This is a genomic window from Zoogloea ramigera (genome assembly GCF_006539865.1).
Classification (GTDB): domain Bacteria; phylum Pseudomonadota; class Gammaproteobacteria; order Burkholderiales; family Rhodocyclaceae; genus Zoogloea; species Zoogloea ramigera.
In genome coordinates, this window is record NZ_BJNV01000007.1 from 56,683 (window position 1) to 169,612 (window position 112,930).

At 63.8% G+C, this 112,930-nt stretch carries 109 protein-coding genes and 2 tRNA genes (1 of these 111 cut by a window edge); 73 read left to right on the plus strand and 38 right to left on the minus strand.

Annotation, left to right across the window (positions count from 1 at the left end):
• The 23 genes from ilvB to ZRA01_RS03045 form a co-directional block, all read left to right on the plus strand.
• Positions 1-108, plus strand: the 3' portion of a protein-coding gene (ilvB, locus tag ZRA01_RS02935) for an acetolactate synthase large subunit (RefSeq protein ID WP_141349264.1). It extends 1,557 nt beyond the left edge of the window; only the last 108 of its 1,665 coding nucleotides appear in the window; its start codon lies off the left edge, out of view; its stop codon occupies positions 106-108.
• An 18-nt stretch (positions 109-126) separates the two neighbouring features.
• Positions 127-465: an acetolactate synthase small subunit gene (ilvN, locus tag ZRA01_RS02940; protein WP_141349265.1), complete on the plus strand. Its 339-nt coding sequence runs from the start codon at positions 127-129 to the stop codon at positions 463-465.
• Between the two features lie 111 nt (positions 466-576).
• Positions 577-1,716 (plus strand): chorismate synthase, encoded by a 1,140-nt coding sequence (gene aroC / locus ZRA01_RS02945; RefSeq protein WP_141349266.1) that lies wholly within the window; start codon positions 577-579, stop codon positions 1,714-1,716.
• Positions 1,717-1,802: 86 nt separating this feature from the next.
• A complete protein-coding gene (locus ZRA01_RS02950) occupies positions 1,803-2,036 on the plus strand; it encodes an HP1242/YdcH family protein (RefSeq protein WP_141349267.1) in 234 nt (77 codons plus the stop codon).
• Between the two features lie 95 nt (positions 2,037-2,131).
• Positions 2,132-3,283, plus strand: a complete 1,152-nt coding sequence (locus ZRA01_RS02955) for an MFS transporter (RefSeq protein WP_141349268.1) — start codon at positions 2,132-2,134, stop codon at positions 3,281-3,283.
• A gap of 37 nt (positions 3,284-3,320) precedes the next feature.
• A complete protein-coding gene (locus ZRA01_RS02960; RefSeq protein ID WP_141349370.1) occupies positions 3,321-4,166 on the plus strand; it encodes a M48 family metallopeptidase in 846 nt (281 codons plus the stop codon).
• Positions 4,167-4,203: 37 nt separating this feature from the next.
• Positions 4,204-5,613: a 3-isopropylmalate dehydratase large subunit gene (gene leuC / locus ZRA01_RS02965; protein WP_141349269.1), complete on the plus strand. Its 1,410-nt coding sequence runs from the start codon at positions 4,204-4,206 to the stop codon at positions 5,611-5,613.
• Between the two features lie 11 nt (positions 5,614-5,624).
• Positions 5,625-5,753: an entericidin A/B family lipoprotein gene (locus ZRA01_RS02970; RefSeq protein WP_141349270.1), complete on the plus strand. Its 129-nt coding sequence runs from the start codon at positions 5,625-5,627 to the stop codon at positions 5,751-5,753.
• Positions 5,754-6,392: a 3-isopropylmalate dehydratase small subunit gene (gene leuD / locus ZRA01_RS02975; protein ID WP_141349271.1), complete on the plus strand. Its 639-nt coding sequence runs from the start codon at positions 5,754-5,756 to the stop codon at positions 6,390-6,392.
• A gap of 54 nt (positions 6,393-6,446) precedes the next feature.
• Positions 6,447-7,508, plus strand: coding sequence for a 3-isopropylmalate dehydrogenase (gene leuB, locus ZRA01_RS02980; protein ID WP_141349272.1), 1,062 nt, complete (start codon positions 6,447-6,449; stop codon positions 7,506-7,508).
• 38 nt (positions 7,509-7,546) lie between these two features.
• Positions 7,547-8,671, plus strand: coding sequence for an aspartate-semialdehyde dehydrogenase (gene asd, locus ZRA01_RS02985; protein WP_141349273.1), 1,125 nt, complete (start codon positions 7,547-7,549; stop codon positions 8,669-8,671).
• A 160-nt stretch (positions 8,672-8,831) separates the two neighbouring features.
• On the plus strand, positions 8,832-11,816 hold the full coding sequence (locus ZRA01_RS02990) for a motility hub landmark protein FimV (protein ID WP_246093263.1): 2,985 nt from the start codon (positions 8,832-8,834) through the stop codon (positions 11,814-11,816).
• Between the two features lie 31 nt (positions 11,817-11,847).
• The gene (locus ZRA01_RS02995) at positions 11,848-12,456 is read left to right on the plus strand and encodes a CbiQ family ECF transporter T component (protein WP_141349274.1); all 609 of its coding nucleotides are present in this window, start codon (positions 11,848-11,850) and stop codon (positions 12,454-12,456) included.
• Complete coding sequence (truA, locus tag ZRA01_RS03000) at positions 12,453-13,247, plus strand: tRNA pseudouridine(38-40) synthase TruA (protein ID WP_141349275.1); 795 nt, start codon at positions 12,453-12,455, stop codon at positions 13,245-13,247. Before ZRA01_RS02995 ends, truA begins: the two co-directional genes overlap by 4 nt.
• 5 nt (positions 13,248-13,252) lie before the next feature.
• The gene (locus ZRA01_RS03005; RefSeq protein WP_141349276.1) at positions 13,253-13,879 is read left to right on the plus strand and encodes a phosphoribosylanthranilate isomerase; all 627 of its coding nucleotides are present in this window, start codon (positions 13,253-13,255) and stop codon (positions 13,877-13,879) included.
• Positions 13,866-15,077, plus strand: coding sequence for a tryptophan synthase subunit beta (trpB, locus tag ZRA01_RS03010; RefSeq protein ID WP_141349277.1), 1,212 nt, complete (start codon positions 13,866-13,868; stop codon positions 15,075-15,077). Before ZRA01_RS03005 ends, trpB begins: the two co-directional genes overlap by 14 nt.
• Before the next feature lie 51 nt (positions 15,078-15,128).
• Positions 15,129-15,953, plus strand: coding sequence for a tryptophan synthase subunit alpha (gene trpA / locus ZRA01_RS03015; protein ID WP_141349278.1), 825 nt, complete (start codon positions 15,129-15,131; stop codon positions 15,951-15,953).
• Positions 15,950-16,825, plus strand: a complete 876-nt coding sequence (accD, locus tag ZRA01_RS03020) for an acetyl-CoA carboxylase, carboxyltransferase subunit beta (RefSeq protein ID WP_141349279.1) — start codon at positions 15,950-15,952, stop codon at positions 16,823-16,825. The genes trpA and accD overlap by 4 nt, the downstream gene beginning before the upstream one ends.
• A gap of 1 nt (position 16,826) precedes the next feature.
• On the plus strand, positions 16,827-18,101 hold the full coding sequence (folC, locus tag ZRA01_RS03025) for a bifunctional tetrahydrofolate synthase/dihydrofolate synthase (protein ID WP_141349280.1): 1,275 nt from the start codon (positions 16,827-16,829) through the stop codon (positions 18,099-18,101).
• A gap of 15 nt (positions 18,102-18,116) precedes the next feature.
• Positions 18,117-18,923, plus strand: coding sequence for an SPOR domain-containing protein (locus ZRA01_RS03030; protein WP_141349281.1), 807 nt, complete (start codon positions 18,117-18,119; stop codon positions 18,921-18,923).
• A 13-nt stretch (positions 18,924-18,936) separates the two neighbouring features.
• Positions 18,937-19,428 carry a CvpA family protein gene (locus ZRA01_RS03035; RefSeq protein WP_141349282.1) on the plus strand — a complete coding sequence of 164 codons (492 nt, stop codon included), beginning with the start codon at positions 18,937-18,939 and terminating at the stop codon, positions 19,426-19,428.
• Between the two features lie 10 nt (positions 19,429-19,438).
• Positions 19,439-20,968, plus strand: coding sequence for an amidophosphoribosyltransferase (purF, locus tag ZRA01_RS03040; protein ID WP_141349283.1), 1,530 nt, complete (start codon positions 19,439-19,441; stop codon positions 20,966-20,968).
• Positions 20,969-20,979: 11 nt separating this feature from the next.
• Positions 20,980-22,152: an O-succinylhomoserine sulfhydrylase gene (locus ZRA01_RS03045; RefSeq protein ID WP_141349372.1), complete on the plus strand. Its 1,173-nt coding sequence runs from the start codon at positions 20,980-20,982 to the stop codon at positions 22,150-22,152.
• A 27-nt stretch (positions 22,153-22,179) separates the two neighbouring features.
• Here ZRA01_RS03045 and ZRA01_RS03050 read toward each other — a convergent pair whose 3' ends face one another.
• Genes ZRA01_RS03050 through ZRA01_RS03070 form a run of 5 tightly spaced genes read right to left on the minus strand, consistent with a single transcriptional unit; the run spans position 22,180 to position 26,448 of the window.
• Positions 22,180-22,917, minus strand: a complete 738-nt coding sequence (locus ZRA01_RS03050) for a UDP-2,3-diacylglucosamine diphosphatase (protein ID WP_141349284.1) — start codon at positions 22,915-22,917, stop codon at positions 22,180-22,182.
• 21 nt (positions 22,918-22,938) lie between these two features.
• Positions 22,939-23,433 carry a peptidylprolyl isomerase gene (locus tag ZRA01_RS03055; RefSeq protein WP_141349285.1) on the minus strand — a complete coding sequence of 165 codons (495 nt, stop codon included), beginning with the start codon at positions 23,431-23,433 and terminating at the stop codon, positions 22,939-22,941.
• A gap of 30 nt (positions 23,434-23,463) precedes the next feature.
• Positions 23,464-24,033, minus strand: coding sequence for a peptidylprolyl isomerase (locus ZRA01_RS03060; protein ID WP_141349286.1), 570 nt, complete (start codon positions 24,031-24,033; stop codon positions 23,464-23,466).
• Between the two features lie 49 nt (positions 24,034-24,082).
• Positions 24,083-25,264: a L,D-transpeptidase family protein gene (locus ZRA01_RS03065; protein ID WP_246093264.1), complete on the minus strand. Its 1,182-nt coding sequence runs from the start codon at positions 25,262-25,264 to the stop codon at positions 24,083-24,085.
• 17 nt (positions 25,265-25,281) lie between these two features.
• Positions 25,282-26,448, minus strand: coding sequence for a nuclear transport factor 2 family protein (locus tag ZRA01_RS03070; RefSeq protein ID WP_141349288.1), 1,167 nt, complete (start codon positions 26,446-26,448; stop codon positions 25,282-25,284).
• Between the two features lie 211 nt (positions 26,449-26,659).
• Between ZRA01_RS03070 and cysS the strand changes: the two genes are divergently transcribed.
• Entirely contained in the window at positions 26,660-28,042 is a 1,383-nt protein-coding gene (gene cysS, locus ZRA01_RS03075; protein WP_141349289.1) for a cysteine--tRNA ligase, read from the plus strand.
• Positions 28,043-28,113: 71 nt separating this feature from the next.
• Here the strand turns inward: cysS and ZRA01_RS03080 are convergent, their stop codons facing one another.
• From ZRA01_RS03080 to grpE, 4 genes are all read right to left on the minus strand, one after another.
• Positions 28,114-29,268 (minus strand): ABC transporter substrate-binding protein, encoded by a 1,155-nt coding sequence (locus ZRA01_RS03080; RefSeq protein ID WP_141349290.1) that lies wholly within the window; start codon positions 29,266-29,268, stop codon positions 28,114-28,116.
• A gap of 143 nt (positions 29,269-29,411) precedes the next feature.
• Positions 29,412-30,542: a molecular chaperone DnaJ gene (gene dnaJ, locus ZRA01_RS03085; protein ID WP_141349291.1), complete on the minus strand. Its 1,131-nt coding sequence runs from the start codon at positions 30,540-30,542 to the stop codon at positions 29,412-29,414.
• Between the two features lie 111 nt (positions 30,543-30,653).
• Positions 30,654-32,591, minus strand: a complete 1,938-nt coding sequence (gene dnaK, locus ZRA01_RS03090; RefSeq protein WP_141349292.1) for a molecular chaperone DnaK — start codon at positions 32,589-32,591, stop codon at positions 30,654-30,656.
• Positions 32,592-32,684: 93 nt separating this feature from the next.
• The gene (gene grpE / locus ZRA01_RS03095; RefSeq protein WP_141349293.1) at positions 32,685-33,272 is read right to left on the minus strand and encodes a nucleotide exchange factor GrpE; all 588 of its coding nucleotides are present in this window, start codon (positions 33,270-33,272) and stop codon (positions 32,685-32,687) included.
• A 162-nt stretch (positions 33,273-33,434) separates the two neighbouring features.
• Here grpE and ZRA01_RS03100 point away from each other — a divergent pair, with 162 nt between their 5' ends.
• Positions 33,435-34,796 (plus strand): serine/threonine protein kinase, encoded by a 1,362-nt coding sequence (locus tag ZRA01_RS03100; RefSeq protein ID WP_141349294.1) that lies wholly within the window; start codon positions 33,435-33,437, stop codon positions 34,794-34,796.
• Between the two features lie 33 nt (positions 34,797-34,829).
• Here the strand turns inward: ZRA01_RS03100 and trxC are convergent, their stop codons facing one another.
• Entirely contained in the window at positions 34,830-35,273 is a 444-nt protein-coding gene (gene trxC / locus ZRA01_RS03105) for a thioredoxin TrxC (RefSeq protein ID WP_141349295.1), read from the minus strand.
• A 271-nt stretch (positions 35,274-35,544) separates the two neighbouring features.
• Here trxC and ZRA01_RS03110 point away from each other — a divergent pair, with 271 nt between their 5' ends.
• Positions 35,545-36,000 carry an AP2 domain-containing protein gene (locus tag ZRA01_RS03110; protein WP_246093265.1) on the plus strand — a complete coding sequence of 152 codons (456 nt, stop codon included), beginning with the start codon at positions 35,545-35,547 and terminating at the stop codon, positions 35,998-36,000.
• Positions 36,001-36,016: 16 nt separating this feature from the next.
• Here ZRA01_RS03110 and ZRA01_RS03115 read toward each other — a convergent pair whose 3' ends face one another.
• From ZRA01_RS03115 to hrcA, 3 genes are read right to left on the minus strand one after another with little or no spacing between them, the layout of a single operon-like run.
• Positions 36,017-36,364 (minus strand): phage holin family protein, encoded by a 348-nt coding sequence (locus ZRA01_RS03115; RefSeq protein ID WP_141349297.1) that lies wholly within the window; start codon positions 36,362-36,364, stop codon positions 36,017-36,019.
• Positions 36,365-36,414: 50 nt separating this feature from the next.
• Entirely contained in the window at positions 36,415-37,512 is a 1,098-nt protein-coding gene (hemH, locus tag ZRA01_RS03120; protein WP_141349298.1) for a ferrochelatase, read from the minus strand.
• A gap of 11 nt (positions 37,513-37,523) precedes the next feature.
• Complete coding sequence (gene hrcA / locus ZRA01_RS03125) at positions 37,524-38,552, minus strand: heat-inducible transcriptional repressor HrcA (protein WP_141349299.1); 1,029 nt, start codon at positions 38,550-38,552, stop codon at positions 37,524-37,526.
• A 132-nt stretch (positions 38,553-38,684) separates the two neighbouring features.
• Here hrcA and ZRA01_RS03130 point away from each other — a divergent pair, with 132 nt between their 5' ends.
• Together ZRA01_RS03130 and recN are read left to right on the plus strand one after the other, a co-directional pair.
• Positions 38,685-39,569, plus strand: a complete 885-nt coding sequence (locus tag ZRA01_RS03130; RefSeq protein WP_141349300.1) for an NAD kinase — start codon at positions 38,685-38,687, stop codon at positions 39,567-39,569.
• A 21-nt stretch (positions 39,570-39,590) separates the two neighbouring features.
• The gene (recN, locus tag ZRA01_RS03135; protein WP_141349301.1) at positions 39,591-41,258 is read left to right on the plus strand and encodes a DNA repair protein RecN; all 1,668 of its coding nucleotides are present in this window, start codon (positions 39,591-39,593) and stop codon (positions 41,256-41,258) included.
• 21 nt (positions 41,259-41,279) lie between these two features.
• On the opposite strand, the gene ZRA01_RS03140 is transcribed toward recN, so the two are convergent.
• Both ZRA01_RS03140 and fur read right to left on the minus strand, forming a co-directional pair.
• Positions 41,280-41,852: a TMEM165/GDT1 family protein gene (locus ZRA01_RS03140; protein ID WP_141349302.1), complete on the minus strand. Its 573-nt coding sequence runs from the start codon at positions 41,850-41,852 to the stop codon at positions 41,280-41,282.
• 27 nt (positions 41,853-41,879) lie between these two features.
• A complete protein-coding gene (fur, locus tag ZRA01_RS03145) occupies positions 41,880-42,329 on the minus strand; it encodes a ferric iron uptake transcriptional regulator (protein ID WP_141349303.1) in 450 nt (149 codons plus the stop codon).
• 123 nt (positions 42,330-42,452) lie between these two features.
• Between fur and ZRA01_RS03150 the strand changes: the two genes are divergently transcribed.
• From ZRA01_RS03150 to ZRA01_RS03180, 7 genes are all read left to right on the plus strand, one after another.
• Positions 42,453-42,806: an outer membrane protein assembly factor BamE gene (locus ZRA01_RS03150; RefSeq protein ID WP_141349304.1), complete on the plus strand. Its 354-nt coding sequence runs from the start codon at positions 42,453-42,455 to the stop codon at positions 42,804-42,806.
• Between the two features lie 63 nt (positions 42,807-42,869).
• The gene (gene dapB / locus ZRA01_RS03155; RefSeq protein WP_141349305.1) at positions 42,870-43,676 is read left to right on the plus strand and encodes a 4-hydroxy-tetrahydrodipicolinate reductase; all 807 of its coding nucleotides are present in this window, start codon (positions 42,870-42,872) and stop codon (positions 43,674-43,676) included.
• Positions 43,677-43,790: 114 nt separating this feature from the next.
• Positions 43,791-46,397 carry a response regulator gene (locus ZRA01_RS03160; protein ID WP_141349306.1) on the plus strand — a complete coding sequence of 869 codons (2,607 nt, stop codon included), beginning with the start codon at positions 43,791-43,793 and terminating at the stop codon, positions 46,395-46,397.
• Between the two features lie 175 nt (positions 46,398-46,572).
• A complete protein-coding gene (gene carA, locus ZRA01_RS03165) occupies positions 46,573-47,715 on the plus strand; it encodes a glutamine-hydrolyzing carbamoyl-phosphate synthase small subunit (RefSeq protein WP_141349307.1) in 1,143 nt (380 codons plus the stop codon).
• A 71-nt stretch (positions 47,716-47,786) separates the two neighbouring features.
• Positions 47,787-51,011 (plus strand): carbamoyl-phosphate synthase large subunit, encoded by a 3,225-nt coding sequence (gene carB, locus ZRA01_RS03170; protein ID WP_141349308.1) that lies wholly within the window; start codon positions 47,787-47,789, stop codon positions 51,009-51,011.
• Entirely contained in the window at positions 51,008-51,484 is a 477-nt protein-coding gene (gene greA, locus ZRA01_RS03175; RefSeq protein WP_141349309.1) for a transcription elongation factor GreA, read from the plus strand. The genes carB and greA overlap by 4 nt, the downstream gene beginning before the upstream one ends.
• A 10-nt stretch (positions 51,485-51,494) precedes the next feature.
• Complete coding sequence (locus ZRA01_RS03180; protein ID WP_141349310.1) at positions 51,495-51,956, plus strand: DUF4149 domain-containing protein; 462 nt, start codon at positions 51,495-51,497, stop codon at positions 51,954-51,956.
• 21 nt (positions 51,957-51,977) lie between these two features.
• Here ZRA01_RS03180 and yhbY read toward each other — a convergent pair whose 3' ends face one another.
• Positions 51,978-52,424: a ribosome assembly RNA-binding protein YhbY gene (gene yhbY / locus ZRA01_RS03185; protein ID WP_141349311.1), complete on the minus strand. Its 447-nt coding sequence runs from the start codon at positions 52,422-52,424 to the stop codon at positions 51,978-51,980.
• Between the two features lie 38 nt (positions 52,425-52,462).
• Between yhbY and ZRA01_RS03190 the strand changes: the two genes are divergently transcribed.
• The 26 genes from ZRA01_RS03190 to ZRA01_RS03315 all read left to right on the plus strand — a co-directional run bounded on the left by ZRA01_RS03190 (position 52,463) and on the right by ZRA01_RS03315 (position 78,357).
• The gene (locus ZRA01_RS03190) at positions 52,463-53,083 is read left to right on the plus strand and encodes an RlmE family RNA methyltransferase (RefSeq protein ID WP_141349312.1); all 621 of its coding nucleotides are present in this window, start codon (positions 52,463-52,465) and stop codon (positions 53,081-53,083) included.
• A 115-nt stretch (positions 53,084-53,198) separates the two neighbouring features.
• Positions 53,199-55,091 carry an ATP-dependent zinc metalloprotease FtsH gene (ftsH, locus tag ZRA01_RS03195; RefSeq protein WP_141349313.1) on the plus strand — a complete coding sequence of 631 codons (1,893 nt, stop codon included), beginning with the start codon at positions 53,199-53,201 and terminating at the stop codon, positions 55,089-55,091.
• A gap of 63 nt (positions 55,092-55,154) precedes the next feature.
• Positions 55,155-56,006, plus strand: coding sequence for a dihydropteroate synthase (gene folP / locus ZRA01_RS03200; RefSeq protein ID WP_141349314.1), 852 nt, complete (start codon positions 55,155-55,157; stop codon positions 56,004-56,006).
• Positions 56,007-56,041: 35 nt separating this feature from the next.
• On the plus strand, positions 56,042-57,394 hold the full coding sequence (glmM, locus tag ZRA01_RS03205) for a phosphoglucosamine mutase (RefSeq protein ID WP_141349315.1): 1,353 nt from the start codon (positions 56,042-56,044) through the stop codon (positions 57,392-57,394).
• Positions 57,395-57,466: 72 nt separating this feature from the next.
• Complete coding sequence (gene pstS, locus ZRA01_RS03210; RefSeq protein ID WP_246093266.1) at positions 57,467-58,582, plus strand: phosphate ABC transporter substrate-binding protein PstS; 1,116 nt, start codon at positions 57,467-57,469, stop codon at positions 58,580-58,582.
• Positions 58,583-58,665: 83 nt separating this feature from the next.
• Complete coding sequence (gene pstC / locus ZRA01_RS03215; RefSeq protein ID WP_246093267.1) at positions 58,666-59,709, plus strand: phosphate ABC transporter permease subunit PstC; 1,044 nt, start codon at positions 58,666-58,668, stop codon at positions 59,707-59,709.
• Positions 59,709-60,557 (plus strand): phosphate ABC transporter permease PstA, encoded by an 849-nt coding sequence (pstA, locus tag ZRA01_RS03220; RefSeq protein WP_141349316.1) that lies wholly within the window; start codon positions 59,709-59,711, stop codon positions 60,555-60,557. Before pstC ends, pstA begins: the two co-directional genes overlap by 1 nt.
• Positions 60,558-60,598: 41 nt before the next feature.
• Positions 60,599-61,405, plus strand: a complete 807-nt coding sequence (pstB, locus tag ZRA01_RS03225) for a phosphate ABC transporter ATP-binding protein PstB (RefSeq protein ID WP_141349317.1) — start codon at positions 60,599-60,601, stop codon at positions 61,403-61,405.
• A gap of 107 nt (positions 61,406-61,512) precedes the next feature.
• Complete coding sequence (gene tpiA, locus ZRA01_RS03230; RefSeq protein ID WP_141349318.1) at positions 61,513-62,262, plus strand: triose-phosphate isomerase; 750 nt, start codon at positions 61,513-61,515, stop codon at positions 62,260-62,262.
• A gap of 21 nt (positions 62,263-62,283) precedes the next feature.
• Complete coding sequence (gene secG / locus ZRA01_RS03235) at positions 62,284-62,649, plus strand: preprotein translocase subunit SecG (protein WP_141349319.1); 366 nt, start codon at positions 62,284-62,286, stop codon at positions 62,647-62,649.
• Between the two features lie 62 nt (positions 62,650-62,711).
• Positions 62,712-62,796: transfer RNA gene (locus ZRA01_RS03240), tRNA-Leu, on the plus strand.
• An 83-nt stretch (positions 62,797-62,879) separates the two neighbouring features.
• The gene (gene ndhC, locus ZRA01_RS03245; protein ID WP_141349320.1) at positions 62,880-63,254 is read left to right on the plus strand and encodes an NADH-quinone oxidoreductase subunit A; all 375 of its coding nucleotides are present in this window, start codon (positions 62,880-62,882) and stop codon (positions 63,252-63,254) included.
• 47 nt (positions 63,255-63,301) lie between these two features.
• Positions 63,302-63,778, plus strand: coding sequence for a NuoB/complex I 20 kDa subunit family protein (locus tag ZRA01_RS03250; RefSeq protein WP_141349321.1), 477 nt, complete (start codon positions 63,302-63,304; stop codon positions 63,776-63,778).
• A gap of 12 nt (positions 63,779-63,790) precedes the next feature.
• Positions 63,791-64,393, plus strand: coding sequence for an NADH-quinone oxidoreductase subunit C (locus ZRA01_RS03255; RefSeq protein ID WP_141349322.1), 603 nt, complete (start codon positions 63,791-63,793; stop codon positions 64,391-64,393).
• Positions 64,386-65,639, plus strand: coding sequence for an NADH-quinone oxidoreductase subunit D (locus ZRA01_RS03260; protein WP_141349323.1), 1,254 nt, complete (start codon positions 64,386-64,388; stop codon positions 65,637-65,639). Before ZRA01_RS03255 ends, ZRA01_RS03260 begins: the two co-directional genes overlap by 8 nt.
• A gap of 58 nt (positions 65,640-65,697) precedes the next feature.
• Complete coding sequence (gene nuoE, locus ZRA01_RS03265; RefSeq protein ID WP_141349324.1) at positions 65,698-66,174, plus strand: NADH-quinone oxidoreductase subunit NuoE; 477 nt, start codon at positions 65,698-65,700, stop codon at positions 66,172-66,174.
• Positions 66,171-67,481, plus strand: a complete 1,311-nt coding sequence (nuoF, locus tag ZRA01_RS03270) for an NADH-quinone oxidoreductase subunit NuoF (RefSeq protein WP_174851583.1) — start codon at positions 66,171-66,173, stop codon at positions 67,479-67,481. Before nuoE ends, nuoF begins: the two co-directional genes overlap by 4 nt.
• Positions 67,482-67,488: 7 nt before the next feature.
• Positions 67,489-69,843 (plus strand): NADH-quinone oxidoreductase subunit NuoG, encoded by a 2,355-nt coding sequence (nuoG, locus tag ZRA01_RS03275; RefSeq protein ID WP_141349325.1) that lies wholly within the window; start codon positions 67,489-67,491, stop codon positions 69,841-69,843.
• Positions 69,843-70,892 (plus strand): NADH-quinone oxidoreductase subunit NuoH, encoded by a 1,050-nt coding sequence (gene nuoH, locus ZRA01_RS03280; protein ID WP_141349326.1) that lies wholly within the window; start codon positions 69,843-69,845, stop codon positions 70,890-70,892. The genes nuoG and nuoH overlap by 1 nt, the downstream gene beginning before the upstream one ends.
• A 10-nt stretch (positions 70,893-70,902) precedes the next feature.
• A complete protein-coding gene (gene nuoI / locus ZRA01_RS03285; RefSeq protein ID WP_141349327.1) occupies positions 70,903-71,391 on the plus strand; it encodes an NADH-quinone oxidoreductase subunit NuoI in 489 nt (162 codons plus the stop codon).
• Between the two features lie 41 nt (positions 71,392-71,432).
• On the plus strand, positions 71,433-72,035 hold the full coding sequence (locus tag ZRA01_RS03290; RefSeq protein WP_141349328.1) for an NADH-quinone oxidoreductase subunit J: 603 nt from the start codon (positions 71,433-71,435) through the stop codon (positions 72,033-72,035).
• A 31-nt stretch (positions 72,036-72,066) separates the two neighbouring features.
• Positions 72,067-72,372: an NADH-quinone oxidoreductase subunit NuoK gene (gene nuoK, locus ZRA01_RS03295; protein ID WP_141349329.1), complete on the plus strand. Its 306-nt coding sequence runs from the start codon at positions 72,067-72,069 to the stop codon at positions 72,370-72,372.
• A gap of 12 nt (positions 72,373-72,384) precedes the next feature.
• Positions 72,385-74,418, plus strand: coding sequence for an NADH-quinone oxidoreductase subunit L (nuoL, locus tag ZRA01_RS03300; RefSeq protein ID WP_141349330.1), 2,034 nt, complete (start codon positions 72,385-72,387; stop codon positions 74,416-74,418).
• Between the two features lie 79 nt (positions 74,419-74,497).
• Complete coding sequence (locus tag ZRA01_RS03305; RefSeq protein ID WP_141349331.1) at positions 74,498-75,979, plus strand: NADH-quinone oxidoreductase subunit M; 1,482 nt, start codon at positions 74,498-74,500, stop codon at positions 75,977-75,979.
• Positions 75,980-76,021: 42 nt separating this feature from the next.
• Complete coding sequence (gene nuoN, locus ZRA01_RS03310; protein ID WP_141349332.1) at positions 76,022-77,488, plus strand: NADH-quinone oxidoreductase subunit NuoN; 1,467 nt, start codon at positions 76,022-76,024, stop codon at positions 77,486-77,488.
• 467 nt (positions 77,489-77,955) lie between these two features.
• Positions 77,956-78,357, plus strand: a complete 402-nt coding sequence (locus tag ZRA01_RS03315) for a c-type cytochrome (RefSeq protein WP_141349333.1) — start codon at positions 77,956-77,958, stop codon at positions 78,355-78,357.
• 241 nt (positions 78,358-78,598) lie between these two features.
• On the opposite strand, the gene ZRA01_RS03320 is transcribed toward ZRA01_RS03315, so the two are convergent.
• The 9 genes from ZRA01_RS03320 to ZRA01_RS03360 form a co-directional block, all read right to left on the minus strand.
• A complete protein-coding gene (locus ZRA01_RS03320; protein ID WP_141349334.1) occupies positions 78,599-79,114 on the minus strand; it encodes a nitrous oxide reductase accessory protein NosL in 516 nt (171 codons plus the stop codon).
• 2 nt (positions 79,115-79,116) lie between these two features.
• Entirely contained in the window at positions 79,117-79,485 is a 369-nt protein-coding gene (locus ZRA01_RS03325) for a toxin-antitoxin system TumE family protein (protein WP_141349335.1), read from the minus strand.
• Positions 79,482-79,754 carry a hypothetical protein gene (locus tag ZRA01_RS03330; protein ID WP_141349336.1) on the minus strand — a complete coding sequence of 91 codons (273 nt, stop codon included), beginning with the start codon at positions 79,752-79,754 and terminating at the stop codon, positions 79,482-79,484. The genes ZRA01_RS03325 and ZRA01_RS03330 overlap by 4 nt, the downstream gene beginning before the upstream one ends.
• A gap of 2 nt (positions 79,755-79,756) precedes the next feature.
• Positions 79,757-80,293 carry a nitrous oxide reductase accessory protein NosL gene (locus ZRA01_RS03335; protein WP_141349337.1) on the minus strand — a complete coding sequence of 179 codons (537 nt, stop codon included), beginning with the start codon at positions 80,291-80,293 and terminating at the stop codon, positions 79,757-79,759.
• Positions 80,290-81,105 carry an ABC transporter permease gene (locus ZRA01_RS03340; protein WP_141349376.1) on the minus strand — a complete coding sequence of 272 codons (816 nt, stop codon included), beginning with the start codon at positions 81,103-81,105 and terminating at the stop codon, positions 80,290-80,292. The genes ZRA01_RS03335 and ZRA01_RS03340 overlap by 4 nt, the downstream gene beginning before the upstream one ends.
• Before the next feature lie 90 nt (positions 81,106-81,195).
• Positions 81,196-82,110 carry an ABC transporter ATP-binding protein gene (locus tag ZRA01_RS03345; RefSeq protein ID WP_246093269.1) on the minus strand — a complete coding sequence of 305 codons (915 nt, stop codon included), beginning with the start codon at positions 82,108-82,110 and terminating at the stop codon, positions 81,196-81,198.
• On the minus strand, positions 82,091-83,365 hold the full coding sequence (locus ZRA01_RS03350) for a nitrous oxide reductase family maturation protein NosD (protein WP_141349338.1): 1,275 nt from the start codon (positions 83,363-83,365) through the stop codon (positions 82,091-82,093). Before ZRA01_RS03350 ends, ZRA01_RS03345 begins: the two co-directional genes overlap by 20 nt.
• Before the next feature lie 103 nt (positions 83,366-83,468).
• Complete coding sequence (locus ZRA01_RS03355; protein WP_141349339.1) at positions 83,469-85,124, minus strand: ABC-F family ATP-binding cassette domain-containing protein; 1,656 nt, start codon at positions 85,122-85,124, stop codon at positions 83,469-83,471.
• A 91-nt stretch (positions 85,125-85,215) separates the two neighbouring features.
• On the minus strand, positions 85,216-85,518 hold the full coding sequence (locus ZRA01_RS03360; protein WP_141349340.1) for a monooxygenase: 303 nt from the start codon (positions 85,516-85,518) through the stop codon (positions 85,216-85,218).
• A 161-nt stretch (positions 85,519-85,679) separates the two neighbouring features.
• Between ZRA01_RS03360 and ZRA01_RS03365 the strand changes: the two genes are divergently transcribed.
• Positions 85,680-85,958 (plus strand): type II toxin-antitoxin system HicA family toxin, encoded by a 279-nt coding sequence (locus ZRA01_RS03365; protein ID WP_141349341.1) that lies wholly within the window; start codon positions 85,680-85,682, stop codon positions 85,956-85,958.
• 36 nt (positions 85,959-85,994) lie between these two features.
• Here the strand turns inward: ZRA01_RS03365 and arfB are convergent, their stop codons facing one another.
• Complete coding sequence (arfB, locus tag ZRA01_RS03370; RefSeq protein WP_141349342.1) at positions 85,995-86,396, minus strand: alternative ribosome rescue aminoacyl-tRNA hydrolase ArfB; 402 nt, start codon at positions 86,394-86,396, stop codon at positions 85,995-85,997.
• A gap of 86 nt (positions 86,397-86,482) precedes the next feature.
• Here arfB and ZRA01_RS03375 point away from each other — a divergent pair, with 86 nt between their 5' ends.
• Positions 86,483-86,986 (plus strand): LapA family protein, encoded by a 504-nt coding sequence (locus ZRA01_RS03375; RefSeq protein WP_141349343.1) that lies wholly within the window; start codon positions 86,483-86,485, stop codon positions 86,984-86,986.
• A gap of 5 nt (positions 86,987-86,991) precedes the next feature.
• On the opposite strand, the gene ZRA01_RS03380 is transcribed toward ZRA01_RS03375, so the two are convergent.
• The 6 genes from ZRA01_RS03380 to trxB all read right to left on the minus strand — a co-directional run bounded on the left by ZRA01_RS03380 (position 86,992) and on the right by trxB (position 94,826).
• Positions 86,992-87,414, minus strand: a complete 423-nt coding sequence (locus tag ZRA01_RS03380; RefSeq protein ID WP_141349344.1) for a transcription regulator — start codon at positions 87,412-87,414, stop codon at positions 86,992-86,994.
• The gene (locus ZRA01_RS03385) at positions 87,411-89,612 is read right to left on the minus strand and encodes a NosR/NirI family protein (protein ID WP_141349345.1); all 2,202 of its coding nucleotides are present in this window, start codon (positions 89,610-89,612) and stop codon (positions 87,411-87,413) included. Before ZRA01_RS03385 ends, ZRA01_RS03380 begins: the two co-directional genes overlap by 4 nt.
• 118 nt (positions 89,613-89,730) lie before the next feature.
• On the minus strand, positions 89,731-90,525 hold the full coding sequence (locus tag ZRA01_RS03390) for a type IV pili methyl-accepting chemotaxis transducer N-terminal domain-containing protein (RefSeq protein ID WP_141349346.1): 795 nt from the start codon (positions 90,523-90,525) through the stop codon (positions 89,731-89,733).
• Positions 90,526-90,640: 115 nt separating this feature from the next.
• Positions 90,641-92,599 carry a TAT-dependent nitrous-oxide reductase gene (gene nosZ / locus ZRA01_RS03395; protein ID WP_141349347.1) on the minus strand — a complete coding sequence of 653 codons (1,959 nt, stop codon included), beginning with the start codon at positions 92,597-92,599 and terminating at the stop codon, positions 90,641-90,643.
• Between the two features lie 219 nt (positions 92,600-92,818).
• Positions 92,819-93,796 (minus strand): Smr/MutS family protein, encoded by a 978-nt coding sequence (locus tag ZRA01_RS03400; protein ID WP_141349348.1) that lies wholly within the window; start codon positions 93,794-93,796, stop codon positions 92,819-92,821.
• Positions 93,797-93,866: 70 nt separating this feature from the next.
• A complete protein-coding gene (gene trxB, locus ZRA01_RS03405) occupies positions 93,867-94,826 on the minus strand; it encodes a thioredoxin-disulfide reductase (RefSeq protein ID WP_141349349.1) in 960 nt (319 codons plus the stop codon).
• 218 nt (positions 94,827-95,044) lie between these two features.
• Between trxB and ZRA01_RS03410 the strand changes: the two genes are divergently transcribed.
• The 4 genes from ZRA01_RS03410 to ZRA01_RS03425 all read left to right on the plus strand — a co-directional run bounded on the left by ZRA01_RS03410 (position 95,045) and on the right by ZRA01_RS03425 (position 100,307).
• Complete coding sequence (locus ZRA01_RS03410) at positions 95,045-95,716, plus strand: Crp/Fnr family transcriptional regulator (protein WP_141349350.1); 672 nt, start codon at positions 95,045-95,047, stop codon at positions 95,714-95,716.
• A 152-nt stretch (positions 95,717-95,868) separates the two neighbouring features.
• Complete coding sequence (locus ZRA01_RS03415) at positions 95,869-98,316, plus strand: DNA translocase FtsK (protein WP_141349351.1); 2,448 nt, start codon at positions 95,869-95,871, stop codon at positions 98,314-98,316.
• Positions 98,313-98,945, plus strand: coding sequence for an outer membrane lipoprotein chaperone LolA (gene lolA, locus ZRA01_RS03420; protein WP_307724335.1), 633 nt, complete (start codon positions 98,313-98,315; stop codon positions 98,943-98,945). The genes ZRA01_RS03415 and lolA overlap by 4 nt, the downstream gene beginning before the upstream one ends.
• A gap of 9 nt (positions 98,946-98,954) precedes the next feature.
• On the plus strand, positions 98,955-100,307 hold the full coding sequence (locus ZRA01_RS03425; protein ID WP_141349352.1) for a replication-associated recombination protein A: 1,353 nt from the start codon (positions 98,955-98,957) through the stop codon (positions 100,305-100,307).
• Here ZRA01_RS03425 and ZRA01_RS03430 read toward each other — a convergent pair.
• Positions 100,279-100,542: a hypothetical protein gene (locus ZRA01_RS03430; RefSeq protein WP_141349353.1), complete on the minus strand. Its 264-nt coding sequence runs from the start codon at positions 100,540-100,542 to the stop codon at positions 100,279-100,281. The two genes, ZRA01_RS03425 and ZRA01_RS03430, sit on opposite strands and share 29 nt — an antisense overlap.
• Positions 100,543-100,800: 258 nt before the next feature.
• Between ZRA01_RS03430 and serS the strand changes: the two genes are divergently transcribed.
• The 3 genes from serS to ZRA01_RS03445 all read left to right on the plus strand — a co-directional run bounded on the left by serS (position 100,801) and on the right by ZRA01_RS03445 (position 102,677).
• Entirely contained in the window at positions 100,801-102,087 is a 1,287-nt protein-coding gene (gene serS, locus ZRA01_RS03435) for a serine--tRNA ligase (protein WP_141349354.1), read from the plus strand.
• 91 nt (positions 102,088-102,178) lie between these two features.
• Positions 102,179-102,541, plus strand: a complete 363-nt coding sequence (locus ZRA01_RS03440; RefSeq protein WP_141349355.1) for a carboxymuconolactone decarboxylase family protein — start codon at positions 102,179-102,181, stop codon at positions 102,539-102,541.
• Positions 102,542-102,587: 46 nt separating this feature from the next.
• Positions 102,588-102,677 (plus strand) — tRNA-Ser (locus ZRA01_RS03445).
• Positions 102,678-103,056: 379 nt separating this feature from the next.
• Here ZRA01_RS03445 and ZRA01_RS03450 read toward each other — a convergent pair.
• The 3 genes from ZRA01_RS03450 to ZRA01_RS03460 all read right to left on the minus strand — a co-directional run bounded on the left by ZRA01_RS03450 (position 103,057) and on the right by ZRA01_RS03460 (position 107,922).
• Positions 103,057-105,186 carry a carboxy terminal-processing peptidase gene (locus ZRA01_RS03450; RefSeq protein ID WP_170182895.1) on the minus strand — a complete coding sequence of 710 codons (2,130 nt, stop codon included), beginning with the start codon at positions 105,184-105,186 and terminating at the stop codon, positions 103,057-103,059.
• A gap of 163 nt (positions 105,187-105,349) precedes the next feature.
• The gene (gene narL / locus ZRA01_RS03455; RefSeq protein WP_141349356.1) at positions 105,350-106,024 is read right to left on the minus strand and encodes a two-component system response regulator NarL; all 675 of its coding nucleotides are present in this window, start codon (positions 106,022-106,024) and stop codon (positions 105,350-105,352) included.
• The gene (locus ZRA01_RS03460) at positions 106,021-107,922 is read right to left on the minus strand and encodes a histidine kinase (RefSeq protein WP_141349357.1); all 1,902 of its coding nucleotides are present in this window, start codon (positions 107,920-107,922) and stop codon (positions 106,021-106,023) included. Before ZRA01_RS03460 ends, narL begins: the two co-directional genes overlap by 4 nt.
• Positions 107,923-108,279: 357 nt before the next feature.
• Between ZRA01_RS03460 and ZRA01_RS03465 the strand changes: the two genes are divergently transcribed.
• Positions 108,280-109,062, plus strand: coding sequence for a Crp/Fnr family transcriptional regulator (locus ZRA01_RS03465; protein ID WP_141349358.1), 783 nt, complete (start codon positions 108,280-108,282; stop codon positions 109,060-109,062).
• 209 nt (positions 109,063-109,271) lie between these two features.
• Complete coding sequence (locus tag ZRA01_RS03470; protein ID WP_141349359.1) at positions 109,272-110,174, plus strand: dienelactone hydrolase family protein; 903 nt, start codon at positions 109,272-109,274, stop codon at positions 110,172-110,174.
• 62 nt (positions 110,175-110,236) lie between these two features.
• Here the strand turns inward: ZRA01_RS03470 and ZRA01_RS03475 are convergent, their stop codons facing one another.
• Complete coding sequence (locus ZRA01_RS03475) at positions 110,237-110,899, minus strand: histidinol-phosphatase (RefSeq protein ID WP_141349360.1); 663 nt, start codon at positions 110,897-110,899, stop codon at positions 110,237-110,239.
• 11 nt (positions 110,900-110,910) lie between these two features.
• Complete coding sequence (hda, locus tag ZRA01_RS03480; protein WP_141349361.1) at positions 110,911-111,591, minus strand: DnaA regulatory inactivator Hda; 681 nt, start codon at positions 111,589-111,591, stop codon at positions 110,911-110,913.
• Between the two features lie 199 nt (positions 111,592-111,790).
• Between hda and purM the strand changes: the two genes are divergently transcribed.
• Positions 111,791-112,825, plus strand: coding sequence for a phosphoribosylformylglycinamidine cyclo-ligase (gene purM, locus ZRA01_RS03485; RefSeq protein WP_141349362.1), 1,035 nt, complete (start codon positions 111,791-111,793; stop codon positions 112,823-112,825).
• Positions 112,826-112,930: the final 105 nt, after the last annotated feature.

The following is a 112,930-nucleotide window of genomic DNA, read 5'->3' on the forward strand; positions in this document are numbered from 1 at the left end:
GCCCTGCACACGCCCGGCCCCTGCCTGATCCACGCGACGATCGACCCGAATGAGTTCGTCTACCCGATGGTGCCGCCGGGCGCCGCCAACTCCGAGATGATCGGCTGAGCCAGAGGAGAGAAAACGATGTCCGAACAAAACGCCAAGCCGCTGTCCGAGTTCATCCCCGATGTGCCGGAAACCACTGGTTTCAACAAGGTCGTGCTGGAGCTCGGCGTGGCCAACCACCCGGGGGTGATGAGCCACATCTGCAACCTGTTTGCCCGGCGTGCCTTCAACGTCGAAGGCATCCTGTGCATGCCGGTGGGCTCCGGCGAGACCAGCCGCATCTGGCTGCTGGTGTTCGAGGATCAGCGCCTCGAGAAGATGATCCGTCAGGTCGAGAAGCTCGAGGACGTGCGCTATGTCGAGCGTCACGCCGGTGACCACCCGGTCTTCGGCCGTCTCGACGAGTTCTTCCAGTAAGCCTGCCCGTCACGCCGTCGGCCCGGGGCCGGCGGCGGTGCTAGACTGTGCTATGTGTTTGTCGGCCGGCGTTGCCGGCCTTTTTCCATTTTCACCCTTCGCGAGTCCTCCATGTCCGGTAACACGATCGGCAAGCTGTTCTGCGTCACCTCCTTCGGCGAATCCCACGGCCCGGCCATCGGCTGTGTGGTGGACGGCTGCCCGCCGGGGCTGGCGATTACCGAGGCGGACATCCAGGCCGAGCTCGACCGGCGCAAGCCCGGCACCTCGCGCCACGTCACCCAGCGCCGGGAGCCGGACAGCGTCGAGATCCTGTCGGGGGTGTTCGAGGGCGTCACCACCGGTACCCCGATCGCGCTGCTGATCCGCAACCAGGACCAGCGCTCCAAGGACTACGGCAACATCGCCGAAAGCTTCCGCCCGGGCCACGCCGACTACGGCTACTGGCAGAAATACGGCATCCGCGACTACCGCGGCGGCGGCCGCTCGTCGGCGCGGGAGACCGCGGTGCGGGTGGCGGCGGGGGCGATCGCCCGCAAGTGGCTCCTCGAGCGCTACGGCATCGTGATCCGCGGCTACATGGCCCAGCTCGGCCCCGTCGAGATCCCGTTTGCGTCGTGGGCCGACGTGCGCGGCAACGCCTTCTTTGCGCCCAACCAGGCCGTCGTGCCCCAGCTCGAGGCCTACATGGACGATCTGCGCAAGTCGGGTGATTCGGTCGGCGCGCGGATCAACGTGGTCGCCAGCGGTGTGCCCGTCGGCTGGGGCGAGCCGGTGTTCGACCGCCTCGACGCCGACATCGCCTACGCCATGATGAGCATCAACGCCGTCAAGGGCGTCGAGATCGGCGCCGGCTTTGCCAGCGTCGCCCAGCTCGGCACCCAGCACTCCGACGAGATGTCGCCCAGCGGTTTCTTGTCGAACCAGGCCGGTGGCGTGCTCGGCGGCATCTCCACCGGCCAGGACGTGGTGGTGAGCATGGCCATCAAGCCCACCTCCAGCACGCGTCTCGACCGTCAGTCGGTCAACAAGGCCGGCGAGCCGGTGGTGGTCAACACCCACGGGCGCCACGACCCCTGCGTCGGCATCCGCGCCACGCCGATCGCCGAAGCCATGCTGGCAATCGTCCTGATGGACCACGCCCTGCGCCACCGTGCCCAGAATGGCGACGTGACCACCTCGACCCCGAAGATCGCCGGCCTCGCCCCGGGGCTTGTCCAGGCCGTTCCGTCACCGCGTGCCGAGGATTGACCCCGGTCAACTTTTTGCCTGCCCCGGCGGCGTAAAGTGAATCGCATGAAAGGTTTGCAATTCATTTACGAAGTGGGAGAAGCGGCATGCAGCAACATGATCTGGTCCACGAATTGCCCGAGTTCAAGGCTAAGGTGGAGGCACTGAAGGCATCCGACGGGCAGTTTTCACGTCTCGTCGATGAATACGAGGAAGTCAATCGGCATGTGGTGAGCGTCGAGTCGAACGTCGAACCGGCGACTGATTTCGCCCTCGAGGACATGAAAAAGCGCCGCCTCAAGCTGAAGGATCAACTCTACGACATCCTGAAGTCCGCCTGATTCGCCTCTGATCCCGGTGTGATCCGGGGCCGAAAAAAGAGCGCCTGAGAGCGCTCTTTTTTTATCCGGCGGCAGTCTTCCCACGAAGCTTTCCGATGATTCCCTACTGGCGCCTGTCCGGCTACTACTTCTTCTACTTTGCCTTCGTCGGCGCCTTCTCGCCGTACTTCAGCCTCTACCTCCAGTCCGTCGGCAGCACCGCGGCGCAGATCGCGGTGCTGATGTCGCTGATGTCGGTGATGCGGATGCTCGCGCCCGCCCTATGGGGCGCGCTGGCCGACCGCCTGGGGGTGCGGGTGCCTATCGTGCGCCTGTCGGCGCTGCTGTCGATGCTGGGCTTCGCCGGCTTTCTGGTCAGCGATGCCTACGCCGCGCTGTTCGCGAGCATGGCTTTTCTGGCCTTTTTCTGGAGTGCCGCGCTGCCCCTCGTCGAGGCGCTCACCTTCGCCCACCTGGAGGGGCAGTCTGGCCGCTATGGCAACATCCGGGTGTGGGGTTCGGTGGGTTTCATCCTGGCGGTGCTGGGCCTCGGCTATCTCCTCGACGATCTGCCGATCCGCACCGTGTTGTGGGTGACCCTGGCCACCCTGGGCGGAATCCTGGCCTGCGCGCTGGTGATTCCCGAGGCGGGGCGGCCTGCGCACATGCCGCCGCATCGGCCCCTGGGCACGATCCTGCGGCGGCCGGAGGTGCGTTCGCTGCTGCTCGCCTGCTTCTTCATGTCGGCCGCCCACGGCGCGCTCTACGTTTTCTATTCGCTGCATCTTGTCGAGCATGGCTACAGCAAGACCCTGGTCGGCTGGATGTGGACCCTCGGCGTGATCGCCGAGATTGCCGTTTTCATGGGCATGCCCCAGCTGCTGCGGGCCTTCTCGCTGCGCGGCATCCTGGTGTTCAGCTTTGCTGCGGCGATCCTGCGCTTCCTGCTGATCGGCTGGGCCGCGGATTCCCTGGCCCTGCTGCTGTTCGCCCAGGTGCTGCACGGGGCCACCTTCGGCGCCTACCATGCGGCGGCCGTGGTGGCGGTGAATGAATGGTTCGGCAGCCAGCACCAGGCCCGCGGTCAGGCCTTGTACGGCAGCATCTCCTTCGGGGCAGGAGGAATGATGGGTGGTGTGCTGAGCGGCTACACTTGGGACTGGATCGGATCGGCCTGGACGTATTCCCTGGGCGCCGTGTTTGCGTTGATCGGCTTGCTGGTGCTCATCGGCGGCTGGCGGGAGCCTTCCGCGGGCGAGCGGGTCTGAAGAGAGCGTTGTAGTTGTGGAGATCGGGATGATGAAGATGCTTGTGGCGCTGGGTCGCCGGGTGGTGGGGCTGCTGCCCCTGGCGGTGCTTGCCGCTCTGGTCACGGGGTGTCAGACGGTGCAGACGACCCAGGGCGGGGTGGTGGGGGTCGAGCGGGAGCAGCGGATGATGGTGTCGGCCAACGAGATGGTTTCGGCGTCGGCGCAGAGCTATCAGAAGATCCTGCAGGAGGCCCGCCAGAAAAACGCCCTCAACCGCGACCCGGCCCAGGTGGAGCGGGTGCGTAACGTGGCCCGGCGGCTGATCCCGGCCACTGGCGCCTTCCGCCCCGATGCGCCGGCCTGGAAGTGGGAGGTTAACGTGCTGAGCTCCAACGAGCTCAACGCCTGGTGCATGGCCGGCGGCAAGATCGCCTTCTACACGGGAATCATCGACCGCCTGCAGCTGACCGACGACGAGATCGCCGCCATCATGGGCCACGAGATCGCCCACGCCCTGCGCGAACACGCCCGCGAGCGCGCCTCCCAGACCATGATGACCAACATCGGGGTCAGCGTGCTGGGGGCCGTGCTGGGCGCCGGCCAGATGGGCACCGACCTCATCGGTACGGTGGCCAAGGTGAGCTTCCAGCTGCCCAACAGCCGTGAACACGAGACCGAGGCCGACCGCATGGGGGTCGAGCTGGCGGCCCGCGGGGGCTACGATCCGCGGGCCGCCATCAGCCTGTGGAAGAAGATGGCGAAGGCCTCCAACGGTGGGCCGCCCCAGTGGCTGTCGACCCACCCGTCCAACGAAACCCGTCAGGGCGATCTCGCCCAGTATGCCTCCCGGGTGATGCCCCTCTACGAGCAAGCTACTCAGCGGCCGAGGGCTGTGAAATAATTGAAGTTTAATTGCTCCTGACGCCCTTCATTCGCCCATGCAAGCGCAAACGCTCTACGAAAAACTGTGGTCCAGCCACGTGGTGCACGTCGAAGACGACGGCACTGCGCTGATCTACATCGACCGCCACCTGGTGCACGAAGTCACCAGCCCGCAGGCCTTCGAGGGCCTCAAGCTGGCTGGGCGCAAGCCTTGGCGCGTGGACTCCATCGTCGCGACGGCCGACCACAACACGCCCACCGACCACTGGGAGAAGGGCATCCTCGACCCGGTCTCGCGTCAGCAGGTCGAGACCCTCGACAGCAACATCCGCGAGGTCGGAGCGCTGGCTTACTTTCCGTTCAAGAACGAGCGCCAGGGCATCGTGCACGTGATCGGCCCCGAGAACGGCGCCACGCTGCCGGGCATGACCGTCGTCTGCGGTGATTCCCACACCTCCACCCACGGCGCCTTCGCCTGCCTGGCTCACGGTATCGGCACCTCCGAAGTCGAGCACGTGATGGCCACCCAGTGCCTGCTCCAGAAGAAGTCCAGGACCATGCTGATCCAGGTCGACGGCGAGCTCGGCGCCGGCGTCACCGCCAAGGACATCGTCCTGGCCATCATCGGCCGCATCGGCACCGCCGGCGGTACTGGCTACGCAATCGAATTCGCCGGCAGCGCGATCCGCAGCCTGTCGATGGAAGGGCGCATGACCATCTGCAACATGGCCATCGAGGCGGGCGCCCGCGCCGGCCTGGTGGCCGTGGACGACAAGACCGTCGACTACCTCAAGGGGCGCCCCTTCTCGCCCACCGGCGAAGCCTGGGAGCGTGCCGTGGATTACTGGCGCACCCTGCACTCCGACGAGGGCGCGCAATTCGACGCGGTGGTCGAGCTCGACGCCGCCAAGATCCTGCCGCAGGTCACCTGGGGCACCTCGCCCGAGATGGTCGCCGCCATCGATGGCATCGTCCCCGATCCGGCCCTCGAGTCCGACCCGGTGAAGCGCGAAGGCATGGAGCGGGCACTGCAGTACATGGGTCTCAAGGCGCGCACGCCGATCGCCGAGATCCCGGTCGACAAGGTCTTCATCGGCTCTTGTACCAACTCGCGCATCGAAGACCTCCGCGCCGCCGCCGAGGTCGCCAAGGGCCGCCGCAAGGCCGACAACGTCAAGCTGGTGCTGGTGGTGCCGGGCTCCGGCCTCGTCAAGCGTCAGGCCGAAGCCGAAGGCCTCGACAAGGTTTTCCTGGCCGCCGGTTTCGAGTGGCGCGAGCCGGGCTGCTCGATGTGCCTGGCGATGAATGCCGACCGCCTCGAGCCGGGCGAGCGCTGCGCGTCCACCTCCAACCGCAACTTCGAAGGCCGTCAGGGCGCCGGTGGGCGCACCCACTTGGTGAGCCCGGCGATGGCAGCCGCCGCGGCCGTCACCGGCCATTTTGCCGACGTTCGCACGCTGGCCTGAGGGTGGCAACGATGCGTAAACTCGCAACCATCGCCGGCCTGTTGTTCGCCATGTCGCTGCTGAGCGCCTGCAACACCGTGCAGGGGCTCGGCAAGGATCTTGAAAAGGGTGGCGAAGCCATCCAGAAGGTAGCCAAGTAAATGAAGCCTTTCCAGAAACTCGACGGCCTCGTGGCGCCCATGGATCGCGCCAACGTGGATACCGACGCGATCATCCCGAAGCAGTTCCTCAAGTCGATCAAGCGTAGTGGCTTCGGCCCCAACCTGTTCGACGAGTGGCGCTACATGGACGTCGGCCAGCCCGGCCAGGACAACTCCGGCCGCCCGCTCAACCCCGAGTTCGTGCTCAACCAGCCCCGCTACAAGGGCGCCGAGATCCTCCTCACCCGCGACAACTTCGGTTGCGGCTCGTCCCGCGAGCACGCTCCGTGGGCCCTCGAGGATTTCGGTTTCCGCGTGCTCATCGGGCCGAGCTTTGCCGACATCTTCTTCAATAACTGCTTCAAGAACGGCCTCCTGCCGATCAAGCTGGCGGCCGACGAGGTGGATGCCCTGTTCGCCCAATGCCACGGCAGCGAGGGCTATCGCCTCGCCGTCGATCTGCAGGCCCGGACGATCACCCGCCCCGACGGCAAGGTGCTCGCTTTCGACGTGGACCCGTTCCGCCGCGAATGCCTGCTCAACGGCTGGGACGACATCGGCCTGACCCTGCGTCACGCCGACAAGATCCGCGACTTCGAAGCGAAGCGCCGCATCGCTCAACCCTGGTTGTTTGCCTGATAGCCTGGCGGCCCCGTGCCGCCGGCAAAACCAACGATAAAAACGGAAAACCACATGAAAATCTGCGTTCTGCCGGGTGACGGCATCGGCCCCGAAATCATCGACCAGACCCTCCGCGTCCTCGAGGCCATGCGTGGTGACGGCGTCAACTTCGAGGCCGAGTTTGCCCTGGTCGGCGGCGCTGCCGTCGACGCCACCGGCAAGCCCCTGCCCGAAGCCACCTCCAGGCTCGCCGACGAGGCCGACGCGCTGCTGCTGGGCGCCGTGGGTGGCCCGAAGTGGGACAGCTACCCCCGCGATCAACGCCCCGAGCTCGGCCTGCTGGGTATCCGCAAGCAGCTCCAGCTGTTCGCCAACCTGCGCCCGGCCATCCTCTACCCAGAGCTCGCCAACGCCTCGTCGCTGAAGCCCGAGATCGTCGCCGGCCTGGACATCCTGATCGTGCGCGAGCTCACCGGCGACATCTACTTCGGCCAGCCCCGCGGCATCCGTGAAGAGAACGGCGAGCGCGTGGGGTTCAACACGATGATCTACTCCGAGTCCGAGATCCGCCGCATCGGCAAGGTGGCCTTCGAGGCTGCCCGCAAGCGCGGCAAGAAGCTGTGCTCCGTCGACAAGATGAACGTCCTCGAAACCACCCAGCTGTGGCGCGACGTGATGATCGAGCTCTCCGCCGACTACCCGGACGTCGAGCTCACCCACATGCTGGTCGATAACGCCGCGATGCAGCTCGTCCGCGCGCCCAAGCAGTTCGACGTGATGGTTACCGGCAACATGTTCGGCGACATTCTGTCCGACGAAGCCTCCATGCTCACTGGCTCCATCGGCATGCTGCCGTCGGCCTCCCTCAACGCCGAGGGCAAGGGCATGTACGAGCCGAGCCACGGCTCCGCCCCGGACATCGCCGGCAAGAACCTGGCCAACCCGCTGGCGACGATGCTGTCTGCGGCCATGATGCTGCGCTACAGCTTCAACCTGGAAGCCCAGGCCGCCCGCATCGAGAACGCCGTCAAGAAGGTGCTCGCCGCGGGTTACCGCACCGGCGACATCTACGAGCCGGGCACCCGCCGCGTGGGCACGAAGGAAATGGGCGACGCGGTCATCGCGGCACTGTGAGCATCAATAAAACAATTCAAGTCTGATCGGGGATAACTATGAAAAGAGTGGGTCTGGTTGGCTGGCGTGGCATGGTCGGTTCCGTGCTCATGCAGCGCATGCGTGAAGAGAACGATTTTGCACTGATCGAGCCGGTGTTCTTCACCACCTCGAACACGGGTGGCAAGGCGCCGAACTTCGGCAAGGAAGCCCCGGCGCTGAAAGACGCCAAGAGCATCGACGAGCTGAGGGCGATGGACATCATCATCACCTGCCAGGGCGGCGACTACACCAGCGAGGTTTACCCCAAGCTGCGCGCAGCCGGCTGGAACGGCCACTGGATCGACGCGGCCTCGTCGCTGCGCATGGACCCGAAGGCGGTCATCATCCTTGATCCGGTCAACCTGAACGTGATCAAGGATTCCCTCGCCAAGGGCGGCCGCGACTGGATCGGTGGCAACTGCACCGTGTCGCTGATGCTGATGGCCCTCGGCGGCCTGTTCCAGCGCGATCTGGTGGAGTGGGCGACCTCCATGACCTACCAGGCCGCCTCCGGCGCCGGCGCCCAGAACATGCGCGAGTTGCTGTCCCAGATGGGCGAGCTCAACCGCTCTGTCAAGGAGCTCCTCGACGACCCGGCTTCCGCCATCCTCGACATCGACCGCGAAGTGGCCGGCACGATGCGCGACGAGGCCTTCCCGTCGTCCAACTTCGGCGTGCCGCTGGCCGGCTCGCTGATCCCGTGGATCGACAAAGACCTCGGCAACGGCCAGTCCAAGGAAGAATGGAAGGGCGGCGTCGAGACCAACAAGATCCTCGGCCGCGGCGAGGGCTTCGGCTCCCCGGCGGTGCCCATCGACGGCCTCTGCGTGCGCATTGGTGCGATGCGCTGCCACAGCCAGGCGCTGACGCTCAAGCTTAAGAAGGACATCCCCATCGACGAGATCGAGGCCATGCTGGCCAGCGCCAACGACTGGGTCAAGGTTGTCCCGAACCAGCGCGAAGCCTCGATGCGCGACCTCACCCCGACTGCCGTCACCGGCACCCTCACGGTCCCGGTCGGCCGCCTGCGCAAGCTGGCAATGGGCGGCGAGTACCTGTCCGCGTTCACCGTCGGCGACCAGCTGCTGTGGGGCGCCGCCGAGCCGCTGCGCCGGATGCTGCGTGTGCTGCTCGAAGCCTGAGTCGGTCAGAACGGCTTGAAAAAGGCGGCTTCGGCCGCTTTTTTCTTTTTTGCGCAACATCTTCGTGCGTAGCTTGGGGAGTCTAATGACGGCTTGAACTTGCCTCACCATATCCATGATGTTATGTTCATCGATAACTCGATTTCGATGATCAGCCTTCGTGCCTAAGAAACTTGTGAATAGCCGTCTAAAACGCACCCTGATCGCCGTTGCGGTCAGCGCCGTGTCCCTCAGTGCCAGCGCGGCAGGTCTGGGCCGTATCACGGTCCTGAGCGGCCTTGGCCAGCCTCTGCGTGCCGAGGTCGAAATTGCGGCGACACCGGAAGAGCTCCAGAACCTGACCGCCAGGCTCGCCTCCGCGGAAGCCTTCCGTCAGGCGGGAGTCGACTACTCCCCCTCGGTGAGCGGCCTGCGCATGGCCGTCGAGCGACGGGGCAACGGCGCAGTCGTCCGGGTGAGCAGCGACAGGCCGATCAACGAGCCCTTCGTCGACATGCTGGTCGAGCTCAACTGGTCGTCGGGGCGGTTGATCCGCGAGTACACCTTTCTCCTCGATCCGCCGGATACCGGTGTCGGCCGGGCGCCGGCCGTCGTCTCGAGCCCCGAATTCAGGTCTGCTCCCCGGGTTGCCGAACAGGCCCCCCGTCGTGCAGCCGCTCCGCGTGCGCCCCGCCAAGCCGCCGCCGCGGGTGGTGGTGCCGCTGCAGGCCGGACTTATCTGGTCCAGCCCGGCGATACCCTCAATCGCATCGCCCTCGAGACCCGTCCTGACGGCGTCTCCGTCGAGCAGATGTTGACAGCCCTGTTCCAGGGCAATCGCTCGGCCTTCGAGGCCGATAACGTCAACCGCCTGCAGGCCGGCAAGATCCTCCGCATTCCCGATGCAGAAGGCGTTCGTCAGCTCGCCGGCGACGCGCCGCGTCAGCAGGTGCTGGCCCACTCCTCCGACTTCGGCCGCTATCGCCAGAAGCTGGCCGAGCAGGCGGCCGCGGCTGCGCCCAAGGAGGCGCCGGTTCGTCAGAGCAGCGCAGGCAAGATCGGCGCCAAGGTCGAAGATCGGGCGCCCGCCGCTGCCGGCTCGAGCGATCAGCTGAAAGTCTCCAAGAGCGAAGAGGGTGCCCGTCCGGGCGCCGCCGGTGGCGAGAAGTCCGTCGCACGGCTGCAGGCCCTCGAGGAAGATCTCGTCTCCCGCGACAAGGCCTTGCGGGAGGCCAATGCGCGCCTCGCGGAGCTCGAGAAGAGCATCAAGGAGCTTCAGCGTCTCGTCGAGCTGAAGAGCCAGGGCATGGCCCAGATGCAGGCGGAGGCGCCTGCCCAGCCGGCACCTCAGCTCGCCCAGGCACCTCAGGCGGCGGTGGCGCCGGCAGCGGCGCCTGCGCCCGAAACGGTGCAGCCGCCTGCGCCTCCGCCCGCCCCCGAACCCGAAGCCCCCGCCCCGGCCCGGGAGCCCGAGCCGCCCGTCGAGTTGAAGCCGGCTCCGGTGCCCGAGACCAAGCCTGTGGTGCAGCCGGCCGCCCCCGAAGCCCAGCCCGCCGCCGCACCGTCCGAAGACATGTCGCTGCTGCTCGGTGGAGGCAGCATCCTCGCGCTTCTGCTCGGCTGGGGCGCCTACAAGTTTTACAAACGCCGCAACGGCCAGGGTGCGCCCACGACGACGCCGGCCTTGTCCGAATTCGGTGACAGCTCCAATTCGGTGTTCGGTGCCGCAGGTGGCCAGAGCGTCGATACCGGCAGCAGCAGCCAGATCCAGACCGACTTCAGCCAGTCGGGCCTGTCCTCCATCGATACCGATGAAGGGGTCGACCCGGTCGCTGAAGCGGATGTTTACATGGCTTATGGGCGCGATGCCCAGGCCGAAGAAATTCTCCTCGACGCCCTCAAGACCGATCCGGGCCGCACCGGGGTGCACCTGAAGCTGCTCGAGATCTACGCCCAGCGCAAGAACCTCAAGCAGTTCGAAACCTCTGCAACCGAGCTCTACTCGCTCACCGGCGGTAACGGCCAGGATTGGGAAAAGGCAGCTGCGCTCGGGCGTAAGGTCGATCCGGACAGCCCCTTGTACCGCATCCCGGCCCCGGGCGTCGCCGCAGGGCCGAGCGCCATGCCGGCAGCCGTGGCCTCCGCGGCGATGGGCAGCATGGAGCAGGGGCCGCGGACGATTTCGGCGGCCGCGCTTCCCGAGACCGGTTTCATTTCCGCGGGTGGTGGACGCCGGGTCAGCACAGAGCCCGACTTCATGTCGGGTGATTCTGCGCTGCTCGGCGGTGACGATCCCCTCGAGTCGCCCTCGCAGCTCAAGGATACCTGGGCGCTCCCGGGTGAGCTCAACCAATACGCCAGCCTCGAAGACATCGACCGGGCCCACGACGCCCAGGTTGCCCCCGCCCCGAGTGCGCCGGTCCTCGATTTCGATCTTGACCTCAACGCCCCCAGTGACGACGGCAGCAGCGCGCGTACCGTCGCGTTGGGCGGCAACAGCCCGTCGGCGAGCAGCGGCCTCGATTTTGACCTGGGCTTCGACCAGCCCCATGCAACGCCGTCTTCGATGGGTGCCACCTTGGTCGCGGGTGACGTCATGCCCCGGAGCCTGCAGGCAACCTCAACCCGTTCCCAGCAGATGTCGGACAACTTCGCGTTGCCCGACCCCAACGAGCTGGACTTCGAGGTCAGCTCCGAGTTCGGTGAGCGGCACGCCGATTCCCGTGAGCAGACCGTCGATGTGGATCTGACCGCGACACTGGCTGACGACAGCCTCCGGGAGCGCGTGGGTTCAGCCACGGCCGATCTGGAACGCACGAGTTTCGACAGCAGCCTCCTCGATTTCGACTTCGAGCTCGATGAAAAGGCAGAGCCCAAGGTTCCGCCGCGTGCCTCGTTCGCCACCTCAAGCAACCTGAACGCGATCGACATGGAGCTCAGCCGCACCGTCGATACCGCAATCGAGCTGCCGGACGCGGGCCCTCCCACCGAGCCGCCCCTCGATCTGGATCTTCAGCAGGAGGTCGCGACCAAGCTGGAACTGGCCCGCGCCTATGAAGAAATGGGCGACAAGGAAGGCGCGCGGGAACTGGTTGAAGAAGTTCTGCGGGAGGGCTCCGGCCGCCAGCAGAGCGAAGCCCGCTTGATTCTCGGCCGCCTGTCCTGATTACGCGGAGCGATAACGAAGCTTCGAATTCGTGCTGAACAGCCTGCATCCGGCGACGCGTCTCGTCGGGTGGATAGCCTTGATCGTTTTCGTACAACTGGCCCGAGGCCCCCTCTTGTGGGGCTTCGGGCTTGTCGTTGTAACGCTGGGCCTTTCGTTTGCCCGGCAGCGGAGCCTGCGGCTGGTGCGGCGCGCCCGATTCCTGCTGATCGTTCTGGTCGTCCTGTTCGCCTTTTTTACACCTGGCGAGGCGCTGGTTTCGGCGCTCGGACAGGCTGGGCCGACGCGTGAGGGCCTGATGCTGGCGGCCAGCCATGGTGTTCGCCTGCTTTCGGTGCTCATCCTGGTCGCTCTTCTCCTTGAAACGACTGACGAAAGGACGCTGGTGTCCGGATTGATGACTCTGGCCTCGCCGCTTGGCAAGTTCGGCTTTCCCGTGGAGCGTCTGGCGCTTCGCGTGCTGCTGGTGATGGCCTACGTGGAGCGGCCGCCGGAGGGCGGCTGGAGGGCGCTCCTCGACGGCCGTGCCGACACGCCCTCGGGGCCCGGTTTGCGGGTTCGTCGGCAGGCCCTGGCGGTGCCCGATCGGTTTTTGATCGGGGCCTTGCTGGTGCTGATTGTCTGGGGAGCGTTCCGGTGAGGATCGCGATCGGCATCGAATACGCCGGGAACGCCTTTGAAGGCTGGCAGACCCAGCCCCACGGACGCACCGTGCAGGACTTCCTCGAGCGGGCGCTGGCACAGATCGCCCAGGAGCCGGTCAAGCTCGTGTGCGCCGGGCGCACCGACACGGGGGTTCATGCCAGCATGCAGGTGGCCCATTTCGACACCGCGGCCCATCGGCCCCTCGAGGCCTGGGTGAGGGGCGTCAATAGCCATCTGCCGGCGAGCATCGGCGTGCTGTGGGCGGTGGAGGTGGATGAGAGCTTTCATGCCCGCTTCAGCGCCGAGGCGCGTCGCTATCGGTATGTGCTCCTCAACCGGCGGATTCGCCCCGGGCTTGCCGGTGGGCGGGTCGGGTGGACCCACGGCGATCTCGACGAGGAGGCGATGGCAGCGGCGGCGGCCTGCCTCGCGGGTGAGCACGATTTCACGTCTTTCCGCGCCGCCGAATGTCAGGCCAAGTCGCCGGTTCGACTGATGCACTCGGTGTCGGTCCAGCGACGGGGCGAGGTGGTCGTGTTCGACTTTCACGCCAACGCCTTTCTCCATCACATGATCCGCAACCTGGTGGGCTCGCTGGTGTTCGTGGGCAAGGGCCGCCGCCCGGTGGACTGGATGGCCGAGCTGCTGGCAGCGCGTAACCGCAGCCTCGCGGCGCCCACCTTCGCGCCGGATGGGCTCTACCTGTGTGGTGTCGACTATCCGCCCCAGTGGCCGCTGCCCGGTGGGGGGCGTATCATCGCGCCTCCGCAACTCCTGCTGCCGTGAGCCCCGTGCTTCATCGTACCCGTATCAAGATCTGCGGCCTGACCCGCGAAGAGGACGTTCGCGCCGCCGTCGCGGCCGGTGCCGACGCGATCGGCTTCGTGTTCTATCCGCCGAGCCCGCGCTACGTGAGCTTCGAGCGTGCAGCGGAGCTGGCACGTCTCGTGCCGCCCTTCGTGAGCATCGTCGGATTGTTTGTGAACCCGGCGCCGGATTTCGTTCGGGAGGCGCTGGCCAAGGTACCGTTGCAGGTTCTGCAGTTTCATGGCGATGAGCAGGAAACCAACTGCGTTGGCTTCGGTCTGCCTTACATCAAGGCGGCGCGGATGCGCCCTGGCCTTGATCTGTTAAAATACGCAGCTTGTTTCCCGGGCGCCCAGGGTTTGCTGGTGGATGCCTTCGTCGAAGGTTACGGCGGCGGCGGTGAAACCTTCGACTGGTCGCTCATTCCCTCCAAACTGCCTTTGCCTCTGATCCTTTCCGGTGGGCTCAATGCCGGGAACGTCGCCGAGGCGGTCCGGTGTGTTCAGCCCTGGGCCGTGGATGTGTCGAGTGGCGTGGAGGCCGCGAAGGGAATCAAGGATGCAGTCCGAATCATCGAATTTGTTGCCGGAGTTCAACATGCACATGGCTGATGCCCCCTACGATCTACCCGATGCACGCGGTCACTTCGGCCCCTATGGCGGCATTTTCGTCGCAGAAACGCTGATCCCGGCCCTCACCGAATTGCGCCAGGCCTATGAAGAGGCCCAGCAGGATCCGGCTTTCGTCGCCGAGTTCAAGTACGAACTGAAGCACTACGTCGGTCGCCCCAGCCCCATCTACCACGCCAAGCGCTGGTCGGAGTTGCTCGGTGGCGCCCAGATTTACCTGAAGCGCGAAGATCTCAACCACACCGGCGCGCACAAGATCAACAATTGTATCGGCCAGGCCATGCTCGCCCGTCGGATGGGCAAGCCCCGCGTGATCGCCGAGACCGGCGCCGGCCAGCACGGCGTGGCAACGGCCACCGTGGCGGCCCGCTACGGCATGGAGTGCGTGGTTTACATGGGCTCCGAAGACGTCCGGCGCCAGGCGGCCAACGTCTATCGCATGAAGCTCCTCGGCGCCACCGTGGTGCCCGTCGAGAGCGGCTCGAAGACCCTCAAGGACGCCCTCAACGAGGCCATGCGCGACTGGGTCACCAACATCGGCAACACCTTCTACATCATCGGCACCGTGGCCGGCCCCCATCCTTACCCGATGATGGTCCGCGACTTCCAGACCGTGATCGGCAAGGAGTGCATCGACCAGATGCCCGAGATGGCGGGGCGCCAGCCCGACTACGTGATCGCCTGTGTCGGTGGTGGTTCGAACGCGATGGGGATCTTCCACCCTTACATCGAACACGCCGACGTGCGCCTCGTCGGTGTCGAGGCGGCCGGCAGCGGCATCGACACCGGCATGCACGCAGCCTCGCTGTCGGCCGGCCGGCCGGGGGTGCTACACGGCAACCGCACCTACCTGCTGCAGAACGAAGACGGCCAGATCATCGAAACCCACTCGATCTCGGCGGGCCTCGACTACCCCGGCGTCGGCCCCGAGCACGCCTGGCTGAAGGACATCGATCGCGCCCAGTACGTGGGCGTCACCGATGCCGAGGCGCTGCAGGGTTTCCACGATCTGTGCCGCTTCGAGGGCATCATCCCGGCCCTCGAGTCGTCCCACGCGCTGGCCTATGCCGCCAGGCTGGCCCCCACCTTGTCGAAGGACAAGGTGCTGCTGGTCAATCTTTCCGGCCGGGGCGACAAGGATATGCACACCGTTGCCGAGAAGTCCGGCATCCAGTTCTGATCTTCACGGCCCCGCCGGTGTTTCCGGTGGGGCCGCTGACCATTGATACCCATGTCCAGAATCCAACACACTTTCAAGCGGCTCGCAGGGGAAGGGCGCAAGGCGCTCATCCCTTTCATCACCGCCGGTGACCCCGCCCCCGAGCTGACCCTGCCGCTGATGCAGGCGCTGGTGGCCGGTGGTGCCGACATCATCGAGCTCGGCGTCCCGTTCTCCGACCCGATGGCTGATGGCCCGACCATTCAGCGCGCCTCCGAGCGGGCGATTGCCGCCGGCATGAGCATGCGCAAGGTCCTCGACATCGTGCGCAGCTTCCGTGCCACGGGCGACGAGACGCCCGTTGTGCTGATGGGCTACGCCAATCCGATCGAGGCGATGGGTGTCGAGCCCTTCACCCGCGCGGCGGCCGAAGCCGGCGCCGACGGCGTGCTGGTGGTCGACTATCCCCCCGAGGAATGCCATGAGTTCGCCGCCAGCTGCAAGGCGGCCGGGCTCGATCCGGTCTTCCTGCTGGCGCCCACCTCCACCGAGCAGCGCTTTGCCGATGTGGCGGTGGCCGGTAGCGGTTACATCTACTATGTCTCGCTCAAGGGTGTCACGGGCTCGGCGACCCTCGACCTCGATGAAGTGGCGCGGCGCATCCCGGTTATCCGCGACAAGGTCGGGATGCCGGTCGGCGTTGGCTTCGGCATCCGCGACGCGGCCACCGCAGCGCGCATCGCCGGCCTGGCCGATGCGGTGGTGATCGGCAGCCGCATCATCGAAGAGATCGAGCAAAGCAGCCACGCCGAAGCGCCGGCGCGTGTCACGGCCTTCATCCGGGGCGTGCGCGAGGCGATGGATGCGGCGGTCACGCAGCCGGGAGGTGCCCGGTGAGCTGGCTCAAGAAACTCCTGCCCCCCAAGATCAAGCGTGACACGCCTTCCGGTCGCAAGGCGATCCCCGAAGGCCTGTGGAGCAAGTGCCCGGCCTGTGAGGCCGTGTTGTACCGCTCCGATCTGGAGAGCAACCTCAACGTCTGCCCCAAGTGCGGTCACCACCAGCGCATCCGCGCGCGCCAGCGCATCGACCTGCTGCTCGACCCCGAGGGCCGCTTCGAGATCGGTGCCGAGGTGGTGCCGGTCGACCCGCTCAAGTTCAAGGACTCCAAGCGCTACCCTGATCGCCTCGCGGCGGCCAACGAGGATACCGGCGAGGCCGACGCGCTGCTCGTGGTGCAGGGCGCGATCAAGACCGTGCCCGTGATCGTGGCCTGTTTCGAGTTCGAGTTTCTTGGTGGCTCGATGGGCTCGGTGGTGGGCGAGCGCTTCGTGCGGGGCGTGAAGGCCGCGCTGGAGCAGCGGCTGCCTTTCATCTGCGTCACCGCAACGGGCGGCGCGCGGATGCAGGAAGGCCTGTTCTCGCTGATGCAGATGGCCAAGACCACCGCCGCAATCACTCAGCTGGCCGACCGCAAGCTCCCCTTCATCACCCTCCTGACCGACCCGACCATGGGCGGCGTGTCGGCCAGCTTCGCCTTCATGGGCGACTTGGTGATCGGCGAGCCCGGCGCCCTCATCGGCTTTGCCGGCCCGCGGGTGATCGAGCAGACCGTGCGCGAAACCCTGCCTGCTGGCTTCCAGCGTTCCGAGTTCCTGCTCGAGAAGGGTGCCCTCGACCTCATCATCGATCGTCGTGAGCTCCGCGACCGCATCGCCGAACTCCTCACCCTGCTCACCCGGCAGGCGTCCGTTCGCAGCGTGGCCTGACATGCAGTTGCCCGAAACACTCGAGGGCTGGCTCGGCCTGCTCGAAGCTCGCCATGGCCAGGCCATTCAGCTCGGCCTCGACCGGGTGCGAGTTGTGCGCGACGCGCTCGACCTTCCCAAGACCTGCCCGGTGTTCACCATCGGCGGCACCAACGGCAAGGGCTCTACCTGCGCGCTGCTTGAAGCGGTGCTGCTGGCCGCCGGTTACCGCGTGGGCCTCTACACGTCGCCGCATCTTCTCAAGTACAACGAGCGCGTCCGGATCGACGGGCGAGACGTGTCCGACGAAGCCCTCGTCGAGGCATTCGCCGAAGTCGAGCGCGCCCGGGGCGACGTTCCGCTCACCTACTTCGAGCACGGCACGCTGGCAGCCTGGGTGGCCTTCTGCCGCGCCGGGCTCGATGCGATCATTCTCGAGGTGGGGCTGGGCGGGCGTCTCGACGCCGTCAATGTGTTCGAGCCCGACTGCGCGATCGTCACCAGCGTGGCGATGGATCACATGGATTTCCTCGGCGACACCCGTGAGGCGATCGGTTTCGAGAAGGCCGGCATCTTCCGCGCCGGCCGTCCGGCGATCTGCAGCGATCCGATGCCGCCGGCCTCGCTGGTCGCCCACGCGGAGGCCATCGGTGCAGGGCTGTGGGTCACCGGACGTGATTTCGGTTTTGCGGGTGACCAGAACCAATGGGCCTTCTGGCTGGCCGGCGGCAGCCGGCGTGGCGGGCTGGCCTATCCGGCCCTGCGCGGCACCAACCAGCTCCTCAACGCCTCGGCGGTGATGGCCGCCTGCGAAGCCGTGCGCGACATTCTGCCAGTGCCCATGCAGGCCATCCGCCAAGGCTTCATGTTGGTGGAGCTGCCCGGTCGTTTCCAGGTTCTTCCCGGGCGGCCGACGGTAGTCCTGGATGTTGCCCATAACCCGCAGGCCGCCGGGGTTCTCAATGAGAACCTGGCCAGCATGGGGTTTTTCTCCGAGACCTGGGCGGTGCTGGGCATGCTGGGCGACAAGGATGTGGCCGGTGTCGTGCGCCTCCTGCGTGACCGGGTTGACCACTGGCTGCTTGCCAGTCTGCCTGGTCCGCGAGGCCTGAGCGCCGCCCGTCTGGCCGAGATCCTCCGCGAGCTCGGGGTGAGTGGTGACGTGAGCGAACACGATTCGCCGCGGGCTGCGTACCAGGTCGCACGTGATGGTGCGGCCGAGGGTGATAGAATCGTAATCTTTGGTTCCTTCCTGACCGTAGCCGACGTGCTGGCGGCGGTGAAGGCGCCGCAATAGGTAATTGCAGCAAGAATGGCGGATAACGATTCCCAGATCGACCTGAAGAAGCGTGCGCGCAGGCGCCTGGTGGGGTCCGCTGCGCTGGCTCTGGCGGCAGCCATCGTGTTGCCGATGGTGATGGACCACGAGCCGCGGCCGCCTTCCCAGGATGTTCAGATCCGCATCCCGAGCCAGGAGGGCAGCAACTTCACCTCCCGCGTGATAAACGGCAAGGCCCCCGCGCCTGCCCAGCCCGTGGCGAGTGCCGCACTCGACGAGATCCGCTCTCCCGAGGTGGATGACGCGGCTCGTCCCCGGTTGGGCGCAGAGCCGGGCAGTCCGGTCTTCAAACCCGGCGAAGAGTTGATTCCTCCCCCGAAGAAATCCGAGCCGGCCAAGGCTGAAATCGCCAAGCCTGAGGTACGCAAGCCCGAACCAAAGCCCGAGCCCAAGCCTGATCCCAAGCTGAAAGAGAAAGAACGGGACAAAGAGCGGGAGAAAGAACGGGACAAAGAGCGGGAACGCGAGAAGGAGCGGGAGCGTGAAAAGGCCCGCGCCGAAGCCGAGCGCGCCAAGGCCCTGCTTGCCGGTGCCAATCCCAAGGAAGAGGGCGCGGGAAAGCCCCACGTTGTCGGCCTCGGCGCCTACCGCGAGGAGGGCAACGTGGCTATCCTGCGAGCCAAGCTGAAGGCGGAAGGCTATCCCTCGTACACCGAGAAGCTCGGTGACAAGATCCGGGTGCGTGCCGGCCCGTTCCCGAACAAGGCCGCGGCCGACAAGGCGGCGGCGCGAATCCAGAAGGTGCTCGGCGTTTCGGCGTCCGTAGCGGCCAAGTCTTGACCAGCGTGATTTCTTGAGCGGATTCGATTACGCGCTACTCGCCCTGGTGGGCCTGTCCGCGCTCCTCGGTTTCTGGCGTGGCCTGGTGTCTGAAGTCGTCGCCCTGGGGGCGTGGCTGCTGGCGTTCGTGATGGCAAAATCCTTCATGCCCGAGCTTCAGCCTTACGCAGTGGCGTGGGTCAAGGAGCCGCTGTTGCAGGGGCCGGCCGCGTTTCTGGTTATTTTCATTGCCGTTCTCATCGTGGTGGCGCTCGCACGCTGGCTTCTCGGCCTGCTGGTGCAGGCCGCCGGGTTGGGTTTGGCGGACCGCTTCCTCGGGGCCTGTTTTGGCACCCTGCGGGGCGGTCTGATTGTTTTCGCATTGGCGTTGCTCGTCGGCATCGGCGGCTTCGCCAAGGAAGCCTGGTGGCGGGAGGCAAGCCTGTCGGCGCCCCTCGAGACCGCCGTCCTGGCTTCAAGACCCTGGCTCCCCGAGCCTTTGGCAAAAAGACTTCGATACCGATAGGTGGTTTGAAATGTGTGGGATTCTGGGCGTAGTAGCGACGACACCGGTCAATCAGCTTCTTTATGATGGCCTGCAGGTGCTTCAGCACCGGGGGCAGGACGCCGCGGGCATCGCGACGTCCGAAGGTGGGCGTTTCCACATGCACAAGGCCTCCGGGCTGGTGCGCGATGTGTTCCGTACCCGCAACATGCGCGACCTGCCGGGCACCTGGGGCATTGCCCACGTGCGTTACCCGACGGCGGGCTCTGCTTCGGCAGCCGAAGAGGCGCAGCCGTTTTATGTGAATTCGCCCTTCGGCCTGATGCTTGCCCACAACGGCAACCTCACGAATTCCGAAGAGCTGAAGCGCGAGATGTTCCTGTCGGATCTCCGGCATATCAACACCAACTCCGACTCCGAGGTCCTGCTCAACGTGCTGGCCCACGAGTTGCAGGCCGCCGGCAAGGGCTTCCGCCTCGACGAGGAGACCGTTTTCACGGCGGTTGCCGGTGTGCATCGGCGCTGCCGCGGCGCCTACGCCACGCTGGCGATGATCTCCGGCACCGGCCTGCTGGCCTTCCGTGACCCGTATGGGATCAGGCCGCTGGTGATCGGCCGCAACGACACTCCGAAGGGCACCGAGTGGATGGTGGCCTCCGAGAGCGTCGCCCTTGATGTGCTGGGTTTCAAGCTGGTGCGCGACGTGGCGCCGGGCGAGGCGATCCTGATCGACACCGAGGGCCGCTTCCATAGCCGCCAGTGTGCGGCCCAGACGACCCACGCGCCGTGCATGTTCGAGTTCGTCTACCTGGCGCGCCCCGATTCGTTGATCGACGGCATCTCGGTGTACGACGCGCGCATCAAGATGGGCGAGTTCCTGGCGCGTAAGCTGCGTGCGACGATGCCGCATCTCAAGATCGACGTGGTCATCCCGATCCCCGATTCGAGCCGCCCGTCGGCGATGGAGATGGCCCACCATCTCAACGTGCCGTATCGCGAAGGCTTCGTGAAGAACCGCTACATCGGCCGCACCTTCATCATGCCGGGCCAGGCGATCCGCAAGAAGTCGGTGCGCCAGAAGCTCAATACCATTCATCAGGAGTTCAAGGGCAAGGCCGTGCTGCTGGTGGACGATTCCATCGTCCGTGGCACCACCAGCCGCGAGATCGTCCAGATGGCCCGCGACGCCGGCGCGACCAAGGTCTACATGGCCTCGGCGGCGCCTCCGGTGCGCTTTGCCAACGTGTATGGCATCGACATGCCCACCAAGGCCGAGCTGATCGCCAGTGATCGCACCGAAGAGCAGATCTGCGCCGAAATCGGTGCAGATGCGCTGATCTACCAGGATCTTGACGATCTCAAGGCTGCCGTGCAGGCGCTCAATCCGGCGATCTCGGTGTTCGAGACGTCGTGCTTCGATGGCACCTACGTGACCGGTGATGTGACCGCCGAATACCTCTCCGGTGTCGAGAACCAGCGGAACGACGCGGCCAGCAAGCCGAGCCGCGAGGACGGTGGCGGCCAGATGGATCTGAACCTGATTTCCCGGAGCGAAGGTTGAGCACGAACCCGATGGACGATCTGGCGATCGAGACTCTGGCGGTGCGTGCGGGCATCGAGCGCAGCCAGTTCAACGAGCATTCCGAGGCGCTGTACCTGACCTCGAGCTTTGTCTTCAGCAGCGCAGCCGAGGCTGCCGCGCGGTTTTCCGGCGAGGTTGAGGGCAACGTCTATGCCCGCTTCACCAACCCCACGGTCACCGCGATGCAGCAGCGGCTGGCCGCGCTCGAGGGCGCCGAGGCCTGTGTGGCGACCGCGTCCGGCATGGCGGCGATCCTGTCGACGGTGATGGCGCTCCTCAGCGCGGGCGACCACGTGGTCGCCTCGCGGGGCCTGTTCGGGGCTACCCAGCAGCTGTTCGGCAACATCCTGTCGCGCTTCGGCATCGAGACCACCTTCGTGCCCGCCACCGATCTGGCCGCCTACAAGGCCGCGGTGACGCCGAAGACCAAGCTGTTCTTTGTCGAGTCGCCCTCCAATCCGCTCACCGAGCTTGTCGATATCACCGCGGTGGCGGCCATCGCGCACGAAGCCGGCGCCGTACTGGCGGTCGATAATTGCTTCTGCTCGCCGGCGCTGCAGCAGCCGCTGAAGTTGGGGGCCGACCTGGTGATCCATTCGGCCACCAAGTACCTGGATGGCCAGGGCCGGGTGCTGGGCGGCGCAGTGTGCGGCGGCAAGACGCTGGTTGACGAAGTGCTCAAGTTCTTGCGTACCGCAGGCCCGTCGATCTCGCCGTTCAATGCCTGGATCATCCTGAAGGGCCTCGAGACCCTGAAGATCCGTATGGCGGCCCAGTCGGCGGCAGCGCTCGAGCTGGCCAGCTGGCTCGAGGCCCAGCCTCAGGTGGCGCGGGTGTATTACCCGGGGCTGCCGTCGCACCCCCAGTACGAGCTCGCCCAGCGTCAGCAGAGCTGCGGCGGGGCGATCGTGAGTTTCGAGGTGAAGGGTGGGCGGCCGGAGGCCTGGCAGGTCGTGGATGCGACCCGCGTGGTGTCGATCACCGCCAACCTCGGCGATACCAAAACCACGCTGACCCATCCGGCGTCCACCACCCACGGGCGCATTTCGCCGGAAGCGCGGGAGGCTGCGGGCATCCGCGAGAGCCTGCTGCGCGTGGCAGTGGGCCTGGAATCGGTGGAAGACCTGAAGGCCGACCTGGCCCGCGGCCTAGCGCTGATCTGAGCCTTCGCGAGGCCGCCTCTGGTGGCCTCAACGGAGGGGCTGACGGGAGAGCTTGCCGTCGGCCCAAACCAGCACTTCTCCGCCGGCTGTTCCGTTTTTGTCCCGCCAGTCGGCCAGCACACGGCGTTGGCCTGGGCTGCCGTCCACGTCGACCTGGTGATCCGCCGGGCGGTGGGTGTGGCCGTGAATCAGCTGATGGACGCCATGTTCCCGGAGAAGTGCGATGACGGCCTCGGCGTTCACGTCCATGATTGCCGCGGCCTTTTCTGATTTGGCTTCTTCGCTCTTCATGCGCACGCCGGCAATGACCTGCTTGCGGACGGCGAGGGGCTGGCCGAGAAACTGGGCCTGCCAGGCCGGGTTGCGCACCTGGCTGCGGAAGGCCTGGTAGGCGAGGTCGTCGGTGCACAGGCTGTCGCCGTGGCACAGCAGGACGGCTTCATTCCCCAGTTCGATGCGCGCCGGCTCGGCAAGAAGCTGTAGCCTCGCGCGGGCGGCGAAATCGGCGCCGATGAGGAAATCCCGGTTGCCGGGCATGAAGAACACCTGGCACCCGCTCTCGGCGAGGTCGGCAAGCAGGCCGGCCACGTGGGTGTTCAGCGGATCGTCGAGGTCGTCGTCGCCGGCCCAGTATTCGAACAGGTCGCCCAGAATGTAGAGCCTCGCGGCGGCCCGGGCCGGGCCGGCGAGGTAGCGCTCGAAGACTGCGGTGAGCGCGGGGCGATCGGCGCAGAGGTGCAGATCTGAGATGAAATGGATTTGCATGTGCGCCTCGCCCCGGGTGATTTAGACGACTTCGGCGCGCTGGATGACCACGTCTTCCTTCGGCACGTCCTGGTGGAAGCCGCTGGTGCCGGTCTTGACGCCCTTGATCTTGTTCACAACATCCATGCCTTCGCTGACGCGGCCAAACACGCAATAGCCCCAGCCCTGGACGTTCTCGGCCTTGAAGTTGAGGAAGTCGTTGTCGGCCACGTTGATGAAGAACTGGGCGGTGGCGGAATGCGGGTCTTGCGTGCGGGCCATGGCGATGGTGCCGGCCTCGTTCTTCAGGCCGTTGCTGGCTTCGTTCTTGATGGGAGCCTTGGTGTCCTTCTGCTTCATGCCGGGCTCCATGCCGCCACCCTGGATCATGAAGCCGTTGATCACGCGGTGGAAGATGGTGTTGTCGTAGTGGCCGGCTTCCACGTAGGCGAGGAAGTTCTTGACGGTCTCGGGGGCCTTTTCGGCGTCCAGTTCGATGACGATGTCGCCGTGATTGGTGGTGAGTTTGACTGCCATGGGGGTGCTCCTGTGGGAAATGGGTTTATGTTATTTGCCAGCCTTCTCGGGCAACTGGCGGGCTGACTGGATGATGATGGGTGTGGCGGGCACGTTCTGGTGGCCGCCGCGGGTGGTGGTCGGCTCCTTGCCGATCTTGCGCACCACGTCCATGCCCTCGCTGACCTTGCCGAACACCGCGTAGCCCGCACCGTCTGGCGCCGGGTAGTTGAGGGCGCGGTTGTTTTCGAGGTTGATGAAGAACTGGGCGGTGGCCGAGTGCGGGTCTTGCGTGCGCGCCATGGCGATGGTGCCGGCGTCGTTCTTGAGGCCGTTGCGGGCTTCGTTCTCGATGGGGGCCCGGGTGGTTTTCTCTTCCATGCGGGCGTTCATGCCGCCACCCTGGATCATGAAGCCGTCGATGACCCGGTGAAAGATCAGGCCATCGTAGAAACCGGCCTTCACGTATTCGAGGAAGTTCGCGACCGACTTGGGGGCTTTTTCGGGGTAGAGCTCGAGGACGATGGGGCCGGCGCTGGTCTTGAGTTCGACCAGCGGGTTGCCGGCGGCGGCGATCAGGGCCTGGGAGGCGAGCGCGAGGGCGACGAAGAGCTTCTTCATGGTGTGTCCGGGTATGCGGGAGAGAAAAACGGGGGAGGGCAGGCCCGCGTCAGGCGAAGCCTTCGTAGACGATCTTCCAGTGCCGGCCTTCCTTCTGCCAGTACTGACGCTTCTTGAGGACATTGGAGAGGTTGTTGCTCCGGTAATCCTGCTCGAAGGTCACGACGACGAGGTCTTCCTTGCCCGGGTTGCGAAAGACGCTGAGCTTGCCCAGCTCGACCTTGATCCAGCTCTTGCTGGCCGTGACCAGGCGTTTCTGCTCGGACCAGCGCTCGATGCCGCCTTCGCTGTTGCGGAAGTTCTTGGAGTAATGGGACAGGTAGCGGCCGACGTCGCGGCTTTCCCAGTCCTTGCGCCAGGCCTCGATCTGTCGGTTGAGGGCGGTGCGTTCGGCGGCCCAGTCGTCGAGGCTCAGCCACTCGATGGTGTTGCTGATGATGACCGGGGTCAGGCCGATCTGGAGGTAGCCGGAGAGTGCGTCGAGGTCGCGGTTGGTGAGCACGACGCAGCCGTCGGAGGCCTTGGGCGGGCGCGAGTAGGTGTCGCTCGGCGTGCCGTGCAGCCAGATGCCATGGCCGTCACGGCCCTGCTGGCGGTCCCATTCGTTGGGGTAGTTGATGGGGAAGGCGCCGTTTCCGTAGAAGTCCGAGAGCTTCTGGCGGGGCAGGTTGGCGGTTACGTGGTAGACGCCGACCGGTGTGCGCTTGTCGCCTTCGCGGCTCTTTTCGGCGCCGAGCTTGCCGTGGCTGATGTAGTAGTCGGCCACGAAGCGCGGACGGCCGTCGTCGTTCTGGTAGATGTAGAGCCGCGCCTTTTGGGTGTCGACGACGATGGCGTATTTCTGCTCTGCCTCCATCTGGAGCAGGTAGCGCGGCACGTAGTTGTTGGGCGGCCGGTTGCGATAGGCCTTGAGCCGGGCGACGGCCTCCTCGCGCAGGTCGGAGAGCTTGTCGGCCGGTGCGTCGGGCGAGCCACCGAAGCTCGGCAGCGGCCGGCTGCGGGCGAGCAGCAGATCGCCCCGGATCAGGTGGGCGAGCCGGAAGTTCGGATAGCGCTGGATGAGCGTGTCGACCTTTTCGAGGGCGTCGGAGAGCCGGCTGCGCTCGATGTCCTTGAAAACCGCAGCGAGCGCCGCGTCCGGGTCGCTGCTGGCCGGCACCGCCACGTTGCCTGCGCCGACGGCGAGCAGGGGCAGGCACGCCAGCAATGCTGCGAGCCCCTGCCGCATCATTTGAAACACCGGGCCCATCAACCGCCGACCCGCTCCTGCACGATGACCCATTTCCCGTCCTGCAACATGAGGTTGATTGTCTTGTTGGAGGAGGTGGACAAGTTTGCAGAGCGATAGTGCTGACGAAGCTTCACGGTCGCACGGTCGCCATTGACACTCACGACCTTCACGTTTTCGAGGTTGACTTCGATGTCGCCAGGCTTGGTGAGACGCTGGTTGCGTTCTTCTTCCCAAGCCTTGCGGTTGAGCCCCTTGGGCGGCTCGAACTCACGGCCGTAGTGCGAGAGATAGGCTTTGACGTCCTTGCGCGACCAGGCGCCAGCCCAGCTCTGGACGGCCTTGCTGATCGCGGCGGCCTGGGCAGGCGTGTCGTCCTTGGGCTTGGCAGCGACCTTCGGGTCTTCCTTGGCCGGCGCTGCTGCCGGCAGCGGGGCGGGGCTCGGCTTGGCAACGGGGGCCGGCGCCGGGGCGGGCTGCGGAGCGACCGGTTTGGGCGGCGGGGTGACCGCCGCTACCGGAGCGGGAGCAGGCTTGGCAACCGGAGCAGGCGCCACCGCGGGTGGCGGCGTGAGCACCGGCTTGGCCGGGGGCACGACGGGCGCGGCGACAGGCGCAGCCGCGACGACGGTCGGTGCTGGCTTGGCGGCCACAGCGGGGGCCGCCGGGCGTACCGTCTTGCCGCCGACGCTCATCATCTCGCGGATCAGTGCCAGCTTGCTCTGCGCAACGACGTTGGAGGAGTCGAGGGCGAGCGCCTTGTCGTAGGCCTGGCTGGCGAGGCGGGCGTAGATGTCGCCAAGGTTCTCGTGGGCGGTGGCGTAGCTCGGGTGGGTCCGGATCGCCATTTCGAGGGCGTTGCGGGCCTTGTCGTACTGGCGCTGCTGGGCGTAGAGCACGGCCAGGTTGTTGTAGGGCTCGGGGAGCTCCGGGTAGTCCTCGGTGAGCTTCTGGAAAACGGTGATGGCTTCGCCGCCGCGGTTGAGCTCGGAGAGGATCACCCCGCGCAGGAAGCGCACCTGGGCATCGCGCGGCTTGGAGGCGAGGAGTTGGTCGGCCTTTTCGAGGGCCTGGCTCAGCTGACCCTGTTTTACAAGGGCTTGCAGATCCTGGACGGAGTCTGCCCGGACGGGGCTGCAGATCAGGCTCGCGAGGAGCAGGGAGGCGGCCAGAGCACGTTTTGACATGTGATATGATTCGCCCGCGCACGCAGGCACGCGGGGTTTGGGCTGGGTGGTTTGACTACAAGCTTCGCATTTTATCAAGAAGCTCCGCCGCCGGCCACGAATGAGTCTCGATTCTCCACCGTTCGAGCCCTCCTTGGAGCCGGGCGTGCCGTCTCCGTTGCACCATTCGGGCATTCCCCATTTTCCACTCGGTTTCATTGCGGTCTTTCTCATGTTGAAAATTCACAACTCCCTTTCGCGGCAGAAGGAGCAGTTCACCCCCATCGACCCCGGCCAGGTTCGCATGTACGTCTGCGGCATGACCGTCTACGACTACTGTCACCTCGGTCACGCCCGGGTCATGGTGGTTTTCGACATGGTTGCGCGATGGTTGAGGGCCAGTGACTACCAGGTCACCTACGTGCGCAACATCACCGACATCGACGACAAGATCATCAAACGCGCTCAGGAGAACGGCGAGAGCATCCGCGCCCTGACCGATCGCTTCATCGCCGCGATGCACGAGGACGCCGACGCCCTCGGCGTGCTGCGCCCCGACCACGAGCCGCGGGCTACCGAGTTCGTTGAGCCGATGCAGAAGCTCATCGGTAATCTGGTGCACAACGGCCTCGCCTACAAGGCCGGCAATGAAGACATGTGTTACGCCGTGCGCAAGTTCGAGGGCTACGGCAAGCTGTCGGGCAAGTCGGTAGACGAGCTGCGCGCCGGCGAGCGGGTCGAGGTGGCTGGCGGCAAGCAAGACCCCCTCGACTTCGTGCTGTGGAAGCACGCCCGCCCGGATGAGCCGGCCGAGGTGAAGTGGGAATCTCCGTGGGGCCTCGGCCGCCCGGGCTGGCATATTGAGTGCTCGGCGATGAGCTCCGAGCTGCTGGGCGAGCACTTCGACATCCACGGCGGCGGCGCCGACCTGCAGTTCCCCCACCACGAGAACGAGATCGCCCAGAGCGAGGGTGCGCACCAGTGCTCGTTTGTGAATTACTGGATGCACAACGGCTTCGTGCGGGTCGATGACGAGAAGATGTCGAAAAGCCTCGGCAACTTCTTCACGATTCGCGATGTGCTCAAGGAGTACGCGCCCGAGGTGGTCCGCTTCTTCATCCTGCGGGCCCATTACCGCAGTCCGCTCAATTATTCCGACGCCCATCTGGTCGATGCCCGCCACGCGTTGTCGCGTTTGTACACGGCACTGCGCAACGTCGAGCCAGCGACGGGTTTTGCCCTCGACTGGTCGCAGCCGGCGGCTGCGCGTTTCAAGATGGCGATGGACGACGACTTCAACACCGCGGAAGCGATCGCCGTGCTGTTCGATCTGGCCAACGAGGTCAACCGCAATCAGTCGCCCGAGGCAGCGGCCCAGCTGAAGGCCCTGGGCGGAGTGCTCGGTCTCCTCGGGCAGGTGCCCCAGGCATTCCTGCAGGGCGGGGCAGAGGGCGCAGAGGACGATTCGGCCGCCATCGAGGCGCGGATTGCGGCGCGGATCGAGGCCAAGAAGGCGAAGAATTTTGCCGAGGCCGACCGCATCCGTGCAGAACTGCTGGCCGAAGGCGTTGCGCTCGAGGATACGCCCCAGGGGACGATCTGGCGGCGGGCCTGATGTTGTAGGCTTCGTCTGATCAACAACAAGGGCGCCCGCGGGCGCCCTTGTTGTTATGCGCGGCCAGGCTTTCAGCGCAGCACGCGGCCGTCGCGTCCCAGTACGGTGAGATCGACGAAGCGGGAGCCGTTGTGGCTGGTCGGTGAGTAGTTGATCTTGTAGCCCCCCAGGTCGAAGGGGGTGCTCTCGAGGGTGGTGACGAGCTTCTCGCGGCTCAGGTCGCGCCCCGTCTTGCGCAGGGCTTCGGCCATCAGCTTGGCGTTTATGAAGCCCTCCAGGCCGTAATAGCTGTAGCGGTTGTGCTTGGCGAAGGTCTGCAACGCCTTATGGTATTCCTTGACGATGGGGATCGTGTCGTTCCAGGGGTAGGGCATGACCTGGGAGATGCCCACGCCGTGGGCATCCTTTGCACCCATTTCCGCGACCAGAAGGTCGGCACCGATCGGCGACAGCGTCGAGAACTGGGGCATCTGCCCGGCCTTGCGCATCTGGCGGATGAATTCGGCGGTGGGCTTGTAGAGCGTCACCATGATGACCGCCTGGGGGTTGCTCTTGGCGATCTGCGCGACAGCGGCCTCGACCTGGAGCGAGTTGCGCTCGACGCTGCCTTCTGCGACCGGCTTGAGCTTGTGGCGTGCGAGGGCCGCGACTACGCCGTCCTTGCCCGATTTGCCGAAGCCGTCGTTCTGATAGAACACTGCGATGTTGGCGATCCCCATGCCGACCAGGTGGTTGACGATGGCTTCGGTTTCGTCGGCATAGCTGGCCCGCAGGTGGAACATGTAGCGATTGACGGGGCTGCGCAGGCTGCCGGCGCCGCTGATTGTGCCCAGCAGGGGCGTCTTTGCCTCCGAGAACAGCTTCATCGCCTCGGTGGTGGGGGACGAGCCGTAATAGGCCATCAGCGCGAAGACCTTGTTTTCGTCGATCAGCTTGCGGGTGTTGGCAACCGTCCTGTCGGTTTCATAGCCGTCATCCAGCGTGACGAGCTCGATCTTCTTTCCATTGATGCCGCCTGCGCCGTTGAGCTGGGCGAAGTAGGCGAGGGCGCCTTCCCGCATCTCCTTGCCATAGGCGCCGTTGGGGCCGGAGAACGGGGCCGACATGCCGAGGGTGATGGCGCCGTCGCCGATGCCGGGGTCGGCGGCTCGTGCGGGGTGGGCGGCGGTCAGCAACAAACCTGTGCCCACGGCGGCAAGCAGGGACTTGAGCGTGTGGATGAGCATGGACGTTATTGTTTTTTGGGGATTGAGGGGCAGACGTCAGCGAGTATAGGTCAAAGAAACAGGGTGGACACAAGGCAAAAGGCCGATGTCGTGATGACGTCGGCCTTTTGGGAGAAATGCTGCAGTGCAGAGCCAATGCCCGCTCAGCCGCTGAAGAAGTCCTTCACCTTGTCCATCCAGGACTTGGCCTTCGGATTGTGGCGTTCGGCGTTGCTGGAGGCGATGTCCTCGAACTCGCGCAGCAGCTCTTTCTGGCGCTCGGTGAGCTTGACCGGGGTCTCGACCACCACATGCACCATCAGGTCGCCGGGCGCGTGGGTGCGCACGTTGCGGATGCCCTTGCCGCGCAGGCGGAACACCTTGGCGCTCTGGGTCTCGGCCGGGATGCGAATGTTCGCCGCGCCGTCGAGGGTCGGGATCTCGATCTCGCCGCCGAGGGCCGCTGTGGTGAAGCTGATCGGCATCTCGCAGTGCAGGTCGTCGCCGTCGCGCTGGAAGACCGGGTGCTGCTTGATGTGGATCTCCACGTACAGGTCGCCGGCCGGCCCGCCATTGACGCCCGGCTCGCCGTGGCCGCCGTGGCGCAGGCGCATGTCGTCGTCGATGCCGGCGGGGATCTTCACCTCAAGGGTCTTCTGGCGCTTGACGCGGCCCGCGCCGCCGCAGCTGGTGCAGGGCTCGGGGATGATGCGGCCGCTGCCGTGGCACTTCGGGCAGGTCTGCTGGATCGAGAAGAAGCCCTGCTGGATGCGCACCTGGCCGGCGCCGCCGCAGGTTGGGCAGGTCTTGGGCTGGGTGCCGGGCTTGGCGCCGCTGCCATGGCAGGCGCCGCATTCTTCCTGAGCCGGGATGCGGATGGTCTTTTCGGCACCGCGGGCGGCTTCTTCGAGGCTGATCTCGAGGTTGTAGCGCAGGTCGGCGCCGCGATAGACGTTGGAACGCCCGCGCCCACCACCGCCGCCACCACCGAAGATGTCGCCGAAGATGTCGCCGAAGGCATCGGCAAAGCCGTCGAAGCCCTGACCGCCGGCGCCGCCGCCCATCTGCGGGTTGACGCCATCATGGCCGTAGCGGTCGTAGGCGGCGCGCTTGTTGGCGTCGGTGAGGATCTCGTAGGCCTCCTTGGCCTCCTTGAACTTCTCCTCGGCTTCCTTGTTGTCCGGATTGCGGTCCGGGTGGTATTTCATGGCCAGCTTGCGGTAGGCCTTCTTCATCTCGTCCTCGGAGGCGTCGCGATTGACGCCAAGGACTTCGTATAGATCCCGTTTCGCCATGTTTGGGTGCTCTGGCTTTCTTGTGTAAAGGCCGAGCCGAGCGGCGCACGAGGCGCCGGCATGGCTCGGCCGGGTCTGTCGGTGGCCCTCAGGCCGGACAGGCTGCTTTGTTTACTTCTTGTCCTTCACCTCGGTGAACTCGGCGTCGACCACGTCCGGATCGTTGGCCTTGCCGGCACCGGCAGAGGCGCCGGCACCTGCGCCAGCACCACCGGCGGCACCCGCTTCGGCCTGGGCCTGGGCGTAGATGTGTTCGCCGAGCTTCTGGCTGACCGTGCCCAGGGCTTCGCTCTTGGCGTCGATGGCAGCCTTGTCACCGGACTTGATGGCTTCCTCGGCTTCGGCGATGGCGGCCTCGATCTTGGCCTTGTCGTCGCCGATCTTGTCGCCGTGCTCGGCCAGGGCCTTCTTGACCGAGTGCACCAGGGTGTCGAGCTGGTTGCGGGCGTCGACCAGTTCGTGGGCCTTCTTGTCTTCCTCGGCGTGGGCCTCGGCGTCGCGCACCATGCGCTGGATCTCGTCATCCGACAGGCCGGAGTTGGCCTTGATGGTGATCTTGTTCTCCTTGCCGGTGGCCTTGTCCTTGGCCGAGACGTGCAGGATGCCGTTGGCGTCGATGTCGAAGGTGACTTCGATCTGCGGCATGCCGCGCGGCGCCGGCGGGATGTCGGAGAGGTTGAACTGGCCCAGGCTCTTGTTGCCGGAGGACATCTCGCGCTCGCCCTGCAGTACGTGGATGGTGACCGCGTTCTGGTTGTCGTCGGCGGTGGAGAACACCTGCGAGGCCTTGGTCGGGATCGTGGTGTTCTTCTGGATCAGCTTGGTCATCACGCCGCCGAGGGTTTCGATGCCCAGCGACAGCGGGCAGACGTCGAGGAGCAGCACGTCCTTGACTTCGCCCTGCAGCACGCCGCCCTGGATGGAGGCGCCGACGGCGACCGCTTCGTCCGGGTTCACGTCACGGCGCGGGTCCTTGCCGAAGAACTCCTTGACCTTCTCGATGACCTTCGGCATGCGGGTCTGGCCGCCGACGAGGATCACGTCGTCGATGTCGGAAACCTTGACGCCGGCGTCCTTGAGGGCCACGCGGCAGGGCTCGATGGTCCGATCGACCAGGTCTTCGACCAGCGACTCGAACTTGGCGCGGGTGATCTTGAGCGCCAGGTGCTTCGGGCCGGTGGCATCGGCGGTGATGTAGGGCAGGTTGATCTCGGTTTGCTGGCCGGAGGACAGCTCGATCTTGGCCTTTTCGGCGGCTTCCTTGAGGCGCTGCAGGGCCAGCACGTCGTTCTTCAGGTCGACGCCTTGCTCTTTCTTGAACTCGGTGACGATGTAATCGATGATGCGCTGGTCGAAGTCTTCGCCGCCCAGGAAGGTGTCGCCGTTGGTGGCCAGCACTTCAAACTGGTGCTCGCCGTCGATGTCGGCGATCTCGATGATGGACACGTCGAAGGTGCCACCGCCCAGGTCGAACACGGCGATCTTGGAGTCACCCGGCTTCTTGTCCATGCCGAAGGCTAGCGCCGCAGCGGTCGGCTCGTTGATGATGCGCTTCACTTCGAGGCCGGCGATGCGGCCGGCGTCCTTGGTGGCCTGGCGCTGGCTGTCGTTGAAGTAGGCCGGCACGGTGATGACCGCTTCGGTGACTTCTTCGCCGAGGTAGTCTTCGGCGGTCTTCTTCATCTTGCGCAGCACTTCGGCAGAAACCTGCGGCGGGGCCATTTTTTTGCCGCGCACTTCAACCCAGGCGTCGCCGTTGTCGGCCTTGGCGATGGTGAAGGGCATCAGGTCGATGTCCTTCTGCACTTCCTTTTCTTCGAAGCGACGGCCAATCAGGCGCTTGATTGCGTAGATGGTGTTCTTGGCGTTGGTGACGGCCTGGCGCTTGGCGGGCGCGCCGCACAGGATTTCGCCGTCGTCGGCGTAGGCCACTACGGACGGGGTGGTGCGCGCACCTTCGGAGTTTTCGATGACCTTCGGCTTGCCGCCCTCCATTACGGAGACGCAGCTGTTGGTGGTGCCGAGGTCGATGCCGATGATCTTGCCCATGAGATTTCCTTCAGTTCGAATTCTGTTTGATGTGGGAGCCGATGTCGTCGGCTCCTACGCTTGGTGACGAATATGGGGACTGCCGGGCCGGTTTCAAGCAGCCGGCTTTGCTTTCGATACGACGACCAGCGCCGGGCGCATGGTGCGTTCGTGGAGCAGGTAGCCCTTTTGCAGCACGGTGATCACGGTATTGGGCTCACCGTCGGCCTCGACGGCGCTGATGGCCTGGTGCTTGTTCGGGTCGAACTTCTCGCCGAGGGGGCTCACCTCGGTGATATTGGCACTCTGGAAGGCCGAGACGAGCTGCTTGAGGGTCAGCTCGACACCCTGCTTGAGACTCTCGAGGGTAGCGTTTTCGGTGGTGAGGGCGGCTTCGAGGCTGTCCTTGACCGGCAGCATGGCCTGCGCGAACTTGTCGGCGGCAAACTTGCTGGCCTTCGCGATGTCATCCTGGGCGCGACGCCGGACGTTCTCGGTTTCAGCCTTGGCGCGCAGCCAGGCGTCGTGGTGCTCGGCGGCCTTCAGCTCGGTCTGGCGGAGCTGTTCGGTGAGGCTGGGCAGGGTGTCGCCGACCCGCTCTTCAGCAACCGGGGCTTCCGCGGAAGCGGGGGTGGTGACGTTCTCCACGAGTTCCGGCGCGGCTTGTTCGGCGGGGCTCGGAGGGGGGTTATGGTCTTGCATGGGTAACGGCTCCTTTTTTCGACCTGCCTGATCTGGGGGCGCTGACGAAGTTTTCAAGTGGCAGGCGCACGTTGTCGCGGAAAATAGCCTGTGGGTGTGTAAAATCGAGGTCCCCGGAGCATTGAGGGGGCATCTTTACGGACAATGCGGCGTAAAGCAGGTATGGAAAAAAATCCAGACAAAATCGGCAAGTACAAGCTGATCCGGGAGGTCGGTCGCGGTGCGACGGCAACGGTCTATCTGGCGGAGCATCCCCAGTATCCAGACGCCGTTGCGCTGAAGCTCATCCGTTTCGACGACAAGGCCAAGGACGAGGCCAAGTGGAACCGTCGGCTGCTCAAGCTGCTGCGGGCCGAAATGGACGTCTCGCGCAAGCTCGACCATCCGAACATCATCAAGATTTTCGATACCTGCGTCGAGAAGGATTACGCCTATATCGTCATGGAGTACTTCCCCGGGACGACGCTGGAGCATTACTGCAGCTTCCAGAACCTCCTGCCGCTGCACCGGACGATCGGGATGGTGTTCAAGTGTGCGATGGCGCTCGATTACGCCTACCGCCAGGGCATCGTCCATCGCGACATCAAGCCCGCCAACATCCTGGTCGACGAGAACGACAACGTTAAGGTCACCGATTTCGGGCTGGCGCTCAACATCAGCAAGAAGAGCGCGTCCGACTCGACCTTCATCATGGGCGTCGGCTCGCCGGCCTACATGAGCCCGGAGCAGATCAAGGGTTATCCGCTCAACCAGAAGACCGACCTGTTTTCCCTGGGCGTCGTGCTGTTCCACATGCTCACGGGGCGCCTGCCGTTCCGGGCCAAGAACCCGGCCCAGCTGATCTACAAGATCATCAACACCGAGCCGCCTCTGGTGTCCCAGATCAACTCCGAGCTGCCCGAGCAGCTCGACCAGGTGATCCGCAAGGCCCTCGAGAAAGACCTCTACTCCCGTTACAAAAACGGCGCCGACTTCGCCAAGGATCTGTCCGCGGTTCGCTACAAGATCCTCGACGACTCCGCCGGCACCGAGGACACGAGCCGCTACTCGATCCTCCGCAAGATGCCCTTCTTTACCGAGTTCGAAGATGTCGAGATCTGGGAGTTCCTCCGGATCTCACGCTGGCGCCGGATCGACTCGAACACCCTCGTGATGCGCGAAGGCGACGCCGATCAGCGTTTCGGCCTCATCATCGACGGGCGGGTCGAGCTGTCGGTCGATGGGCATCGGGTGGACGAGGTGGCCTCTGGCGAGGTGTTCGGCGAGCTGGCCTATCTGGACCAGCAGGAGCATCGTCACATGTACACCGCCGTGACCACCGTCGCGACCACCTACCTCGAGCTCAATCCGGCAGCGCTGTCGCTGGCGACCGACGAGTGTCAGGACGCGTTCCGTACGCGGCTGGTCACCGTTGTTGCCCGCCGGCTTGGTGCCGCCTACCGGGAGCTATCAAAGAGCGGCCCGCCCGCCGAGCGGATCACCGCCAGCGGTTTCGGCATGGAGCTGCAGCTGGTCGATAGCTGACCGCCCCGGCATCGCCCGGGGCGGTGGTCGGGCTCAACGGCCGCTGGTGTGGGCGAGTGCCCAGCGGCGGATGTCATCCAGGCCCATGGCTCCGGCCTGGCGTGCGATTTCCCTGCCATGCTGCAGCAGCACCAGGGTGGGAATGCTGCGTATGCCAAAGTGTGCAGCCAGGCCCTGTTCTTCCTCGGTGTTCACCTTGCCCAGCCTTATCGCAGGCTCCAGCTGCTTGGCCGCCGCGTCGAAGGCCGGCGCCATGCTGCGGCAGGGGCCACACCACGGCGCCCAGAAGTCCACCAGCAGCGGAATGTCGCTCCGCTCTGCGTGGGCCGCAAAGTTGTTCTCCGTGAGATGAACCGGCGCGCCGGCAAACAGCCCGCTCTTGCATCGGCCGCAGGTCCCGCCGTCTTTCAGGCGTTCGGCCGGCACGCGGTTGAGGGCGGCGCAATGGGGGCAGGGGATCAGCATCGATTCGCTCATGGGGGGCCTCGGGGGTCAAAGTCAATTTTAGATGGGGCGCCTGCCCCGGATTTCAAGTTTCCCCGGCTTATGCTGATGGATTCCCCGCTCCGGCGCTGAAGAAGTGCTCGTGCAAGGGCTTCGGGCGCTAAAGTTCTGCCCAATTTGGCCGAAACCACCTCTGTGCCGCGATTGTCGCCGCGGCGTCGATAGGAGGTGGCCTGTGAGCCGAGGCAGTACTTATGGAATCAGTCGTGTTGATAACGAAACGAGCCGGACGCATGGTTGGTTGGTGACGATCCAGCGCAGGGGCGTGATCTACCGCAAGCATTTCAGTGACGGCGTGTTCGGGGGCAAGCAGCGTTCCTTTGCAGCGGCGAAAGAGTATCGCGATGAGGTCATCGCGGCCCACCCGCCCTTGTCGATGCAGGAGTACTCGAATATCGTCAAGAAGAACAACCGTTCCGGGGTGGTCGGGGTGTGCCGTTATTGCGCCTCGGAAACCCGCGACCTGCCAGAAGAAAAGCAGCGCTGGTTCTGGGTGGCCTCGTGGCCCTTGCCCGATGGCCGGCGCAAGCGGGTCAAGTTCTCGGTCAAGAAATACGGTGAGGATGGTGCCTTCCAGATGGCCATGGACGCGCGTGCGTCTGCGCTCGGCAAGCTGGTAGGTGCGTTCGACCCCGGTGCGGTGCGGCGCAAGGCGAGCCGCCGACGCCCCGCAGCCGCTGCGGCGCCGTCGGCAGGTTGATGCGCCCCCGGGGTGGTCAGTTGTCCTTGTCCGACAGGGCCAGGCTGACCATCCAGGTGAGCAGGCTGTAGATCAGGGCGCCCCAGAAGGCCGTCCAGAAGTCGGGCACGACAAAGCCCTCCACCAGCCCGGACACCATCCAGAACATCAGGGCGTTGATCACCAGCGTGAACAGCCCGAGGGTGAGGATGGTGATCGGCAGCGTGACGAGCACCAGCAGCGGGCGGATGATGGCATTAACAAAGCCCAGCAGCAGTGCGCTGACCAGGGCTGCAGTGTAGCCATCCACCCGGATCTCCGTGAGCAGCTCGGGGATCAGCATCAGCGCCACCGCGTTCAGGGCCCAGCGCAGAAGCAGTTTCATCTTTCAATCTCCATTCGGCTTTCTTCCGCTGGGCGGAGCCGTGAGCGCTGTCAGGCGCCGGCCCCCAACTCGCGGGCGCGGCTTGCCTGGCGTGCGAGGCTTGCGGCGTCGGGTGGCGCGATGCTCAGCCAGTTGCCGAGGTGGTTCAGGGACAGCGTGGTGAGCGCCTCGATCCAGGGCTGGTTTTCGTTCAGGCAGGGGATGTAGCTGAACTGCTTGCCCCCCGCGTGCAGGAAGGCCTCGCGGCACTCCATGTTGATTTCTTCCAGGGTTTCCAGGCAGTCGGATACGAAGCCCGGGCACATCACGTCCACCGATCCGACGCCGCTCCCGCCCAGCTCTTCCAGGGTGGGTTGCGTGTAGGGCTTGAGCCATTCGGCCTTGCCGAAGCGGGACTGGAAGCTGACGATCAGCCGCTCGGGCGCCAGCTTGAGCGCCTCGCCAAGCAGGCGTCCGGTCTTGTAGCACTCGCAGTGGTAGGGGTCGCCCAGGTCGAGGGAGCGGCGGGGAATGCCGTGGAAGCTGAGCACCAGGCGGTCGGCCTGGCCGTTGCGTTGCCAGTGGGCGCGTACGCTCGCGGCGAGTGCCTCGATGTAGCCCGGGTCGTCGCCGAAGCTGCGCACGTAGCGGACTTCAGGCAGGTTGCGCCAGTGGCGCAGGCAGTTGGCGACTTCGTCGACGACGGTTGCGGTGGTGCTGGCGGCGTACTGCGGGTAGAGCGGGACGACCAGGATGCGCGTGCAGCCGGCGGCGCGCATGGCGTCGAGCTGGCTGCGGATCGACGGCTGGCCGTAGCGCATGGCCCAGCTCACGTGGAGCTCGCGCTGGCCTGCCTGGGCGAGGAAGCCGGCCAGCAGCTTGGCCTGTTTTTCGGTGTGGACCTTGAGCGGGGAGCCTTCGGAAGTCCACACGCTGGCGTATTTTTTGGCCGATTTGGCGGGCCGGGTGTTCAGGATGATGCCGTTGAGGATCAGCCACCAGATCGGCCGGGGGATCTCGACGACCCGCGGATCGGACAGGAACTCCTTGAGGTAGGGTCGCAGCGCGGCGGCGGTGGGCGCGGTGGGCGTGCCGAGATTCACCAGCAGGACGCCCGTGCGGGGCGCCGTGCCATGGGTGTAGGCTGGCTCCTGCCAGTATTGGGACATGGGGTGGCTTTCTAGTTGTGGCCGGAGAGGGCGCTGGTGAGGAGGCGGGCGGTGACGTCGACGATGGGGATCACCCGCTCGTAGGCCATGCGCGTCGGCCCGATGACGCCCACCGAGCCGACGAGCTGGCCGTCGACTTCATAAGGCGCGGTGATGACGCTGCAGTCGTCGAGGGGGCTGAGGCCGCTCTCGCCGCCGATGAAGATCTGCACGCCCTGGGCGCGGTTGGAGATGTCGAGCAGCTGCATGAGCCCGGTCTTCTGCTCGAAGAGCTTGAACAGGTCGCGCAGCCGCGCCATGTTGGAGGACAGATCTTCGGCGTCGAGGAGGTTGGTCTCGCCCGAGATCACGTAGGTTTCCTGGGTTTCCTCGAGGACTTCGCTGCCCGCTTCGACGGCGGCGCTCATCAGCTCGGTCATGTCGGAGCGGAGCTGCTTGAGCTCGTCCTGGATGCGGGTACGGATCTCGGTGAAGGCCAGCCCGGCAAAATGCTGGTTGAGGTAATTGGCGGCGCTGACGAGCTCCGACGGGCTGTAGCCGCGCTTGGTGAACAGGATGCGGTTCTGCACGTCGCCGGCGGTGGTGACGAGGATCAGCAGGATGCGGGTGTCCGAGAGGCTGACGAACTCGATCTGGCGGATCTTGAGGGCGTCCTGCTTGGGCGACACGACCACGCCGGCAAAATGGGTCAGGCCCGACAGCAGCTGCGAGGCCGCGCTGATGACCCGCTGTGGCTCGCCGGGCTGGATCTGGCCCTGGATCGCCTGGAGCTGCCCGACGCCTATCGGTTGCACGGTGAGCAGGCTGTCGACGAAGAAGCGATAACCGCGGGCCGTGGGAATGCGCCCGGCCGAGGTGTGCGGGCTGGTGATGAAGCCTAGCTCTTCGAGGTCCGACATCACGTTGCGCACCGTGGCCGGCGACAGGTTGAGGCCGGAATGGCGCGACAGCGCGCGGGAGCCGACCGGCTGGCCCTCGGCGATGTAATGCTCCACCAGCGACTTGAGGAGGATTTGCGAACGTTGATCGAGTCGGGTCATGGCTGCAGATTGTGAGGCTCGCGGTGATTCTAAGGAAGCGCGGCGGCGATGAGAAGCAGGACGCTGCGCCCGTCGGCCGCGGATTCATCTCGCCCCATGCGAGCTGTCCTCATAATGTGGTTTAATCGATTCATGACCTGCGCGTTCAAGACAATTGCCCTCATCGGCAAATATCAGAGTCCGGAAGTGGCCGAAGCCGTGCTGCGCCTCGCCAATTACCTGCGTGACCAGGGGCTGGCCGTATTGATCGAGCAGGGCACGGCGAGTTCCACCGGGCTCACCTCCGGCTTCGCCATCGCCAGCTACGAGGAGATCGGCGAGCGGGCCGACCTCGCCGTGGTGCTCGGCGGTGACGGCACCCTCCTCAATAGCGCCTGCCGCCTGGCCGAATACGACGTGCCGCTGGCGGGCGTCAATCAGGGCCGGCTCGGCTTTCTCACCGACATCTCCCGCGAGGTGGCCCTCGAGAAGATCGGCGAGATCCTGGCTGGCCGCTACACCGAGGAAACCCGGGTGCTCCTCGACGCGGAGGTGCGGCGGGGCGGTCGGCGGGTCTTCCACACCGTGGCGCTCAACGACGTGGTCGTCAACAAGGGCGAACTCGGCCGCATGATCGAGTTCGATCTGCGCATCGACGGCGAGTTTGTATACACCCAGCGCTCCGACGGCATGATCATCTCCACGCCCACCGGCTCGACCGCCTACGCCCTGTCGGCCAACGGGCCGATCCTGCATCCCAATGTCGACGGGATCGCCCTCGTGCCGATGTGTCCGCACACCCTCACGGCGCGGCCGATCACCTTGCCCGACCGCTGCAAGATCGAGATCGTGCTGCTGCCGCCCCACGACTCGCGCGTGCACTTCGACGGCCAGACCCGCTACGACACCCGCGCCGGCGATACCGTGCAGATCACCCGCTCGCCCCACAACGTGCGCCTGCTCCACCCCGAGGGCTACAGCTATTTCGCGATGCTGCGCGAGAAGCTGCACTGGAGCTCCACGCCCCGCCACAGCTGAACCCAATCATTCGTTTTATTCATGCTGCGCCATCTTTCCATTCGCGATTTCGTTATCGTCGATCGGCTCGAACTCGAGTTCGCCGCCGGTTTCGGTGCCTTGACGGGCGAGACCGGCGCCGGCAAGTCGATTCTCCTCGACGCCCTCGGCCTGGCCCTCGGCGGCAAGGCCGAGGCCGGCGTGGTGCGCACCGGCCAGGCCCGGGCCGAGATCGTCGCCGAGTTCGACCTGCCCGCCGACGGCCCGCTGAGAGCCTGGCTTGCCGATCAGCAGCTCGACGCCGAGGAGGGCAGCGTGATGCTGCGTCGGGTGATCGAAAGCGGTGGTCGCTCGAAGGCCTGGCTCAACGGCTCGCCGGTGGTCCTCGCCCAGCTGCGCATCGTCGGCAACATGCTTGCCGACATCCACGGCCAGCACGCGCATCACGCCCTGCTGCGCACCGATGCCCAGCTGGCGCTGGTGGATGCCCACGGCGGGCTCAAGGCCCAGGCGCAGCTGGTGGCCGAGCGCTACCGTGCCTGGGCTGCCCTGCGCCGCGCCCGGGAAGCCGCGGAGGAGGGCGCCTCCAGCACCGAGCGGGAGCGCGAGTTACTGGGCTGGCAGGTTACCGAGCTGCGTGAGCTGGCCTTCGACACCGACGAGTGGCAGCACCTCAACCTAGAACAGACCCGCCTGGCCCACGCCGCCGGCCTGATCGACGGCGCCGCCGAAGCCCTCGACAGCCTCGCCGATGGTGAGTACGCCGTGGTGCCCCAGGTGGAGCGCCTGCTCGCCCGGGTGGCCGGCATGGCACAGCACGACGCCCAGCTCGCTGATGTGCAGGAGCTGCTGGCCGGGGCGAGCATCCAGCTCGACGAAGCCCTGCACGCAATGCGCCGCTACCGGGACAGGCTGGATGTCGACCCGGCGCGCCTCGCCGAGATCGACCAGCGTATCCAGGTGGTGATGGCGATGGCCCGCAAGTACCGGGTGTCCCCCGAGGCGCTGCCCGAGGTGCTGGCCGAGAGCGTCGGGCGGCTCGAACGCCTGACCCGGCAGACCGATCCGGAAGCCCTGGCCCGCGAGGAAGCCCAGGCTCGCGACGCCTTCATGGCCCAGGCCAGGCCGCTGTCGGCGGCCCGCAAGGCGGTGGCGGCCGAGCTGTCGGCGGCGGTGACCGAGGCCATGCAGTCGCTCGCCATGGGCGGCGCGCGCTTCGAAATTGCACTGCGCCCGGTGGAAGAAGGGTGCGCAAGCGGGCTGGAAGGCGTCGAGTTTCTCGTCACCGCCAATGCCAGCCAGCCGCTGCGCCCGCTCGCCCGGGTGGCGTCGGGCGGCGAGCTGTCGCGGATCGGCCTGGCGATCCAGGTGATCACCAGCCGCAACGCTTCGACGCCGACCCTGATCTTCGACGAGGTGGATGTGGGGATAGGCGGCCGGGTCGCCGAGATCGTCGGGCGCATGCTGCATCAGCTCGGCGTGGACCGTCAGGTGCTGTGCGTGACGCACCTGCCCCAGGTGGCCGCGCGGGCTGACGCCCAGTGGAACATCGCCAAGGAAACCCGCGACGGCGAAACCCTGTCGCGGGTGCGGCGCCTCGATGACGGCGAGCGCATCGACGAAATCGCGCGGATGCTGGGCGGTGTGAATATCACCGACACCACCCGCCGCCATGCGGCGGAGATGCTGGGCCTGTCAGCGCCGGCCTGACGCGGGCAGGCCGCGCGGCCTTCAGAGGCTGCCCGCGTGGGCGATCGTCAGCACGCCCGTGAGCACGAACACCGCCGCCGCGATCCAGCGGATCTGGGTGAGCGGCAGCCGGCGTGCCAGGCCTTCGCCCAGCAGCACCGCCGGCACGTTGGCGATCATCATGCCTATCGTGGTGCCCAGCACGACCCACAGCAGCGCGTCGTACTTGGCGGCCAGGGCGATGGTGGCAAACTGGGTCTTGTCGCCCATCTCCGCGATGAAGAATGCGATGGTGGTGGTCACGAAGGCGCCCGCCGGATGGACTTCGGAGGGGGCTTCGTCGTCGTCGAGGGTGTCGGGCTTGAGCGTCCACAAACCGAAGGCGATGAAGACGACGCCGATGATCCAGGGTAGCCAGGAGGCGGGGATGAACTCGGCAACCCATACGCCCACCGAGCCGGCGAGGGCGTGATTGAGCACGGTGGCGACGAAGATGCCGGCGATGATCGCCCAGGGCTTGCGCAGCCGGGCGGCCAGCACGAAGGACAATAGCTGGGTCTTGTCGCCGATTTCCGCCAGGGCGACGAGGGCGGTCGAGGTGAGGAAGGCTTCCACGGGGATGGGCGGCAGGGCCGCCAGAAATTAGCGGGCGGGGGCGCTGGAGGCGCTCTTGTGGGGGCAGTCGGCCTTGAGGCACTCGACGTAGAGGTAGAGGGCGTGTTCGCGCACCGTGAAGCCGCGCTCGGCGGCGATCTTGTTCTGGCGCTCCTCGATCTCGGGGTCGAAGAATTCCTCCACCCGGCCGCATTGCAGGCACACCAGGTGGTCGTGGTGATGGCCTTCGTTGAGCTCGAAGACGGCCTTGCCCGACTCGAAGTAATGGCGCTCGAGGAGGCCGGCCTGTTCGAACTGGGTGAGGACCCGGTAGACGGTGGCCAGGCCGATATCCATGTCTTCGGCGATCAGGAGGCGATAGACGTCTTCGGCGGTGAGGTGGCGATTCTCGACCTTCTGGAACAGGTCGAGGATCTTAAGCCGCGGGAAGGTTGCCTTGAGGCCGATACTCTTGAGATTCTGGGAATTGCTGGACATGGAGGCCCCGAAAACTGGACTAGGCGGCCGGAAGCCCGGCCGGCCCCGTATGATATAGTTTCTGCCCCGTGTTGAGAATGCGCCTCAAAAGCGCGGTTCCCTGACCCCGACCTTCGAAACGCCATGCGCAAACTGCTTTCTTCCGCCCTGCTGATCGTGGCCGTTTCCGGCTGTACCGCCGTGACTGATTTCGTGAAGCCTTACCGGATCGATGTCCGGCAGGGCAACTACATCACCCAGGACATGGTGTCCCAGCTCAAGCCCGGCATGAGCCGCGAGCAGGTGCGCTTCGTGCTCGGCACGCCGCTCGTCAGCGACATCTTCCATGCCGACCGCTGGGATTATGTTTACCGCTTTCAGCCGGGCAAGGGTGCCTCCCAGGAGCGGCGCCTCACTGTGATCTTCGAGGACGGCCGTCTGGCGCGCCTCGATGGTGACGTGCGTCCCGCCGACGCCGCGCCGCAGCCCGCACCCTGATGCGCTCGCCAGCCGCTGGCTGGGCATGATTCATTCCTTTTTGTCCTGAATGCCGAGGATTGCATGAATAAAATTCGTATTGCCGTTGCCGGTGCATCCGGACGGATGGGCCGGATGCTCGTCGAAAGCATCCTCAAGGCGCCCGACACTGCGCTGGTGGCGGCCTTCGAGCAGCCGGACAGCCCCTTCATCGGCAAGGACGCCGGCGAGCTGGTCGGGCTGCCCTGTGGCGTGGCCATCAGCAGCGACGTGGCCGCGGGCGTCGCCCAGGCCGACTGCCTGATCGACTTCACCCGCCCGGAGGGCACGCTGCATCACCTCGAGCTGGCCCGCGCCGCCGGCTGCGGCATGGTGATCGGCACCACCGGTTTCTCGGCCGATGGCAAGGCGGCCATCGCCGCGGCTGCCGAGCACATCCCGGTGGTGTTCGCGCCGAACATGGCGGTTGGCATGAACGCGGTGTTCAAGCTGCTCGACGTGGCGGCCCGGATCCTCAACGAGGGCTACGACGTGGAGATCATCGAGGCCCACCACCGCCTCAAGGTCGATGCGCCCTCGGGCACCGCGCTGCGCATGGGCGAGGTCGTCGCCGACGCGCTCGGTCGCGATCTCGACGCCTGCGCGATCTACGGCCGCGAGGGCGTCACCGGTGAGCGTGACGGCCAGACGATCGGTTTCTCGACCATCCGGGGTGGCGACATCGTCGGCGACCACACGGTGCTGTTTGCCGGCATCGGCGAGCGCATCGAGATCACCCACAAGAGCGGCAGCCGCATGCCTTACGCAGCGGGCAGCCTGCGCGCCGCCCGTTTCATCGCGCCGCGCAAGTCGGGGCTGTTCGACATGCAGGACGTGCTGGGGCTGAAGTAAAAAAGTCGGTTGACGGTCGGGCGGGGCTCAAGCAAGGGCGTGCCGTGCCGTTATCCTGATGGCTTTCCGGAAGACGCGTCGCCAGGGCGTACGCGTCCCGCTTTTCAAGATCCCTTGCTGACTGCCCACGTGATTCCTCCTGACGCCGATCTCGATTCACAAGACGCCCAGATCGGGCGCGCCGTGCGCGCGTTTCTCGCGAGCGGCGAGGCGGAGGGGGTGCTCGATACGCCCCTCGGTGAGGTCGTGACCGCCGAGCAATGCGTCGCCGCCCTGGGGGTGCTGCTCGGCGCCCGGGATGCGGCGGAGCGGGGGCTCCACGAGATGCGTGAGCGCCTCGACCTAGCCATGCACAACACCGAAGGTGGCGTGTGGGACTGGGATCTGGCCCGCAACTCAATTGTGATCGATAGCGCCTGGCGAAAGACGCTCGGTTACGATGAATCCGAATATTCGTCGAGTGGCCTCGCTTGGGTGCCGCTGGTGCATCCCCACGACCTCGAGCTCATGCGCAATCAGGTCGCGGCCCACCTGCGCGACGAAGTGCCGTATTTCGAGACCCAGTTCCGCATTCAGGCCAAGGGCGGCGGCTGGCGCTGGGTGCTGGCGCGGGGCAAGGCCTCCAACAGGGGCGCCGACGGCCGCTGGGCGCGCATGGTGGGCACCTATCAGGACGCCACCCAGGCCAAGTGCGCCGAGCTGGAGCTGCTCCACGCCAAGGAGCAGGCCGAGGCGGCCAACCGGGCCAAGAGCGACTTCCTCGCCAACATGAGTCACGAGATCCGCACGCCGATGAACGGGATCATCGGCATGACGGAGCTGATGCTCGACACCAAGCTCGATGCGGAACAGCGGGAATACCTGCACACCGTCAAGAGCTCGGCAGACTCGCTGCTGCGGATCATCAACGATGTGCTGGATTTCTCGAAGATCGAGGCTGGCCACATGACCCTCGAGCAGGTCGAGTTCTCCATCGTCAGCCTCCTCGGCGACACGATGAAGTCGCTCGCCCTGCGTGCCTACGAAAAAGGCATCGAGTGCTTCTACGACATCGGCACGGATGTGCCCGACGTGGTGATCGGCGACCCGATCCGCCTGCGTCAGGTGGTCACCAATCTGGTCGGCAATGCGGTGAAGTTCACCGAGGCGGGTGAGGTCGAGGTTTCGGTGTCGGCCAGCACCGTCGGCAGCGGTGATCTGGTACTCGAGTTTGCCGTGCGGGATTCGGGGATCGGCATCCCGAAGGACAAGCAGGGGCTTGTCTTTGGTGCCTTCTCCCAGGCCGACGCGTCGACGACCCGCAAGTATGGCGGCACCGGGCTCGGGCTGGCGATCAGCCGACGCATCGTCGAGCTGATGGGCGGCTCGGTCTTTCTCGAGAGCGAGCCCGGAAAAGGGAGCACCTTCCGTTTCACCGTCCGCGTCGGGATTGGTCGTGCCAAGGCGGTGGTGGTGGAAAGTTTTGGCCGGCGGCGGGCGCTGGTTGCTGGGCGCAACGCGGCCCTGCGGCACTGCGTCGGCGAGCAGTTGCGGGCAATGGGGCTCGATGTGCTGGAGGCGGGCAACGGCGCGGCCGTCGAGGACGCCCTGGCGGCGGCCCACAAGTCGGGAACTCCCTTCGACTGGCTGCTGATGGACGCCGCAATGCCTGCGCCCGGGGGTTACGCGCTCGCCGAGCGGCTGATCAAGGACTGGCCTTCCATCGATCGGCTCATCATGATGCTCGATGTCAGCAGCCATCGGGAAGATACGCTCAAGTGCGAGCGGCTGAAGGTCGGAGCGCGTCTCATCAAGCCATTCTCCCGTGCCGATCTGAGGGACGCGCTGGGCCTCGCCCTGCACGGCGCGGTGGCGGAGAGCGATCGTCTGCTCTCCTTCGATGCAACCCAGACCCATGCCTACGCGCCGGCCGAATCCGGCCCCGCGCTGAAGCTCAAGATCCTGCTGGTCGAGGATAACCCGGTCAACCAGACCGTTGCCGTCAAGATGCTGGAGAAGATGGGGCACACCCTGACCGTCGCCGGCAACGGTCAGGAGGGCCTCGATCTCTTCGACAAGGAAAAGTTCGATCTCATCCTGATGGACGTGCAGATGCCGGTGATGGGCGGGCTGGAGGCCACCCAGGCGATCCGTGCCCGCGAGGCGCGGCGTACCTGGGCGGCTGGCGGGCAGTGGCGCTCGACGCCGATCGTCGCGATGACGGCCCATGCAATGCAGGGCGACCGCGACCGTTGCCTGGCTTCCGGCATGGACGATTACATCGCCAAGCCGATCAAGCCGGCCGAGCTGCGCGCGGTGATCGAGCGGGTCGTGGGCGATGTGGGTGGTGTGGCCGAGGGGCAGGGGCAGGTTGAGGACGGGCACATCGATTTCGGGGCCGATGAAGCCGCAGCAGATCTCGATGCGACCCGCGAGCTGCTCGACGGCGACGAGGCCGCCCTGCAGCAGCTGATCGGCCTTTTCTTTGCTGATCTTGAGCGCAACCGCAAGGCGCTGGAGCAGGCGCAGCGCGCCAACGATTTCACCACCCTCCGCAATCTGGCGCATAGCATCAAGGGAAGCGCAGGGGTGTTCAATGCCGAAGGCGTGATGGCCGCCGCCCGCCGTCTCGAGACTCTGGCCCGGGAATCCGACGCCGCGGGTGTCCGGCGCGAGCTCCCTGAGCTTCTCGCCCAGCAGGGCAAGCTCGCAGGCGTCTTGCGCAGGGCGCGGAAGTCTTAGTGGCCAGCGCCGCCGGTTTCCCCTGGGCTGTGACGCGGGTTTGCCCGAACTACCCGCGGCGGGCTATAATTGAAAAGTTTCATAGCGGGATGGCCGTTCAGGCTGATCCCGTTTTTCATGTGTGGCCCGGCCGCACATGCTTGCCGTCCAATCAAAAGATTTCGAGGAGTTCACCGTGTCAGCTTTCCCGCCCGCCATTCTTGCTCTTGCCGACGGGACGGTGTTTTACGGAAAGGGTATCGGGGCGCTAGGTGTAACGACCGGTGAGGTGGTGTTCAACACCTCCATGTCCGGTTACCAGGAAATCCTCACCGACCCGAGCTACTGCCGCCAGATCGTCACTCTCACCTATCCGCACATCGGAAACACGGGCATCAACCGCGAAGATTGCGAGGCCGGCAAGGTCTACGCCGCGGGCCTGGTGATTCGTGATCTGCCCCTGGTGGCGTCGAACTGGCGCTCGGAGCAGTCGCTGGATGCCTACCTCAAAGCCGAAAACATCGTCGCCATTGCCGGTCTGGACACCCGCAAGCTCACCCGCATCCTGCGTGAAAAGGGTGCCCAGGGTGGCTGCATCATGACGGCCGCCACGGCGGCCGAACTGAATGCCGATGCCGCCATCGCCCAGGCCCGCGCCTTTCCGGGGCTGGCAGGCATGGACCTCGCCAAGGTTGTGTCTGCCACCGAGTCCTACGAATGGACCGAAGGCGAGTGGAAGCTGGGTGAGGGCTATGTGCCCCAGCAAAACGCGCGCTTCCATGTGGTGGCCTACGACTATGGCATCAAGCGCAACATCCTGCGCATGCTCGCCGAACGAGGCTGCCGCCTGACCGTGGTGCCGGCCCAGACGCCCGCTGCCGAGGTGCTGGCGATGAATCCGGATGGCGTCTTCCTGTCAAACGGCCCCGGCGATCCGGAGCCCTGCGACTATGCCATTACCGCGATCCGCGAAATCCTCGCCAAGGGCGTGCCGACCTTCGGCATCTGCCTTGGCCACCAGCTGCTGGCCCTGGCCTCCGGCGCCCGCACGCTGAAGATGAAATTTGGCCACCACGGTGCCAACCACCCGGTCAAGGATCTCGATTCCGGCCAGGTGCTGATCACCAGCCAGAACCACGGTTTCGCTGCGGACGCCGCGACGCTGCCGGCCAACGTGCGGACGACCCACGTGTCCCTGTTCGACGGCAGCCTGCAGGGCCTGGCCCGCACCGATGTGCCTGCCTTCTCGTTCCAGGGGCACCCTGAGGCCAGCCCGGGTCCCCACGACGTGGCCTACCTGTTTGATCGATTCATTTCGCTGATGGAGGCGAAGGGCTGAAGCCGATCCTTGCGCAGGCGCGCTCCGGCGCGCCGTATTCCGCTAATCCGCTTTCCTGCCCCTGAAGAACCATGCCCAAACGTACAGACATCAAGACCATCCTCATCATTGGTGCCGGCCCGATCATCATCGGTCAGGCCTGCGAATTCGACTACTCCGGCGCCCAGGCCTGCAAGGCCCTGCGCGAAGAGGGTTACAAGGTCGTGCTGGTGAATTCCAACCCGGCGACCATCATGACCGACCCGGAAACGGCGGACGTCACCTACATCGAGCCGATCACCTGGCAGGTCGTCGAGCGCATCATCGAAAAAGAGCGCCCCGATGCAGTGCTGCCCACCATGGGTGGCCAGACGGCGCTCAACTGCGCCCTCGATCTCGCCCGCAACGGCGTGCTCGAAAAGTTTGGCGTGGAGCTGATCGGTGCCAAGGAAGAGGCCATCGACAAGGCTGAAGATCGCCTGAAGTTCAAGGATGCGATGACCAAGATCGGTCTCGGCTCCGCGCGCTCCGGCATCGCCCACAGCATGGAAGATGCCCACCAGGTGCAGGCCGAGATCGGCTTTCCGGTCATCATCCGCCCGTCCTTCACGCTGGGCGGCACCGGCGGCGGCATCGCCTACAACACCGAAGAGTTCGTCGAGATCTGCAAGCGCGGCCTCGAGGCGTCCCCGACCAACGAGCTGCTCATCGAAGAGTCGCTGATCGGCTGGAAGGAATACGAGATGGAAGTGGTCCGCGACAAGGCGGACAACTGCATCATCGTGTGCTCCATCGAGAACCTCGACCCGATGGGCGTGCACACCGGCGACTCCATCACCGTCGCGCCGTCGCAGACGCTGACCGACAAGGAATACCAGATCCTGCGTAACGCCTCGATCGCAGTGCTGCGCGAGATCGGCGTCGATACGGGTGGCTCCAACGTGCAGTTCGCGATCAACCCGGCCGACGGCCGCATGATCGTCATCGAGATGAATCCGCGGGTGTCGCGCTCATCGGCGCTGGCCTCCAAGGCCACTGGCTTCCCGATCGCCAAGGTCGCTGCCAAGCTGGCGGTGGGCTTCACCCTCGACGAACTCAAGAACGACATCACCGGCGGCGCAACCCCGGCGTCCTTCGAGCCGTCCATCGACTACGTCGTCACCAAGATCCCGCGTTTCGCCTTCGAGAAGTTCCCGGCGGCCAATGATCGCCTGACCACCCAGATGAAGTCGGTGGGCGAGGTGATGGCCATGGGCCGCACCTTCCAGGAGTCCTTCCAGAAAGCCCTGCGCGGCCTCGAAACCGGCGCCTACGGCCTCGACGAGATCGAAGCCGACCAGGACGACCTCGAGCGCGAGCTCGGCGAGCCGGGTGCCCAGCGCATCTGGTACGTGGGCCAGGCCTTCCGCGAGGGCATGTCCTTCGAGCAGGTCCAGGCGCTGACCCGCATCGACCCGTGGTTCCTGATCCAGATCGAAGACATCGTCAAGACCGAGAAGTCGCTCACCGGCCGCTCGCTCAAGGGCATCGGCGCTGCCGAGCTGCGCGAGTTGAAGCGCAAGGGCTTTGCCGACCGCCGTCTGGCCAAGCTGCTGGGCACCGACGAAACCTCCGTGCGCCTGCACCGCCATGCGGCCGGTGTCCGCCCGGTGTTCAAGCGTGTCGATACCTGCGCTGCCGAGTTCGCCACCTCCACGGCCTATCTGTACTCCTCCTACGAGGACGAGTGCGAGGCCCGTCCGACCAGCAGCAAGAAGATCATGGTGCTGGGCGGTGGTCCGAACCGGATCGGCCAGGGCATCGAGTTCGACTACTGCTGCGTGCATGCGGCAATGGCGATGCGCGAGGACGGCTACGAGACCATCATGGTCAATTGCAACCCGGAAACCGTGTCCACCGACTACGACACCTCCGACCGCCTGTACTTCGAGCCGCTGACCCTCGAAGACATCCTCGAGATCGTTGCCGTCGAGCAGCCCGTCGGCGTGATCGTGCAGTTTGGCGGCCAGACGCCGCTCAAGCGCGCCCGCGATCTCGAAGCCAACGGCGTGCCCATCATCGGCACCAGCCCAGACATGATCGACGCGGCGGAAGACCGCGAGCGCTTCCAGAAGCTGCTGTTCGAGCTGGGCCTCAAGCAGCCTCCCAACCGTACCGCCCGCACGCCCGAAGATGCCGTGCGGCTGGCCGCCGAAATCGGCTACCCGCTGGTGGTCCGCCCGAGCTATGTGCTTGGCGGCCGGGCGATGGAAATCGTCCACGAGCAAAAGGACCTCGAGCGCTACATGCGCGAGGCGGTGAAGGTTTCCAACGATTCGCCGGTGCTCCTCGACCGCTTCCTCAATGACGCCACCGAAGTCGACGTCGATGCCCTCTCCGACGGCAAGCGCGTGATGATCGGCGGCATCATGGAGCACATCGAGCAGGCCGGCGTCCACTCGGGCGATTCCGCCTGTTCGCTGCCGCCCTTCACCCTCTCCGCGAAACTGCAGGACGAGCTGCGCCGCCAGACCGAAGCGATGGCACGGGCCCTCAACGTCTGCGGTCTGATGAACGTGCAGTTCGCGATCCAGGGGCAGGGCGACGCTGCCGTGGTCTATGTGCTCGAAGTGAACCCGCGTGCCTCGCGCACCGTGCCCTTCGTGTCCAAGGCCTGCAGCCTGCCGCTCGCCAAGATCGCCGCCCGCTGCATGGCCGGGCGCAGCCTGGATGATCAGGGTGTGGTCGGCGAGGTTGTGCCGCCCTACTATTCGGTGAAGGAAGCTGTCTTCCCCTTCGTCAAGTTCCCGGGTGTCGACACCATCCTCGGCCCCGAGATGAAGTCCACCGGCGAGGTGATGGGTGTCGGCCGTACTTTTGCCGAAGCCTTCGTCAAGAGCCAGATCGGCGCCGGCGTGCGTCTGCCGACCTCCGGGAAGGCTTTCATCAGCGTCAAGCACACCGACCGGCCGAAGGCCATCGAAGTGGCGCGGGAACTCATCGATCTCGGCTTCTCGGTCGTGGCGACCCGCGGCACGGCGTCGGCAATTGCCGCGGCGGGTCTGGCCGTGTCCGAAGTCAATAAGGTGAATGAAGGCCGTCCGCACATCGTGGACATGATCAAGAACAACGAGATCAGCCTCGTCATCAACTCCGTCGAGGAAAAGCGTCAGGCGGTCACCGACTCCCGTTCGATCCGTACCAGCGCGCTGGCGGCCAAGGTTACCGTGTTCACGACGATCGAAGGCGCCAAGGCAGCCTGCATGGGCATGCGTCACCTGTCCGGTCTCGAGGCCTACTCGCTGCAGGCCCTGCACGCGGAGCTCGGCAAGGCATGAACAAGGTTCCTCTGACTGTTGCCGGGGCTGAAAAACTCCGGCAAGAACTCCACCGCCTGAAAACCGTGGATCGCCCTGAGGTGATCGCTGCGATCGCTGAGGCGCGCTCCCACGGCGATCTGTCGGAAAACGCCGAATACGATGCGGCCAAGGAGCGCCAGGGCTTCATCGAGGGGCGGATTCGCGAAGTGGAGAGCAAGCTCTCCAATGCGCAGATCATCGACCCCAAGCTGCTCGATGCGGACGGCCGCTGCGTTTTTGGTGCGACGGTCGAGCTCGAAGATCTGGATACGGGTGACATGGTTACCTATCAGATCGTCGGGGATGACGAGGCGGACATCAAGGACGGCAAGATTGCGATCAGTTCGCCGATCGCTCGTGCGCTCATCGGGAAGTTTGCCGGTGACGTGGCCGAGGTTCAGGCCCCGGGTGGCGTCCGTGAGCTTGAGCTGATCGACGTCCGTTACGTCTGACCCATCGATCATGCAGCGGGTTGCCGAGCACCTTTACAGCATCGCCATAACCCTCTGGGTCGGCGCGTTGTGGGCGATCGGCTACCTTGCAGCTCCAGTCCTGTTCAGGCTCCTGGACGACAGGGCCTTGGCGGGGCGCGTTGCGGGCGAGATGTTCACTTACGTTGCCTGGCTGGGCATTGCAGCAGCGGCCTATCTGCTCGTCTTCGTGGCCTTGCGCAAGGAAGGCGGAGCTTTCCGGAGCAGCGTTTTCTGGCTGGTGCTGCTGATGCTTCTCCTGACGGTCGCAGGCTATTTTGGTGTTCAGCCGATCCTGGCTCAGTTGAAAGCGGATTCATTTCCGCGTGAGGTGATGGAAAGTGCCTTGCGTGATCGCTTCGTTGCCTGGCACGGGGTGTCGAGCGTTGTTTATCTTGTTCAGAGCCTGCTCGGCCTGATGCTGGTCGCATTGCAGGGGCGCGGGCTGCGCTGACCGCGGCCCTGCGTGGTCCGATCAGTCGGCCGGATTACGCCGGCTTTTGTTCGGAGTTGCGAACCAGTGGGTCTTGCGGGGGGCTTTTGCGGTCAAGGACGCAATGCCGCGACGGGCAGAAAGTGCCTTGGCAGACTTCGCCTTTGAGACCGCTTTCTTGGGGCGCTCGGTGACGCTGCCCGCGGAGACCTCTTCCGCACGCTTTTCCCGCCACACGATCAAAGTCTTGCCAATGTGCTGGACAGCGGCTGCCTGGAGTTCGGTGCAGACGGTTTGCATGATCGAGTCCCGGTGGGAGCGATCTTCGCCATAGACACGAATCTTGATGAGTTCGTGAGCCTGGAGAGCGTGGTCGATCTCCTTGAGCACGGAAGGCGTGAGCCCATTGCTGGAGACGCTGACCACCGGGTGCAGGTGGTGCGCCTGCGCACGAAACGCTCGCCGCTGAGCCGGCGTGAGTTCAATCATTTTAAAACCCATTGACAAAAGGGCATAATTGTACCCCGATGAAGCGTACCAAGACCAGCAAATCCTGGATGGCAGAGCATGTCAATGATCCTTTCGTCCAGCGTGCCAAGTCCGAGGGCTGGCGTGCCCGTGCAGCCTACAAACTGATGGAGATCGACGACAAGGATAAGCTGATCCGTCCAGGAATGATTGTCGTGGATCTGGGCGCCGCGCCGGGCTCCTGGAGCCAGGTCGCGAACAAGCGGGTGGGTGAGGTGGGCCGGGTCTTTGCGCTCGACCTGTTGCCCATGGAGCCTATCCCGGGTGTCGAGTTCATGCAGGGCGATTTCCACGACGAGGAGTTCGTCGAACGGTTCGAAGAAATTCTGGGTGGTCGTCAAGTGGACCTTGTAATGTCCGACATCGCACCCAACATATCGGGTATCCCCAGCAGTGACCAGGCAAGGTCTGTGTATCTTGCGGAGCTTGCGCTGGATTTTGCCCAGAAACACCTCGCGCAAGGCGGGCGCTTCCTGGTGAAGGTCTTCCAGGGGGAAGGGTTCGACGCCTTTCGCAAACAGATGGAAAACGAGTTCAAGTCTGTGCTGGTGCGCAAGCCCCAGGCGTCCCGGGGCAGAAGTTCGGAAGTCTATCTGCTGGGCTCGGGCAAGCGTGCCTAGGCGGGGAAGGGCATCATTGTCTCCTTTAATGATGACGATGATTTGATCGATCGAACGATCGGACATAGAATCAGTCTACAAAGTTGTAGCTCATGTCGGGCTGTCAAGGAATCGCGTGAACAATCTATTCAAGAATCTTGCGATCTGGTTGGTGATCGGCGTCGTGCTGATGACCGTTTTCAACCAGTTCAACACTCGCCAGGCCGCCCAGAACTCGGTCGAATACTCCCAGTTCATGGAGGACGCCAAACAAGGCAAGGTCGCCAAGGCGGTCGTGGATGGCCGTACCGTCAGGGCAACCACCCAGGATGGACGGCAAGTTACGGTCTACACGCCCGGTTTCCAGGATATCTGGATGGTGGGTGATCTGATGCGTTACGGGGTCAAGGTCACGGCGGCGAAGCCCGAGGAGGAGCAGTCCTTCCTCATGAACATCTTCGTTTCCTGGTTTCCGATGATCCTGCTGATCGGTGTCTGGGTCTTCTTCATGAGGCAGATGCAGGGGGGCGGGCGCGGCGGCGCCTTCTCCTTCGGTAAATCCAAGGCCAAGATGCTTGACGAGACGGCCAACACCGTCACGTTTGCTGATGTTGCCGGTTGTGATGAAGCCAAGGAGGAAGTTGGCGAACTCGTCGAGTTCCTGCGAGATCCCTCCAAGTTCCAGAAGCTGGGCGGGCACATCCCGAAGGGTGTGCTGATGGTGGGTTCGCCGGGTACCGGCAAGACTCTGCTCGCCAAGGCGATCGCCGGCGAGGCGAAGGTGCCGTTCTTCTCTATCTCCGGTTCCGATTTCGTTGAGATGTTTGTCGGCGTCGGCGCGGCGCGTGTCCGCGACATGTTCGAGCAGGCCAAGAAGCAGGCGCCCTGCATCATCTTCATCGACGAGATCGACGCAGTGGGTCGTCAGCGTGGCGCCGGGCTGGGTGGCGGCAATGACGAGCGTGAGCAGACCCTTAACCAGCTGCTCGTCGAAATGGATGGTTTCGAAGGCGTCTCTGGCGTCATCGTGATTGCCGCAACCAACCGTCCTGACGTGCTCGATCCTGCGCTGCTTCGTCCGGGTCGATTTGATCGGCAGGTGGTCGTGCCGCTGCCGGATATTCGTGGTCGGGAGCAGATTCTGCGGGTTCACATGCGCAAGGTGCCCATCGCGCCCGATGTGGATGCGATGATCCTGGCGCGCGGTTGCCCGGGCTTCGCTGGCGCCGATCTTGCCAATCTGGTGAACGAGGCGGCGCTATTCGCCGCGAGAGGCAACAAGCGCCTCGTGGACATGGACGATTTTGAACGCGCCAAGGACAAAATCATGATGGGCGCCGAGCGGCGTTCGATGGTCATGCCCGAGGAGGAGCGTCGCAATACGGCCTTCCACGAGTCGGGTCATGCAGTGGTGGCCAAGTGCCTCACCAAGACCGACCCGGTTCACAAGGTCACCATCATTCCGCGTGGCCGCGCCCTGGGCGTGACGATGCAGCTCCCCGAGCAAGATCGCTACAGCCAGGACCGCGAGCGTCTGCTGCAGACCATCGCGGTGCTCTTCGGTGGCCGGATCGCCGAGGAAATCTTCATGAATCAGATGACCACGGGTGCTTCCAACGACTTCCAGCGCGCCACCGACCTGGCCCGGCGGATGGTCACCCAGTGGGGTATGTCCGACAACCTCGGCCCGATGGTTTATGGTGAGGAAGAGGGCGAGGTGTTTCTGGGCCGTTCGGTGACGACTCACAAGAACATGTCGGAAGCGACGCTGCAAAAGGTCGACGCCGAGATCCGGCGGATCCTTGACCAGCAGTACGCGCTGGCACGTCGGCTCATCGAGGAAAACCGTGACAAGGTAGAGGCGATGACTGCGGCGCTGCTCGAGCTCGAGACCATCGATGCGGATCAGATCAACGACATCATGGACGGCCGGGCTCCCCGTGCGCCCAAGCCCTCGTCTCAGACCCCGCGTCGGCCGAGTGACGATTCGCCGGGGGCTGCGCCGACGGCGGCAGCACCCGCAGCCTGATAAGTAACATTCGTGTAGTTCAGGGGCCGGCTCGACGCCGGCCTCTTCATTTTTGAGGCTTAAATGAGTTCTTCCATTCTCGCCTGTGGCCGTTTTCAGCTTGATATGTCGCAACCGAAGATCATGGCGATCATCAACGTCACGGCAGATTCATTTTCGGGTGATGGCTGCCCCGATCTTGGCAGCGCGCTGCTTGCCGCTGAGCGTGCAGTCAAGGAGGGGGCCGAGATTCTCGACATCGGTGGTGAGTCGTCCCGTCCTGGCGCGACAATGGTTTCGGAGCAACAGGAGCTGGACAGGGTTGTTCCGCTGGTCGAGGCGCTCGCGCCCCTCAACATCCCTTTGTCCATCGATACGGTGAAGCCTGCGGTGATGCGGGAGTCGATTCGTGCGGGGGCCGATCTGATCAATGATATTGCGTCATTTCGGGCGCCTGGTGCGCTCGATGCTGTGTGCGGCAGCTCTGCGGCGTTGAGCGTCATGCACATGCAGGGTGAGCCCGGTACCATGCAGCTGGCGCCGAGTTATCGTGACGTCGTTGCCGAGGTTCGAAGTTTTCTCGATGAGCGGGTGCGCGTGCTGCTTGACAATGGTGTCTCGCGGCAGCGCATCGTGGTCGATCCGGGTTTTGGTTTTGGCAAGACGCTGGATCATAATCTGGCACTGTTGCGACACCTTGAGGTGTTCGGAGAGAGTGGCTTTCCGGTCTTTGTGGGGGTGTCACGCAAGACGATGCTCGGAGCGATCACGGGGCGCGACGTGCGCGAACGCGTGTTTGCCGGCGCGGCAGCGGCCTTGCTGGCAGTCCAGCGGGGGGCACGAATCGTCCGGACTCACGATGTTGCCGCGACGCGTGATGTTTTGCGCGTATGGATGGCGGTGGAGGCAGACAGGCCGCCCGGCCTTGCGGCATAATGCTAAAATCATGAAAGAGCCTGTGCGAGGGTAAGATGTCTAGAAAGTATTTTGGTACCGATGGCGTACGTGGTTGTGTCGGGGAAGCGCCGATTACGCCGGATTTCTGTTTGCGTCTGGGCTATGCGGCCGGCAAGACGCTGGTTGCACGCGAACACCTGCGGCCTGGTGATCGTCCCGCGGTGATCATCGGAAAGGACACCCGCATCTCCGGATACATGCTCGAGTCGGCCCTCGAGGCTGGCTTCGCGGCGGCGGGTGTCGATGTCTTCCTGGCAGGTCCTTTACCGACGCCGGCGATCGCATACCTTACTCGGGCGCTGCGCCTGCAGGCCGGTGTGGTGATTTCTGCGTCCCATAACCCCTTCGAGGATAACGGGATCAAGTTTTTCTCGGCGGCAGGTACCAAGTTGCCTGATTCCGTCGAGCTCGAGATCGAAGCACGGCTCGATGAGCCGATGGGGTGCGAGCCGTCTGCGCGCCTCGGCAAGGCTCAGCGCATCGATGACGCGCGCGGGCGTTATGTCGAATTCTGCAAGAACACCTTCCCGAATGAGCTCGACCTGCGTGGCATGAAGATCGCGCTCGACTGCGCACACGGTGCTGCGTACACCGTCGCGCCCAAGGTTTTCCACGAACTCGGTGCAGAACTCGTGCTGGTGGGGGTTGAGCCCAACGGCATGAACATCAACGACAAGGTGGGTGCAACCTCTCCCCAAAGCATTCGGGACGCAGTGCTGAGCAGTGGCGCCGATCTTGGCATCGCGCTGGATGGTGACGGCGACCGGATCATCATGGTCGACGGAAAGGGCGGGGTCTACGACGGCGACAAGCTGCTTTACGTGATCGCCAAGGCTGCCGTTGCGGCGGGCGGCGCGAACGGTGTCGTCGGCACCCTGATGAGCAATCTGGGTTTCGAGCACGCGGTCGGCCGACTCGGGCTTCCGTTTGCACGCGCCAAGGTGGGTGACCGCTATGTGCTTGAGTTGATGCACGCCAACGGCTGGAAGCTGGGGGGCGAAAACTCCGGTCACATCATCTGCCTGGATCGCCACACCACGGGGGATGGGATCATCGCCGGTCTTCAGGTGCTGGCTGCGCTGCGCCAGCAGAATGCCAGGCTCGAAGACATGTGCGCAGACCTCACTTTCTATCCGCAGAAGCTTGTCAATGTGCCGATCAAACCGGGTTTTGCGTGGGCAGACAGCGAGGCGATTGCTGCTGCCGTGACGGCGGCCACTGCCGAGCTTGCTGACAAGGGGCGTGTGTTGCTGCGCCCCTCTGGAACCGAGCCCTTGCTGCGTGTGATGGTCGAAGGTGACGATGGTGCAATGGTCGATCGCCTTGCCCATGGACTGGCTGAGGTTGTGAGGGCTGCCGCGAACTGAAGTTGCTGCATTGCGACATGTAACAAATCTGAAATTTTCGAGTCGTAGAATTCGCCCGGTGTTAGATCTGCTATGCGTGATCTGACGCCGGGTTTTTTGCTTCAGGCCGTCAGTTTTTTCTTGCGGCTCACCTCTACGATGGAGAAATTCATGCAAGGTTTCATTCGCGCCTGTTCGTTTGTTGTTGCCCTGGGTGGTGCTGGTGTCGCACAGGCTGTTGACATTACCGGTGCAGGGGCGACGTTCCCGTATCCCATCTACTCGAAGTGGGCCGAGATTTACAAAGCCAAGACCGGTTCCGGCCTCAACTATCAGTCCATCGGCTCTGGCGGTGGCATCAAGCAGATCAAGTCGAAGACCGTTGATTTCGGCGCGTCTGACATGCCCTTGAAGGCTGAAGATCTCGAGAAGGATGGTCTGGTTCAGTTCCCGGCGGTGATCGGCGGTGTGGTGCCGGTGGTCAACCTCGAAGGTGTGGCGCCGGGGCAGATGAAGATGACCGGCACGCTGCTGGCCGACATCTACATGGGCAAGGTCAAGAAGTGGAACGATCCGGCGATCGCTGCGCTCAACGCCGGTGTAAGGCTGCCGGACGAGAACATCACTGTTGTCCGTCGTGCTGATGGTTCCGGCACGACTTTCCTCTTCACCAACTATCTCTCCAAGGTTTCGACCGACTGGAAGGACAAGGTTGGCGCCGGTACCGCGGTGCAATGGCCGGAAGGTGTGGGCGGCAAGGGTAACGAGGGTGTGGCCTCTTATGTTCAGCGTATCAAGGGTGGCATCGGCTACGTGGAATACGCCTACGCCAAGAAGAACAAGATGATCCACCTGGCCATGAAGAACAAGGCGGGCGAGTTCGTTCAGCCGGACGACCTGACTTTCCAGGCTGCTGCGTCGTTTGCCGAATGGAGCAAGGTGCCTGGCTTCGGCGAGATCCTCACGGAGCAGCCGGGCAAGACCAGCTGGCCGATCACCGGCGCAAGCTTCATCCTGATGCACAAGGTGCAGGCCGATCCGGCCAAGGGTGCCGAGGTGGTGAAGTTCTTCGACTGGGCCTTCAAGAACGGCCAGAAGACCGCTGAGGAGCTCGATTACGTGCCGCTTCCCCCGGTTCTGGTGAAGCAGATCGATACCGCTCTGCGCGCTTCCCTCAAGGATGCTTCCGGTAATCCGGTCATCAAGTAATTTTTTGTCCGAACTGGATGGGGCGGCTGCGAGGCGGCTTGCCCCATCCGTGTTTTAGTGCTGAATCAACACGGTGAGCTGCAATGTCTTCCTATAGCACTGCTCTTGGAGCGGGAGGCCCGGCGGGTCAAGGCCTGGCGGGCTCCAGCGAGGCTGGTGGCGTTAAAAACCCGGAGCCTTCGCGCGATCGAATGCGTGCGCAACGTTTCCAGGATGCGCTTTTTCATCAGCTCACGCGTTTCTTTGCCTTTCTGGTTCTGGCGATCCTCGTTGCCATCCTCGCCTCCCTGTTTTACGGTGCCTTGCCGGCGCTTAAAGAGTTTGGCGCGGGCTTTCCGTTCAGCGCAGACTGGAATCCGGTGCTGGACAAGTTCGGCGGCCTGATTTCGGTTTACGGCACCTTGAGTACGTCTCTGATCGCCTTGCTGGTGGCGGTGCCGGTGAGCTTCGGGATCGCCCTGTTTCTTACCGAATTGTGCCCGCCGGCCTTGCGCGCACCGCTCGGCGTGGCGGTTGAATTGCTCGCGGCCGTGCCCAGCATCATCTATGGCATGTGGGGCTTGTTCGTTTTTGCGCCGCTCTTTGCCGACTACATTCAGCCGCTGCTGAGCGGAACCTTGGGTCAGTTGCCGTTTGTCGGCGTCTTGTTCCAGGGGCCGCAGAACGGTATCGGCATCCTTTCCGCTGGTCTGATCCTGGCGGTCATGGTTATTCCGTTCATCGCCTCGGTGATGCGCGATGTCTTTGAAGTGGTGCCCGGCATCCTCAAGGAGTCTGCCTACGGGCTGGGGGCGACGACCTGGGAGGTGGTGTGGAACGTGGTTCTGCCCTATACCCGTGTAGGTGTCATCGGTGGCGTGATGCTCGGCCTGGGCCGGGCGCTCGGTGAGACGATGGCCGTGACCTTCGTCATCGGCAACGCCCATCGCATCAGCCCTTCGCTCTACGAGGCGGGCAACAGCATCGCTTCTACGCTGGCAAACGAATTCGCTGAGGCTTCATCTGACCTGCACGTCGCGTCCCTGATCGCGCTGGGCTTGATCCTGTTCTTCGTGACCTTCGTCGTGCTGGCGATTTCCAAGATTCTGCTGATGCGTCTGCAGCGCAGCGAAGGGGAGAAAACCTGATGGCACTCGAAACGACTGCGCTGTATCGCAAACGCGTACGAACCAATCGGCTGGCTTTGGTGTTGTCGATTCTGGCGATGGTGATCGGCATGGGTTTCCTGGCGTGGATTCTCGCCGTTCTTTTGTACAAGGGGTTCGGTGCGTTGAGCCTGACGCTCTTTACTGCCTCAACGCCCGCGCCGGGCTCAGAGGGGGGGCTTGCCAACGCGATCCTCGGCAGCGCGGCGATGGTCGGCGTGGCAACCTTCATTGCGACGCCCATCGGTATTCTGGCGGGTGTCTATCTTTCCGAGTTCGGGCGGCGTGGCTGGCTTGCACCGACAACCCGCTTCATCAACGACATCCTGCTGTCTGCTCCATCCATCGTCATCGGCGTTTTCATCTACGCTGTTTATGTGGCGCAGGTGCAGCACTTTTCGGGCTGGGCGGGCTCCCTGGCGCTCGCACTGATCGCGATTCCGGTGGTCGTGCGGACCACCGAGAACATGCTCAATCTGGTTCCGGCGAGCTTGCGTGAAGCGGCCTCGGCCCTCGGTGCACCGCGATGGAAGGTCGTTCTGAGCGTTGTGCTGCGTGCGGCTAAGGCTGGTGTCCTGACCGGCATCCTGCTTGCCATTGCGCGGGTCAGCGGTGAAACGGCACCCTTGCTGTTCACCGCCCTGAACAACCAGTTCATGAGCCTGGACCTGAACGGCCCGATGGCCAACCTGCCGGTGGTGATCTTCCAGTACGCCATGAGCCCCTATGAAAACTGGAACTCCCTGGCCTGGGGCGGCGCGATCATCATCACCTTCGGTGTGCTTTGTCTGAACATCCTCGTTCGCACCCTGTTCCGCAAGAAGATTTAAGGAAATCCAAGATGCAATCTCCTACTGTTACGACGCGCGACATGTCTTTCTCGCAACTGCGCGGCGAACCCGCGGCAGTGGCTGCGCAGGGTGCGGAACCGAAGATCAAGATCCGCAATCTCGACTTCTTTTATGGCTCGTTTCAGGGGCTGAAGCACATTAACCTGGATATCCATGAGGGGATGGTGACCGCCTTCATTGGGCCCTCCGGTTGTGGCAAGTCCACGCTTCTGCGAACCCTGAACCGCATGTACGATCTGTATCCGGGGCAGCGCGCGACCGGAGAGATTCTCCTCAACGGGCGCAACGTGCTCGACGAGGGGCAGGACGTGAACGCCCTGCGGGCCAAGGTGGGCATGGTCTTCCAGAAGCCGACACCTTTCCCGATGTCGATCTACGAGAACATTGCCTTCGGCGTGCGTCTCTACGAGAGCCTGTCGCGGGCCGACATGGACAACCGCGTCGAATGGGCGCTCCGCAAGGCCGCCCTGTGGGATGAAGTCAAGGGCAAGCTGAATCAGAGCGGCCTGTCCTTGTCCGGCGGTCAGCAGCAGCGGCTCTGCATTGCGCGCGGCGTGGCCGTCAAGCCGGAAGTCCTCTTGCTCGATGAGCCCACCTCAGCCCTCGATCCGATCTCAACCGCAAAGGTTGAGGAACTGGTCCATGAGCTGAAGAGCGAATACACGATCGCCATCGTCACCCACAACATGCAGCAGGCCGCCCGCGTGTCGGACTACACCGCATATATGTATCTGGGCGAGCTTGTCGAGTTTGGTCTGACCGATGAAATTTTTATCAAGCCGAAGCGCAAGGAGACCGAAGACTATATCACCGGTCGGTTTGGCTGAGTTCGCAAAGGACCGTTGCAGTGAAAGGGTTGGCTCTGGCCAGCCCTTTTTTTTGACCTGCGGCGGTGTCATGGCTAAAATCGAGAACTTTGCCTTTGGTGCTAAGCGTGCGAAAAAAGCTAGTCGTCGGCAACTGGAAGATGAACGGTGGTCAGGCACGGAATGTTGCCCTGATCGATGGGTTGAAGGGCGCTATCCCTGAGGGCGTCGACGTTGTCGTTTGTCCTCCCTATCCCTATCTCGCGCAGGTCAAGGCGCTCGCTGGAGAACTGGGGGTGGGGCTCGGTGCACAGGACCTTAGCGAGCACAGCGCGGGCGCCTTCACCGGCGACGTGGCTGCTCCGATGCTTCGCGATGTGGGCTGTGAGTGGGTTCTTGTCGGGCACTCGGAGCGTCGCACTCTCCACGGTGAAGGCGATCAGCTCGTAGCCGCAAAGATCTCAGCTGCGCTGGATGCCGGCCTGGCGCCCATCCTCTGTGTCGGCGAAACCTTGGAGGAGCGCGACGGTGGCCGTGCCGAGGAAGTTGTAAGTTCTCAGCTTGCGTCTGTTGTGAGCCAGCTAGGGGCTGTTGCCATGGCAGGGCTCGTTGTTGCCTACGAGCCGGTCTGGGCGATCGGTACCGGGCGCACGGCTACGCCGGAGCAGGCGGAGCTGATGCATGTGTGCATTCGTGAAAGCCTGGCGGGCGCTGGTGTGGCGGCCGGCGTGGTGCGTATCCTGTATGGTGGTAGCGTTACGGCAGCGAATGCGGCGGCTCTTTTTGCCAAGCCGAACATCGATGGTGCGCTGGTGGGTGGCGCCTCGCTGGTGGCAGAGAATTTTTCTTCGATTTGTGTGGCGGCAGCTGCATCCTGAATGTGATTTACGGAGGTTCGTATGGGTGGTCTGGTTTTTTCGGTTGTATTGACGGTGCACGTGCTGGCCGGGCTTGGTGTCATTGGCCTTGTCCTGATGCAGCACGGTAAGGGGGCGGACATGGGGGCGGCCTTCGGAAGTGGTGCCTCGGGTAGTCTGTTCGGCTCGTCGGGCTCGGCAAACTTCCTCAGCCGCACCACGGCGGCGCTCGCCGCGGTGTTTTTTGTCACCAGTCTGGGGCTGAGCTATCTGGCTGGCGCCAAGACCCCGGCCACGAGCAGCGTCATGGGGACGGAAGTGCCCGCGCAGACGCCGGCTGCAGGCGCGATCCCGGCGCCAGCTGCTCCTGCCGAGGATGGCTCGAAGGCAAAAGATATCCCCCGATAAAACGATGTAATGCTTGGCGCTCAAGGGGGCTTGCCTTATAATGCGCAGCGTCAAGCAGACAAGCCGACGTGGTGAAATTGGTAGACACGCTATCTTGAGGGGGTAGTGGCGAAAGCCGTATGAGTTCGAGTCTCATCGTCGGCACCATAAAATAAGCGAGCTGCCCGCAATAGCGGGCATTTGCTTGCAGGCAGCGCTAATGACTGCTGTTGGTTGCGGGAGTTCAAGTAATGTTGGAATCTTATTTTCCAGTCCTTGTTTTTATCCTGTTTGCGGCTGCTTTTGGCTTTATTCCCATTGTGGCGGGCTGGTTTATCGGCCCCAGCAAGCCTGACGCCGAAAAGCTGTCACCGTTCGAGTGCGGCTTCGAGCCGTTTGAAGATGCGCGAATCAAATTCGACGTTCGCTATTATCTTCTGGCCATCCTTTTCATTCTCTTTGATCTCGAAATAGCATTTCTCTTTCCGTGGGCGACCATCCTGAAAGAGATTGCTGCCAATGAGTCTATTCGGCTGTTCGGGTTCTTCGAGATGATTGTCTTTCTCGGTATTCTTCTGCTCGGCTACATCTACGTGTGGAAAAGAGGCGCTCTCGACTGGGAGTGATTCTGGGTCCGGCTGGTGGCGGGTAAATTGTTGGCTAAAGGGTGTCTATGAGCATCGAGGGTGTTTTCAAAGAGGGGTTCGTGACGACCTCTCTTGACACGGTAATCAACTGGACGCGTACTGGTTCGCTCTGGCCGATGACTTTCGGTCTTGCCTGTTGTGCCGTTGAGATGATTCATGCGGGTTGTTCCCGTTACGATCTTGACCGTTTCGGTGTTGTGTTCCGGCCAAGCCCCCGGCAGTCGGATCTGATGATCGTCGCGGGAACGCTCTGCAACAAGATGGCGCCCGCTCTGCGCAAAGTCTATGACCAGATGTCCGAGCCCCGATGGGTGATTTCCATGGGGTCTTGTGCGAATGGCGGCGGCTATTATCACTATTCGTATTCCGTCGTTCGGGGTTGTGATCGGATCGTGCCGGTGGATGTTTACGTTCCTGGCTGCCCTCCCACGGCTGAAGCCCTGCTTTACGGCATTGTTCAGCTTCAAAACAAGATCAAGCGCAGCTACACGATCGCCCGCTGATTGTCGACTATCATGACCGAAAAAATTGAGCGACTGAGTCAGCTTCTGACCGATAAATTTGGTCAACGGCTTCTTCAGGTTATTACGGCTTGTGGCGAGATCACTGTCGTCGTGAGCGCCGAGGACTACCTTTCCGTGGCGCGCGATCTTCGGGACGAGTCGTCGCTGCGCTTCGAGCAACTGGTTGATCTGAGCGGTCTGGACTATTCGACCTACTCCGGTGATCGGCCGGCGTTGCGGTTTGCGGTATCTGCGCACCTGGTGTCCGTCAGCAACAATTTCCGCCTCCGTTTGCGCGCCTTTGCGCCTGATGACGGCTTCCCCATCCTGCCGTCGCTTTGCGACGTATGGCCTGGCGTGAATTGGTTTGAGCGGGAGGCTTTTGACCTGTACGGCATCATGTTCGAAGGGCATCCGGATCTACGTCGTATCCTGACCGATTATGGGTTCGTTGGTTATCCCTTCCGCAAGGATTTTCCGGTTACGGGATATGTCGAGATGCGTTACGACCAGGAGCTTGGCCGAGTGATTTATCAGCCGGTCACCATCGAGCCGCGTGAGAACACGCCGCGTATCGTTCGTGACGATAACTATGGGAATGTCGGCCATGGCTGAAATCCGTAACTACACCATCAACTTCGGACCCCAGCACCCTGCGGCGCACGGGGTCCTGCGTCTGGTTCTTGAGCTGGATGGTGAGGTCGTCGAGCGAGCCGACCCGCATATCGGTCTCTTGCATCGTGGCACCGAGAAGCTCGCGGAGACGCGTACCTGGATTCAGTCCGTTCCGTACATGGACCGTCTCGACTACGTGTCCATGATGTGTAACGAGCACGCCTACTGCATGGCAATCGAGCGGCTGTTGGGGCTGGAAGTTCCCCTTCGAGCTCAATACATTCGCGTCCTCTACGACGAGATCACGCGTGTGCTCAATCACCTTCTCGCCGTCGGTACTCACGCTCTGGATATCGGCGCCATGACGATGGTGCTCTACACCTTCCGCGAGCGTGAAGACCTGATGGACGCATACGAGGCCGTTTCCGGCGCACGTATGCACGCAGCTTACTATCGTCCGGGTGGTGTATATCGCGACCTGCCGGATCGCATGCCTCAGTATGAAGTTTCCAAGTGGAAGAATGCAAAAACCGTAGCGGAGCTCAATGAGAATCGTCAGGGTTCGTTGCTCGACTTCCTGGAGGACTTCACCAATCGTTTCCCTAAGTACGTGGACGATTACGAAACCCTCCTCACCGATAACCGTATCTGGAAGCAGCGTACGGTCGGTATTGGTGTTGTTTCTCCCGAAAAGGCCCTGGCGCTCGGCTTTACTGGTGTGATGTTGCGTGGCTCCGGTGTGGAGTGGGACATCCGCAAGAAGCAGCCCTACGAAGTCTACGATCGGCTCGACTTTGATATTCCCGTCGGCGTGGAAGGCGATTGCTACGATCGCTATCTGTGTCGAATTGAGGAGATGCGCCAATCCAATCGGATCATGAAACAGTGCATAGACTGGCTGCGGAAAAATCCTGGTCCTGTCATTTCGAGCAATCACAAGGTGGCGCCCCCGTCCAGAGAAAGGATGAAGGGCAACATGGAAGAGCTGATTCACCACTTCAAGCTGTTCACCGAGGGCATGCATGTACCCCCGGGAGAGGTGTATGCAGCGATCGAGCATCCTAAGGGCGAGTTTGGTGTTTATGCGGTGTCTGATGGTGCTAACAAGCCCTACCGTATAAAACTTCGTTCGCCGGGTTTTGCCCACCTTTCGGCCATGGACGAAATGTCCCGTGGCCACATGATCGCAGACGTGGTTGCGATCATCGGTACGATGGACATCGTGTTTGGAGACGTAGACCGCTGATTTAGTGCCGTTTTTCGGCTTCTTCGCCATGTCGACGTCCTGCTGAGTGTGGATAAAAATGCTGAGTCCCGAATCCCTAAAGAAAATTGATCAAGAGATCGCCAAGTATCCGGCTGACCAGAAGCAGTCGGCGTCGATGTCTGCCCTCAGAATCGCGCAGCAGGAGAAGGGGTGGCTGGCAAATGAGACGATCGAGTTTGTTGCCAAGTACCTCGGCATGCCTCCAGTTGCTGTTTATGAGGTAGCCAGCTTTTACAACATGTACGACCTGGCCCCCGTCGGGGCGCGCAAGATCACTGTTTGTACCAATTTGCCGTGTGCGCTGTCTGGGGGAGTGCATGCGGCGGAGTACATCAAGAAGAAGCTTGGCATTGATTTCAATGAGACGACTGCCGACGGAAAGTTCACGCTGAAGGAAGGTGAGTGCATGGGTGCTTGCGGTGATGCTCCGGTGTTGCTGGTGAATAATCATCAGATGTGTAGTTGGATGACCGAAGAAAAAATCGATCAACTCCTGGCTGATCTTCAAAAATGAGTTCTCAAGGGATTATCCTCGCCGACCTCGATGGTGACCGCACCTGGCGCCTGGCCGACTACGTCAAGCGTGGTGGCTATGAGGCTTTGAAAAAGATCATCGCTGAGAAGATTCCGGCTGATGAAATTATTGGTGAAGTCAAGAAGTCTGGTTTGCGCGGTCGTGGGGGCGCAGGTTTTCCTACCGGCCTAAAGTGGAGCTTCATGCCGCGGGCGTTCCCTGGCGCAAAGTATCTAGCCTGTAATTCGGACGAGGGTGAACCTGGCACCTTCAAGGATAGGGACATCCTTCGTTATAACCCGCACACCGTCATTGAAGGCATGATCATCGCTGGTTATGCGATGGGGTGTGAGCGTGGTTACAACTATATCCACGGCGAAATCTTCGAGGTGTACGATCGCTTCGAGGAAGCTCTCGCCGAGGCGCGTGAAGCTGGCCTCCTCGGACGGAACATCCTTGGCTCTGATTTCAGCTTCGATCTTTTCGCTCATCACGGGTACGGTGCTTACATCTGTGGCGAAGAGACGGCGCTACTCGAGTCGATCGAAGGCAAGAAGGGGCAGCCTAGATTCAAGCCGCCTTTCCCCGCCAGCTTTGGTCTGTACGGCAAGCCGACGACCATCAATAACACCGAAACCTTCGCGTCGATTCCCTACATCATCCGTGAGGGTGGGGATGCATTCCTTGCGCTCGGCAAGCCGAATAACGGCGGTACCAAGCTGTTCTCAGTATCGGGTCATGTGAATAAACCCGGCAATTACGAGATTCCGCTCGGTACGCCTTTTTCCGTGTTGCTCGAGATGGCCGGTGGCATCCGCGGCGGTCGCAAGTTGAAGGCGGTGATCCCTGGTGGGTCGTCGGCTCCTGTCTTGCCTGGTGCGGTGATGATGGATTGCACCATGGATTACGACTCGATCTCCAAGGCGGGCTCCATGCTTGGTTCCGGTGCAGTCATCGTGATGGATGAAAGCACCTGCATGGTCAAGGCTCTCGAGAGATTGTCGTATTTCTATTTCGAAGAGTCCTGTGGGCAGTGCACACCGTGCCGTGAAGGTACAGGCTGGCTCTATCGGGTTGTTCATCGGATTGAAAATGGTCTGGGGCGTCCCGACGACCTCGATCTGTTGAACAGTGTCACCGCTAATATAATGGGGCGTACCATTTGCGCCTTGGGCGATGCGGCGTCCATGCCGGTTCAGAGTTTCGTCAAGCATTTTGGTGACGAATTCGCGTTCCATATCGAACACAAGAAGTGTCTCGTACCGCCTCAGGTGCAGTATGAAGGCAGCAAGATTTACGTAGCGTAGGCTCGACATGCTAGAAATCGAAATTGACGGAAAGCAGTTGCAGGTCTCTGACGGCAGCACGGTCATGGAGGCCGCGGCGACGGTTGGTGCCTATGTGCCCCATTTCTGCTATCACAAAAAGCTCTCGATCGCGGCGAACTGTCGTATGTGTCTCGTGCAGGTCGAGAAGGCGCCGAAGCCCCTGCCCGCGTGTGCGACGCCCGTCACCAACGGCATGAAGGTCTGGACTCATTCCGAGCAGGCAGTAAAGGCTCAGAAGGGTGTGATGGAGTTCCTGCTGATCAACCACCCGCTGGATTGTCCGGTTTGTGACCAGGGTGGTGAGTGTCAGTTGCAGGATCTTTCCGTTGGTTACGGTGGCGCCCAGTCCCGCTACGAAGAGGAAAAGCGGGTCGTTGGCAACAAGAATCTCGGCCCGTTGGTGTCGACCGACATGACCCGGTGCATCAACTGCACGCGTTGTGTCCGTTTCACCACCGAAATTGCAGGTCTCATGGAGCTTGGCCAGGCGTTTCGCGGTGAGCACGCCGAGATCATGCCTTTCGTCGAGAAGACGGTGGATTCGGAGCTTTCCGGAAACATCATCGACCTCTGTCCTGTTGGTGCTTTGACCTCAAAGCCTTTCCGCTTTGCGGCTCGTGCTTGGGAAATGTCCCGGCGCAAGTCGATCAGCCCGCATGATTCCCTTGGTAGCAATCTGATCGTCCAGGTCAAGCATGACGTGGTCAAGCGTGTGTTGCCGCTTGAGAATGAAGCCGTCAATGAATGCTGGCTGTCTGACAAAGATCGATTCTCTTACGAGGGCCTCAACGGCGAAGATCGCTTGAAGCGGCCGATGGTGAAGCAGGGCGGAGCCTGGATCGAAACCGACTGGCAGACGGCGATGGATTACGTCGTACGTGGTCTGAAGGGAATTCGTGCTGATCACGGTCCTGAGTCCATTGGTGCCCTTGGATCGCCCCACAGCACGCTCGAAGAACTCTTCCTGTTGCAGTCCGTGGTTCGTGGTCTCGGTTCTGGCAACGTCGATTTCAGGCTGCGTCAGTCCGATTTCTCTGCCGACGGCCGCATGAAGGGCGCGCCTTGGCTAGGGATGTCTGTCAGCGAGATTGCTGGGCTGGACCGTCTTCTGATTGTCGGTAGCTTCTTCCGTAAGGATCATCCGCTGGTCGCTCAGCGGGTACGCCAGGCTGTCAAAAAGGGCCTGAAGGTTAGCGCCATCAACCCGGCCTTTGATGACTGGCAGTTCGCGCTACAGAATCAGTTGTGTGTTTCGCCTTCCGAGATGAGTGCGGCTCTCGCCAAGGTTTTGAAGGCCCTTGTTGAGCAGGGGAGCGCGGCGCTGTCGCCCGAGTTCCAGGCTCTTGTTGATAGCGTTCAGGTCGACGAGCAGGCGCTGGCCATTGCGCGTAGTCTCGGCTCCGGTCGTCGTGTGGCTGTCTGGATGGGTAACTACGCGGTTCAGCACCAGGATGGTGTTGCCCTGCATGCGCTCGCATCCGAAATCGCCCGGTTGTCCGGTGGCAGGTTCGGTGTGCTGGGTGAGGCGGCCAACAGCGTGGGGGGGTATCTGGCGGGTGCGGTTCCCTTCGGTGCGGTGTCGGGCAAGAACGCATCCGAGATGTTGTCGACACCCTTGAAGGCGTATGTTCTCCTCGGGATCGAACCGGAGTTTGATCTGCGCGACGCTGTTGCAGCTCGCAAGGCCTTCGGCGCCGCGGAAATGGTTGTGATGCTCAGCGCGTTTAAATTCGAAGAGGCACTCGGATACGCCGACGTTATGTTGCCGGTGTCTCCGTTCACCGAAACCGGCGGAGCCTTCGTCAATTGCGAGGGGCGTACGCAGTCTTTCCATCCGGTGGTAAAGAATACGGGCGATTCACGTCCTGCATGGAAAGTTTTGCGCGTGTTGGGCGAGGCGCTTGGGCTTGGCAACTTCGATTACGAGAGCGTGGATGCTGTTCGCGCGCAAATTCTCGGCGCCTCCGGCTCAGTCGATCCGTTCAGGCTTAGCAACGATATCGATATTGAGCCGCTGAATCCGGCAGGAGTGTCTCAGGGGCTGCAGCGAGTTGCAGATATTCCGATCCATTTCGCTGACCCGCTCGTTCGGCGCTCGGCGCCGCTCCAGGCGACGAAGGATTCTGAGGCTCCGTTCGCTCGCATCAGTCCGGCTACCCTGAAGACCCTCGGCCTCAATGCTGGTGACAAGGTCGTAGTACGCTCGGTTTCCGGATCCGCCACGGTTGTCGTGTCCGAGGATGAGGGCGTTGCCGCCGGGTGTGTGCGTCTGGCAGCGGCCCATTCCAGCACATGGGCTCTCGGTAGCCTTAATGGTGAAGTCAGCGTGGAGCGTATTTGATGGAATCCTACATTGAACCTGTCGCGCAGTTCTTCGGGGCGGCCTGGCCTTTGGTCTGGTCCCTTTTGAAGATCGTCGGGATCATCGCCCCCCTGTTCCTGTGTGTCGCTTACCTTACGCTTGCCGAGCGCAAGGTAATCGGTTACATGCAGGTTCGTATCGGACCGAACCGCGTTGGCCCCTATGGTTTGCTTCAGCCAATCGCTGACGGTGTCAAACTGCTGCTCAAGGAAATCATCATTCCTTCGGGCGCGAACAAGAGCCTATTCATCATCGGCCCCGTTCTGGCCCTCGGGCCTGCCCTGGCCGCATGGGCGGTGGTGCCTTTCTCGGAAGGCTGGGTGATTGGCAATGTTGACGCGGGTCTGCTGTTTCTGCTCGCCATCACGTCTATCGAGGTGTACGGCGTGATCATCGCCGCATGGGCATCCAACTCGAAGTATGCCTTCCTCGGTGGCATGCGGGCTGCGGCTCAAATGGTCTCGTACGAGATCGCCATGGGTTTCGCGCTGGTCTGTGTTCTGATGATTTCGTCCAGTCTCAACTTGACGGATATTGTCAATAATCAGAATAAGGGGCAGTTTGCGGACATGGGGCTGAGCGTCTTGAGCTGGAACTGGATTCCGCTCTTCCCGATGTTCATCGTTTATCTCATATCCGGTATCGCCGAAACCAACCGTGCCCCGTTCGACGTCGTCGAAGGTGAGTCCGAGATTGTGGCTGGGCACATGGTCGAGTACTCGGGTATGGCGTTTGCCCTGTTCTTCCTCGGCGAATACGCCAACATGATTCTTGTTTCGGCGCTCACCTCCATCCTCTTCCTGGGCGGCTGGCTTTCGCCGGTGGGTTTCCTCCCTGATGGTTTCATCTGGCTTGCGTTGAAGACTTCTTTCATCCTGTTCCTGTTCTTGTGGTTCCGGGCAACTTTCCCCCGCTTCCGTTACGACCACATCATGCGATTGGGCTGGAAGGTATTCATTCCCTTGACGTTGTTCTGGGTGGTGGTGGTTGCCGTCTGGGTGATGTCTCCGTTGTCGATCTGGAAGTGAGGGCTTTCAAATGGGGTCTATGAAAGATTACGTAGGAAGCCTTTTCCTCAAGGAGCTGGTCAAGGGCTTGGCCTTGACGGGGCGGCATTTCTTCGCACGCAAGATCACCGTTCAGTTTCCTGAAGAGAAAACGCCGCAAAGTCCGCGTTTCAGGGGTTTGCATGCGCTGCGCCGTTATCCGAACGGAGAGGAGCGGTGTATTGCCTGCAAACTTTGTGAAGCGATCTGCCCGGCGATGGCCATTACGATCGAATCGGAGCAGCGAGATGACGGGACGCGTCGTACGAGTCGGTACGACATCGACCTGACCAAGTGCATCTTCTGCGGTTTCTGTGAAGAGGCATGTCCGGTGGATGCGATCGTCGAGACGCGGATCTTTGAATACCACGGCGAGGTTCGCGGAGATCTTTACTACACGAAGCAGATGCTCCTGGCGGTTGGCGATCGAAATGAAGCTCAGATTGCCAAGGATCGCGAAGCTGATTCGAAGTATCGGTAAACTGCCTCAGGCAGGGTGAAGTACTTTTGCGAGATGCATTTATGGATTTCCAGGCTGTAGTTTTTTACTTTCTTGCGACGGTCGTTGTGTTGGCGTCGTTGAGAGTGATCACCGCGAAAAACCCGGTTCATGCCGCATTATTTCTCGTGCTGGCGTTCTTCTCGGCGGGTGGCATCTGGATGCTCCTCCATGCGGAGTTTCTGGCGATCGCTCTCGTGATGGTCTATGTCGGCGCTGTCATGGTCCTTTTCCTCTTCGTGGTGATGATGCTGGACATCAATCTGGAGAGGATCCGGCAGGGTTTCTGGAGTTACCTCCCGATCGGCGCTTTGATCGGTATCCTGATGCTGGCCGAGATGGTCGTGGTCCTGGGAAGCCGTTACTTTGGTCTTGAACATGTTCCGCAGCCTGCTGAATTTCCGGCGGGCTACAGCAACACCAAGGAACTCGGTCGTCTGCTTTACACGGATTACGTCTATCCGTTCGAGCTGGCTTCCATCGTACTGCTGGTTGCCATGATCGCTGCTGTGGCCCTGACGTTGCGCAAGCGGAAGAGCGTGAAGGCGCTGGATCCTGCGAAGCAGATTGCAGTTAAACGCGATGATCGGGTGCGCATCGTCTCGATGGACGCAGAAAAGAAATAAGGTCGGCAGGCGGCTTTAGAGAGGATTTTAGATGCTTTCCTTGTCTCATTACTTGATCCTTGGCGCGATTCTTTTTGCTATCAGCGTCGTCGGTATTTTCCTGAACAGGAAAAACTTGATCGTATTGCTGATGGCCATCGAATTGATGCTGCTTGCGGTCAACTTGAATTTCGTCGCGTTCTCCTACTATCTGGGTGATGCTGCGGGCCAAATCTTTGTATTTTTCATCTTGACTGTGGCGGCGGCAGAGTCCGCAATCGGTTTGGCTATTCTCGTGGCTCTGTTCCGTAATCTGCGGACGATCCACGTCGATGATCTGGACAGTCTCAAGGGATAAGGAAGCGTTTCGATGACGGAGATGCAAAAACTCTACCTGCTGGTTCCGCTGGCACCGCTGTTCGGTGCGATTGTGGCTGGCCTGTTCGGCAAGATCGTAGGTAGGCGCGGTGCGCATATCGTGACGATTCTCGGCGTGGCTACCGCCTTTGTGGGGTCCGTGTTTGTGTTCCAGGATGTCCAGGCGGGCAACACCTTCAACGGGACTCTCTACACTTGGGCCACCAGCGGCGGAATCACCTTCGAGGTCGGTTTCCTGATCGACTCGCTCACCGTGATGATGATGCTCGTGGTGACCTTCGTTTCGCTGATGGTGCACCTGTACACGATCGGCTACATGTCGGAAGACCCCGGTTATCAGCGCTTCTTTAGCTATATCTCGCTGTTCACGTTCTCGATGCTGATGTTGGTGATGTCCAACAACTTCCTCCAGCTGTTCTTTGGTTGGGAAGCGGTGGGTCTCGTCTCTTACCTGCTGATCGGCTTCTGGTACACGCGGCCGACTGCAATTTTTGCAAATATGAAGGCCTTCCTGGTCAATCGTGTCGGGGATTTCGGTTTTCTCCTCGGTATTGGCCTGATCGCTGCATTTGCGAATACGCTCAATTACGCGGAAGTGTTTGCCAAAGCGCCGGCCCTGGCTGCCATGACCGTTCCCGAAACGGGCTGGCCGTTGATTACCGCGATTTGTATCGGGCTGTTCATTGGTGCAATGGGTAAGTCCGCTCAGGTTCCCCTGCACGTCTGGCTACCTGACTCCATGGAGGGCCCGACCCCCATTTCCGCCCTGATCCATGCGGCGACGATGGTTACGGCGGGGATTTTCATGGTTGCGCGCATGTCTCCCTTGTTCGAACTATCTGAGGCGGCGCTCTCCTTTGTGCTGGTGATAGGTGCCACCACGGCGCTATTCATGGGTTTCCTCGGGATCGTACAGAACGACATCAAGCGCGTTGTTGCTTATTCGACCCTGTCTCAGCTTGGTTACATGACTGTTGCGTTGGGTGTCTCGGCCTATTCAGCTGCAGTGTTTCACCTGATGACCCACGCTTTCTTCAAGGCGCTGTTGTTCCTGGGTGCTGGTTCGGTGATCATCGGCATGCATCACGATCAGGACATGCGCAACATGGGTGGCCTTTGGAAGTACATGCCGATCACCTGGATCACTTCTTTGCTGGGTTCCCTCGCACTGATCGGTTTTCCCTTCCTCTCTGGCTTTTACTCCAAGGATTCGATCATCGAAGCCGTGCAGTTGTCGCACATTCCTGGGGCTGGTTACGCGTACTTCTGCGTGATCGCTGGCGTGTTCGTTACCGCGTTCTATTCTTTCCGGATGTATTTCCTCGTGTTCCACGGGGAGGAGCGTTTTGGCAAGGCTGTCGAGCATGATGCTCACGGCGATCACAGTGCTGCTCATGGTGACGACGAGCACGGTCACGACGAGCATCACCATGGCCTGGCGCCGGGGCAGAAGCCTCATGAGTCTCCGTGGGTTGTCACAGTTCCTCTGGTTCTGCTTGCGATTCCCTCGGTACTGATTGGCTTCTTCACCATCGAACCGATGTTGTTTGGCGATTTCTTCAAGGGTGTCATTCACTTCTCCGATAGCCATCCTGTGATGGCCGAGCTGGGTCACGAGTTCCATGGCGCTGTCGGCATGGCAATCCATGGCATGACGACCTTGCCGTTCATCCTTGCGATGAGTGGCGTCGCGGTCGCCTGGCTGTTCTACATGAAGATGCCTGCGATCCCCGCTGCGATCATGAAGACCTTCAAGCCGATTCATACCCTGCTCGAGAACAAGTACTACTTTGACAAGTTCAACGAGATCTTCTTTGCGGGTGGTGCGCGTCTTCTCGGTCGTGGTCTGTGGAAGGTTGGTGATCAGACTCTGATCGACGGCATGGCTGTGAATGGATCTGCCAAGTTGGTTGGCGTTATCGCGCAGCTGACCCGGCTTTTCCAGAGCGGGCATATTTATCAATATGCCTTCTCGATGATTGTCGGTGTGTTTGTGTTGCTGACCTTCTGGTTCAATCGCGCCTGATTTTGCGTGCGTTATCGACAGACTTTTGTAGTTTAGGGATTTGAGCGCCGCTACAAGGTGCATAGAACGGAAAGTAGAAATGACGGATACTCCATTCCTCAGCCTAGCGATTTGGGTTCCAATTGTTGGTGGCCTTCTCGTGCTTGCCACCGGGTCGGATCGCAACGCATCGCTCGCCAGGTTCGTTGCGATTGCAGCGGCCCTGGCCGGGCTGGCGGTCAGCATCCCGCTCTACACGATGTTCGATGTGGCGACGAGCGCCATGCAGTTCACTGAAACTCACACCTGGATTCCCCGGTTCAACATCAACTACGCGCTGGGTGTCGATGGTATTTCGGTGCTCTTCGTTCTGTTGAACAGCTTCATCACGGTGATCGTTGTTGTTGCCGGTTGGGAAGTGATCCAGGAAAAGGTCGCTCAATACATGGCCGCTTTCCTGATCATGTCCGGCCTGATCAACGGGATCTTCAGCGCGCTCGACGGTGTTTTGTTTTACGTCTTTTTCGAGGCATCCCTGATCCCGTTGTTCATCATCATTGGCGTTTGGGGTGGGGCCAACCGTGTCTATGCGGCGATCAAGTTTTTCCTGTACACGCTGGCAGGTTCGTTGTTGATGCTGGTCGCCTTGCTTTATCTGTTCATGGAGTCGGGTGGCAGTTTCAGCATCTTGGAATGGCACAAGCTGAAACTCGGCATGTGGGATCAGACTTGGATCTTCTGGTTCTTCCTGGCCTCTTTCGCAGTTAAGGTTCCGATGTTCCCGGTGCACACGTGGTTGCCCGATGCGCACGTCGAAGCGCCGACCGGGGGGTCAATCGTTCTGGCGGCAATTGCGCTGAAGCTTGGTGCCTACGGTTTTCTACGCTTCTCGCTGCCAATCGCACCGGACGCCAGTCAAGCGCTTGCTCCCGTGATCATCACGCTGTCTCTGATCGCCGTCATTTACATCGGTTTTGTGGCACTCGTTCAGACCGACATGAAGAAACTGGTGGCCTATTCGTCGATCTCCCACATGGGTTTCGTGACTCTCGGGTTCTTCATCTTCAATCCGATCGGTATTGAGGGCGCTCTCGTCCAGATGATTTCCCACGGCTTCGTTTCTGGCGCGATGTTTGCGTCTATTGGCGTGCTGTACGATCGCATGCACTCCCGTCAGATTGCCGATTACGGCGGCGTTGTGAATGTGATGCCAAAGTTCGCTGCTTTCTTCATGCTGTTTGCGATGGCGAACTCCGGTCTGCCGGCAACCTCGGGTTTTGTGGGCGAGTTCATGGTGGTGCTTGGTGCCGTTAAGTACAACTTCTGGGTGGGCTTTGCTGCCGCGACGACGTTGATCGTGGGCGCCGCTTACACCCTGTGGATGTACAAGCGTGTCGTGTTCGGTGCAGTCACCAATCATCACGTGTCTGAGCTCACGGACATCAATGGGCGGGAGTTCGCATTCCTCTCCGTTCTTGCCATCTGTGTTTTGGCCATGGGGATCTACCCCTTCCCCGTCACCGAGGTCATGCATGCGTCTGTGACTGACCTGCTTAAGCACGTTGCCGTGAGCAAACTCTGATCTCAGGTAGCAGAGACGAAACCATCGGATTGTGATCTCAAGATGAACTTTGTTATTCCGGATTTCTATCCCGCCGCGGCGGAGCTCTTTGTGGTGGCGATGTCGTTCGTCGTTCTGATGACAGGCACGTTTCTACAGAACTCACGAAGCCTTTCGTATTACCTGACGCAATTCACTCTCCTGGGTGCAGCGGTCGTCACGGTGTACACCATGGACGGGCAGGTTACGCTCACATTCACCAACATGTACGTTGATGACTTGATGGGCGATTTCCTCAAGTTGATGGTCTATCTCTCAGTGGCGGTGGTACTGCTTTATTCCCGCAGCTACATCGGTGATCGCAGGATCGAGTCGACCGAGTACTACATGCTGGTGATCTACGCCACGCTTGGCATGATGGTGATGATTGCTGCCAATCATTTCCTGACTTTGTATCTGGGCCTGGAACTGCTGTCCCTGTCGCTTTATGCGCTTGTTGCGACGCAGCGTGACTCTGCTCGCGCCACCGAGGCTGCGATGAAGTATTTCGTTCTCGGCGCGCTGGCCTCGGGTTTGCTTCTCTACGGCATGTCGATGCTCTACGGTGCAACGGGCAGTCTCGAGTTGTCTCGCATCGCGCAGGCGATTTATCACCAGGGCGGCGACAAGACGGTTCTGATGTTTGGCCTGGTGTTTGTTGTTGCGGGTCTCGCTTTCAAGCTCGGTGTGGTTCCCTTCCATATGTGGATCCCCGACGTGTATCAAGGCGCACCGACCTCTGTCACGCTGCTGATCGCTTCGGCTCCCAAGCTGGCTGCATTTGGTATGGCCATGCGCCTGCTGGTGAATGGGCTGTTCGAGCTCGCTGATCAGTGGCAGTCGATGCTGATGTTCCTGGCGGTTTTGTCGATTGCGTTGGGTAACATTGCTGCAATCGCTCAGCCCAACCTCAAGCGGATGCTCGGTTACTCCGGTATTTCACATATGGGTTTCATGCTGCTTGGCCTTGTTTCCGGTGTTGTTGAGGGCGACAGGCACTTCGCGCTGAACGCCTACAGCTCGGCGATGTTCTATGTGTTCTCGTATGTGCTGATGACGCTCGCGGCTTTCGGTGTGCTGCTTGTGCTCTCCCGCGCGGGCTTTGATGCCGAGACGCTGGAAGACCTCAAGGGGCTCAACAAGCGTAGTTCGTGGTTTGCCGGCATGATGGCGATCGTGATGTTCTCGATGGCGGGTATTCCGTTCTTCATCGGTTTTTACGCGAAGTTCTCGGTGCTGCTTGCGGTTGTCGCTTCGGGTTACAAGTGGCTCGCGGTTTTTGCCGTGATGATGTCTCTGATCGGTGCCTTCTATTACCTGCGCGTGGTCAAGGTGATGTTCTTTGATGAGCCGCAAGACTCTTCACCCATCGCGACGCCGGCTACCATGCGTGTGGCACTTTCACTCAACGCTCTCGCCATCGCAGCGCTTGGTCTTCTGCCCGGCTGGGTGATGTGGATCTGCGATCAGTCGATGCTGCAATCGTTCTAATAGAAACGATGTCTGGTTCGCTCACGAACCAGCTAATTGAACGGTAGGAACCTGGCGGTCGGTAGAAATACCGACCGCTGTTTTTTTGCAGTGTGCCGGCGGTGGCTCGCCGAGCCTTCGCGTGTCCCGCAGTTTCATGGCGTTACATGAGACGCAGGGCGGTTTGATGTTTCTGTCTGCCGAGTGGGGTCGTGTCGTTACACGTACGCCCTGGGTGCGTGCGCGGCTTGGTTGTTGGCAGGTGCTCTGTCGCGATGTGAGGCGTGTTGCATCGAAGCGCGGTTTCCGAGTCAGATTCAGCCGACCTCAGTGTTGCGAAAGCCCTGATCTGCGCATCAGTGCCGGTTGCTAGTCGAGGAGCGCTGCTTGATACGAGTCAATGCCCGGCAGGGGGGCGAGAGAATAGTATCCGGTTCGTGTAGGCGCTCTGGCGTCAATCCCCAACCCAACTTCTATTAGAGTTCATCATGCAAATAAAGACCCTGCTGCCGCTTCTTCTAGTCGGTCTGCTTGCTGCCTGCGGCAAGTCGGAACCCCCGAAGTCCGAGGCTCCCCCTCCCGCAGCTGCGCCTGCGGCCTCCGCGCCTGCTCCTGTTGCTGATGCGGCTGCAGATGGCGGAAAGGGTGCCGAGCTGTTCAAGAAAACTTGCGCCATGTGCCACCAGACGGGTGTCGCTGGTGCGCCGAAGCTCGGTGACAAGGCCGATTGGGGGCCGCGTATCGCGCAGGGGCAGGACACGCTCTACAAGCACGCCATCGAGGGCTTCAACGGTGCCAAGGGGGCCATGCCTGCGAAGGGTGGCAACCCCTCGCTCAGCGACGATGAGATGAAGGTCATTGTTGACTTCATGGTCGCGAAGTCGCAGTAAAGAGGGGCGCCTTGCCGCGTTGCACGGCTAGACCGTTCTGTTACTCGGAGGGATACCCTGGCCAAAAAAAACCGACCTCTGCGGGTCGGTTTTTCGTTTTATGGCGGTGGCTTTTATCAGGGTCTGGCCGGATGCCAGGCTTTATTCGGTTTTTCCGGACGTCATCTGTGGGGCCCACCTGACGCTAGCTCAAGCCGGCTGCTCGAGGGGCGGGCCGGCCTGATCGAGGGGCGGCGCAGGGTCAATGCTGGTGCGAGCTGGTATTGAGGCTCTTGATGATGTCCCGCGTCACCTCTGCGAACGTGAGCACCTTGCCGCCCTGGGCTTTGGCGAAGGCATCAGCGGCCTCGCGGGTGGCGAAGGCGGGGAGGTTCGGGTCATTCATCGGGCCGCGTGCGGTCGAGCCGTGAACAAAGAAGGCCTTGCGGGCGTCCGCCCAGGCCTTGGTGCCGTAATCGGCCACATAGATGGCGCCGATGTCGGTTGCTTTGTGCTGCTTGTCGAAGAGCGCCATGTTATTCAGAAATCGGAACATGTCCACCGGCGAGTCGAAGCTGCTGGCGCTCTGGTCGTTGAAGATGATCTGACCTGTCCACTGGGGGGTACGGTAGGGATACATGCCGCACACGGGGCAGCGCGTGGACCGCTGGACATACTGCGGTGACAGATCGGCGGCCTCGGCGTGGGGCTGGGCGATCAGGAGGCTGCCGGCCAGGAGTGGGGCGGCAAGAAGGGACGACAGCAGCGTGGTTCTCATGCTCAGGCTCCGATAGCGGGTTTTTCCAGAAGCGGGTTGTCGAGAATGGTGGTGATGACGCGCTGCAGATTGTCCCAAGCGCTTGCGTCGGTGCGAGTGAGCGGATCGGCGAGAAGCTTGCCGTCGGCGGTGTGGAGGTGATTCGGCCGGGTGGCGAGCTCAGGGTGAAGTGGGGCCGTGTCGATGCGAAACTCCGCTTCACCCCAGGCCCAGGCGATGGTGTAGGCGTCGGGCGCTGCGATGCGGGCTTCCAGGGTCACGCCATTGGCAAAGTGGGCGATCAGGGCGTCGTATTTGACGTCTACGGGCGTTTCCAGGTGTTCGCCGAAGTGTTCTTCGATCAGGGCGGCGAGGTCGAGATGCAGGCTCATCGGGTGCGGCTCTCCTTGACGCAGGTGGCCAGCTCGCTGCGAACCTGGCCGTGAAGGTCGGCGAGGATTCCTAGCGAAAGGTAGTGTTCGTAGCTTGGGTGTTCGGGGAGCTCGCCCGAGGTGATGCGCTTGAGCACATCGGCAGCATCACTGGCACCGAGCTGGACCAGTAGCTTGTCGCGGGCGCTGCGCAGGTCGTACATCAGGCGGGCGAGATGCTCGATCTCGATGGCGTCGTCAGGGGAGATGTCGCTGTAGAACGGGTCCATGCTCACATTCTCTGGTCGTGCAGGGCACCGCCGTCGAGGCGGGCCATGTCGGTGGTGATTTCGGCAAAGGGATGCACCTTGCCGCCTTCCTTGTCGGCGAAGGCCTGGGCGCCTTCGCGGGTGGCGAAGGAGGGAATGGTCGGGCCCATGGCGCCGCGTTTCTTGGAGCCCACTACATAGAAGGCTTTTTTGGCGTCGATCCAGGCGCCTTTGGGCTGGTTCCAGTCGGTCTGGTCCATGGCCTGCACATAGGCGGCGGCGACCTTGCGGGCTTGCTCGGGTTTGAGGAGCAGCGAGAACATCTCCATGGTGTCGCAGAAGAAGTCGGGTGCCGGGGTGCCGTCGTAGTGGATCTGCGCCTTGGGGCCGGGGTAGTCGGCCAGCAGCATGCCGTCGAGGGCGCAGTAGGTGTCCTTCGCGATCTCGGTGGGGGCCACGGGTGCGTCGGCGCTCTTGCTGCAGGCGGTGAGCAGGCTTGCGGCGACGAGCAGGGCGGCGGTATGCCGGGCCAGATTGTGGATGGGGTGCGGGAATCTCATCGTTCGAATCTCCAGATGGCGATGGCCAGCGGGCCGACGATCCAGGCCAGCATGACGCCGCCGAGGATGGTCGGGCTGCTCAGGGCTTCGGGGAAAACGGTGGCGAGGCCGTAGAGGGTGCGCACCTCGTCCAGCGTGAAGACGTTGAGCACACGGAAGACGTCGGCCGGGTTGAGCAGTAGCAGGTAGGGGAACACCGCGCCGCCGTAGTCGCCGGCGGTGACGACCAGCATGCCGAGGATGAGCAGGTCGAAGACCAGCACGAAGAAGAACCAGGTGCCGATGGCGAGGCCGGAGGCGCGGGTGCGGTCGGAAGCGAAGACTGACAGCATCACGGCGAGGCTCAGGAAGGCGAGCCCGAGGAGGATCGCCGAGAACATGAAGCCGGCGTAGTGGAAGAGGGCGGTGAGGTTGAGCTGGGGCGACAGGATCAGGCCGACGGCGCCGAAGCCGGCGATGGTCGAGAAGGCGAGCGCCGCGGCGAGCCCGGTGTATTTACCGAGGATGAGCTCGCGGCGGGTGATCGGCAGCGTGAGGAGCAGGTCGAGGGAGCCGCGCTCCCGCTCGCCGACCACGGCGTCGAAGCCAAGGATCAGGGCGATCAGCGGGATCAGGTAGATCACCAGGCTGACCAGCGAGGCGATGGTGACCTCGATGCTACGAAAGCCCACGGCACCCTGCTGAGCCGCGCCGAAGTAGGCGATCACCAGCGCGAAGGCGGTGAACACCAGCGCAACGGCGAGCACCCAGCGGTTGCGGATGCGGTCCCAGAACTCCTTGCCGGCGACGATGGCGATTTGTCTGAAGTCGATGGAGAGCATGTTTGTCTTGGGGAATAGGGAGTGGGAGGTGGGTATTGGGGGTGGGTTTCCGACTTCCCATTCCCCGCTACCCATTACCCATCATCCATTGCGGTATCCGAAGAACACGTCCTCGAGGGACGGTTCGCGTACGCGCAGGTCGCGCATGGTGTCGCCGAGGGTGGCGAGCCGTGCCAGGGCGGGCATCTTGGCTTCGCGGGGGAGGCAGATGTGCAGCACGCTGCCGGCCTCCTCGATGCTTTCGATGGCGATGCCTTCGAGCACGCGGCCGACCTGTTCGGCGAGGCCGGCGCCGCCGGCGATCTCGAGGGTCAGCGGCAGATTCATTGCCTCACGGAGCGCCTGCACGGTGCCGGTGGCGCGGATCAGGCCGCCCTCCATGACGGCGAGGCGGTCGACCCGCTCCTGGATCTCGGCGAGGATGTGGGAGGTGAGCACCATCGTCACGCCCTCGCCCTTGAGTTCGCGCAGGATGCGGTAGAAGTCGCGGATGGCGCCCGGGTCGAGGCCGGTGGTGGGCTCGTCGAGGAACAGCAGCCGCGGCGTGCCGAGCAGGGCCTGCGCAAAGCCGAGACGCTGGCGCATGCCTTTGGAGTACTCCCGCACGCGGCGACCGGCGGCGTGGGAGAGACCCACCTTGTCGAGCAGGCCGGCACATTCGCGACGCGGCACAGCTTTCAGGTCGGCGAAGAAGTAGAGCGTCTCGAGACCCGTGAGGTTGTCGTAGAGCACCACGTTTTCGGGTAGATAGCCGATCTTGCGCCGGGTTTCCCTGAAGCGCGGGCCATTTACCGGTTCGCCGTCGAGGCGGATCTCGCCGGAGGTGATGGGGATCAGGCCGAGCATCATCTTGAACAGCGTGCTCTTGCCGGCGCCGTTGTGGCCGATCAGGCCGAAGAGTTCGCCGGGGGCGATCGACAGGTCGACACCTCTGACGGCCTGAACGGTGCCGAAATCCTTGGTCACCCCGCGGGCTTCAACGATAGTGCTTGCCAAGCCAGTTTCTCCAGTCGGAATGGTCGGGGCGCATGCGTGGGTTCTTGTCCACGATGCTGGGGGCGCGTAGCAGCGGAAACTGCTGGGCGATGAGGCGCAGGGTTTGAATGGCCGGGCTGGCGATCAGCAGCTTGACCATCGGGTGGCGCCACGAGAGGCGGTCGACCATGTCGTTGGCCTCGTAGGGCACGTCGCCCAGGCCGTCGCCGTTGCGGTCCCAGCCCACGTAGTTGCTCCAGTGGTTGCCTTCCTTGACGCCCCAGGGCTCGTCGCGGGAGGCCACGTACTTGATCTGCTCCCGGTTCGAGATGAAGTCGTTGCGTTCGACGACGTTGCGCGTCGATCCCGCCCACAAATGCACGCCGACCTGGTTATCGACCACCAGGTTGCCGCGCAGGGTGTTGTATTCGGCGTCGTAGATGAAGAAGCCGCGGGCGTTGCCGGCCACCACGTTGTTCTCGACCACCGCGTCCTGGATGGTGCGCAGCATGATGCCGTGGTCGGAGTTGCCCCAGGCGCGGTTGTTGCGCACCACCTGGTCGCGCACCTCCATCAGGGCCAGGCCGCCCCGGTTGAGGAAGGTGTCGTTGTCCTCCCACAGGTTGTGGTAGGAGTTCATGTAGTGGGTGCCGTAGCGGCTGTGGTGCATCTTGTTGCCGCGGAAGATCGCCTTGTGGGAGACGTCCACGTAGATCGCATCGCGTACGAAGCTGATGTTGTTGCCGATAATGCGCGCGCCGGTGGTGTTGTAGAGCTGGATGCCGTTGCCCCGCTGGGAGGAGTCGAAATCGCGCTTGCCGGTGATGAGGTTGTTCTCGATCAGCACGTCGTCGGCCTTTTCGATCCACAGGCCGAACAGGGTGTAGCTGAAGTCGCAGCGGATGACACGGGCCCGGTGGGCGCCGGGCTGGATGTAAACGCCGGCGTTCTGGGCGCCCAGGTCGCCGCCGGAGTCGGCGACGATGAAGCCCTCGAAGCTCACGTCGGTGGCGACGATGCGCACCGTGTCGCCCTTGCCGCGGCCATCCACGGTCGGGCGATCGACGCCGATGAGCTTGACAGGTTTTTCGATGCGCAGGTTTTCGGGATAGTGGCCGCGGGCGACCCGGATGGTGTCGCCGGGGGCGGCCTGAACAATGGCGGCCTGGATCGACTCACCCGGTTTCACCTGCCACTCGGCGCCGTGGGCACAGCCCGTCACGGCCGCGAAAAGAGCGGCAATGGAGGCGAGGTGGCTAAAGCTGCGTCGTTGCATGGGGGCAGGGCGAGATCTGAATGTGCAACAGTGTGCGGCGAAATGCCGCAGCGGGCCTTGATTCATGTGAATTTGGCGGCCGTGCGCACCTTGGCTCCCGGGCTCAGGCGGCGTCCCTGGCTCGCTTGGCCTCGTTGAGGAGAAAACGCTGGTAGTCGTCGAGGTCGCCGTCGAAGGGCTCGATGCCGCCGCGGGTGACCAGCCAGAACTCGTCGCAGACGGCGCGGAGCAGGGCGCGGTCGTGGCTGACCAGCATAACGGTGCCCTCGAACTCGTTGAGGGCGACGCTGAGGGCTTCACGGGTGGAGAGGTCGAGGTGGTTGGTCGGTTCGTCGAGCAGCAGCAGGTTGGGGCGCTGCCAGACGATCATGCACAGCACGAGGCGAGCCTTCTCGCCGCCGCTCATGGTGCCCACCGGCTGCTTGACCATGTCGCCGCTGAAGTTGAAGGTGCCGAGGAAGCCGCGCAGGTCCTGCTCGCGGCCGGCCACCCAGCCGCTCTTGCCGGCGGCGATGGTGTCCTTGGCGAGGCGGATCATGTGCTCCATCGGGGTGTCCTCGGGGCGCAGCACGTCGAGCTCCTGCTGGGCGAAGTAGCCGATGTTGAGGCCCTTGCCTTCGGTGATCTCACCGCTCACCGGCGCCAGCGTGCGGGCGATGGTCTTGACCAGGGTGGATTTGCCCTGGCCGTTGGCGCCGAGGATGCCGATGCGCTGGCCTGCATGCACCGAGCGGTTGATGTTGCGCACGATGACGGTGGGCGGCGCGCCGGCCGGGGCGTCGGCGGCGGGCGGGTAGCCGGCAGCCACATCGACCATCGCGAGCATGGGATTGGGCAGGTTGGCGGGCTCCTGGAACTCGAAGTTGAACTCGGCATCGGCCAGCACCGGCGCGATCTTCTCCATCCGCTCCAGCGCCTTGACCCGGCTCTGGGCCTGCTTGGCTTTGCTGGCCTTGGCCTTGAAGCGGTCTATGAACTTCTTGAGGTGGGCGATCTTGTCGGCCTGCTTGGCGACGGCAGCCTGCTGCAGCAGCATCTGCTCGGCGCGCATGTCTTCAAAAGTGCTGTAGTTGCCGCCGTAGCGCACCAACCGAGCGTTGTCGATGTGCAGCGTCACGTTGGTGATGGCGTCGAGGAACTCCCGGTCGTGGCTGATCACGATGAGGGTGCCGGTGTAGCGCTTGAGCCAGGCTTCGAGCCAGACCAGGGCGTCGAGATCCAGGTGGTTGGTGGGTTCGTCGAGGAGCAGCAGGTCGGACGGGCACATCAGCGCGCGGGCCAGCTGCAGGCGCATCCGCCAGCCGCCCGAGAAGCTGTTTACCGGTTGCGACAGCTCCGACACCTTGAAGCCGAGGCCGAGCACCAGGGCCTGGGCGCGGGCTTCGGCATCGTGGGCGCCGGCGTCGTGGAGCTCCATGTAGGCGTGGGCCATGCGCATGCCGTCGTCGCTGGCTTCGGCGGCGGCGACTTCTTGTTGCGCGGCCAGCAGCACGGAGTCGCCTTCGATCACGAAGTCGGTGGCGCTCTGGGTTGTTTCGGGCATGTCCTGCGCCACCTGGGCCATGCGCCAGTGGCCGGGGATCGAATAGTCACCACCGTCTTCGTGCAGGCTGCCGTTGAACAGCCCGAACAGGGACGACTTGCCGGCGCCGTTGCGCCCCACCAGGCCGACCTTCTCGCCGGGGTTGAGGGTGACGGAGCTGCGTTCGAGCAGCACTTTGGCACCGCGGCGGAGGGTGACGTTCTTGAGGGTGATCATGGGCGAAGATGGCTGCAGGAAGGCCGCGCATGATAGCCGTCGGGGGGGCCGGCGCCCACGAATATTTGGCTGGCTGCGCGGCCAGCCGTGCTCAGAGCGGCGCCCGGTCGATGGCCGAGAGCGCGGGGTTGACGTCGAAGATCTTGCCATTCACGCGGGGGATGCCGAAGCCTGTGAGGCGGGCGGTGTGCATCGCGAGGTAGGCCTCGGCGCTGGCGCGATCGGCAAACAGGTAGATGCCGCCAGCCTCGGCGGTGGCCGGGTTTTCGGTCCAGATCTTCCAGATCAGGCCGGGCTCATTGGCGATGGATTCGGCGAGGCCCCGGAGGGCTTCGGTCATCGCCTCGCCCCAGGGGCCGGCGAACGGGAAGTCGACTTGCAGGAGGACGGACATGGAAAGACCTTTCTGGTTGATGGGCTATTGCCCGGAGGCTACGCCCGCGCCCCGGGTTTGGCAAAACCTGCCGCGGGGGCCTTGTCATTTGTGGCATCGGGCATACCCATGGGGCGCCGGTAGTGCAAGAATGACGGGGACAATCAAAGGGAGCAAACGTCATGAGCAACAAGCACCGGCATGTTCTTGAAGCGATCTTCCGTGACCCGGTCAGCAGCAACATCCAGTGGCGCGAGGTCGAGTCCCTGCTCACCCACCTGGGGGCGACGGTCGAGCCCGGGCATGGCGCCCGGTTCCGCATCCTGCTCAATCGCCACGAGTTCTTCGTGCATCACCCCCACCACGGCAACGAGTTCGCCAAGCAGGAGATCAAGCACCTGCGGGAGTGTCTGGCGGGGGCGGGGGTCAGTCTGTCGAAGTACGACGAGGAGCGGAAGTGAGCGTGGCGCCGGCCGGTCGTGCTTTTGTTGCGGTGTTTACTCGACCCGGCCGCGCCCGGCCTTGATGGCGCTGCGGCGGGCCTTGCCGTCGAGGCGGCGGGTGACGGCGCCGCGGCTGGGCCGGGTGGGGCGGCGGGCCTTTTGTACGTGTGAGGCGGCATCCACCAGCTCTTGCAGCCTGCGCAGGGCTTCGGCGCGGTTCTTCTCGAGGCTGCGGTGTTCCTGGGCCTTGATGATGATCACGCCATTTTTGCTGATACGCTGATCGCCCAGCGCGAGCAGGCGTTCACGCACGGCCTCGGGCAGGCTCGAGGCATGGATGTCGAAGCGCAGATGGGCTGCGCTGGAGACCTTGTTGACGTTCTGGCCACCGGCGCCCTGGGCGCGGATGGCGGTGAATTCCACTTCGTCTTCAGCGATGGGGTGGGCGGGATGCATGGCTGCACTTTAACGCAGGCTTGCGGTGTGCGGCAGCGCCGTGGCCGGGGTGTCGTGACGAATCGGTTTCGGGAGGGTTGATAGAGATGAGAGTCGCAATCGTGTTGTTGTTGCTTGTCCTGGCCGGTACGGCGGCTTTCGTGACGCTGAACTGGGGGGCGGTCATCACCCCTGTCGATCTGAGCCTGGGGGTGGGCATGGTGAAGATGCCCCTGGGGCTGGTGATGCTGGGGCTGCTGCTGGCGATCACCGCGCTGTTTCTGGTGTTCGTGCTCTTCCTGCAAACGTCGGTGCTGCTCGAAACCCGCCGCCAGGCCAAGGAGATCCGGGCCAGCCGGGATCTGGCCGACCAGGCCGAGGCGTCGCGCTTCACCGAGCTACGCAGCTTCCTCGAGGCCGAGTTTGCGGGGCGGGGCGCGCAGAAGGGGGATTCGGGGGCTTCCCAGGCGGCCGTGCTCGAGCGCATGGAGCGGCTCGAGCAGGGCTTGCGGGTGTTGATCGAGCAGTCGGGCAATGGCCTCGCCGCGCACATCGGCGAGCTGGAGGACCGGCTCGAGAAGGCCAGCGTGCTGCCCGTCGATAGGCGCTGACGGCCTCAGACCTGCAGGATGCCCGCGGTTTTGAGGCCGATGAACAGCGCCGCGCCGATCAGCAGGTTCTTGAAGCTCACGTAGCACAGCATGTCCATCAGCGTGGCCCGGCGGTACAGGCGGCCCCACCAGGGGCCTTCCTTCACGTAGGGCTTGGCGTCTATCCGGACGAATACCTCAAACACGCTCCAGCCGAACCACCAGCCGATAATCGCCCCGGCCGACAGATGGCCGAGGGCCGCCATCACCCACGCCACCGTGGCGGCGATGGCGATCGCAAAGCCGGCGCCCTGGATGGCCTTTTTGGCGGGCTGGCCCTTGCCGGCCCAGGGCCACAGGTGGTCGCGCAGCTCGGCCAGCAGCCAGGCGGGGCCGCTGGCGTCACCGTAGGCGGGCTGGCGCAGTTCGTTGCGGTCGGCGATGGTCATGCCTGGGCTCCTTGGGGTTTCTTGTCCATCGGGACGGGCTTGATGGGGATGAAGTAGCCCTTGCCGTTGATGGCCGTGAGGGGCTGGCCGGCCTTGTCGCGGCGCTTGCGTTCCTGGGCCAGGGGCGGGCAGGCGTGGTCGTCGTAGTACAGCACCATGCAGTCGAGGCACAGCATGCATTCGCGCTGGTCGATGTTGCCCTTGGTGTCGATGGCCAGCGAGCCGCAGCCCTTGGCGCAGGCCTTGCAGCTGGTGCATTCGTCCTTGCGCTTGAGGCCGAACCACCGGAAGGTGGTGGGCATCGCCAGCGCGGCGCCGAGGGGGCACAGGTATTTGCAGAAGGGCCGCTCGATGAAGATCGAGATGCCCAGCAGGCCCGCCGCGAACAGGCTGTAGGGCCAGCTGCGGTTGAGGATGCCGACCAGGAAGGTGGTCTTGAAAGGTTCGACCTCGGCGAGCTTTTCGGCCAGGCCCATGCTGAAGAACGACACCGCCAGCAGCCCGAAGAAGATGGCGTACTTGAGCCACTTGAGCTTGTCGTGGAGGGCCTGGGGCAGGTGGGTCTGGAAGCGCTTGAGGCCGACCGCGCTGCCGAGCTTGTAGAGCAGCTCGGAGAGCGAGCCGAAGGGGCACATCCAGCCGCAGAAGAGTCCGCGGCCCCAGATGAACACCGTGACGATGATGAAGATCCAGAAGATGAAGATCAGCGGATCCGACAGGAAGAGCTCCCATTTCCACTGGAACAGCAGGCTGTGGAACCAGGTGAGCACCTGGGTGATCGACGGCTGGGCCATCGCGTAGAAGCCGACGAAGCCGATGCTCACCACCCAGCCGGTGTACTTGAAGGCGTTTACCGGCCACTTGTTGTGGCGGCTCGAGCGGCGGACCAGCTTGTCGCGGCTGGCGTAGGCAGCCGAGATCACCAGCAGCAGCGTGACGAAGATGCCGATGTCGACGGCCTTGTCCTTCCACACCTTGAGCCAGGTCGGGTCGGGCTTGACGATCTTCGGGCGGCCGCCTTCGAGGTAGGCGTCGGCGAGCCAGTATTCGCGGTCGAAGTTGGCGAAGGTCTTGGCGGCGGTTTCCTTGTCGATCTTGTTGCCCAGGAAGACCAGCTTCCAGGGGAAGGCCCCCGAGAAGCTCTTGCCGCGGATGATGAAGATCGCCGATTCGTCAAAGGCCGGTGCGCCGGCCGCCGAGACGCCCCACAGGTTGAGGTAGTCGAGGTCGCGGAAGGTGAAGGAGTCGCCGCCCTGGCGTACCTGCACCCGGTCGTAAATGCCACCGCGCACGAAGCCGGAACCCTTGAACGAGTCCATGCCGGCCGTCTTGATGATGAAGATGGCGTGCTCGCCCTCCTTCAGGCGGCTCATCAGGCCGGCGTAGCCGTCCTTGCCGAGGATGGCCTGGCCGACGGTGGGCTGGTTCAGATAGCCGAACCAGAGGTCCATGTAGGGCCGGCCGTCGTTCTTGAGGCCGACCTCTTCGGGCTTGACGGTGAGGCGTTGCACGCTGCCGTCCTCGACGAGCTGGGCCCAGCCGGGCGTGGTGGTGGCCGGCGGGAACTTGGCCTGGGGCCGGACCACGGGCTTGAGGATGCCGACCTGCTTGGCCACCTCGCCGCCGGACAGCATCATGACCTGGTTCTGGGCGATGACGGTGACGGTGGCACCGGTGATGGCGTCGAGGCCGATGAGGTTTTCCTCGGGCCGCGACCTGCCGATCTCGATGTTGTCGCCGACGAACTTGCCGAGGTACTGGTTATTGAACTTGATCAGCGCCGATTCGGGGATGCCGAGCAGCAGGATGGGCTCGGAGTGCTTGAGGATCTTGACCCCGGAGAACTTGCCGGCGGTGTCCATGCCGATCAGGGTGACCACCGGCTTGCCCGAGTAGGCGGGGATGTCGGTGATGTCGGTGGACAGCATCACGTAGCCGAGGAGCTTCTTCTGGCCGGCTTCGTCGGCGTAGGCCTCGACGTAGGGCGGCTGGCCCTTGCGCTCGGAGAACGAGGTGGCGCCGGGCATCACGTCCTTGCAGGGCGCGTAGTCGCACATCCTGGGCGAACTCGACAGCTCCGGCGGAAGCTTGACCTCGTAGGTGTCGGCGAGGCTGGCACCCGCCAGGGCGAGGCCGGCGAGCAGGGCGGCACCTTGCCGATACAGCCGGCGCAGATGGGAGAGGAGGGGGGACTTCATGGGGGCTCCGATGAATCAGCGTTTCGTGAAATTCTGATATGGCTCGGGGGCGGTGTCCTTAAGCTGGGTCAAGCACCAAAAATTGGCGGTGCGACGTGCCGCGCAGCACCGCCGGAGTTCAGGGGCGCGCCGGGCCGAGCAGGCTGACGACGAGCTTCTCGGTGGCGCCCAGCACCTGTTCGCTCATCTCCATCACGGCGGGGGCGTTCTTCTTCAGCTCGCCCGGTGTACCCGGCTTGCCGGCGGCTCCGTCGTAGTCGGACCAGACCTGGTTGAGGGCTTCCACGGCCCGGCGAGTGTCGGCCGGCAGGGCATCGTTGCGGCGGATCCGCACGAGGTTGGCGGAGAACTCGCTGCGTGCGTAGCTGAGCTCCATCGTCGGTGCGTTCGGGGTCATGAGGCCGCTGTCGCGGTAGAGGTAGAACATGCCGATGCGCTGGGACAGGAGGCGCATCCGGGCGGGCAGGGTGAGCCGGCGGGCGTCCTCGGAGCCGGTGCTGTTGATGGCCATCGCAAGGTGCTGGGTGGCCGTCTGCAGGGCTTCGGTGTCGTCGTAGAGGGCCTTGGCGCCGGTGGCATCGGGGGCGGCGGTGAGGCGGGCGCGTACGCTGCTCCAGCGGGTCTCAACGGCGCTCAGCTTGGCGTGGGCGGTATCGTCCAGCTTGGCAGAGCGCAGGGCGGCGAGGTTCTGGTCGAGGCGCGATACGGATTCGGCGAGCAGCCGGCGGCCAGTCTCTGGGTTTATTCCTTGCTGCACCATCAGATAGGCCTTGGTGGCGCGGGGGGCGAGCATGCGGCTCTGTTCGGCGAGGTCGGCGGTGGTCTCGTGGGTGCTGGCCAGTGCAGCGGGGCTGGTGGCAAGGATGAGAAAACTTGCGGTCAGTGCCGCGGCGAGGTTGGTGGCGAGACGCATCGGAGGGCTCCGGGCTAGCGCTGCCAGAGGCCGGCAGCAGCTTGAAAAAAAGCGGGGAGACGCAAGCGCCTCCCCCAACTACTTCTTCATTTATCGACGTGTTGCTGGGTGCCGATTACTTCTCGACGATCATGCGGGTGCGCATCTCGAGGTGCAGCGCGTGGCAGAAGTGCGTGCAGTAGCACCAGTACACACCCGGCTTGTCGGCCTTGAAGGTGACCGACTTGGTTTCCTGGGGGTTCACGATGAAGTTGATGTCGTACTTCGGAATCGCGAAGCCGTGGGTGAGGTCTTCCACCTTGTCGAGGTTGGTGAGGATGATCGTGACTTCGTCACCCTTCTTGAGCTTGAAGTCGCGCAGGCTGTAGGCCGGGGCCTGGGAGACCAGCTTGACGGTGACCTTGTTGCCCTCGCGGAAGACGCCGGAATCCTTGGCGTCCTTGACGGCGTTGGGGAAGTCATCGACGTTGAAGACCTGGCGGGTCTTGATCTTGTCGCGCTTGACGATGACGAAGTCGTGGGGCTCGGGGTAGACCGGGTGATCGGCCAGCATCACCATCTTTTCGCCGCGGATGTCGATGAGCTGTTCGTTCTCGGGGTGCAGCGGGCCGACCGGCAGGAAGCGGTCCTTCGAGAACTTGCAGCCCACGGCGAGGAACTGGCCACCGGCTTCCTTGGTTTCGCCCATGTCGGTGCTGATGTGGCCCGGCTGGTAATGCACGTCGATGCGGTCGACCACGTACTTGACGTTCTTGTCGCCAGCGTGGAACTTGATCGCGGCGTCGATGTTCCATTTGACGATCTGGCTGTCGAGGAACAGGGTGGTGAAGGCGTTGCCGCGGCCGTCGAACGTGGTGTGCAGGGGGCCGAGGCCGATCTCCACTTCGGCGACGATGCTCTTGTTGACGTCGTCGAGCTTGCCGTCGAGGAACTCCTCGACCTTGGTCAGTTCGATGACGGTGGCGGTGGGCGACAGCTTGCCGGAGCAGATGAAGTACTTGCCGTCCGGGCTGGCATTGACGCCGTGGGGGTTCTTGGGAACCGGAACGTAGCAGGTGAGGGCGGTCTTCGGATCCTTGTTGGCTTCCTTGGTGCCATCCACCACGGGCACCTTGCTGTCGCCGATGGTGACGAACTTGCCATCCTTGATGGCTTTCTCTATGCGGCCCACGTCGAAGAACACGCAGGCGTCCTTCTCGGCGGACATCATGTCCTCGTACTTGGCGCCGCCTTCGGTGTTGTACTGGTTGGCGGCGGCCAGGCGGCCGTTGTAGGAGGTGGCGACGAGGTCCATGTTGCCGTCGACGCGGCACTGCCAGCGCACTTCCATGGTCTCGGAATCGACGCAGGTGAACAGCGTCTTGTACTTGGTCGGGTCGTCCGCATCACGCCCGTCGTTGGGGTGCGGGATGTGGAACTCGTTGCCGCAGAAAACGCGGGTGGTGTGGTTGATGGCCTGATCGACCGGGTCGCGCTTGTCCGGGAAGATGCCGTGGAAGCCCTGGATGTTCGGGATCTCGGTGATCTTGTCGCATTCGAAGATGTCGCCGCGGATCCGCGCGATGCGGCCGTGGATCTTGTCGTTCACAAAGAAGTACTTGCCGTCGTAGGTGCCATCGACGTAGGAGCCGTGGATGTGGTGGGTGTCGCCGGTCTTGTACTTCAGGCTGCCGTCGGCCTTGGTGCCGATGATGGCCTTCGACTCGTTGGTGATGCCCCAGCCGCTCATGCAGTCGATGTTGAAGGTCGGCACGCGCTTGATCTCGCGGCCGGACGGCAGGCCGAGGACGCGCACTTCGCCCGAGTGGCCGCCGGACCACACGCCATAGTAGGTGTCGAGTTGGCCCGGGGCCGGGTGCAGGTTGAGATCTCCGGCGGCGCCATGGGCAGCGGCAGCGGGTGCGGCCGGGGCGCCCGCAGGCGCGGCGGCTGGCGGAGCGGCTTCCTGCTTGCAGGAGGACAGGCCGACCGACAGGCCCGCGCCGGCGAGGCCGGCCAGCGCGGCGGTGTTCAGGAACTTGCGACGGCCCGGAACGAGGTTCTGGTCGTCGTGCTTGATGTCTTCGTTGCTCATTATTGCTCTCCCTTATCCCTGGGCCGAAAGCGTCCATGCCGCCTTTTGCAGCGGCGTTCCAAGACGAAGCAGGGGGGAAGCGGTTGGGCTGCGACACTTTGCCCCTGCGACAATCTGTCGCAGCGGACAATAAGCCGATGTCGGTCGAAAAAAATTGACCGGGGGCAAGAATGTGACCCGTGGTGCGGGTCTGCACGCCGGTAGCTGGCGTCAGCGGCCTCAGGGCCGGGCGGCGCTGGCGGCCTGCAGCAGCACCAGCAGTGCGCCCTCGCCGCCGTCGTGGGGGCGGGCCTGGCAGAAGGCGAGGATGTCTTCGCGCTGGGCCAGCCAGCCGCGGGAGAGGTGCTTGAGCACCGGCAGGCGCCCGGGCGAGCCGTGGCCCTTGCCGTGGATCACGCGCAGGCAGCGACGGCCCTGCTGCAGGGACAGGGCGATGAAATGGGCGAGGCTGCTGCGGGCTTCGTCGCGGGTGAGGCCGTGCAGGTCGAGTTCGCCCTGCACCACCCAGCGCCCGCGGCGCAGGTCGGTGAGCACCCGGCGGGGCAGCCCGACCCGGAGGTAGGCGGCTTCGTCGCCGGTGTCGAGGCGGTCTTCGAAGGTCAGCGGGCTTTCGAGGGCCTCGCGCAGCACCTCACGCTCGTCCTCTTCGCGCTTGCGGGGCAGCGGGGCGGGCAGCGGGCGCTCTACTGCGGCCAGGTTGCGGTCCTTGAGCGGGGCGACCTCGCCGGCCACGTGGCGGAACAAGGCCACCGGGTCGTGCAGCTGCTCGGCATCAATGCGGGCCACGGGGGGCTCGGTCTGGCTCATGGCGCGGATCTGGCTGCTGGCCTGCTGGCGCTGGACGCTCAGGTCGACCCGGTGGAAATCCTTGATCGGGGTGATGTCGCCGAGGGCGGCGCGGAACACCGCGACCGGGTCGTTCTCGTCGATCCGAACCGGGCGCCGCGGGGCTTCGGGTTCGATCTCGATGGTTTTAGGGCGGGGCAGCGGAACCGGCCGGGGGCGGGCGAGCTCGGCGTGGTCGTCGGCCTTGAGGGGCTGGACACGCGCCACCTCACGGCGGAACAGGGTGGCGTCGTCGGGCTCGGCCGGAGCTGGTGGCACGATGATCTTCGGGCGTGACGGGGCCGCCGCCGGAACGCGGTTCTTCAGGCTCTTGAGGGCCTCAAGGCCTCTGGCGTGCTTGTCCTTGCCCATGGCGTGCGATGCGAGGGAATGAATGAAAACGGACCGGGAAGCCCGGTCCGCCTGGGTCTTGCGATATGCCTCAGCCGGCCAGGCCGAGGCTGTCCAGGTAGCGCTCCGCGTCGAGGGCGGCCATGCAGCCGGTACCGGCGCTGGTGACGGCCTGGCGGTAGATGTGGTCCTGCACGTCGCCGGCCGCAAAAACGCCGCGCACGCTGGTGGCGGTGGCGTCGCCGTGACGGCCGCCCTTGGTGACGATGTAGCCGCCTTCCATCTCGAGCTGGCCCGCGAAGATGTCGGTGTTGGGCTTGTGGCCGATGGCGATGAACACGCCCTTCAGCTCGATGTCCTTGGAGGCGCCCGTCTTGACGTTCTTGATGCGCATGCCGGTGACACCGGTGTTGTCGCCCAGGACTTCTTCGAGGGTCGAGTCGAGCTCGAGAACGATCTTGCCGGCGGCGACCTTCTCCATGACCTTATCCACGAGGATGCGCTCGGCCTTGAACTTGTCGCGGCGGTGCACCAGCGTGACCTTGCTGGCGATGTTGGCGAGGTAGAGCGCCTCTTCGACGGCGGTGTTGCCGCCACCGATCACCGAGACTTCCTGGTTGCGGTAGAAGAAGCCGTCGCAGGTCGCGCAGGCCGACACGCCCTTGCCGGAGAAGGCCTCTTCGGACGGCAGGCCCAGATACTGGGCGCTGGCGCCGGTGGCGATGATCAGCGCGTCGCAGGTGTATTCGCCCGCATCGCCCACCAGGCGGATCGGCTTTTCGGCCAGGTGGGTGGTGTGGATGTGGTCGAAGATCATCTCGGTGTTGAAGCGCAGCGCGTGTTTTTCGAAGCGCGCCATCAGCTCGGGGCCCTGCACGCCGTCGGCGTCGGCCGGCCAGTTGTCCACTTCGGTGGTGGTCATCAGCTGGCCGCCCTGGGCGATGCCGGTGATGAGCACGGGGTTCAGGTTGGCGCGGGCGGCATAGACCGCTGCGCTGTAGCCGGCGGGGCCGGAACCGAGGATGAGCAGCTTGATGTGGCGGGTGGTCATCGGTCTGGGTCTCTCTGAAGTCTGGAGCTGGGGTTGGGATTATACGGCGCCTCGGCCGGGGGAGCCGCCGAAATGCGCTGATGGGGGCTGTTAGTGCCCGGTTCGCCCGTCTGTCATTTGGCGTCCCTCAAGTTTGCTTTATACTTGACCGTTGTTAGGCCATGACATCTTCGTCACGTTGCCAAGAACCAATTTAGCGTTTTGCTCAGGAGAGGCCTATGACCGTTACCAGCTCCGTGTCCACGATTGCCCTGCGGACGTTTCCCATTTTCCAGGGTCTGGGCGATGACCGGCTGGCTGCCGTTGCGCGCTGCGCGATGATGCGACGGGTTCCCCGGGGGGCCGCGGTGGTACATGAGGGTGACCGCACCGACTTCGTCTACTTCGTTTTGACCGGCAACCTCAAGGTGATGGTGAGCGACGAGGATGGGCGTGAAGTGATCCTGACCATTCTGGGGCAGGGCGAGATGTTCGGCGAGATGGGCGTCCTCGATGACAGCCCGCGCTCGGCGTCCGTCGTCGCGGTGTCGCCCTCCGACCTCGTCACGATCGCCAAGACCGATTTCAAGCGCCTGATGCAGGACAACTTCGAACTCGCCTGGCACGTGATGTGCAACCTCACCCGCCGCCTGCGCGACGCCGATCGCAAGATCGAAAGCCTCGCGCTGATGGATGTGTACGGCCGGGTGGCGCGTCTGCTCCTCGAGATGTCCGAAGAGGTCGACGGGCTGAAGGTGGTCCGCAAGAAGGTTTCGAAGCAGGATATCGCCAAGATGATCGGCGCTTCCCGCGAGATGGTCAGCCGGGTCATGAAGGATCTCGGCCTGCGTGGCCTGATCGAGGAGACCGACGGCGGCGTCATCCTGCGTGAGAAGATCTACGACATCTGATCACTGAGCCGCTGAGCGGCTCGCAAAGCCTTACAAGTCTCTGACTCGAGCGCCGGGGGTGATGGGAATCCCTGGTTTATAATGAAAGGCGCGGTGCCATGCCGCGCTTTTTGTTTTTGTATCGCTCCGCACCGCGTATCGCTGCTTCTCCCATGCTCAATCGCCCCTCGACCCGCCCGCCACCCCTGCCCGAGAAAATCGCCAGCCTCCTCCAGGAAGCCCGCTGGCTGCTGCTGGGCGTGCTCGCCCTGTATGTGGCGATGATTCTTTTTGGCTATTCGAAGGCGGATCCAGGCTGGTCCCACGCGGTGCTGGTCGACCGGGTGGCCAACCCCGGCGGCCGCTTCGGTGCCTGGCTCTCCGACCTGCTGCTCTACCTGTTCGGGCTCTCGGCCTGGTGGTGGGTGGCCTTTCTCGGGCTGGGGCTGGCGGTGGGGTTTCGGCGACTGCAGAAGCGTTTTGGCGCCGATCATCGCTCCATCCTGGTCGTCGTCCTCGGTTTTGTGACGGTGCTGCTGGCCAGTAGCGGGCTGGAGGCCATGCGCTTCTACTCCATGAAGGCCAATCTGCCCCTGGAGCCCGGTGGTCTGATCGGGATCGAGTTGGGCAACGTGGTCTTCCAGTACCTCGGTTTCACCGGCGGAACCCTGCTGCTGCTCGGCCTGCTGGCCGGCGGTCTCAGCCTCTTTTCGGGGGTGAGCTGGCTGGAGGCGTCCGAGCTGCTGGGCACCGGCCTCGAAAAGCTGTGGGGCGTCGGCAACCGTGGCGTCCAGACCTGGGAAGACCGTCGGGTCGGGCGTGAAGTCGCCGAGAAGCGCGAAGCCGTCGTCGAAACCAAGCGCAAGAAGGATGAGGCCATGGCCCCTGCCTTTGCCGAGCGCCTCGAGCCGGGCTTCGCCGACGTCGCTGCCGCAGTCGATGACGAAGAGCCGCCCATCTTGCGTCCGAAGCCCCCGCGCGCCGAGCCGGCAGTCGCCGAGATCGAGAGGCCGATGCGTGCTGAGCCGGCGGTGGCCGAGATCGAGAGGCCCGTGCGTATCGAGCCGGCGGTGGTCGAGGTTGAACAATCCATACGAGCGCACAGGGAGCGCCAGGCAGCGCTGTTTGTCGACATGGCCGAGGGCCCGTTGCCGCCGTTGGCCTTGCTTGACGAGCCCGCCCACGATGTCGAGCCGCCTTCCCCCGAAACCCTCGAATTCACCTCGCGCCTCATCGAGCGCAAGCTGGCCGACTTCGGCGTCGAGGTGAAGGTGCTGGCGGCCTACCCGGGCCCGGTGATCACCCGTTTCGAGATCGAGCCCGCGGTGGGCGTGAAGGGCAGCCAGGTGGTCAACCTGGTCAAGGACCTGGCCCGCGCGCTGTCGGTGATGAGCATCCGGGTCGTCGAGACGGTGCCGGGCAAGGCCTGCATGGCCCTCGAGCTGCCCAACCCCAAGCGCCAGACGGTGCGCCTCAGCGAGATCCTCGGCTCCCGCGCCTACCACGACATGCACTCGCCCCTTACCGTGGCGCTGGGCAAGGACATCGGCGGCCAGCCGGTGGTGGCCGACATCGCGAAAACCCCCCACCTGCTGGTGGCTGGCACCACGGGCTCCGGCAAGTCGGTGGGCATCAACGCGATGATCTTGTCGCTGCTCTACAAGTCCGAGCCATCCGACGTGCGCCTGATCCTCGTTGACCCGAAGATGCTCGAGCTGTCGATCTACGAGGGCATCCCGCACCTGCTGGCGCCGGTCGTCACAGACATGAAGCACGCCGCCAACGCGCTCAACTGGTGCGTGGCCGAGATGGAGAAGCGCTACAAGCTGATGTCGGCCCTCGGCGTGCGCAACCTGGCCGGCTACAACAAGGCCGTGGCGGATGCCATCAAGGCCGAGGCGCCGCTCAAGAACCCGTTCTCGATCACTCCGGACAGCCCCGAGCCCCTAGAGAAGCTTCCCTACATCGTGGTGGTCATCGACGAGCTGGCCGACCTGATGATGGTGGTCGGCAAGAAGATCGAGGAGCTCATCGCCCGCCTGGCCCAGAAAGCCCGGGCCGCCGGCATCCACCTCATCCTGGCCACCCAGCGCCCCAGCGTGGACGTGATCACCGGCCTCATCAAGGCCAACATCCCGACCCGCATGGCCTTCCAGGTGTCGAGCAAGATCGACTCCCGCACCATCCTTGACCAGATGGGCGCCGAGGCCCTGCTGGGCATGGGCGACATGCTCTACCTGGCGCCGGGCACCGGCCTGCCGACCCGCGTCCACGGCGCCTTCGTGGCCGACCACGAGGTGCATAAGGTGGTCGAGTTTCTCAAGTCCACCGGCCAGGCCGACTACATCGAGGGCATCCTGGTGGGCGCGGAAGAGGAGGGCGGCGACCTGATGGCCAGCGAAGGGGGCGAGGGCAGTGAAGCCGATCCGCTCTATGACCAGGCCGTCGAGATCGTGGTCAAGACCCGCCGGCCGTCGATTTCCCTCGTCCAGCGCCACCTGCGCATCGGTTACAACCGCGCGGCGCGCCTGATCGAACAGATGGAGCGTTCCGGCCTCGTCACGCCGATGGGCGCCAATGGCAACCGGGAGGTCGTCACCCCGCCCCGGGAAGGAGAATGATGCGCCGCACACCCAAGCACACCCTGAGAGCACTGGCCCTGACGCTGCTGCTGGCTGCGGGGTCGGCCCACGCTGACGCCCTGGCGCAGTTGCGCCAGTTCATGGACGGCACCCGCAGCGCGCGGGGGGCTTTTTCCCAGCAGGTGTTCTCCAAGTCTGGCCGCAAGCCCCAGCAGGCCAGCGGCACCTTTGCGTTTTCCCGGCCCGGCAAGTTCCGCTGGGTTTACGAGAAGCCCTATGCTCAGCTTCTGGTGGGCGATGGTAGCAAGCTGTGGGCCTGGGACCAGGAGCTCAATCAGGTCACCACCAAGAAGCTCGGCCAGGCCCTTGGCAGCACGCCGGCGGCGATCCTGGCCGGCGACAACTCCCTCGACAAGAACTTCGTGCTCAAGGACGCCGGCAGCGCCGACGGCCTCGAATGGGTCGAGGCGACACCCAAGGCCGAAGACAGCAGCTTCGAGCGTATCCGAATGGGTTTTGCCGGTGGTCAGTTGAAGGCGATGGTTCTCCACGACAACTTTGGCCAGACCACCGCGCTGCAGTTTGGCCAGATGGAGCGCAATCCTGCCATCGACCCGGCCCAGTTCCGCTTCGTGCCGCCCAAGGGCGCCGACGTGGTGGGCGACTGAGCGGGCGCCATGGCCGACCTCTTCGACGCGCCCGAATCGCCGCGCCTCCCGTTGGCCGAGGCCATGCGGCCGCGCGCGATATCCGAAGTCATCGGCCAGAAGCACCTGCTAGGCCCGGGCAAGCCCCTGGCGCTGGCCTTTCAGTCGGGCAAGCTGCATTCGATGATCCTGTGGGGGCCGCCGGGTGTTGGCAAGACGACGCTCGCCCGGCTCATGGCGAGCGCCTTCGACGCCGAGTTTTCCGCGTTGTCGGCGGTGTTTTCGGGGGTCAAGGACATCCGCGAGGCCGTCGCCAAGGCAGAGGCCGCGCGGGCCCGCGGGCGTCACACGATTCTTTTCGTGGACGAAGTCCATCGCTTCAACAAGGCTCAGCAGGACGCTTTTCTGCCCTACGTCGAGCAGGGCCTGGTGACGCTGGTCGGCGCGACCACCGAGAACCCGTCCTTCGAGGTCAATTCGGCGCTGCTGTCGCGGGCGGCGGTGTATGTGCTGCAGCCGCTCTCTGCCGACGAACTGGCCGAGCTCTTCGAGCGGGCCCGCGCCTTCGCCTGCCCAGACCTGGCCTTCGAGGCCGATGCGCGCGACCGCCTGACTGGCTTTGCCGACGGCGATGCCCGGCGGCTTCTCAATCTGCTCGAGCAGGTGCACACGGCCGCGACAACAGCAGGCATCAATCCGGTCACGCCGGCCTTCATCGACGAGGCGCTGTCGCGCAACCTGCGGCGTTTCGACAAGGGTGGCGAGGCTTTCTATGACCAGATCTCGGCGCTGCACAAATCGGTGCGCGGCTCCGACCCGGACGCCGCCCTGTACTGGTTGTGCCGGATGCTGGATGGCGGTGCGGAGCCCCTTTACCTGGGCCGCCGGCTGGTGCGCATGGCCGTCGAGGACATCGGCCTTGCCGACCCGCGGGCCCTGGAGATCTGCCTGAATGCCTGTTCCACCTACGAGCGTCTGGGCTCGCCCGAGGGCGAGCTGGCGCTGGCCCAGGCGGCCATCTTCCTGGCCTGTGCGGCCAAATCGAACGCGGTTTACAAGGCGTATAATGCGGCCCGCAAGTTTGTGGCCAATGACGTCTCGCGGCCGGTGCCCATTCATCTGCGCAACGCGCCGACCAAGCTCATGAAGAACCTGGGCTACGGCAAGGCGTATCGCTACGCCCATGACGAGCCCGACGGCTACGCTGCGGGGGAGAGTTATCTGCCGGAAGGGATGGGAAGGCCCGGTTGGTATGAACCCGTGGCCCGCGGGCTGGAGGCCAGGATTGCCGAGAAACTCGAGAGGCTGCGCGAACTCGACCGGCTGGCCGAGGCCCACGCAGCCCGCTCAGGCCTTAATGGGAAACCGGATGGCTCGCAATGAAGCGGGCACAGGCGTCACGGAAGCGCTTGGCGCGAGCGCGATCGCCGCGTTCTTCGGCATGGTCCACGAGGTCGAGCATGAACTGGGTGAGCATCAACGTGCCTTCCCGGCTCTGCACCAGCCCGCAGGCGATCTGTGCGGCCGCCGCTTCGGGGATGTCGTGGTGCTCAGCGATGATGGCGACGTCCTCATCGGTGAGGTCGCAGTAATCCAGACAGTCGCGAATGGACAACATGGGTGGTCTCCTTAATGAATCGGTTCAGATGGCACCATCTACGGGCACCTTAGTTTGATTTTGGACTGTGAATCAGGCAAATCAAGAAGAGTTTGATCTGTCGCGGGCTATCGCATTTCTGATCTTGATTGTTGTTGCTAAAAAGACCGGTGCTGCAATGCTGCACTGCAATATAACTGAAACGCCCGGACCATGAAAGCCGGCCAGCACGCCCTGGCAGATTGATGGTGCCGTTTTTCGATTCGATGAAGGATAGACATGCTTGATGTTCAATTGTTGCGCGCCCGCCTGGATTTCGTTGCCGAGCGCCTCGCCACCCGGGGGATGAGCCTTGATGTCGTGGCCTTCCAGGCCCTCGAAGACGAGCGCAAGACCCGCCAGACCCGCACCCAGGAACTCCAGGCCCGCCGCAACGCGCTCTCCAAGCAGGTGGGCCAGCTGAAGGGCAAGGGCGAAGACGCCTCCGCCGTGCTGGCCGAGGTGGCCGGCATCGGTGACGAGCTCAAGGCCAACGAGGCCGCGCTGGCCGAGCTCCTCGAGCGTTTCAACGGCTTCGTTGCGGGCCTGCCCAACCTGCCCCACGAGAGCGTGCCGGCGGGGCGCTCCGAAGAAGACAACGTGGAGGTCAGCCGCTGGGGCACGCCGCCCAGCTTCGATTTCGAGGTGCGCGACCACGTGGACATCGGCGGCCGCCTGGGTGGGCTCGATTTCGAGACCGCCGTCAAGATCTCCGGTGCGCGCTTCACGCTGATGAAGGGTGGCCTGGCCCGTCTGCACCGCGCACTCGCCCAGTTCATGCTTGATGTCCACACCGCCGAGCACGGCTACACCGAGCTCTACACGCCCTACATGGTCAACGCCGCCAGCATGTTCGGCACCGGCCAGCTGCCCAAGTTCGAGGAAGACCTCTTCTCGGTGCCCAAGCCCGATGGGGGCAAGTTCTACCTGATTCCGACCGCCGAGGTGCCCGTCACCAACATCGTGCGCGATGAGATCGTCCCCCTCGATGCGCTGCCCCTCAAGTTTGTCGCCCACACCCCGTGCTTCCGTTCCGAGGCGGGCAGCTACGGCAAGGACACCCGGGGGATGATCCGCCAGCATCAGTTCGACAAGGTCGAGCTCGTCCGCATCGAGCAGCCCGAGAAGGCCTGGGAGGCTCTCGAAGAGCTCACCGGCCATGCCGAGGCCATCCTGCAGAAGCTCGAGCTGCCTTACCGCAAGATCGTGCTGTGCTCGGGCGACATGGGCTTCTCGGCCGCCAAGACCTACGACCTTGAAGTCTGGCTGCCGGCCCAGAATACCTACCGTGAGATCTCCTCCTGCTCCTGCTTCGACGGCTTCCAGGCCCGCCGCATGCAGGCCCGCTTCAAGAACGCCCAGGGCAAGAACGAAACCCTTGCGACCCTCAACGGTTCCGGCCTGGCGGTGGGGCGTACCCTCGTTGCCGTCCTCGAGAACTACCAGCAGGCCGATGGTTCGGTGCGCGTGCCGGCGGTGCTGGTGCCCTACATGGGCGGCGTCACCGAACTCAAGGCGCTGAACTGAGCAAAAATGCTGGGTAGTTTGCAGGCTGCCCGGTTTTCACGAGGCGGGCGGTCGTGTATATTAGAAGTCTCTAATAAAAGGAGCCGTCACCATGAGCAGCAAGTCCTTCGTCCAGATCACGTCCGATCTTTCCAAGGGTATGGAAGCCCTGCGCGCAGAAATCCCCGACACGATGAAGGGGTTTGGCACCATGGCCAAGGAGGCGATGAAGGAGGGCGCATTGACGGCCCTCGAGAAAGAGCTCATCGCCCTCGCCATCGGTGTGTCGGCCCGCTGTGACGGCTGCATCGGTTTCCACGTGAAAGCCTTGATCCGGCTGGGTGTCACCCGCGAGCAACTCATGGAAACCCTGGGCATCTGCACCTACATGGGCGGCGGCCCGAGCCTCATGTATGCGGCAGAAGCCGTGCGTGCCTACGACGAATTTACGTCGCGCACCGCAAAGCCTGCATAAAAGCTTGATTTTTCGGCTGCGGTATATATAATGCTGAGCTTCGAGCGGAAAGGTGGCAGAGTGGTCGAATGCGCCGGACTCGAAATCCGGTGTACGTTTAGGCGTACCGTGAGTTCGAATCTCACCCTTTCCGCCATTGCTTCAAACAGAAACGCCCCGCAAGGGGCGTTTCTGCGTTGACTCGCTGGACGCGAGGAAGCAGGGGTGCCGATGTGAGTCGTGATTTGGCCTTGCTCCGCCTTCCCGCCATTTAGCGGTGGCGAACGCAGCTTTCTTTCTCTCCTGACCCAGGCGAGCGACTCTATCTCGCAGAGTTCAATGGGTCACATCTGGTGTCCGTCGAAATCCGCAGAAGCGAGTTGCCCAGGCTTTGGCCCAAGCCCAGCGAGCGATAGATTAGGACAGGCCTGCGCGCTGCGAAAGCACCGTCAGCAAAGGTGCATCGCAGCGTCTGCGGGCTTCGGCGTGCCCGCGCGGGGATTCGACTGGCGCGGGTCACCCCGGGCACAAGTGCCTCAGCGCGTGCTCTGGCCCTTGTTGCCGGTGATCTCGACCCGGTCGCGCATGGCGATCTGGGTGCGACCGGCGGATAGGTCGGCCGCGTCGGCGACGATGCGGGCGGCCTCGGTAAGGAGCACGTCCTTGGCGCTCTTGCGGGCTTTCTCGGCGGCGAGGTCGGCGGCAAGGCTGCGTTCGCTGGCTTGCAGGCCATCGTCCTGGAGGCTGGCGAGCTTGATGCCTTCGCGGGCCTTGAGGCGGGCTTCCTGTTTTTCCTTTTCCTTGCGGCGCTCGGCTTCGTTGAGCGACAGCGTCTTGGTTTCGCGCAGGCGCTTGAACTCGGCGACGTCCTGGAGCAGCTGCTGGAAGTCCTTGTCCTTCCCGACGCGGGCCTGGTGGCGGCGTTGCAGGTCGGCCACGCGGTCGGTGAGTTTGCCGACGATGCGGTAGTCTGCCGCGGCGATCTGCACCCAGGGCAGGGCGTTGTCGTAGCTGGCTTCACCGAAGCTTTCACTGTCGGCCACCGACGGGAAGCCGATGTCGGGCACGACGCCGCGGAGCTGGGTGGTGCCGCCGTTGATGCGGAAGAACTGGGCGACGGTCATCTTGAGGTCGCCGTAGCGGGGCTTGGTGTTCTTGGCGACTTCGTCCAGGTCGATCATGGTCTGGACGGTGCCCTTGCCGAAGCTTGCCTCGCCCAGGATGGGCGCGCGGCCGTAATCCTGCAGTGCAGCGGCGAAGATCTCGGAGGCGGAGGCGGAGGCGCGGTTGATCAGCACTGCCATCGGGCCGTCCCAGGCCACACCGGCGCGCTCGTCGCTCTCGACGCCGATCTGGCCGTCGGGCCGGCGCTGCTGCACCACCGGGCCCTTGTCGATGAAGAGGCCGGTGAGCTCGACGGCCTCGCGCAGCGAGCCGCCGCCGTTGTTGCGCAGGTCGATTAGGAGACCGTCGACCTTGTCCTTGCGCAGCTCGTCTACAAGGCGGGCCACGTCGCGGCTGGCGCTGCGGAACTCCTTGTCACCGCGGCGGCGGCCTTCGAAATCTTCGTAGAAGGCGGGCAGCTTGATGACGCCGATCCGGCGGGCGGTGAGGCCTTCGCCGAGCTTGATGACCGACTTGCTGGCGGCCTGCTCTTCGAGCTTGATCTTGTCGCGGACGAGGCTGACCTGCTTGTGCTTGCCGTCGGGGCCGGCGTCGGCGGGCAGGATGTCGAGGACGACCTTGGTATCTTTGGTGCCGCGAATCAGCTTGACGGCTTCGTCCACGCGGGAGCCGACCACGTCGGTGATCGGGCTGTCACCCTGGCCGACGCCGACGATGCGGTCGCCCACGGCGAGCTTGCCGGAGCGGGCGGCGGGCCCGCCGGGCACGAGCTCGCGGATGGTGATGTATTCGTCACGCTCCTGCAGCACCGCGCCGATACCCACCAGCGAGAGGCGCATCGAGATGTCGAAATCGTCGGAGGCGCTGCGCCCCAGGTAGTTGGTGTGGGGCTCGATCGACATCGCGTAGGCGTTCATGAACACCTGGAAGACGTCTTCGCTCTTGTTGCGGGTGGCGCGGGCGAGGTAGTTGTCGTAGCGCTTGCCCAGGGTCTCGCGGATGGCTTTATCGTCCTTGCCGGCGAGCTTGAGGCGCAGCCAGTCATTTTTGACGCGCTTCCTCCACAGGTCGCGGACCTCTGCGTCGTCCTTGGGCCACGGGGCTTTATCGCGGGCGTAGGGGTAGCCTTCCTTGACGCTGAAGTCGAAGTCGCGAGCGAGGAGCTCGCGGGCGTCGGTGAGGCGCTCGGTGACGCGCTGCTCGAAGCGCTGGAAGATGGTGAAGGGCGCGCTGAGGTTGCCCTTCAGGATCGCGTCGTCGAGGCGCGTGCGGGCGTCGGCGAAGCTGTCGACGTCGGCCTGGGTGAAGAACAGGCGTTCGGGGTCGAGGGCCTTGAGATAACGGTCGAAGATCTTCTCCGACATCGCGTCGTCGAGGGGCACGCTCTTGTAGTGGTAGCGCCCGAGGATCTGGGCGCTGAGGTAGGCCGTCTGGGCCTGGTCGGCCGTGGGGGCGAGGCGGGGGGCGCCGAGGCTGTCTTGTGCGGCGGTTTGGCCGGCGCAGATGATGGCCAGGGCGGTCCAGATGATTCGTTTCTTCACTCGATGTCTCCACGCCGTTCGGCGCGCCGCAAGGGAGGCTGCTACTTCCCGACCCTGTACTGGACAGCTAAAACCCCGCGGGGTTCGCCGACGTCTGGCTTGAGGGCGGAAAAATCAGGAGTTTATTGCAAACCCGTGCCGCGCGGCGTGCCGGATCACGCGCTCAGCGTGCGCTGCCCGGGTCGTGCGAGCGGTGGCCCTGCTCGATGGCCCACACGGCGGCTTCGAGGCGGGAGCGGAACTTGAGTTTTTTGAGCAGGTTCTTGATGTGGACCTTGACGGTGCCCTCGGCGATGTTGAGATCGCGGGCGATGAGCTTGTTCGACAGCCCGCCGGCCAGGCAGCCGAGGATGTCCTTCTCGCGCTCGGTGAGCGGGGCGAGGCTGCGCTCGGCGGCCTGGGCTTCGTCGCGCAGGGAGCGGGCGAGGAGGCCGCTCAGGCTCTCGGTGATCACGATGCGGCCGCGCAGGGCTTCGACGATGCGGGCAAGGAGGTCTTCTGGCTCCATGTCCTTCAGCAGGTAGCCGTCGGCCCCGGCGCGGATCGCGGCGACCAGGTCGTCGGCGGCGTCGGAGACGGTGAGGATCAGGATGCGGGCGGCCAGGTCGGCCTCGCGGAGGGCGCGCAGGGTCTCGATGCCGCCCATGCCCTTCATGTTGAGGTCGAGGAGGATGAGGTCGGGCTCGAGGGCCCGGGCGATCTCCAGGCCCTCTTCGCCGCTGGAGGCTTCGCCGATCAGCTGGAGTTCGTCGTTGAGGGCCAGGAGCTGCGAGACGCCTTTGCGGAACAGGGGGTGGTCGTCGATGATGACCACCGAAGTGGGTGCGCGGGTGTTCATGGTTTTCCTTCGAAGTGGGCTGCCTCAGCGGGCGGGGCGACGGGGAAGCGCAGCACGACCTGCGTACCGCCGCCCTCCCGCGGGCTGATCTGGAGTTCGCCGGCCAGGCTCTCGGCGCGGTCGCGCATGATCACGAGGCCGTAGCGATTGAGCGGTGGGGATTGTTGCGCGAAGCCGACGCCGTCGTCCTCCACGTGCGCCCTGATGTGGGCCGGGCCGTCGTTGGCGAGGCTGACCCGCACCTGCGTGGCGCGGGCGTGGCGTTCGATGTTGGAGAGTGCCTCGCGGATGATCTGCAGCACGTGGATCTCGCGGCCCGGCGCCAGTTCGGGGCCGGCGAGGTGGTTGTCGAGGCTGATCGCCAGGCCGCTGCGGCGGCGGAACTCCTGCACGGTGTCGTCGATGGCGGCGTTGAGGCCGCGCCCGTCAATGCGCAGGCGGAAGGTGGTGAGCAGCTCGCGCAGCTGGCGGTAGGCCTCGCTGAGGCCGTCGCGGAGCTCGCCGACCACCTCGTTCACCGTTTCGGATTGCTGCGGGCCGAGCAGCTTCTGTAGGCGAGCGACCTGGATCTTGAGATAGGAGAGCGCCTGCGCCAGGGAGTCGTGGAGCTCCCGGGCGATCACCGAGCGCTCGTCGAGGAGCGCCAGCCGGTGGCTCTCCTCGTTGCGCCGGCTGGCGGCGAGGGCGGTGCCGATATGGTGGCCGATGGTTTCCAGCAGCTCGACCTGCCAGGGCGAGAGCTCGGTGCCGTCGGCCTGCTCGAGGAGCATCGCGCCGTGGCTGCGGCTGCCGTCGAAGAGCGGTACGGCGACCGCCCGGACGGACGACGGATCGGCCTGCGGCAGGGTGCGCAGCCGGCCGCTGTCGCTGTCGCAGCCCAGGCAGCCGCTCTGGCACAGGCGCTCGACCTCGGCGGCCTGGATCTGGTCGCCGAGAATCGCGAGCTGGTCGCTGCGGCCCAGGCACAGCGCGCCCGAGCGGATGCCGATCACCTGTTCGACGTCCTGCAGCGTGTTGAGCAGCGTGGTGTGGGTGACGGCCCGTTCGGACAGGCGCTGGGTGGTGCTGTAGAGCAGGTTGAGGGAACGGTTGCTGCGGGCGAGTGCCTCGGTCTTCTCCTGGACGCGCTGCTCGAGTTGGGCGTAATTGCGGGAGAGGTCCTCGACCATGAAGTTGAAGGCCTCGCCCAGCTGCCCGAGCTCGTCGGCATCCCGCGCCGGGGCGCGTACGCTGAAGTCGCCGCGGCGTACGCGGTGCGCCGAATCGAGGAGATCCGCCAGGGGCTTGATGAGATGCGCCTTGAGCTGAAAGACGGCGCCGGCGCCGACAACCAGCAGCAGGACCAGAGAGATGCCCTGGACGAGGCGCAGCCACTGCAGCTTGGCCTCCAGCCCCTGTTCGACGAGTGCCACCAGGCGGTCGATGCGGGTCACCATCTCGGCGGTGTCGGCGCGCAGCGAGATGCTGTTCTGAGGCGTGCTTATCGCGCGGCTGGCGGCCGCCCGGAAGCGCCCGCTCCACCAGGCGCCGACGTCATTGTAGGCCGTGCGCACGGGGTCGCCGGCCTGGCGGGGGATGGCACGCTGCAGCTCGGGGTCACGGTAGCGGGCTTCGAACTCGGCGAAGGCTTGCTCCATGGCCTGGAGGTCGCCCGCGTGATCGCGGCTGCTGATGATGGCGTCGATCAGGTATGACTGCATGCGCAGCGAGCCGGCCAGGTTGATGGCGCGGGCCTCACCGGAGGAGAGCTCGGCGACGGTGATCGAGGCCAGTATGGACACCATCGCCAGGCTGGCGATGGCCGCGATCCAGGCGCCCAGCCGCAGCACCACCGACGGCCCGCCGGGCCCGTGCCGGGCTTCGGCTGCGAGGGTTGGGCTTTCGCTGGGCTGGGGCACGCTGCGCTCTCCGTGACGGGGATGTTCGGGTGGGCGCTATTGTGAGGCTGTCAGGCCGCGCCGGCGATCCGGAGGTGGCATGGCGGGAGAGAAAATGGTGTTAGGTGAAATCCCGCAGCTCGCACGGGGTGGCGCCGGGCCTGACGCGTGGATTTTTATAAACCTTATAATAAACAGATTGTTATGCTTTGTTTTTGGATTCTTTCTTGTATCACTAAAGGAGTAGTCTATCCTTTCGGGGTAAGCAGGCACGCTTGATGTAAGTCAAATTTTGACTGGCCCAGGCTCATAGACTGCGGGCTGTGTTCAGGGGCGTGCAGACCGTCGCTCCCAACTTGAATCAAGCGAGGAAATGCGATGCAAGCGAGTCTTGAAGATCTTTCACTGGTGCTCGGCGAGGTGGCGATTTTTCGCGGTCTGCCGGCGGCGGTCACCGCCGAGGTCGCCCGTTCGGTGCAGATCCTCAGCTTGCCCAAGGGGGCGCCTGTCTATGCTGCAGGCGAGCGTCCGAAGGCGCTCTATCATGTGATGTCCGGGCACCTGAAGGTGGCCGTGTCCTCGCCCGAAGGCGGCGAGAAGGTCATCGAGATCCTCTCGCCGAACCAGCTCTTCGGCGTCGCCGAGCTGTTTGGTGACGCCAGCTATGTCTCGTCGGTGGAGACGGTCTCTCCGGTGGTGGCGCTCGCCATCGGGCGCGACGCGGTCTTGCGCGCCATCGAGCAGGACCCCTGCGTGTCCCGGCGCATGCTGGCGGCGCTGGCCCAGCGGCAGTCGTCCATCGAGCGGGAGATCGCCGCCGATTGTTTCCAGTCCGGCTCGGCCAAGGTGGTCGATTACCTCTGCCGGCTGGCGGGCCCCTCGCTGGGGGCGGGGCAGGACGTGGTGCTGGAGCTCGAGATCCCCAAGCATGTGCTGGCCGCGCGCCTGGGCTTCACCCCCGAGACCCTGTCGCGGATCTTCCGCGAGCTTGCCGACGCCGGCGACATCCACGTGCACGGCAAGCAGGTGACCCTCTTCCAGGCCTTCTGCCGCCGCCACTGCACCGAGCGGCGAGCCGCGGTGGCTCCCGCCGCCAGGCCGAGCCGCAGCAGCCCGTTCGAAAGGCCGGGCCGGTCGGGCGGCTACGGCGCGTTTGCCTGAGCCTGAGTTTCAATTTTTCTTCAGAAGTCCCTTGATCCATCGACGCCCCGGGCGCTGCGCCCCGGTGTTCATCGCCGATAAGCCGATGTGATCGTGGGGCCGGGCAACCGCCCGACCGGGGTGCCTGCAGTGGTCAAGCCAGGCGCCCCTTTTCTTTGCGTGCTTCGGGTTATCCTGCGTGCTCTTTCCAACCAGCAGGAGCACCAGCCATGCAAGAGCGGAACCCAGAGTTCGACAGCCTCGTTCCCGGCCTGCCTTTCAGCCGCCGAAGTTTTGTGGGCGCCTCGCTGGCGGCGGCCTTTGCGCTGGCTGTCCAGCCGGCGATCGGGCAGGGCGTGGTGCAGACGCCGGCCGACGGGCTCGTCGTCGGTGACATCAGTGTCCGCGGTGCGGACGGTGCCGTGGTGCCGGCCTATCATGCGCGGCCGGCGGGGGCGGGCCCGTTCGCCACTGTGCTGGTGGTCTCCGAGATCTTCGGCGTCCATGAATACATCCGCGACGTGTGCCGCCGGCTGGCCCGGGCGGGCTATCTGGCGATCGCCCCCGACCTGTTCCGCCGCCAGGGCGACCCGACGAAGATCGCCAGCGTCGCGGAGATCCTCAATACCGTGATCAGCAAGGTGCCGGACGCCCAGGTGATGGGCGATCTGGATGCTTGCGCAGCCTGGGCGGCGGCCAACGGTGGCGATGCGGCCCGGCTGGCGATCACCGGCTTCTGCTGGGGCGGCCGGATCACCTGGCTCTACGCGGCCCACAATCCGAAGCTCAAGGCCGGCGTGGCCTGGTATGGCCGGCTGGCGGGCACGGCCAGCGCGCTCACGCCCAGCCATCCCCTCGATCTGGTCGACAAGATCTCGGCCCCGGTGCTGGGCCTCTACGGTGCGCAGGATCAGGGGATTCCGGTGTCGGACGTGGAAGACATGCGCGCCGATCTCGCCAAGGCCGGCAAGAAGGCCGAGTTCGTGATCTACCCCGAGGCCGGCCACGCCTTCCATGCCGACTACCGCCCGAGCTACCGCGCCGCCGAGGCCGCGGACGGCTGGGCGAAACTGCTGGCCTGGCTGGAGCGGTGGGCTGTGGGGAATGGGGAATGGGGAATGGGTAGTAGGTAGTAGGAAATAAGGGGGGGGAGGCTTTGGCCACCCACTTCCCATTTCCCACTCCCTGCTTCCCACTATCTGAGCGAGATCACCGGCCAGCCCTGGGCGGTGGCGTGGGCGCGGAGGGTGTCGTCCGGGTCGACGGCGACGGGGTTGTTCACCTTGTTCATCAGCGGCAGGTCGTTGTGGGAGTCGCTGTAGAAGCTGCTCTTTTCGAAGCTCTCCCAGCACAGGCCGAGGCTCTCGAGCCAGGCCTCGACCCGCTCGATCTTGCCGGCCTTGAAGGCCGGTATGCCGCGGGGCTTGCCGGTGAAGGCCCCGTTCTCCTGGGCCGGGACGGTGGCCACCAGGTGCGGGATGCCGAAGGCGCGGGCGATGGGGCCCGTGACGAAGCTGTTGGTGGCCGTCACGATGGCCACGATGGCGCCGGATTCGAGGTGTTCCTTGACCAGCGCCTGCGACTGGGGCGTCATCATCGGCCGGATGCGGGTGTCGAGGAACTCCTGGTGCCAGGCGTCGAGCTGGGCGCGGCTGTGGCGGGCGAGGGGCTTCAGCTGGAAGTCGAGGAACTCGAAGATGTCGAGGGTGCCGGCCTTGTACTGGTCGTAAAAGGCCTGGTTGCGGGCCTCATAGACTTCCCGGTCGAGGACGCCTTTGGTGATCAGAAACTGAGCCCACTCGAAATCCGAGTCGCCGGCGAGCAGGGTGTTGTCGAGGTCGAAGAGGACGAGATCCATTTTTTGTCGTTTCAGCAGCTGAGGTCGCGCTGCAGGACTTCCCGCAGCAGGGGCAGGGTGATGGCGCGCTTGCGCTCCAGCGACGCGGCATCGAGGGCGTCGAGGGTGCGCAGCAGGCTGGTGAGGTCGCGGCGGCCGTGGCGCAGCAGGTATTGCACGATCTCGGGCTCGAGGCGCAGGCCGCGGGTGGCCGCCTGGGCCGCCAGGATCGCCTCGCGGTCGGTGTCGGTGAGCGCCTTCACCTCGAAGATCAGGCTCTGGCCGATGCGGGTGCGCAGGTCTTCGCGCAGGTGGAGGTGGAGCGGCGCGGCGCAGCCGCTGGTGATCAGCGTCATGCGTTGGGCGCGGGCGCCGTTGAAGGCCCGGAACAGCGCGATCTGGGCGCCGGGGCCGAGGGCCTCCACGTCGTCGATGGCGAGCAGCAGGCCGGGCGCCTCGGGCAGGGTTTCGCCCACGTCGGCGGCCTGCAGGTAGCAGGCGGGCCGGCCGGCCTGGGCCGCGGCGGTGACGATGCTGCGCAGCAGATGGCTGCGGCCGCTGCCGGCGTCGCCCCACAAAAAGATGTGCTGGGGCACGTCGGCCACCGGCACCGCCTCGTAGAGGGCGGCGAGCAGGTCGGCGTTGGCCGCGGCGACGAAGTTTTCGAGTACGGGCGGCGCGTCGGCGCGCAGGTCGAGGGTGAGTTGCTTCACGCGATCCTCGGGTCGGCGCCCGGCGGGCAGGGCGGCGACATTTCGGCTAAAATTCGGGTTTGTTTGCGCGCGGCGGGCGGAAATCCCCCGGCAATCCGCGGCGCAAGGCCCGTTAATGTAGCCGGTCACGGCGGGGCGCTCAACCCGATGAGCGTTTTCCGGTGGCGTCCGGCCGCTTCAAAAAGAGATCACAGAACCCATGAGCTCCCTTACCTATCGCGATGCCGGTGTGGATATCGATGCCGGCGATGCCCTGGTCGACCGTATCAAACCCTTTGCCAAGCGCACCATGCGCCCCGAGGTGATGGGCGGGATCGGCGGTTTCGGCGCGCTGTTCGAGATCTCTAAAAAATTCAAGGAGCCCGTGCTGGTCTCCGGCACCGACGGCGTCGGTACCAAGCTCAAGCTGGCCTTCCAGCTCAACAAGCACGACACCGTCGGCCAGGACCTCGTGGCGATGAGCGTCAACGACATCCTGGTGCAGGGCGCCGAGCCGCTGTTCTTCCTCGACTACTTCGCCTGCGGCAAGCTGGATGTCGACACCGCCGCCACCGTGATCCAGGGCATCGCCCAGGGCTGCGAGCTGTCCGGCTGCGCGCTGATCGGTGGCGAGACCGCCGAGATGCCCAGCATGTACCCCGATGGCGAATACGACCTGGCCGGCTTCGCCGTCGGCGCGGTCGAAAAATCCCAGATCATCGACGGCTCCACCATCCGCCCGGGCGACGTGGTGCTCGGCCTCGCCTCCAGCGGCGCCCACTCCAACGGCTACTCGCTGATCCGCAAGGTCATCGAGATCGCCAAGCCCGAGCTCGAAGCCGACTTCCACGGCCGCAAGCTCAAGGACGTCATCATGGAGCCGACCCGCATCTACGTTAAGTCGCTGCTGGCGCTCATGGAAAAGCGTGCCGGCCTCGTCAAGGGCATGGCCCACATCACCGGCGGCGGCCTCCTCGAGAACGTGCCCCGCGTGCTGGCCGACAACGTCACCGCGGTGCTCAAGAAAGACGCCTGGCAGATGCCGCCGCTGTTCCAGTGGCTGCAGCAGGCCGGCAACGTGGACGCCCAGGAGATGTACCGCGTCTTCAACTGCGGCATCGGCATGGTGGTGATCGTCGCCGCCGAAGACGCCGCGATGGCCGCCGAGCAGCTGCGCTCCACCGGCGAGACGGTTTACAACCTGGGCACCATCGAAGCCCGCGCCGAGGGCCAGGCCCAGACCGTGGTGGTCTGAGCCGCCGCGGGGTAGCCCGCGCGCCAGGTGTTTGATCAAAACGGGCCCGTGGGGCCCGTTTTGCATGGAGGTGCAAGGTGAGATGTGGGTGCGGCTTTAGCCGCA

Coding starts and splice junctions, on each gene's coding strand:
- ilvN (WP_141349265.1), top strand. CDS start 127: ATGTCCGAACAAAACGCCAAGCCGCTGTCCGAGTTCATCCCCGATGTG.
- aroC (WP_141349266.1), top strand. CDS start 577: ATGTCCGGTAACACGATCGGCAAGCTGTTCTGCGTCACCTCCTTCGGC.
- ZRA01_RS02950 (WP_141349267.1), top strand. CDS start 1,803: ATGCAGCAACATGATCTGGTCCACGAATTGCCCGAGTTCAAGGCTAAG.
- ZRA01_RS02955 (WP_141349268.1), top strand. CDS start 2,132: ATGATTCCCTACTGGCGCCTGTCCGGCTACTACTTCTTCTACTTTGCC.
- ZRA01_RS02960 (WP_141349370.1), top strand. CDS start 3,321: ATGCTTGTGGCGCTGGGTCGCCGGGTGGTGGGGCTGCTGCCCCTGGCG.
- leuC (WP_141349269.1), top strand. CDS start 4,204: ATGCAAGCGCAAACGCTCTACGAAAAACTGTGGTCCAGCCACGTGGTG.
- ZRA01_RS02970 (WP_141349270.1), top strand. CDS start 5,625: ATGCGTAAACTCGCAACCATCGCCGGCCTGTTGTTCGCCATGTCGCTG.
- leuD (WP_141349271.1), top strand. CDS start 5,754: ATGAAGCCTTTCCAGAAACTCGACGGCCTCGTGGCGCCCATGGATCGC.
- leuB (WP_141349272.1), top strand. CDS start 6,447: ATGAAAATCTGCGTTCTGCCGGGTGACGGCATCGGCCCCGAAATCATC.
- asd (WP_141349273.1), top strand. CDS start 7,547: ATGAAAAGAGTGGGTCTGGTTGGCTGGCGTGGCATGGTCGGTTCCGTG.
- trpB (WP_141349277.1), top strand. CDS start 13,866: ATGCACATGGCTGATGCCCCCTACGATCTACCCGATGCACGCGGTCAC.
- trpA (WP_141349278.1), top strand. CDS start 15,129: ATGTCCAGAATCCAACACACTTTCAAGCGGCTCGCAGGGGAAGGGCGC.
- folC (WP_141349280.1), top strand. CDS start 16,827: ATGCAGTTGCCCGAAACACTCGAGGGCTGGCTCGGCCTGCTCGAAGCT.
- ZRA01_RS03030 (WP_141349281.1), top strand. CDS start 18,117: ATGGCGGATAACGATTCCCAGATCGACCTGAAGAAGCGTGCGCGCAGG.
- purF (WP_141349283.1), top strand. CDS start 19,439: ATGTGTGGGATTCTGGGCGTAGTAGCGACGACACCGGTCAATCAGCTT.
- ZRA01_RS03045 (WP_141349372.1), top strand. CDS start 20,980: ATGGACGATCTGGCGATCGAGACTCTGGCGGTGCGTGCGGGCATCGAG.
- ZRA01_RS03050 (WP_141349284.1), bottom strand. CDS start 22,917: ATGCAAATCCATTTCATCTCAGATCTGCACCTCTGCGCCGATCGCCCC.
- ZRA01_RS03055 (WP_141349285.1), bottom strand. CDS start 23,433: ATGGCAGTCAAACTCACCACCAATCACGGCGACATCGTCATCGAACTG.
- ZRA01_RS03060 (WP_141349286.1), bottom strand. CDS start 24,033: ATGAAGAAGCTCTTCGTCGCCCTCGCGCTCGCCTCCCAGGCCCTGATC.
- ZRA01_RS03065 (WP_246093264.1), bottom strand. CDS start 25,264: ATGATGCGGCAGGGGCTCGCAGCATTGCTGGCGTGCCTGCCCCTGCTC.
- ZRA01_RS03070 (WP_141349288.1), bottom strand. CDS start 26,448: ATGTCAAAACGTGCTCTGGCCGCCTCCCTGCTCCTCGCGAGCCTGATC.
- cysS (WP_141349289.1), top strand. CDS start 26,660: ATGTTGAAAATTCACAACTCCCTTTCGCGGCAGAAGGAGCAGTTCACC.
- ZRA01_RS03080 (WP_141349290.1), bottom strand. CDS start 29,268: ATGCTCATCCACACGCTCAAGTCCCTGCTTGCCGCCGTGGGCACAGGT.
- dnaJ (WP_141349291.1), bottom strand. CDS start 30,542: ATGGCGAAACGGGATCTATACGAAGTCCTTGGCGTCAATCGCGACGCC.
- dnaK (WP_141349292.1), bottom strand. CDS start 32,591: ATGGGCAAGATCATCGGCATCGACCTCGGCACCACCAACAGCTGCGTC.
- grpE (WP_141349293.1), bottom strand. CDS start 33,272: ATGCAAGACCATAACCCCCCTCCGAGCCCCGCCGAACAAGCCGCGCCG.
- ZRA01_RS03100 (WP_141349294.1), top strand. CDS start 33,435: ATGGAAAAAAATCCAGACAAAATCGGCAAGTACAAGCTGATCCGGGAG.
- trxC (WP_141349295.1), bottom strand. CDS start 35,273: ATGAGCGAATCGATGCTGATCCCCTGCCCCCATTGCGCCGCCCTCAAC.
- ZRA01_RS03115 (WP_141349297.1), bottom strand. CDS start 36,364: ATGAAACTGCTTCTGCGCTGGGCCCTGAACGCGGTGGCGCTGATGCTG.
- hemH (WP_141349298.1), bottom strand. CDS start 37,512: ATGTCCCAATACTGGCAGGAGCCAGCCTACACCCATGGCACGGCGCCC.
- hrcA (WP_141349299.1), bottom strand. CDS start 38,552: ATGACCCGACTCGATCAACGTTCGCAAATCCTCCTCAAGTCGCTGGTG.
- ZRA01_RS03130 (WP_141349300.1), top strand. CDS start 38,685: ATGACCTGCGCGTTCAAGACAATTGCCCTCATCGGCAAATATCAGAGT.
- recN (WP_141349301.1), top strand. CDS start 39,591: ATGCTGCGCCATCTTTCCATTCGCGATTTCGTTATCGTCGATCGGCTC.
- fur (WP_141349303.1), bottom strand. CDS start 42,329: ATGTCCAGCAATTCCCAGAATCTCAAGAGTATCGGCCTCAAGGCAACC.
- ZRA01_RS03150 (WP_141349304.1), top strand. CDS start 42,453: ATGCGCAAACTGCTTTCTTCCGCCCTGCTGATCGTGGCCGTTTCCGGC.
- dapB (WP_141349305.1), top strand. CDS start 42,870: ATGAATAAAATTCGTATTGCCGTTGCCGGTGCATCCGGACGGATGGGC.
- carB (WP_141349308.1), top strand. CDS start 47,787: ATGCCCAAACGTACAGACATCAAGACCATCCTCATCATTGGTGCCGGC.
- greA (WP_141349309.1), top strand. CDS start 51,008: ATGAACAAGGTTCCTCTGACTGTTGCCGGGGCTGAAAAACTCCGGCAA.
- ZRA01_RS03180 (WP_141349310.1), top strand. CDS start 51,495: ATGCAGCGGGTTGCCGAGCACCTTTACAGCATCGCCATAACCCTCTGG.
- yhbY (WP_141349311.1), bottom strand. CDS start 52,424: ATGATTGAACTCACGCCGGCTCAGCGGCGAGCGTTTCGTGCGCAGGCG.
- ZRA01_RS03190 (WP_141349312.1), top strand. CDS start 52,463: ATGAAGCGTACCAAGACCAGCAAATCCTGGATGGCAGAGCATGTCAAT.
- folP (WP_141349314.1), top strand. CDS start 55,155: ATGAGTTCTTCCATTCTCGCCTGTGGCCGTTTTCAGCTTGATATGTCG.
- glmM (WP_141349315.1), top strand. CDS start 56,042: ATGTCTAGAAAGTATTTTGGTACCGATGGCGTACGTGGTTGTGTCGGG.
- pstS (WP_246093266.1), top strand. CDS start 57,467: ATGCGTGATCTGACGCCGGGTTTTTTGCTTCAGGCCGTCAGTTTTTTC.
- pstC (WP_246093267.1), top strand. CDS start 58,666: ATGTCTTCCTATAGCACTGCTCTTGGAGCGGGAGGCCCGGCGGGTCAA.
- pstA (WP_141349316.1), top strand. CDS start 59,709: ATGGCACTCGAAACGACTGCGCTGTATCGCAAACGCGTACGAACCAAT.
- pstB (WP_141349317.1), top strand. CDS start 60,599: ATGTCTTTCTCGCAACTGCGCGGCGAACCCGCGGCAGTGGCTGCGCAG.
- secG (WP_141349319.1), top strand. CDS start 62,284: ATGGGTGGTCTGGTTTTTTCGGTTGTATTGACGGTGCACGTGCTGGCC.
- ndhC (WP_141349320.1), top strand. CDS start 62,880: ATGTTGGAATCTTATTTTCCAGTCCTTGTTTTTATCCTGTTTGCGGCT.
- ZRA01_RS03250 (WP_141349321.1), top strand. CDS start 63,302: ATGAGCATCGAGGGTGTTTTCAAAGAGGGGTTCGTGACGACCTCTCTT.
- ZRA01_RS03255 (WP_141349322.1), top strand. CDS start 63,791: ATGACCGAAAAAATTGAGCGACTGAGTCAGCTTCTGACCGATAAATTT.
- ZRA01_RS03260 (WP_141349323.1), top strand. CDS start 64,386: ATGGCTGAAATCCGTAACTACACCATCAACTTCGGACCCCAGCACCCT.
- nuoE (WP_141349324.1), top strand. CDS start 65,698: ATGCTGAGTCCCGAATCCCTAAAGAAAATTGATCAAGAGATCGCCAAG.
- nuoF (WP_174851583.1), top strand. CDS start 66,171: ATGAGTTCTCAAGGGATTATCCTCGCCGACCTCGATGGTGACCGCACC.
- nuoG (WP_141349325.1), top strand. CDS start 67,489: ATGCTAGAAATCGAAATTGACGGAAAGCAGTTGCAGGTCTCTGACGGC.
- nuoH (WP_141349326.1), top strand. CDS start 69,843: ATGGAATCCTACATTGAACCTGTCGCGCAGTTCTTCGGGGCGGCCTGG.
- nuoI (WP_141349327.1), top strand. CDS start 70,903: ATGGGGTCTATGAAAGATTACGTAGGAAGCCTTTTCCTCAAGGAGCTG.
- ZRA01_RS03290 (WP_141349328.1), top strand. CDS start 71,433: ATGGATTTCCAGGCTGTAGTTTTTTACTTTCTTGCGACGGTCGTTGTG.
- nuoK (WP_141349329.1), top strand. CDS start 72,067: ATGCTTTCCTTGTCTCATTACTTGATCCTTGGCGCGATTCTTTTTGCT.
- nuoL (WP_141349330.1), top strand. CDS start 72,385: ATGACGGAGATGCAAAAACTCTACCTGCTGGTTCCGCTGGCACCGCTG.
- ZRA01_RS03305 (WP_141349331.1), top strand. CDS start 74,498: ATGACGGATACTCCATTCCTCAGCCTAGCGATTTGGGTTCCAATTGTT.
- nuoN (WP_141349332.1), top strand. CDS start 76,022: ATGAACTTTGTTATTCCGGATTTCTATCCCGCCGCGGCGGAGCTCTTT.
- ZRA01_RS03315 (WP_141349333.1), top strand. CDS start 77,956: ATGCAAATAAAGACCCTGCTGCCGCTTCTTCTAGTCGGTCTGCTTGCT.
- ZRA01_RS03320 (WP_141349334.1), bottom strand. CDS start 79,114: ATGAGAACCACGCTGCTGTCGTCCCTTCTTGCCGCCCCACTCCTGGCC.
- ZRA01_RS03325 (WP_141349335.1), bottom strand. CDS start 79,485: ATGAGCCTGCATCTCGACCTCGCCGCCCTGATCGAAGAACACTTCGGC.
- ZRA01_RS03330 (WP_141349336.1), bottom strand. CDS start 79,754: ATGGACCCGTTCTACAGCGACATCTCCCCTGACGACGCCATCGAGATC.
- ZRA01_RS03335 (WP_141349337.1), bottom strand. CDS start 80,293: ATGAGATTCCCGCACCCCATCCACAATCTGGCCCGGCATACCGCCGCC.
- ZRA01_RS03350 (WP_141349338.1), bottom strand. CDS start 83,365: ATGCAACGACGCAGCTTTAGCCACCTCGCCTCCATTGCCGCTCTTTTC.
- ZRA01_RS03355 (WP_141349339.1), bottom strand. CDS start 85,124: ATGATCACCCTCAAGAACGTCACCCTCCGCCGCGGTGCCAAAGTGCTG.
- ZRA01_RS03360 (WP_141349340.1), bottom strand. CDS start 85,518: ATGTCCGTCCTCCTGCAAGTCGACTTCCCGTTCGCCGGCCCCTGGGGC.
- ZRA01_RS03365 (WP_141349341.1), top strand. CDS start 85,680: ATGAGCAACAAGCACCGGCATGTTCTTGAAGCGATCTTCCGTGACCCG.
- arfB (WP_141349342.1), bottom strand. CDS start 86,396: ATGCATCCCGCCCACCCCATCGCTGAAGACGAAGTGGAATTCACCGCC.
- ZRA01_RS03375 (WP_141349343.1), top strand. CDS start 86,483: ATGAGAGTCGCAATCGTGTTGTTGTTGCTTGTCCTGGCCGGTACGGCG.
- ZRA01_RS03380 (WP_141349344.1), bottom strand. CDS start 87,414: ATGACCATCGCCGACCGCAACGAACTGCGCCAGCCCGCCTACGGTGAC.
- ZRA01_RS03385 (WP_141349345.1), bottom strand. CDS start 89,612: ATGAAGTCCCCCCTCCTCTCCCATCTGCGCCGGCTGTATCGGCAAGGT.
- ZRA01_RS03390 (WP_141349346.1), bottom strand. CDS start 90,525: ATGCGTCTCGCCACCAACCTCGCCGCGGCACTGACCGCAAGTTTTCTC.
- nosZ (WP_141349347.1), bottom strand. CDS start 92,599: ATGAGCAACGAAGACATCAAGCACGACGACCAGAACCTCGTTCCGGGC.
- ZRA01_RS03400 (WP_141349348.1), bottom strand. CDS start 93,796: ATGGGCAAGGACAAGCACGCCAGAGGCCTTGAGGCCCTCAAGAGCCTG.
- trxB (WP_141349349.1), bottom strand. CDS start 94,826: ATGACCACCCGCCACATCAAGCTGCTCATCCTCGGTTCCGGCCCCGCC.
- ZRA01_RS03410 (WP_141349350.1), top strand. CDS start 95,045: ATGACCGTTACCAGCTCCGTGTCCACGATTGCCCTGCGGACGTTTCCC.
- ZRA01_RS03415 (WP_141349351.1), top strand. CDS start 95,869: ATGCTCAATCGCCCCTCGACCCGCCCGCCACCCCTGCCCGAGAAAATC.
- lolA (WP_307724335.1), top strand. CDS start 98,313: ATGATGCGCCGCACACCCAAGCACACCCTGAGAGCACTGGCCCTGACG.
- ZRA01_RS03425 (WP_141349352.1), top strand. CDS start 98,955: ATGGCCGACCTCTTCGACGCGCCCGAATCGCCGCGCCTCCCGTTGGCC.
- ZRA01_RS03430 (WP_141349353.1), bottom strand. CDS start 100,542: ATGTTGTCCATTCGCGACTGTCTGGATTACTGCGACCTCACCGATGAG.
- serS (WP_141349354.1), top strand. CDS start 100,801: ATGCTTGATGTTCAATTGTTGCGCGCCCGCCTGGATTTCGTTGCCGAG.
- ZRA01_RS03440 (WP_141349355.1), top strand. CDS start 102,179: ATGAGCAGCAAGTCCTTCGTCCAGATCACGTCCGATCTTTCCAAGGGT.
- narL (WP_141349356.1), bottom strand. CDS start 106,024: ATGAACACCCGCGCACCCACTTCGGTGGTCATCATCGACGACCACCCC.
- ZRA01_RS03465 (WP_141349358.1), top strand. CDS start 108,280: ATGCAAGCGAGTCTTGAAGATCTTTCACTGGTGCTCGGCGAGGTGGCG.
- ZRA01_RS03470 (WP_141349359.1), top strand. CDS start 109,272: ATGCAAGAGCGGAACCCAGAGTTCGACAGCCTCGTTCCCGGCCTGCCT.
- ZRA01_RS03475 (WP_141349360.1), bottom strand. CDS start 110,899: ATGGATCTCGTCCTCTTCGACCTCGACAACACCCTGCTCGCCGGCGAC.
- purM (WP_141349362.1), top strand. CDS start 111,791: ATGAGCTCCCTTACCTATCGCGATGCCGGTGTGGATATCGATGCCGGC.